Source organism: Algibacter lectus, assembly GCF_900112395.1.
Lineage (GTDB): Bacteria > Bacteroidota > Bacteroidia > Flavobacteriales > Flavobacteriaceae > Algibacter > Algibacter lectus.
In genome coordinates this window covers 115,343-230,685 of record NZ_FOLN01000003.1, presented here as the reverse complement: position 1 = coordinate 230,685, position 115,343 = coordinate 115,343, and the positions used below count along the sequence as shown (strand labels likewise).

The following is a 115,343-nucleotide window of genomic DNA, read 5'->3' as shown; positions in this document are numbered from 1 at the left end:
TTTCAGTTTTACACCACCAATAGCATTACTTACTAAAGGATCGGTATCTATAGTAAGGTTATCGAATAAAAACACCCGAATGCCATCGGCTTCCAAACGACCTTTTATAATTTGTGCTTCGGTAGAATATTGAAATCTGGCTATGGTTTTAAAAGTATCGTTCATATTAATAATTTATTCAAGTTAAAAAAAGCTTAAACACTAACAACATGTAAAATACAACTAAAAAAGTCAACTTTTACACCTTGAATAATTTCATCTAAAACATCGCTTCCATAATAAGCTTTAGAGGATAGTTTCTCTTTTAAAAACAGCTAAAGTTATAAATAGTCTTAAAAAAAAGCCCAAAAATCAAAATAGATTATTGGGCTTTTTAGTTTTATAAAGATTAATCTTTAATTACTTCTCTGAGGTATTATTTTTTTTCAGAAACTACCTCAGCAGCTTCAACATCTTTTCCTTTTAAATACTCTGGTAATTGCATACCAGCCATATCGAACATTTCTTGTAAAGGAGGTACAGATTTGTACATACCAGAAAGAAAATTAGCTGTTGACGATTTCCCGTCTTTTCCGCCACCATTTTCCCAAACAGTAACCTTATCAATTTTAATGTTTTTAATAGCTTCAGATTGCATTCTTACTAGTTCTGGTAATTTATCAGCAACTAAAAGTAGTACGGCATCTTTAGAGTTATTTCCTGCAGCCTTTACAATTTGATCTAAACCAGCAGCTTGTTTCGTTAATACTTCATATAAACCTTGCGCTTCTGCTTGTGCTTTAAAAAGAATTCCGTCGGCCTCACCTTTAGCACGCCTTCTTATTCTTTCAGCTTCCGCCTCAGCGTCAATTTCAACTTTCTTTTTATCAATTTCAGCAGGTACAATGATATCTGCCATTTGAGAAGAACGCTCACGTTCCGCTCTTGCTGTTTCTGCTAATTGTTCCGCAGCATAAGATTCCTCTAGCGCTTTTGCAGATTGCACTTTCTCTGACGCATTTGCTACACGTTCTGCTTCTGCTTCACGTTGACGACGTAAAGAATCGGAATTTGCAACAGCAATTTTCGCCTTATTTTCACCCTCAACCGCTTGCGCATTTGCTGCAGCAACCTGTGTTCTTTCATCTTGTACCGCATTCGCTTCACCAATAGAACCATCTCTAGTTTTTTCGGCAACCGATTTACGTGCTGCATTTATTGCGTGTGCTGCAGCTTCCTTACCTAAGGCTTCAATATAACCAGACTCATCAACGATATCGGTGATATTTACGTTAATCAGTTTTAAACCCACTTTCTTTAATTCTGTTTCTACAGATTGAGAAATGTTAGTTAAAAACTTATCACGGTCATTATTAATTTCTTCAATATCCATAGAAGCCACTACTAAACGTAACTGACCGAATATAATTTCTTGTGCTAAATCTTGAATTTCATTTTGACCTAAACCTAAAAGACGTTCCGCAGCATTTTGCATAACTCCAGGCTCGGTAGAAACTCCAATTGTAAAACGTGATGGCACGTTTACACGAATATTTTGTTTAGAAAGGGCGTTTACTAAATTCACCTCAATAGAAATAGGTGTTAAATCTAGAAACTCGTAATCCTGAATTACAGGTACAATAAAGGCTGCACCACCATGGATACATTTTGCCGATTGTCCACCGCCAACTTTACCATAAACTACTAAAATTCTATCTGAAGGACAGCGTTTATAGCGCCTAACTAGTACTATAAAAAATAAAAAGACGAATAAAATAGCCGCAATTACAGCGATTGGTAAACCCAATTGAAGGTTCTCCTGTACAAAAAGTGTTAGCATGTGTTATTTATTTAGTTGTTCTACAATTAATATTCCGTTTGTGGTAACTTCTTTTACCGATATTACTGAGCCAGATTTAAGGTCTGTTTCCGAGTCTGTTAAAGCTTCAAGTTCTCTTAAAGCACCTTGAACTCTCACATGAGCCTTACCTATAGTTGAGCGTTTAGCTCCAATGGTTAAGTACACTTCGCCTACACTACCAATAGCATTTTTCATTTTTAAAGTCCCGCTATGGTTTAGTTTTTGCATAGAATAAAACATAGCAGCCATAACAGCCATCATGGCTAAACCACAAAGAATGGAAACCATTATCGTTATTGGCTTAGAGAAGCCTGCATCAATACACGCAATACCACTCCAACCAAAAAGAGTAAAAAAGCCAACAAGATTTTTAAAGGTTATAAACTGAAACCCAATACCTGTATCAGCTTCAATTTCGGCATCGGTATCTAAATCTCCCGAATCACCACCAATAAACGTGGTTACAATGGTGATCACAAAAATAAAAGAGCCAATTAATGCAATGCCCCAATAGATTTGTGTAAAAAGCGCCAAGCTGTAAAACCACTCCATAATTTTAGATTTAAAAAAAATTAATAATTAAATGTAATACCTTTTTTACGATCGAACAATTTATTTTGAAAGTATAATAAAAACTACATTCCCTCTAAACACTACAACGATAATAAGTGTGTTTTTCTAACCGTTTCGAGGTCTTTTATTTCAAAAAATTAACTATTGATCTTTAAAAAGCCCATTCGATATTTAGAATCTCACACATTCAAAAAGCAAGACCAAACTTCTCCTTATAAGTAGCTCATATTAATGTTTTGTTACAACAACATTCTAAATAAAGTATTATTTTTAAAATACAACCACTTATAAAGCATTGGCTCTACTTTATTATTCGCACTAAAAAACACCTATCAAGACAGACTTGCTTTTTGATTAAAATTATTAAAAAACACATTTAAACAGAAAAAACAAACAGATTATCGATCTTTTTTATATATTCGCTTCTTAAATTTAAAAACCCAAATCAAAAATGAAAAAATTAATTTTACTTTTAAGCGTTATTACATTAACCTTTAGCTCTTGTAGTAGTGACGACGATTCTCAAGATTCAATTATTGGAATATGGAATTATTACCAAAGTTTTGAAAATGATGAAGAATATGAACTAGACAGCTGTGATAAACAAGACCAATTAACTTTCAACTCAGACGGAACTTATTCTTCAATTACTTATTATAGTGGAAATGATGATACATGCATGGTTGACTATGAATCGACTGGAACTTGGGTAAACCTAGGCGACAATATTTACGAGTTTACAGAGAATGAAGATGACTACACTAGTACAGCAACCATTATTTTTTCTGGTAATACATTTTATTTTATTGATGAAGATGGAGAGGACACATACAAAGAAGTATATATCAAAAATTAATTTTCTTATCGTTAAATAATACAAACGCCTTCAATTGAAGGCGTTTTTTATTTATAAAATCATTAAATTTGCGCACATTTTGAACAGGTCATGATAGATAAAATTAAAGAACTTATTAGCGAAGCCGAATCTTTTAAAGCACAATCGAAAGACGAGGTAGAAGCATTTAGAATAAAATATTTAGGTAAAAAAGGGTTATTAAACGACTTTTTTGCAGAGTTTAAAAATGTGGCAAACGACCAAAAAAAAGAATTTGGCCAAACCATAAATAAACTAAAAAAAACAGCCGAAGATAAAGTAAACGCTCTAAAAGCAGAACTTGAAAGTACCGAAGAAGTAAAAGGTATTTACGGCGATTTATCTAGACCGGGAGAACCGGTTCAAATAGGTGCACGACACCCTATTTCTATCGTAAAAAATCAAATTATAGATATCTTTTCTCGCATTGGATTTAATGTAAGTGAAGGTCCAGAAATAGAAGACGATTGGCACAATTTTACAGCATTAAACTTGCCAGAATACCATCCGGCGCGCGATATGCAGGATACATTTTTTATCCAAACCGATCCAGATATTTTATTACGCACGCACACCAGCTCGGTACAAGTACGTTATATGGAAAACAATACACCACCAATTAGAACCATTTCTCCTGGTCGTGTATACAGAAACGAAGCTATTTCTGCGCGTTCTCACTGTTTTTTCCACCAATTAGAAGGCTTATATATTGATAAAGATGTAAGCTTTGCCGATTTAAAACAAACACTACAACATTTTACAAGTGAAATGTTTGGGAAAAGCGAAATTCGTTTACGTCCATCATACTTTCCGTTTACAGAACCAAGTGCAGAAATTGATGTGTACTGGGGTTTAGAAACAGAAACAGATTATAAAATAACAAAAGGAACAGGTTGGTTAGAAATTGGAGGTTGCGGTATGGTAGATCCAAACGTTTTAGAAAACTGTAAAATTGATTCTACTGAATATTCTGGTTTTGCTTTTGGTGTTGGAATAGACCGAATTGCAATGCTACTACACCAAATTGGTGATATTCGTTTATTAAGTGAAAATGATGTACGTTTCTTAGAGCAATTTAAGAGCGCCTTATAATAAATACGATATTTTAAAACATAAAAAAGCCTATAAATTTAAATTTATAGGCTTTTTTATACTCGGTTTTTATTACTTAAAATTAACCGTATATTCATCTACTATTTCTAGTTCAGTACGAAATGAGAGCACTTTATCGGCAAATTTCTTAAGTCCTTCCATTCTAAATTTATCGGCATCGTCTCGGTAATAAGCATCTAAAGCTTCACGAGAATACGATCGGTATTGCACAGAGTAAGTTACACCTTCAATATCTTCTTCTACCAAAACCTTACTAAGCGTTGCCTTTTCAAACTTACCTGTCCCTAAAACCTGTGGAATATGTTCTTTTATCCAGATTAACCATTCAGCTTCTATAGACTCGTCGATGTTTGAAGTTACGTTATATATTATCATAGTTTCTATTTAAAGCCGCAAAATTAAAGCTCCTAGTTACAATACCCAAATTACTCTTGGTTTATTGTTAAAATCGCGTAGATTAAGCTTTGAGATTAGTTTATAGCATCGCCACGTAAAGCTCTAAATTTCTTTCGTGCTTCAACAAAATAAATACTATCGGGATGGCTAAAAATAATCTCTTCGTAAAGCGGTTTGGCTTTATCTGGCTGCTCTAAGTAATTCATGTACAATTCAGCCAATTTAAATAAGGCATTATCAATTAAAATACCTTCTCCATAATTTTCAATTATAGATTTATAGTTACTCTCGGCTTTTTCAAATTGTTGTTTTCCTTCAAATAATTCTGCTTGCTTGTACAAAGCCTGAGCAATAATAGGCTCCGTTTTATGCGCGGCCAAAACCTCGCTTAACAAACTAATAGCTTCATCATTTCTATTCTGAAAGGCCAACAAATCGGCTTTAGCATAGATTTTTAGGGCAGTTTGTAGAGAATCTTCATATTTATTGTCTGTTATTAACAGCTTCAAGTCTAATGCATCATTAGCGATTAATTGCGATGTTGATGATTTTAAAATTTTTAATTGAGATTCTGCCCACTTAAAATCACCTTTATAATAACTTGTTTTTGCAACTTTGTACCTGGCTTCTTGAGATATTTCACTGTTTTTTAAGCTTCGCTGAATTTGAGTATAATAAATTAAAGCTTGATTAAATTTTTCTTGAAGCACCAATATATCACCCAATTCCAACTTCACCTCAGCCTTCTGAAATTCTGTTAAAGATAGTTTTAAAGACTTTTCTAAAAAGGAAGTCGCCTTAGTTGTTTCATTCTTATAAAATGCTAAAAAATGCGCATAAGCAATTTGAAGTTTTAAGGTTTGAGAAACCGAACCAAACTCTTCAAACAACTCTAAATACTTAGCCTCAATAGCTTCGTAATTTTCTTTAGAACTTACTTTCTCTTCTAGTTGTAATAAATGGTAATTTGCCGACACCTTTGTGCCAGTATCTTGAGCTTTTTCTATAAGGTATGTGTAAATTTCTTTAGCCGTTTCGTATGCTTTTTCATTAGTTGCAATTACCGCCAAATCAGCTATTCTGTTTAAACTTTCTGGCTGACGATTAAAAATGGCCTTTTCTTGAACAAATGCTTTTTTAATATCTTTTTGCTGCACAAACAACCAACTTAATAGCTCGTTCCATAGCAAATCTGGAGTTTGCTGTGCTTTTTTTAATAAAATTTTTCGGAATATTATATTATTCTCATTATCACTATTTTCACTTATAAAATCGTTAATAGACCGTTTGATATTATTTACAGTAAACGGATTAGCCTCAACATAATCTATATAACTGGTAAACATTTTTTCAACTTTACCTTGCTCTCCATACAACTGAGCCAATTGTAAATCGAAATTATATTTAGGGTTTAAAGCCACACCTTTTTCATAAGCCAAAATAGCTTCATCTAGCAAACTATGATTTTGAAACCCCTTTGCTACAGAAAACACATTGCTAGCCCGTAAATCGATACTTTCTAAAGCTTTATTATACTGAAGCCTTGCATTTACGGTATCTTTTTGCAACTGAAAATTATAGCCTAAATCGACTAAAAACCCAGAATACGCAATATCCTCCATCACCTCTAGCAAAAAAGCTTCTGCCTCGGCATATTGCTCTAATTGCTGATGCGTTTCTACAATAGCATTTATATTTGTTAAGCTTGTTGATGGCCCTTCATAGATTTTTTTATACTCAGCTAAAGCCTTTTTAAAGTCACCGTTTTTAAAATATTCCCTCGCTAAAATATCAGATTGCGAAAAAATATTCGTGCTTATAAACAAACAAAGTATTAAAAAAATTCTCATGTTGTAAATATAACAAATGTGCTTTTGTGTTATTGTGATCCTGGGTATTTTTTATGCTAGGTTTAAAAATTATTAAATAATAAACCTAGCGTTTGTTTTTATTGCGCTTATCTCTTTTAATTTTCCAAGGTGCATTTTTCTGCCAATCTCCAGCCATAATACAACCATAAGGTAAAACCTCATCAATGACTTTACCTAAGCCATATTCGTCCATTTGAGCCCTTACCGTATTTGCATTTTTGTAAGCAGAAGGTAACTCGGTAATATCAATTTCCTTTGAAAAAAACCGAACATCCAAACCTCTAGTTTCTTCTTTAAAAATTTGCATAGTGGTTCCTGTTTTGCTTTTTCTATGTTGCGTTCTACTTACGTTTCGACCAGCACCATGAGGTGCAAATCCTAAATTGTTTGCTGTTGTATCTCCTTCAACAATTAAAACCGGTTCACTCATGTTCAAAGGGACTAACCTTGGACCTGTAATATCTGGCATAAACTTAGCATCCAGAGGTGTTGCACCTTTAGCATGGTAAAACAAATCACCATCTTTAAAAACGAAGTTATGCTCGTTCCAGTATCTGTTCTCAATGGCTATCTCTAGTGTTTCTGCTACAGCATTATGTAACACCTCATGGTTTAATTTTGTCCAATCTCTTATGGTTTGTAAGGCATTCCAATAATCTTGACCTTCTTCTGTTTTAAACGGAATCCACGCATTTTGTTTCATTGTTTCTGGCGATAATTCTTTTCTAAACCGTTCGGCAACCTTCATACCTTTATCATATAATCTCGCTCCTGGACCTCTTGATCCGTGGTGCGTAATCATCATTGTATTTCCTGTTTTTTTAGATTTACCTACAAACAAAAAATGGTTGCCATCACCTTGAGTACCTAAATGAGTTCTTGCTATTTGAATCATTTGCTTATCTTTTAAGAACACGTTAGCCTCAAAAGCATCCAATAATTCCTTTGGAAATCTAAATTGAGAATCTCTATCACGTCCGCCAGGACCAAAGTGTGTATTTGCATGAGCTGCATCCAAAATAGCTTTTGGATCTGCTTTACCAAAATCGGTTAGCATTACAGAACAGCAAATATCCGCACTATGCATTCCTGGGTGAATTGCATTTTTAGCAACTGCAACACCACCAACTGGGATTATTCCATCTGGTCCCGTTGGGCACGCGTCTGGCATAATAGCGCCTCCAACTAAAGTAGGTGTTTTCATTAAGGTTTGCATGGAGTTAACCACTTTAAAAACGTTGTCTTTTTCTAATTCGTTTTCGGCTTTAATATTGATTGCAAAATCAACTGATTTTGTATGTAACCCGATTGGATCGGGAGATTTGAATTGCTCTAAATAATTAGATAGTTCAACCTGAGATAATGTGTTGTTGTTAATATATTGAATAGCGTCTTTCATCCATTTTCCTTGTCTGAATCCTAAGGCTATTAAATCGTTTCCTGTTATTTGTGTTTTCATTGTTTCTTTAATTTTATGATTCTAAAACTAGTTTAGAATTAAATAAATACTTAGCAAGTACACCCGCGTAAGCGATTGATGCGGTATCCTTTTGCTTTTTCTGCAAAAGATTTAGCGGAAAGCGCGACCCAAACTTTTTTCTGGTTTGGGTTACGCCATAATTTTACTTATTTACAGAGAAAATATCTTTTAATTGTTCGATTACGTTACCGTTTCCAGCCACTGTAATTTCGCCAATTTTATCAGCAATTTTCTCTACATATTCCATCTCTTTTAATTTAAACAACATGCTGTTGTCTTCCATTAATTTTGCAGTGTTCAACAAGCTGCGTGTAGATGCGGTTTCTTCCCGTCTTGTTACTACATTGGCTTGCGCTTTTTTCTGAGCGATTAATACTTGGTTCATGATTTCTTTCATGTCTCCTGGCAAAATCACATCTCTTAAGCCTGCATGTAAAACGGTTACACCTAACTTTTGTGCTTGTGTTTGCACATCTTCTACTACTGCTTTTGCAATGTTGTCTTTTTGATCTAACAACTCGTCTAAAGTGTAAGCTCCAATAAAAGACCTTAATGCTAATTGCAAGTTGGTGTACAATTGTTTTTCGTAATCTTTGTTGCGCAATAAAGCAGTTTCGATATCTGTAACTTTGTACTGTGCGTAAAAATTAATGCGCACAGTGGCTTTGTCTTTGGTTAACAATTCTTGACCTCCAACTTCTAATTGTAATTGACGTAAATCTGCTTTCGCAATTTTAATAGTTTGATTATTTCTCCAGTAGTGGTATGTACCATGATCTAAAATTTTATCAAACGTATCATCAATAATTAGAACTGCTTTTTCATGTGCTGCAACTTCAAACGTGCGAATATGTAGACGCAAAGCATTGTTGGTATACAAAGCTTTATTTATTGTTTCTGGAATAGTAATATCGCTTAAATCTACGGTGATAAATCTATAGCTTACTAGGTCTCTCCAAAAAGTGTGTCGTCCTGCTGTTAATACGTTTTTAAAGTTATTATTGCTATACACTAATACCATTTGATTGTCTTCTACATTAATAACGTGCAACATATCTGCCAACGTTTGATCTTTAAGTAAAACCTCCAATGCTGTTGGTGTATTAAAGGCTAGGTCTAAGCTATAAACTAATACATGTTCATTAAACTTTAACCAATGTGATCCTTGGGTAATAACACATTTGTAATTACCATTTTTAAATACTAACCCTACTTTTCCTGCATGAATTCTTACTCTTTTCATCTTATTTGATTTTTAATGTTCTGTTATTTTTGTTTTTTTATTCAGAACTATTAATTATTTATAATAGAATTTCAGTCAAGCTGAAATGACTATTCTTTATTAAAACAAAGCAAAAGCAAACCATCTTTTTAAATACGGAAAGACAATTGATTTAAAGCGATTTAGGTAGCGTTTTATTGAAGATTAATTAATTGCAATTTGAATAATTTTCAAACTGTATTTTAACTAATGATTCTTTAAAAGAATACCTAAGGCATCTAAAAATACATTTGTATTTCAAGGTATTTTCCGGACTGCTGCAACAACAAGTTGTTTTAGCGAGTTTACCTTTACTTTGTTTTTTGCCTTTTTTAAGTGAGACACACTTGGTGGTCGATTTTTATAAGTGACCTTCTTCGTGAAATAATGGATTTTGAGTCCATTGTCTTTGACCGCTCGACCACAAGATCATTTCGATCTTGGCAGGATTCGAACCTGCGATTGTTTCTATTGCTTAACCGGACTTAGCTACTTCAAATTAATGAAGGCAGGATTCGAACCTGCGTACATAGAGGAGATTATTTATTTGGCTAAATAACCGAAAGCCTTCAAGTCAAGTTGAATATAAAAACCTGATGCGAAACCGCAAGGATTTATACAATAGTGCTATACTGAAACACAGAACAAGACTTGCTTGATGTGGAAGTAGTAGGACTCGAACCTACATGTTCATTTAAGAAACGAGAGTTACAGTCTCGCGAGCCAACCAATTGCTCAATACTTCCAATTTTAATATTTTAAAGAACTTTTATTAAGCTCCACCAGCGTCCTTGTCTGGTGGAGCAACTTCTTTTTAAAGTCTGATTCCAAAAGACTTCCTTTTAATTACCCTGCAAATATTACAGGTTGTTGCGCAATCTTTTTGCGTAGTAATAATTAATTTCATTTATTTTTCTTCTTTTTACACTTTTTCTTCTTCGCTTTGCTTTTAGACGGTTTCTTTTTAGGCTTTATTTTGCTTTTGTTTCTAGATATTTCTAAATCTATATAGCTTATAAAATCGTTATTAAATCCAAATTGCTTCGCTGTTTTAAGCGCTTTAATTGCCTTTTTGTTCTCTTGCTTTATTTCAAAAAGCCGACCTTGTTTCTCCCAAATACAACCTTTATCAACACCTTTTATGGTTAAGGCAAAATCGATTAGTTTTTGGGCTTCTTCTAAATCTTCATTATCTAGTAACACTTGAATGTACCTTGGATATACTTTTTGAAAATCCATATTGTTAGCTAAAGCTTCGGCATAATATTGCTTTGCTTTGTCGTAGTCGCCTAATTGCTCTGCCTGTAAACGTGCCATTAAGTATAAAGCGTAAGCATTATTACTTTGGTAAGACAAGGCGTAATTTAGATTTTCTACAGTTTCTTCTAACTCATACGGATAAGCATCTATAGCTTTAAGCACGTAGTTGTTTAACAAATTCGTGTCCATTGTTTTATTTTTGTTTTTTGATTTTAGACAATTATTAGAGCCACTCAAGATTGTGTTTTGAGCAACAAATAATATCTACTTATAACTGTTTTTGGAAATATGTTTAGCAGGCTTGCTAATGACTGGAAATAAAAAATCCGAAACAGTTTTTAACTTGCTTCGGATCTTTCATTTATAAAATTGAAAAGTTTATCTAACGATAATCACGAAGCATCACAAAAGGCATAATGCCTTTAGGATCGATTTGATATGTTATAAATAAACTCATAGTTTCTAATTTTTAATTCAACTTGATTTTGGTTGAAATGCGTTGCAAATATCTAAATTTATTTTCGACTTCTCCAAATTTATTTTTCTAACCAGTTAAAATTTAGCTTCATAATACGAAGTATTATATTTTTTTGAAAAAAGCAAATATTTTTTGAATGAAGGTATACTCTTTTTCGTTTACAGTGTTTTTCAAAGAACTATCAGTAGAATTTAAATTATTTTTTTGTTCCGTACTGTTCTCTTCAATTTGTTTCAACAGCTCTATGCTTTCTTCTATGCTTTTTGCAGATTCAAACTTAGTAATCACAGAAATAGCAATCCCTTTTAGCTTAATATCAATATCTTTTTCGCTAGTATATTCATCTTCAAAATATTCATATGAATTATAGACATCATAAAATTCCCAAAAAGGATTTAATTCAGTGTAATAATCAAAATCGGAAATAATACCTACAACAGATTTTTTAATATTCTTAGAAGCTTCAGCGTTTTTTATTTTTATACAATTTTGTAGTAACTTAACAACTAACAGCTCTTCATCTGTGAAAATACTAGCCGTTATTTCTTTTAGCTCCTTTATCGATTTCGCTTCTCTATAATTGATATTGATTATGTTAAAAAATAAAGAATCTGCTTTTATTTTTTGATTTATATATTCAGAAGAATACAACCAATTTTCAAATTGAGAAACAGCTATTTTCTCAGTTAACACATCAAATATTTTTAGTTTTAAAGCTTCCATAATTTTAATATTTGATACAAATTACTCATATGTATACGCAATCTTTTTGCGCACTAGATATTTTCTCATAAATTAGAAGAAATTTTTTTAGAAAATGGCTGTAAACAAAAATGCATTAATTCGATATAAAACAATAGATAAATGCCTTCAAAACAACTTTAAGCAATGGACACTTAATGATTTAATTGAAGCTGTTTCTGATGCTTTATATGACTATGAAGGTAAAGATATTGATGTCAGCAAACGTACAGTACAACTAGATCTACAAATGATGCGTAGTGACAAACTAGGCTACAATGCACCAATTGTAGTTTATAATAGAAAGTTTTATAAATACGATGCCGACGATTATAGTATTACTAACAGCCCAATTTCCAACCAAGATTTAACTAAGTTATCAGAAGCGGTTTCTTTCTTAAAACAATTTCAAGGTTTCTCTCATTTTGATGAGTTAAGCAGTATGGTTCAAAAACTAGAAAATCATGTTTACACACAGAAAACAAATGAAAAATCACTAATAGATTTTGAGAAAAACGAGAACTTAAAAGGCTTAAAATATTTAGATAAACTCTATCAGTATATTTTAAAGAAAGCAGCGATAGACATTACTTACCAATCTTTTAAAGCTAGACAAGAAAGCACATTTACATTTCATCCATATTTACTAAAAGAGTTCAGAAACCGCTGGTTTATTATTGGAAAAAGAAACAAGAATGAAGGCTTAATGAATTTAGCTTTAGATAGAATTATTGCTTTAAATAAAAGTGAAAATAGTTTTTTACCTGACGTAACATTTGACTCAGAAACCTATTATAAAGATGTTATTGGGGTTTCTGTAAGTCCGCATTTAGAACCAGACCCTGTATTGCTTTACGTGAATCACAAACACGCACCTTACGTTTTAACTAAACCATTCCATCATTCGCAAAGAGAAGTAAGTCGCGATAATTATGGTGTAACAATCGCTTTAGACGTACAGCTTAATTTTGAACTTGAAAAAGAAATTTTAGGTCTAGGGGAAGGTGTAAAAGTAATTGCTCCCGAACGCTTAAAGCGAAATATAAAAGAGCGCTTGTATGATGCTGTAGATGCTTACGAAACTGAAATTAACGACAAAAACCTACAAACCATTGCAAAACGATTAGAACATAAAGGTTTTGGAATTCTAAACCATATCTATACCAAAAGAGACATTAGAAAACTAAAAACTAATCTTGATAGTTATATAAAAGAACATAACGAGCAAGCTTTTGGCATGCGTGAAGTATTAAAAAAAATCCCAAAATTAAAAGACACTTTATTTAACAAGAATTTTAAAAAGCTAATTAAATCGATTGATAAAGATGTGTTCTTAACTAAAGCTATTTATTTTGATAAATCTCCAAAAGACAATTGGTATGTAACCTGGCATCAAGATGTACCCATAAATGTCTTGGAAAAAATAGAGGTTGATGGTTTTAAATCATGGACTAATAAAAAAGGAGTCATAAGTGTTTGTCCTCCTGAAAATATTTCTAAAAATACGTTTTCAATACGTATCCATTTGGATGATACTACAAATAAAAATGGGGCTTTAAAAGTGATTCCGGGCTCACACAATAAGCGTTTAAATGATGAAGAAATAAAGCTTATTTCTAATAATTCAATTCCTTTTATAAGCGAAATTGCAGCAGGCGGTGTTCAATTAATAAAACCATTATTATTGCATGCTTCTTCTCCAACAATTGTTCAAAAACGTCGTCGGGTATTACATTTAGAGTTTTCTTCTATCAAATTACCTAATGGCTTGCAATACGCAGAACACCAAACCCTATAACATAAAAAAAGCACCCTAAAAAGGGTGCTTACATTATATAACATAGATTAAACAATTATTGATTCATTTTTTTCATGGCATCAATAAAATCATCTAAATCCGTACCGCTATTAACTAAAGTCAATGCTTTATCCACAATATACTTTACATTATCAGCATGAAAACCAAGCCCTAAAGCTATTTTTCTAAGTAAAATTTCTTCGTGATCGCCCTTAATATGATCCACATAAACCATACGTGCTAAATCATATAAACGCTCTAAACGACGATCGTAAGATGTTGGAGGGTTAATTGGGTGCGATTTATAATCCTCTAATATCAAATTAAAGTCACCTTCACCAATATCTAAATTACGAGCTAATCGCTCTAAAAACGCTTGTTCCTCAACTGTAATCACGCCGTCATCCATTGCAATTCTTACAATTGCAGCAAAATGATCCTCATTACGCTTTTTAAAACCACTATCAAATAAATCTGAAAACGACATATCTTTTTTCTTTTTTAAGTGATGCAAACCTACATATTTTTTTTAATATTATAAACCGAAATTTCAAATATTTGGGCGTTACCACAAGGGTCGGGCTTTCGGCAGTCGCTCTCTTCGAGGAGCTTCAACAAACGCCTCAATCCTTAACGCAGCAATCGCTACTTAAAAAACAATGTAAATTTACTAGAAATAGCAGGCTTACTTTTTATAAAACCTTTGCTCTACTTAGGTATAGTAAAGAAAAACGTGGTGCCTTTATGCACTTCAGATTCAAACCAAATTTGACCACCCAAAGACTCAACTATTTTTTTACAAAAAGACAAACCAATACCTGTTCCCTCATATTCTTCACGAGAATGCAGCCTCTGGAAAATAGAGAAAACTTTACTTTTATGCTTTTGAGAAATACCAATACCATTATCTGCTACCTCAAATTGCCAAAAGTTTTTGTTCTGCGGACCGTAAATAACGGTTTTAAAACTAATAACTACCTCAGGGTCTACATCTGCTTTTTTAAACTTAATGGCATTATTTATTAAATTCTGAAAAACCCCTCTAAGCTCAACCTTACTACCTAAAACAGTCGGTAAATCTCCGTAGGTTACTTTGGCATTAAAGCGCGTAATAGCATTCGCAATATCCAACGTTATTTCTCCTAGTAAATCATTACAATCAATCTCAGTTTTCTCTTTAGATTTACCTAATTTAGAATACTCCAGCAAATCGTCTATCTGGGTTCGCATGCGTTCGCTAGATTTATCTATAAACTCCATACTCATCATAGCATCATCATCGAGTTTTCCTTTATAATCATCTTTTAACAAAGCAATAAGCCCAGAAATGGTTGCCAAAGGCTCTTTTAAATCATGACTTGTGATATACGCAAACTCTTCTAATTCTTTATTCTTAGAAGCTAACGTAAAAGACTGGCTATATATCGTGTTGTTCTTCTCCTTTAAAACAGTATTTAATCGCTTTGTACCATAGTAATTTCTCAATATCACCCAAACCAATATTACAGCAAAAAGCACCAATGCCAATAACAAGTAATTAATTGTGCGCTGTGTATTCAGTTTTTCATTAATTTCTTTAGCTTTCAACTCCTTATCAAGTATATCTTCTCTTTGTTGAACAAGAATAACGTTCTGCTTTTCTATCTCACTATTACTCTGCGCAATTTTTTCTTGCTTGTTTTTAAGCGAATCTACCTGCTTTAAAATACGCTGCTCCAGCTCGCTTTCGATAATTAATTTATCGGAGTATTTTTTCTTTTGAAGCTCAGAAAGCGATATAAGTTCCTTAATTTCATTTTCTTGATTTGCTAAAGATTTGTTTTTATTTTTTAACAAATTTTCTTTATCGCCTATAGTTTGTTTTTGGCCTTTAATCTCCTCATCTTTAAGCTTAATATTACCTTCTACTTCAGATAATTTATCTTTAGTTTTAGCTAAAGTATCTTCAGAATTCTGAAACAACTGTTTCCATTTTTCTATAGTCGAAATAGCATTTTTGCGAAGATTGTAGTACGCAGTAATATTGCTGCCTCGCATAAGTTTCTCATTAATTTCATATTGAAAATCATTGCCTACATTAACAATATTAATCATAGAAGAATTAAACGGGTAATTCTCCGTAATAAGTAAAGTATTACTGCTCGATATTTTATTTAAAACATACGAAATATCAAAATTCTTATCATAATTAGTGTAAACAACATCTACGTTTTTAATATCTTTTACACGACTAAAACTAACCACTTTAACTGGCTTATTTTTAATTTCCCTTTTTTGCGCTAAGCTTTTTAAATCTATAACAGTACGATCCTTACCCAAAACCCCAATAACAAAATTTGGATCTGTATGCGTATCACCATAAAGTGTTTGCTCTGCAACATTGAATATAAAAATAGCTCGCTTAAGTCGTTTTACCTGCTCGTTATCTGTGTTTTGAGCATATGCTTGCATAGCCATTAGACACAACAGCATTAAAGCATATTTTATTAAAACATTAGATTTCATAACATTATAAACGTAACAATATTTTAGCAAATACGTTGGCGCCGTTTACACCAAATTGCTGCACACGCCTACTGTAAACCAAACTTCCATTCACCGTATTAGCCGAGTGTGTATGCTTGTTTGGGTATACATCAAAAATATTATTACACCCAACTGTTGCTTGTAGCCAATTCTCGTAATTATAAGTTACATACAAATCGGTTACAAACTTTGGATCGAATTTTTGATCGCGAGTTTCAACATTACCCGTAAACTCATTAAACTCCCAATTACTTGAATCACCATCATCTGGGTGAATATACATTACGCTTCCAAAATAAGTACCCACTAAATTGAATTTAAAATCATTAATTTCATAATTCAAATACGAGTTTATCTTCACTTTTGGTTGAGCAGACTCTATTCTAGAACGCTCTTCTCTGTTAAATAAAGATTCAATATCACTATCTACAATATTACTTCTATTTACTTTAGTCACTTTGGTTTCAGTAAAATTAGCCGAAACCTTTCCGCTTAATTTACCTGCTCCTATTTGATTTTTGTAATGGAAAGACATTTCTACACCATTAGTTCTTGAATCTATTGCATTGGCAAAAAACTGAGCAGCCGTAACATTAAACGGCGCCAATAAATCTTCGTAACCCTCATCAAACTGTCCTGATAGCACAATTCGATCTTCAATATTGATATTATAATAATCAAAAGAAAGCGTGTATTTATTTTCTATTTTAGTACTTAAACCAAGGCTAAAATGTTTTGATAATTCTGGTTTAAGCTTGCTTACCTCAAAAGCATCGGTTACCAAAGTACTTTCATGGTTAAACGTACCAACCTGACTAATATCCCCATCAAAAAACTGTGTGCTAATTTTTTGAAAAAACACTTGATGCATAGATGGTGCTCTAAAACCTGTAGAATAACTAGACCTCAACGAAGTCTTTTTACCAAACTTATATCGAGCAGAAAGTTTCCAAAGTGAGTTTTCTCCAAAATCGTTGTTAGATTCATATCGAAACGCACCTTTTATAAGCATCGGCTCAATAGGCTTCAACTCAGCATCAACATATCCAGAAGCATTAGAACGGTAACGAATAAGTTCATCTTGTGGTTGTATACCAGGAAATACTTGAGCACCTATAATTTTAGGTCTTAATTCTCCATTTTCATCTTCATACATTACATCACCATTAATATACGAATCTTCTTCGCCAGAAATAATCTCGTAACGCTCCACACGTAGTTCGCCTCCAAAGGCCAAGTTAAGTCCCTTCATAACATCAAAAGGTCTGCTAAAATCTAAATTAGTGGTATTAAGTTCGTATTGATAACCACCAGATTTAAACGTTCTAGGTGAAATAACACCAAGCGATGCATTGTTAGAATTGTTAACCGTAAAATCTATACTATTAGACCCCATGGAATGACTAAAGTCGATATCCCAACCATTTTTTTCGCCTCGAATCCCGAAGGTAACGGCATCATCTTGAATGTTTGTTAAAATTTCTGGTGAAAATCCATTTGGATGAAGCTCTTCTACAACACGATCGGTTTCTCCAGGAAAACGATAAAACCCTTTTGAAGTACCTTCTCTAGAATTACGCCCACCAAAAAAGTAAAGATTAGCTTTATCAAAAAGTGATAATTCACCATTAAATGCTAAAGCCGAGTTTCTAGTTGCAGCACTACCAACTTCCATCACTTGTTGATTTTTATAACCTGTTTGAGAGAAAAAATCGTTATCTTCTATCAATTGGCTATCCAAGACATCATCATTATCAACATAAACATTTCCGGTATAGTTGCCTGCTCTATTTGTAGCTCCTCTATCTCTAAACTCTCCGGTAATATTTATAAAACCTGTATTACCTATTTTTAAACCAAAATTTCCACTAAAATAATGGTTAACACCATCTTTTTCTGTATTGATTTTAGTTCCTGTATCAATATCGATAACATCCGTTTGTTTCTTTAAAACAATATTAACAACTCCTGCAATAGCATCCGATCCGTACTGAGAGGTTGCGCCATCTCTTAAAATTTCAATATGATCGATTGAAGATACCGGTATCGCATTAAAATCCGTACCCACACTACCTCTACCAATAGTATTATTTACATTTAGCATAGACGATGTATGGCGACGCTTTCCATTTATTAAAACCAAAAGTTGGTCTGGCCCTAAACCTCGTAAAGTTGCCGGATCGATATGGTCTGTTCCATCGGAAACCGTTTGTTGGGTAGAATGAAACGATGGCACTAAAAACTGTAGTAATTCACCTAATTCAAAATGAGATGAATTACTTATTTCTTCGGGGGTTATAATCTCAATAGGCACCGTAGTTTCTAAAGCAGATTGCGGTTTAGATCGTGTACCTAAAGACACGGGCTCATCCGCAGAAAACCCCGTTTCTAAACGAAAATCAGCAGTAACACTATCTCCAACCTTAAGCGAAATGGACTTACTTTTACTATTATACATAATGAAGGATGCTGCTATCACATAATCTCCTTCCTCAAGCTCTAGTTTAAAATCACCGTTTATATTGGTAGTTGTTTGTACTTCGTAACCTTCAACACTAATTAAAGCTCCTGGCAAAGCACCAAAAGCATCCGAAACATTTCCTTGTACAGAAGCTCTATTTTGCGCACAAATAGTAGCACTAACAAATAAGCATATTAATAGAGTTATTCTTTTTTCCATGTGGACTACTTCTCAAAATTCAAAGCTTCATCTAAAAGAGTTACAGACAATGGTTTGTTTATATAACCATCTATAAAGCAAGAAGCCTTTGCTTTTTCTTGATCATTCGGGTTGGATGACGTGGTTAACATAATAATTTTAATACTAGATGTAAATTCTTTATCTAGCTTACTATATTCTTCTATAAACTCCCAACCATTCATGGCCGGCATATTAATATCAAGAAAAATAACCTCTGGTTTTTTAACTAAACCCTCCATCGCTTTTTGTAGATAAACCAACGCATCAGCGCCACTATTTACAGACTGTATAGAATTAAATGTATTATGTTTTTTTACTATTTTTTCGTTATAAAAATTAGTAAACTTATCATCATCGATAAGTAAGGTAGATTGGTAAGGGACCATTGAGAGTTTTTTGCTATTTCTTTTTTTTAAAAATTCTCATCTTATTCAGATAAAAAATGCAAATTACTCAATATGCTCTTAACTTTCTAGAGATTTCATTAAAAAATACAAAAGAGTCTCATTTTAAAAACATTTTAAAACTTATCTTTGCACTCGTAAAACCCTAATTACGTGAGTAAATCTATCCTCTCGCAAACATATTTACAGACTTTGCAAAAGCAGAATCTGCAAAATGCTGTTGCCAAAAGCGAAAATAAAATACACCTTACCGGCTTAGTTGGCTCTTCGCTATCTTTTATAATATCAAGTATTTTCAAGGAATCGGACAAACCTTTTCTTATTGTTTTTGATGATAAAGAAGAAGCCGCTTTTTATCTAAACGATTTAGAGCAACTTTGCAATGATAAAGACGTACTATTCTACCCTGGAAGCTATCGCAGACCCTACGAAATAGAAGAAACCGATAACGCCAACGTACTTTTACGTGCCGAAGTTTTAAACCGTATAAACTCGCAAAAAAAACCAGCCATAATTGTTACTTATCCCGATGCCCTCTTTGAGCAAGTAGTTACCAGAAAAGAGCTAGAACGCAATACTTTAAAAGTAGCAGTAAACGATAATTTATCAATCAATTTTGTAAACGAAGTTCTTTTTGAATATCAATTTAAACGTGTTGACTTTGTTACCGAACCTGGAGAATTCTCGGTACGTGGTGGTATTATTGATGTATTTTCGTTTTCTAATGATGAGCCTTATCGTATTGAGTTTTTTGGGGACGAAGTAGATAGCATTAGAACCTTTGATGTGGAAACACAGCTTTCCATAGATCAAATAAAAAAGATAAACGTTATCCCAAACGTTGCCAATAAACTTCTAGAAGAAAAACGCCAAAGCTTCCTTAAATACATTGCACAAAAAACAGTAGTTTGCTTAAAAAATGCGGACTTAATTTTTTCGAGAATTGATGATTTTTACAACAAAGCAGAAATTGCTTATAAAAATTTATCTTCGGAAATAAAACAAGCCCAACCAAATGAACTTTTTTGCAATTCAACCTTATTAAAAAAGCAATTACTCGATTTTTCTATTATTGAATTTGGTAGCACGTCTATAATGACGAAAATTGGTAGCGTTGTACAAAAAGTAGAATTCAAAACCACACCGCAACCATCTTTTAATAAAAAATTCGATTTATTAATTGAAGATTTAAACAGCAACCACAACAAGGGTTACACAAACTACATTGCCTGTGTAAGCGAGCAACAAGCTAAGCGTTTTCATGATATTTTTGACGATGTTGAAGGCGAAGTATCTTACCAAACTATTGTACTTTCACTGCACCAAGGCTTCATAGATCACGACACCAAAATAGTTTGTTATACAGACCATCAAATTTTTGAACGTTACCATAAATTCAACGTAAAAAATGGTTATGCTAAAAAACAAGCCATTACTTTAAAAGAACTTACAAACCTAGATATTGGCGATTATGTAACACATATAGACCATGGTATTGGACGTTTTGGTGGACTTCAAAAAATTGATGTTGAAGGCAAAAAACAAGAAGCCATTAAATTGGTTTATGGAGAGCGCGATGTCCTTTACTTAAGCATCCATTCCCTACATAAAATCACCAAGTTTAACGGTAAAGACGGAAAACCGCCTAAAATTTACAAACTAGGCAGCACAGCCTGGAAAACCTTAAAACAAAAAACCAAAGCACGTGTTAAGCACGTTGCTTTCAACTTAATAAAACTTTACGCTAAGCGAAAAACAGAAAAAGGCTATCAATACAATCCTGATAGTTATATGCAACATGAATTGGAAGCTTCTTTTATTTATGAAGATACGCCAGACCAAAGTAGTGCTACCGCTGATATAAAGGTCGATATGGAAAGTGAACGTCCAATGGATCGTTTAGTATGTGGTGATGTTGGTTTTGGTAAAACCGAAGTTGCTATTCGTGCCGCTTTTAAAGCCGTAGACAACGGCAAACAAGTCGCTGTTTTAGTACCAACAACCATTTTAGCATATCAACATGCCAAAACATTTCGTGAGCGCTTAAAAGACTTCCCTGTAACGGTAGATTATGTTAACCGTTTTAGAACAGCAAAAGAAAAACGCACCACTCTAGAAGGTTTAGAAAAAGGTAATGTAGACATCATTATTGGCACACACCAACTTGTAAATAAAAATGTAAAATTTAAAGATCTTGGTTTATTAATTGTAGATGAAGAACAAAAATTTGGAGTTGCTGTAAAAGAAAAACTAAAAACATTAAAAGACAATGTTGATGTATTAACATTAACCGCAACACCTATACCTCGTACGTTACAATTTAGCTTAATGGCTGCCCGAGATTTATCAGTTATTACAACACCACCACCAAACCGATATCCTATAGAAAGTCATGTTATTCGTTTTAACGAAGAAGATATTCGTGATGCGGTGAGTTATGAAATTGAACGTGGTGGACAAATTTTCTTCATTCATAATAGAATAGAAAATATAAAAGAAGTTGCTGGCCTTATTCAGCGTTTAGTTCCAGATGCTAAAATTGGTATTGGTCACGGGCAACTAGATGGTAAAAAACTAGAACAACTTATGCTATCTTTTATGGATGGCGAGTTTGATGTTTTGGTAAGTACAACTATTATTGAAAGTGGTTTAGATGTACCAAATGCCAATACCATTTTTATAAACAATGCCAATAATTTTGGCTTAAGTGATTTACACCAAATGCGTGGTCGTGTTGGGCGAAGTAACAAGAAAGCCTTTTGCTATTTTATTACACCAGAATATTCTGCCATGACCGACGATGCCAGAAAACGCATTACCGCACTAGAACAATTTACGGAGCTTGGTAGCGGATTTAATATTGCCATGAAAGATTTAGAAATTCGTGGTGCCGGAGATTTATTAGGTGGCGAACAAAGTGGTTTTATAAATGAAATTGGGTTTGATACCTATCAAAAAATATTAAGCGAAGCCATAGAAGAACTTAAAGAAAACGAATTTAAAGATCTATACGATGAACCAGAAGAAGATCGTGTTTATGTTAAAGATGTTACCATCGACACCGATTTCGAACTACTTTTCCCAGACGATTATGTAAATAACATCGCAGAAAGATTAAGCTTATATACACAGCTAAATAATTTGAAAACCGACGATGAATTGCATACTTTTGAAACAGAATTAGTCGATCGTTTTGGAGAATTACCAATACAAGTGACCGATTTATTAAATAGTGTCCAAATAAAGTGGTTAGCAACCAAAATTGGTTTCGAAAAAGTAGTGATGAAACAAGGTAAACTTATTGGTTATTTCATTAACGACCAACAAAGTAACTTTTACCAAAGTTCTGGTTTCACTAAAGTTTTACAGTTTGTTCAAAAAAATCCAGGCGCATGTAAAATGAAAGAAAAACAAACTCGAAACGGATTAAGGTTAATGCTAACTTTCGATAAAATAAAAACAGTAAAACAAGCACTAAGCGCTTTACAACCTATTGTGGCTTAATTCTTGTTTCATTTTAAATAAAAAACATATTATATCTTCAATTAGAAGAAAACAAATACATCCAAAACCGTGAAACGCTTATTATTTCTTTTTACCCTCATACCAAGTATTTTATTAGCACAACACAGCATTAAAGGCACGTTTTCCCCTGCCAAAGAATACAATTTTGCTCTACTCTATAAGGTAACTCCAACCTTATCGGAATATATTTCGAACACCGAAATAAATAAAGAAACGGGAGGTTTTGAGTTTCAACTTGACTCTACAAGAACAAAAGGTATGTATCGTGTGGTTTACGCTATACCGCAAGAAGATTATAATTTCGACATTATTTATAACGGTAAAGAAGATATTGAATTAACCTTTAACTCTGAAACTGGTGTTACTTTCAAAAAATCTGCCGAGAATAAGTTATTAACATCGTACACCAATAGCATGTCTATGGTTACGCAAAGTATTGGAAATTATTTTAGAGAAGAAAGTAAAAACACCAAAGCTTTAAAGTCAATCTTTAAAACACAACAAGAAACACAAGAAAACTTCGAAAAAGCTGCGAAAGGCATGATGGCTTTAGATTTTATAAAGGCCAATAAACCTTATATCCCAACCGATTTTGAAGATCTAAAAACGTATATAAACAACTTAAGACTGCACTATTTCGACCATATAGATTTTAACAGCAAAGCATTACAGAGCTCTAATTTTTTAGAAGAAAAAATGCTGAATTATGTTTTTGGAATGTCTTCTGACATTGAAGATGAAGCTACAGTTTACAAGAATAACATTGATGTTTTTCATGACGTTCTAAAAACAACACCACAAGGCGTAAAACGTATTTTATTAGTCGATTTATGGCAACAAATGGCAGACTTAGGTTTTGAGTCGGTTGCTAACTATATTTCAGACAAGTATTTAATGCCGGTTGCAAAATCGTTAAATGATAAAGATTTAATCGATGGATTAACTCTATTTAAAAACACATCAATAGGTAGAAAAGCACCAGATTTCGAATTAGAAATCAAAAAAGATAAAACCTTAGTTAAAACACAATTAAGCGCACTAAACGTAGCACAAAAATACATTGTAGTTTTCTGGAGTAGCACATGCTCGCATTGTTTAGATGAAATTCCTCAATTACACAGCTTCGTAAATACTCTAGAAAAAGGTGACGTAAAAGTAATTGCTGTAGGCTTAGAAGACGATCCATACAAATGGAAAGACCTAACCTATACTTACACTAGCTTTATTCATGTTTATGGTGAAGGCCGTTGGGAAAATAAAATTGGAAACGATTATGGCGTAACATCGACACCAACATATTTCATTTTAGATAAAGACAAAAAATTCATTTCAAAACCGGAAGATTTTAAAGCTTTAAAAGCCTTTTTTGAAGAAGAAGCTAAGGAAGAATAAATCAGCTTTTAAAAGTGGTAAAAAGCACCTTCTAAGTGCTCAATACTAAAATCTTTTCCTTGCTTTACAATAGCAACAACATCAAAACGAACTTCTACATCGAGATCGTTTGCAATCACGTACGCATCAATAGCTTTTACTAAACGTTGAATTTGTTTTGGTTTTACAAAATCTTGAGGATTTCCGAAGTTATTAGTAGATCTTGTTTTAACTTCTACAACCGCCAGAACATCTTCTTTTTTCGCAATAATATCAACTTCTGCCTTTTGGTATCGGTAATTACGCGCCACAATAGCGTATCCGTTTTTCAACAGAAAATCGACAGCTAACTGCTCTCCTTTTTTACCGAGTTCGTTGTGTTTTGCCATGGCATCAAAGTTTATTTATCCTCTAAACAAGAAGAAATCATCTTTCATATCTTCAATTTGAGCATCTTCATTAGTGATAATATAATCAATTGCTTTAGATGTAAAAGCATCGCCTTTTTCCGTTAAAGACACAATGTTTTTTTCAAACTGAATCATATTGTTTTTAAGCGCCAAATCTAATACCGTTTTAGAACGCACTTTTTGCCAATTAATATGTTCGTTAAGGTGATTTACATGGCGTTCGCGCTCTTCTGTATGGTTTTTTAAATGAAGAAGAAATGTTAATAACGATACTTCTGTACGCTGTTGCTTTTCTCTATAAATGACAGCAATAACACCTTTACTTGGCGCAAACAAATAAACAGCCAAAAACAACAAACCGAGCATGGTTGTTATAGATCCTGCAATGGAAGCATCGAGAAAATGCGCTAACCAATATCCAGAAATCGCACTAAATACACCAAAGCAAATGGCTAAAACAAGCATTCGTTTTAAATTATTCGTCAGTAAATAAGCTGTAGCCGCAGGAGAAATCATGAGAGCAACCACCAAAATAGCTCCAACAGCATCGAAAGCACCAACTGTAGTTATAGACGATACCGTCATTAATCCATAATGTATAACTGCCGGAGAAAACCCTAACGAAGCCGCTAAACCAGCATCAAAGGTGCTTACTTTTAATTCTTTGAAAAAAGCAACCAACAAAGCAATGGTTATTAACAGAATAACACCAATAACCCATAAAGATTTTGGTCCAACATCAACACCCGAAACTATAAATCTATCAAAAGGCGTAAAGGCAAGTTCCCCAAGTAAAACGGCATCGATATCTAAATGGACATCGTTAGCGTTTTTAGCAATCATAATAACACCGATACTAAACAAAATAGGGAACACTAAACCAATAGCAGTATCTTCTTTTACTAACCCAGTTTTTTGGATATACTCTACCAAAACAACTGTAATAATACCTGTTAAAGCCGCCAATAATATAAGTAACGGTGAATTTAAATCTTGCGTAATAAAAAAGCCAACAACAATTCCTGGTAAAATAGAATGACTAATAGCATCGCTAATCATCGCCATTTTTCTAAGCACCAAAAATGTACCAGGAATGGCACATGCAATGGCAACCAAACTAGCAATAAGCTGTATTTCAATTTGTGCGTTACTCATCATTATCGTTTTGTTGATTATACAAATTGGATGCTGTTTTATATCCTTCTTCCGTTAAGCTCCATTTTTTTCCTTTAAGGGTAACGTAATGTTTATCGACTAATTTCTGGAGCGTTCCTTTTGTATAACCTTGAAAATTATTTAAAATTTTAATGGTATGCGGATGAGAGATATTATCATGCGTTTCCGCGATATGAAACATGAAAGCTAAAGTTTTATGCAGCTCTAAATCTCGACGGTTTTTAATAAATCGAATTTGTTTAAAAAGCAATCCACGACTTGGCGAAAATATAAACGACACCAAAACAAAAACACCAGCAACAATAACAATAACTGGCCCTGTAGATAAATTGTTTTGACTAGAACTAATAGCTGTTCCAAAAACTCCTGAAAAAGCACCAAAAATAGCGGCTAAAAAAACCATAAGCCCTAAGCTATTTGTCCATTGGCGTGCAGCAGCAGCAGGCGCTAAAAGCATAGCACTCATAAGTACAACACCAACCGTTTGCAAGCCTAAAACAATTGCTAAAACAATAAAAGTTGTAATTAATATATCAATAAATTTGGTATTAAAACCAAGTGTTTTAGTGTAATCGGCATCGAAAAGCAGTATTTTAAACTCTTTCCAAAAAAGTAATAAAACAAATAAACACACACCGGTTACAATAGCCATTAACCAAACATCGCTCTCCACTAAAGTTGCTGCCTGACCAAATAGATACTTATCTAAACCAGCCTGATTAGCATTAGGTTGTTTTTGAATAAAAGTTAAAAGCAACATACCGAAACCAAAAAACAAAGATAAAATTAAGCCTAAAGCGGTATCAGATTTTAAATGTGTTTTCTTGATAATACTTCTAATCCAAAACGTTCCTAAAAGTCCACTAACCAAAGCCCCTAAAAGCAACACATTACTATCCTTTGCACCTGTAATTAAAAAGGCAATCGCAATACCTGGCAAAGCCGCATGCGAAATAGCATCGCCCAAAAGACTCTGTTTTCTTAAAACTGCAAAGCTACCAAGCATCCCGGTAACAGCGCCAAGAATGGCCGTACCAAGCGTTATGGTTCTAAGTGTATAATCTGTAAAGACTAGATTAAAATATTCTGTTATGTCCATTTCTATTATATTGAACGCATTGTTTTTGTTGCAACAAGCCTTATAAACTATAATTATTCCTGAATACTCACTTTATAATTTATACCGTAGGTTTTCGTTAAATTATCGTCGTTAAAAATATCCTTAACGGGACCTGTGGCAATTTTTTTCACGTTTAAAAAGGTAACCCAATCGAAATACTCAGGAACAGTTTGTAAATCGTGGTGCACTACAACCACCGTTTTACCAGCTTTTCGAAGTTCTTTCAAAATATTGATTATCGCAATTTCGGTAGTAGCATCTACACCTTGAAACGGCTCGTCCATAAAATAGATCGATGCATTTTGCACCAAAGCACGTGCTAAAAATATACGTTGTTGTTGCCCTCCGGAAAGTTGACTAATTTGCCTGTTTTTAAAAGCAAGCATACCAACTTTTTCCAACGCTTCTAAAGATTCTTTTTTTTCTTTTTGTCCTGGACGCTTAATCCAACCTAAACTTCCATAAGTTCCCATAGTAACAACATCTAAGGCCGTAGTCGGGAAATCCCAATCCACACTTCCTTTTTGTGGCACATAGGCTACTAAATGACGTTGTTTTTCGTAGCTCTTGCCAAAAATAGACACACTGCCTGCAATAGGTTTTAAAATTCCTAAAATAGATTTTATAAGCGTGGATTTTCCTGCTCCGTTTGGTCCAACAATAGCCATAAGTACACCTTCGGGAATTTCTAAATCAATATCCCAAAGTACGGGTTTGTAGTTATACGCTACCGTTAAATCGTCAACCTGAACTGCTATATTTTTTTTCATGTGTTTTCAATTTTATAATAATCACTCCATGATCTAAATCTACCTACAAACATTTTTAGGTAATTTTCTGTGAGGAAAATATTAGACCAATCGAATCGTTGAGCCTGAACGCCAAGATAGAACACAAAAACCGCAAGCCCAGCTTTTGGCAATAGTTGTAATTCTTTTTCTGGTATTGTATTTACGCTCTGATAGCCTTTTAAAAAGCTTTCCTTTTTTGCTTCGTATTCTTTTTTATCTATTTCTATATGAAACAATTGTTTACAAAAATAACCAATATCCAAAATTTGTGATCCGTTACCACAAAAATCAAAATCGAAAATGGTTATCTTAGTTTGGTTTGCAATACTCATATTATCATACCAAATATCTAAATGCACCACACCTTTTCGAGTGTTTTCAAACTCGGCATCTTCAAAAAATCCTTCTATAGATTTCACAAATTCCATCTCTGGTAAAGCCTCTGAAAAATATGATTTTAATTTTTGATATGGTAATTCTAAAAGTGATTTTTTGTTATAAGTAATCCGCTCGATAATTTGGTCCTGGCTGGCATGGTGGATTTTACCCATTAATTCGCCAATAGCGTAACACATATCTGTATTTAAAAATCGAATTTTATCGCCTTCTGCAAACGAAAACAGTACAGCATACCGAATACCTTCGGGTGCTTTTACAGTTTGTATATACGTTTGGTTTTTATCTAAAACCGGCACAGAAACACCTAAACCGTTACTTTTTAGTTTGTTTAAAAGTGTTAGCTCTTCGCTTATTTCGGTTTCAGAACGCCAATTGTAACAGTAAACCCGAAGTACATATTTTGTTTTTCCGTTGGAAATAAAATAGGTGTGATTCATTCCTGTTCTAAACAACGTGCACACGTAGCTCGTATCTAGCCCGTATTGTTCTTTTGCAAATTCTCCAAGAGCTTTCGCAGATAGGGTTGATGTTGTAACAGGAAATGTATTCATGTTTTTTTTTTACGGTTTTGAGCCTATGTATAAACTTTACTGATTCCTTTTTTGAATTACGTTTTACACTTGCTTTTGCGGATGATTTAGCCCTGATAGCAGCGGCATCCTTTTTTTTAAAAACTCACTTTATTGTATGCACCAACTCTAATTTAACAACTTTTTTCAAAGCTATAAAAACTAGCTTTTACTAAAAAAAAGATATAGCGAATAGCAGGATTAGCTTCTAATAAAAAACTTATTTCAAAGCGTTAACTATAGTGTTTACATTATACTTAAACATACCGATATACGTGCCTTCGGGAGTTCCTGGAGTACCAAGCGCATCGGAATAAAGAGACCCACCAATATCGACGTTGTGATCTTTAGAATTTACAGCAGCTTGCAGCGCCTCAATGGTGCGTTTAGGCACCGAACTTTCTATAAAAATGGCTTTAATTTTGTTTTCTATAATGAAGGCTGACAGGTTTTGAACATCTTGTACACCAGCCTCGGTTGCTGTTGAAATACCTTGTAGACCGCGTACTTGAAAACCATAGGCTTTACCAAAATAATTAAAGGCATCGTGTGCGGTTACTAAAATGCGTTTGTCTTTTGGAAGCGTTTCGATAGTACTTTTTAAAGTAGTTTGTAACGCTTTTAACTCCACGATATACTTGGCGCTATTGGCTTGAAAGAGATCTTTTTTCTCAGGAAGTGCTTCGGATAATTTGTCGGCTACAAATTGGGTGATTTGAATCCAATATTCGGTATTAAACCAAATGTGCGGATCGTAATTTGATGCAAAATACTCTGAACCAATTAGTGTTTTTTCGTCGATAGCATCGGAAAGTGCCACCGTTTTAATGTTTCGCATTTTTTCGAAAATCTCTACGAGCTTACCTTCTAAGTGCAGACCGTTGTAAAAAATAATATCGGCACCAGACAACTTACTTACATCGCCTTCACTGGCTTTATAAAGATGCGGATCTACACCGCTCCCCATTAACCCTTGTACATTTACCTCATCGCCAGCTACGTTTTTAACCAAATCGGTTATCATGGATGTGGTGGTAACAATATTTAGTTTTTGGTTGGCTTTTTTATCTGTTTTGCAGCTAAAAACAATTAAGCTAACAAAAAGTATGTAGATGTATTTTTTCATGAATTTTAATTTTTGTGAAATTACTAAAAAGCAATTAATTATTTCAATGAATATCTTAAACCTAAAAAGGCTCTAATTCCTTGGTTTGGTGCGTAAACATAAGTTGGATCGAAAGTTAGTCCGTAAGGGTTATCTGGAGTAACTTGTGCGTTGCCATTGGGATCGAAAGTGACGTCTTTATCAAACGGATCGTTTGCCCGAGCAATAATAAATGGATTACCTTTATTTGGCGTCCAGTTTAATAGGTTTTTAACACCGCCATAAATTTCTAGATTTTCAAGACCATCGAAGGTTAATTGTATATTTTGAATACTCCAAACAGGTGAATTTTCACTTCTAGGATCTAAATCGCTCAATAAAGGCAAGCGCATAGGGCCATAAATATTACCGGTATAATCTACCGATAAATTATATTTATAATTTTTATAGGTTGCCGCCCAGGTACCAGTAAAACGCTCAGTAAGTATTTGGCGTTCTTTTATACCATTTTCTGTTTGCGACACATCTTGAAATGTACCACCAACAAGAAGTTTAACACCGCTTGTTACTATAGCGTCAAGGTTAACGCTTACTCCTTTTGTTACGGCTTTACCATCTAGATTATCGTATATAATTTGATTTGGATTAGTATCATAATCTGGTAAAATTAAGTTTGAAAAATGCGTATACCATGTCGAAATATCTAAACCTATAATAGACCCAGATTTTGTGTAAAATTTTTTAAGATAATTCAGGTTTATATTAACAGAGCGTTCTGGTTTTAATGCTTCGGCAATTACAACATCTCTGGCTCCAGTAAGTGCCGCATGCTCTTCAGTAAAAATATTAACAACTCTAAAACCTGTTCCGGCATTTACCCTAAAAACATCATCGGGTGTTGGCTTAAATTTATACGCAATTCGTGGCGTGAATATATTGCCGTGTCTTTTATCGTAATCGTAACGCGCACCTAACAGTAAGGTGTTTTTTTTGCTTATTTTTATTTCATCTTGCGCAAAAACAGAAGGTATAACCACCTCGTCGGCACCTAATGTTGCTGGTGTACTATCGTTATAGTAATTATATCTAGCTGCTGCTCCAAAAAGCAAATCGTGATTTTTAAGAGATTTATCCCAAGTAAATTGCCCGAAACCTATTTTTTGTTGCGCTAAAAATGCCGTGTCTCCATAAACGGAATTTTGGTCGTGATCTGTATATGAGAATTGAAACATCACCTTTTCTTTAATTGGCAATTGATAGTTACCTAAAAGCTCCCCACGCTTGGTATAAATACTTTCTCCGTAGATTTCATTTCCGCCTCTATAATCGGAATTCCATTGCATCTCCCCGCCCCATCGATCTTCGTAAAAAACACGACCAGCCAAAGATAAAACTCTGTTTTCTTTACGTTTAAAATTCCATTTTTGGAAAACTGATATTCTATTCTGAAGCGTTAAATCTGTAAAATTATCACCATTATTATCTATAGGATTATTGTAGTTAAAGTAGTTAACACCAAAAAGTAAGTTGGCTTTTTTTCCAACTCTAGTATTAAAACCTAAATCCAAATTAACCTCTCCCCAACCTGTTGCGTAGCTATCCGCAAAGAAACGCGGTGCATTTTCGGGTAACTTAGTAATAATATTAATTAAGCCTCCAACAGCTTCACTTCCATAAAGAGATGATGCAGGACCTTTTACAATTTCAATTTGTTCTATTAAAGAATTTGGAATTCCAGACAACCCATAAACCGTAGAAAGCCCACTTACAATTGGCATACCATCTATTAAAACTAAAGTATACGGACCTTCTAAACCATTGATATGAATATCTCCCGTATTACAAACATTGCAATTTATTTGAGGGCGTACACCATTTACGTTCTGTAGCGCTTCGAAAATATTTGGCGTCGGATTCTTCTTTAAAAAAGTGGTAGAATACACTTCTACAGGCACCGAACTATCCAATCTAGAAACAGCTTTTAGAGTTCCTGTTACTACAACCTCATCTAACAATTCAGATTCCGGCAAGTTAAAATTGATAGTTACATCTTTTGATTCGGACACCGTTATGCTTCTTCTTTGTGTTTGATAACCTGTAAACGAGGCGATGATAGTATATTTTCCTGGTGAAACATTTTTAAAGCTAAACACACCGTTATCATTAGAAACCGCACCTTTCTGAGTTCCTTTTAAATACACATTTACATACGGTAACGCATCTCCATTTGTAGATGTTTTGCCTGTTACGGTTTGTGCGCTTACCACATAACTTAACAGACATAAAATTACAAATATTAGATTCCTCATGTTTTTAATTTTTGACAAATATAAAAATATTTTTAGACAAGTCTAAAAATATTTTTAAAGTTTTAATTATTATATATTTGTGACATCTCTAAAAAAAGCATCATGGTTACCCTTACGGAAGAAAATTACATCAAAGCTATTTACCACTTAGGCAAGCAAGGCGAAAACAACGTTAGCACAAATGCCATTGCTAAAGAAATGGAGACTAAGGCCTCTTCCGTCTCTGATATGGTGAAAAAACTTTCTGAGAAAGGCTATGCTGATTATAAAAAATACCAAGGGGTTACTTTAACGAAAGAAGGAAAACTTATCGCTGTGAACATTGTTAGGAAACACAGGCTATGGGAGGTCTTTTTATCTGAAAAATTAAACTTCTCCTGGGATGAAATACATGATGTTGCAGAACAGCTAGAACATATAAAATCAGAGAAACTTATTAAGCAATTAGATGCATTTTTAGATTACCCATCTCACGATCCGCATGGTGACCCGATTCCGGATGAGAACGGAAGAATACAAAGCATCGATAAAATATTATTATCTCAAGCTCAAGTTAATAATATTTGTATTTGTGTTGGGGTTAAAGATTCTTCTTCTGAATTTTTAAAATACCTAGACAAGCACGGTATAGCCTTAGGTACAGAGCTAAAAGTAACCAACAAAGAACCTTTTGACAACTCGATAACGATTACCATAAATCATTCAGAATTTATAATTTCTAATATTATAGCTAATAATTTATTTGTGAAATTAGCCTAACTCCTGTTTTATAAAAAAAGTATTACAAAACTAGTATAAGGCACGAATTTTGATAAAATTCACATATCCAAAAATTCAAAATATGAAGTCGTTTTTACTCGTTTTTGTAGTTGCATTCTGTTTTTCTTGCATTCCGGTACGCATTGCCCCAACCATTAAAACCGACAAAGTTATGGTTGCGAAAAAATTTAAACGCAAGTTACCCAAGCGTCAAGCTTTTATTTTTGAAGACCCAAAAAACGCCAACGAGTTTTATAATTATGTGAATACAAAGCATGAATTACAGTTTCAAGATGTAGAATTTAATGTTCCTTTTGAAGTTGATGGCACACTGTTTTACTTCTCATTTCACGAAGTAGAAATCCCAGACAAAACTATCAATCTTATCCCTATTATAATTGATGCTAAATTAGACAACGGTGGTAACAGCCCACTATTTGAAGATAGTTACACATCAAGACAAGGCAACTGGTATATTGCCATTACCGTAAACGATGAAGCTATGAATGATTGCTTAAAACCTAATAGCGTATATAAAGCATCCGTTTTAAAATATTTAAAACAGATGCGATTAGAATACTTAAATACAAGCAATTATCTAGAAGCTTTACTAAGACGATAATTAACTCTTTTTAAAACGCACTTGCTTTCTAATTTTCTTCGGAAACTTCTTGATTGAAGTTAGGGTTAAATCTTTATAATAACATTCGGCAGCTTCCGATTGGATTTGAATTTGCCCTTTATTTAAAATTTCACCTTTATCATTCTTTGCATTTTCAACAACCATAACCACATAACCATTTACTACGTGCACTGCATTATTTCCTAATACATAAATCTCTAAAAGATTCCACTCGCCATGAGGCGCATCGTGCTCTGATCCTGCATTAGTATATCCGTTTGCCTCAAAATACGCATCGGAATTTGGGTTGTATTTTTTAGACTCACCTCTAACTACAGCTGTAGGCTTACCCCTTTTAGGACTCGCTGTTCCGCCACCTAAAGGAATAAAATCTCCTAAATCTGTTTCTTGTACTTGATATTCTAGAGATGTTTTCCAGGTCTTCCAAAAAGCCCCTTGTTCACCATAACAATGGTAAAGAATACCACTATCGCGTTTTGCATCTAATCTTGGCTCCCATTTTTTATCACCCCATTTAAACAAGGTGCTTAAATGATAATTTTCGTAGTCTTTTTTAGTGTTTATTCCGCCTAAAATTTCACCACTAATATGTAATATTAATTCACCGTTTTCTTCATTCACAGTAAAAACATCTTTAATATCGTTGTTTAAACCTAAAGCGGTACCGTTATACACATTATCAGATTGATATGTACCTTCTGGCAAATCGGTAACAGTAGCATGTGGAACTCCTATCCATTTTTCAAACTGACTTAAATCCTTATCCAGTAAATGAATGGTTTTAGAGCTTTTTTGAGCTGCTACAGTTAAACTAGTTAAAATTAAAAATAGGGAAATGTACTTGAATTTAGAATACATGGTTGGCTTATTTAGTTTAGCCAAATATAGATATATTCTTAAAAAGTAAGTAATATTTGCTCTATGAATATGTTTTAATGACAGCCGCAACCATCATCTCCACCGCAGGCCTTTTTAGTACTCGGTTTCTTTACGAAGTATTTTTTAACTAAAGACCAAACCGCAAAGGCTACAGCTGCAAAAACGAGTATATTTTGAATTATAGTATTCATTTTATTTTAGTTTTTATTTCAATAATTGAAAAGCAATTAAAGCTGTAATATAAGCAATTGCCGTCATGATTACCAATTGCCAAACTGGCCATTTCCAGCTGTTAGTTTCACGTTTCACAACTGCCAACGTACTCATACATTGCATCGCGAAAGCGTAGAATAAAAGCAACGAAATACCTGATGCCAACGTAAACAACGGCCCTCCTAAAACAGGGTTAACCTCTTTAGCCATTCGGTTTTTAATAGTATCTTCATCATCATTTCCAACACTATAAATAGTAGCCAATGTTCCAACAAAAACCTCACGAGCAGCAAAACTACTTACAATAGCAATACCAATTTTCCAATCGTATCCCAAAGGTCTAATAGCAGGTTCAATAGCATGTCCGGCAATACCAATAAAGGAATGCTCTAATTTATGCGAGGCTATTTTTTGTTGCAATTCATCGTCAGATAAATTATTAGCAACGTTTTCAGTTTTAATAATTTCTTCAGCATTATTAAAATTATCGCCTGGTCCATAAGACGCCAAGAACCAAAGCACAATAGAAATCGCTAAAATAATTTTACCAGCACCAAATACAAAAGACTTCGTTTTTTCGATAACCGTAAGCGCAACATTTTTAAAAAGCGGCAACTTATAGTTAGGCATTTCTACCACAAAAAAGGTTTTACTTTTTATTTTAAGAATCTTATTTAAAATATACGCCGAAACTACTGCAGAAACAAAACCTAGTAAATACAACAACATTAACGTTAATGCTTGATATCCTAAACCTAAAAACCGACCTTCTGGAATAACCAACGAAATAATAATTAAATACACTGGTAATCGAGCCGAACAGGTTGTAAACGGCGTAACCAAAATGGTAATTAATCGCTCTTTCCAACTTTCTATATTTCGGGTGGCCATAATAGCTGGAATAGCACAGGCTGTACCAGAAATAAGTGGCACAACACTTTTTCCGCTAAGACCAAAACGCTTCATAATGTTATCCATCAAGAATACCACACGGCTCATATACCCACTTTCTTCCAAAACCGAAATAAAGAGGAACAAAAACGCAATTTGCGGTATAAAAATCACAATTCCGCCAAGACCAGAAATAATACCTTCGGCTAATAAATTAGTAAAAGCACCAGATGGCAATGTGGTTTTCACCCACTCGCTTAACGATGCAAAAGCCCCGTCTATTAAGTCCATTGGCACACTAGACCAATCGTAAATTGCTTGAAAAATAGTAAGAAGAATAAAAAAGAAAATAACATACCCCCAAACTTTGTGAGTTAGAATTCTATCGAGCTTAGACCGTAAATCTTTAGCTTGAGTAACATCTATAGTTTTTCCTTTTTTAAGAACATTGTTTATAAACTGATACCTTTTTATGGTTTCACGCTGTTGTAAACGCTTTAAATCGCCACTGGTTTTAGTTTTAAAACTTGCTATGGCATCAATTTCATTTCTATCGGTTTTTCCGAAGTTAACATCTTGAGTAATTACTAGCCAAAGTTTATAAATAAGTTGATTAGGAAATGCCTTTCTTAGCGCATCGAAATAAGGTTTATCAATTTCCGAAGGATCTAAACACGGTGTTACCGAAAGATCACGATAATTAGTAATAAGTTCTTTTAACCTATCTATCCCTATGTTTTTACGTGTACTTATTAATGCAATTTTAGTTTGAAGTTGTTTTTCTAAATAATCAATATCCAACGAAATACCTTTATATTTCATCCTGTCAGACATGTTTATCACTAGAATTGTCGGAATTTCTAAATCCTTAATTTGAGTAAAAATTAAAAGATTTCGTTTTAAATTCTCTACATCACTAACAACAACGGCAACATCTGGATAATCTTTATCATTTTTATTTAAAAGCAATTCGATAACCACACTTTCATCTAGCGACGAAGCATTTAAACTATAAGTTCCGGGTAAATCAATAATATGCGCCTTTACACCACGTGGCAACTTACAAACCCCCTCTTTCTTCTCCACCGTAATGCCTGGGTAGTTTCCAACTTTTTGGTTTAACCCTGTTAAAGCATTAAAAACCGAAGTTTTACCCGTATTTGGATTCCCTATTAAGGCAACGTTTATTTGCTTACTCATGCGTTATTTTTTCAATTAAAATATGCGAAGCCGTTTCTTTTCTAATCGCAACATGCGACCCATTTATATTTAAATACATAGGATCCTGAAAAGGAGCAAACTGAATTAACTCGACAAAATTCCCTGGCAAACATCCCATTTCTAATAATTTTAGTGGAATATTTTTAGATGAAACATCGGTAATAACACCGCGTTCGCCTCGTTTTAGATGTGCTATAGTGTATTGCAAGCTTATTTAGATTGATTTTAAAGAAGCAAAAGTAATGTAAATGTTTAGAAGTTAAAAAGTTTATCGAAAATAGTTTGAGGATTTTAAGTCGTAGTTACAACCGCTAGCTTTCAGCATAACAACTATTTAATTTGCCGGCAACCCTTATTTTTCTTCTTTTAAAATTGAAATATCTTTTAACAACCTATCAATCTCTTCCTCATTGGTACCATCATAAAAACCTCTAATTTGTCGCTTTTTATCAATAAGCATAAAGTTCTCTGTATGTACCATATCATAAGGCCCGCCATATTCAGCGTCTTTTACAGCGAGATAACTTTTTCTGGCCAACGTGTAGATTTCTTTTTTATCACCTGTTACTAAATTCCACTTTTTATCGTTTACACCTTTTTTTTCAGCATAACGTTTTAATTGTGCTACGGTATCAATTTCTGGCGTTACGGAGTGAGATAGCAACATCACCTCATCATCATTTATAATTTCCTTTTGAATTTTCACCATATGATCCGTCATAATCGGGCAAATGGTTTGGCAGGTAGTAAAGAAAAAATCGGCAACGTATATTTTATTTTTGTAATCGTTTTGCGTGATGGTTTTACCATTTTGATTCAACAAAGCAAAATCGCCTATTTTATGATATTTTTTTTGATACTGAAGTGTGCTATCCACCAATTCGGCACTTACCGATGCGGGCTGATAAATTGGTAATGGTTGATATACATTTAAAGTATTGTAAATTAACGATACAATAACCACGGAAATAACACCAAAAACAATGAAGAAAATCTTGTATTCTTTAAAAATAGAACCCATTATCTATAAATTTTAGACAAAAATACGAGATAATTTAGATAAGCCCCTTGTGATTGAACCCTAAATTCCTGTTAAAACCAATGCCTTTGTTTGATTGTCTTTTTTAAAGTTGGTTTAAAAGCTTACTTTTGTGCGATTATAAAAATTTGACTGAAAAATATATGGAGTTTGTTATTAAAATATCGCAGTTTTTGCTAAGTCTTTCGCTGTTAATCGTTTTACACGAATTAGGGCATTTTATCCCTGCAAAACTTTTTAAAACGCGAGTAGAAAAATTTTACTTATTTTTTGATGTAAAGTTTTCTTTATTCAAGAAGAAAATTGGCGATACTGTTTACGGAATTGGCTGGTTACCACTTGGTGGCTATGTTAAAATTTCGGGTATGATAGACGAAAGTATGGATACCGAGCAAATGGCTAAAGAACCACAACCATGGGAATTTCGCTCTAAACCGGCTTGGCAACGTTTAATTATTATGCTAGGTGGTGTTACAGTAAACTTTGTTTTAGCTGTAGTAATCTACATTGGTATGAGTTATTTTTATGGTGATAAAATTTTACCAGTTCAAAATATTCAAGATGGTTTATTAGTACAAAGTAGTGTTGCTAACAATGCCGGACTTTTAACAGGAGATAATGTTATTGCCGTAGATGGTACCAAGATTGACGATTATTCTCAAATTTCTGAAAAAGTACTTTTTGGAAAAGAAATTACTATTGAGCGTAACGGACAAGAAAAAACGATAACTTTTCCGGAAGATTTTTTAGCACAACTTATAGACTCTAAAGAAAAAGGATTTATTAATTTAAGAATGCCTTTTGTTGTTGTTGAAGTGCCAGACACATCGGCTAATAAAAGTAGCGGACTTAAAAAAGGAGATATTATTGTTGGTTTAAATGATTACAAAACCAAATATGTTGATCAAGTTACTACTGGTTTAGATAAATTTAAAGGACAACAAGTTTCGGCAACTATACTTAGAGATAATAAAGAAACAACCTTACCACTAAATATTAGTAGCGATGGTAAACTAGGCTTAGTTTACGCGCCACAATCTACCTATGCAACATTAGAGGCATTAGACTATTATAAATTTCAAACTAAAGAATATAGCTTTTTAGAAGCAATTCCTGTTGGTTTAGAAAAAACTGGAGATAAAATATCCTCTTACATCACACAGTTTAAAGCTATTTTCACACCAAGTACAGGCGCATACAAAGGCGTAGGTGGCTTTAAAGCTATTTACGATATATTTCCTAGTTTTTGGAGCTGGCAAGTATTCTGGGGCATTACAGCGTTTTTGTCTATTATGCTAGGTGTTTTAAACTTATTACCTATTCCTGCACTAGATGGTGGACATGTTATGTTTTTACTATACGAAATGATCTCTGGAAGAAAGCCTGGAGACAAATTTATGGAGTACGCACAAATGGTTGGATTCTTTCTTTTAATAGCATTAGTGCTGTTTGCAAATGGTAATGATATCTACAAAGCGATATTTGATTAAATTTTTTAAAAAAAATTTAAAAAATGTTTGCGGCATTTAAATAAAGTTCTATCTTTGCAACCGCTAAGCAAAATAGCACAGTCCTTCTTAGCTCAGTTGGTTAGAGCATCTGACTGTTAATCAGAGGGTCCTTGGTTCGAGCCCAAGAGAAGGAGCAAAATTAAGTCTAACAGAAATGTTAGACTTTTTTGTTTTTAATAGGTTTTGGTTTTTCTGAGGTTTTAATACTTCTTAACGATATTACAACTCTACAAATAGAAAACGCGAACCAACACTCTATACTTTTAAACGAAGCACGAATATAAATTCTTGACGTATAATTAGAATACATAGAGCGCTTTTAAGCCCATTTAAAAGAACACCGAAACTCATTCAAGCAAACAAAGCAAATAAAACCAGAGAAAGCCTATAAAAACGCTTAGCCAAAACCATACTCTACTTTAAAAAACACTTAACCAAAACTATACTCTACTTCAAATCGAAACAGTTAATTTATTTTTTCAAAAAGAACAAATTAAGCCCTTCCTAGAAAACCTCTTTTATTTCTAAAAGAAATCAGAAAGACAACAGGCTTACTCTATCAATATCTAATCAATAAAGCGCCAAAACATCTCTTTTATTTATCTTTAAAGCACAAAAAAAGCCTCACATTGCTGTGAAGCTTTCAATCTCTATGTGGTCCCACTTGGGCTCGAACCAAGGACCACCTGATTATGAGTCAGGTGCTCTAACCAACTGAGCTATGGGACCGAAATTGGAGTGCAATATTACTATTTATTTTAGATGTAACCAAAAAAAATATCACTTTATCTCTTGGCAAAGTTCAATTAGTACACCATTTGTAGATTTCGGATGTAAAAAAGCAACTAATTTATTGTCCGCTCCACGCTTTGGAACCTCGTTTATAATTCTAAAACCTTCATTTTTTAAACGCATAATTTCAGCTTCAATATCTTCAACATCAAAGGCAATGTGATGGATACCTTCTCCATTTTTATCAATAAAACGGGCTATTGCGCTATCTTTCGAGGTTGCTTCTAACAATTCAATTTTATTATCGCCAACCTTAAAAAACGATGTATTTACATGTTCACTTTCTACTGCTTCGGTTTTATAAGGTAGCTCTCCAAAAAGTTTTGAATATAAATTATTAGAAGCTTCTAAATTTTTTACTGCAATGCCAATATGTTCAATTTTTTTCATCTAAAAACCTGTTTTTTCATTTCTGTGAATGCGAAAAGCTTAATTTTATTCTAACAATACATGCAAAAGAAAATATCAAATCTGTTTCGACGCAGTTCTTTTACATTCTCTTGGCAAGAATATCACTAAATAATCCCTCCCAGACAAAAAGAATAAACGAGTCTGTATTCCTTCCGCGAAAGCGTTAATTTGTTAATTATTATCTAAATTAATCTGAAAATATTAAAATACACCTCGAAAAACAAGATAATCTTTAAATATGCTTTATTTTTGCAATCTAAAAGCATTTTATAAAGTGGAAGAAGCAGAAAGTCAAAGACAAAAAAAAATAGGTGGGGTTTTACAGCAAGATTTAGTAGAAGTTCTACAAGGAGCTGCCACACAGGGCGGAATGCGCGGTGTTTTAATATCGGTATCTAAAGTAAAGGTTACTGTAGATTTATCGGTTGCGAAGGTCTATTTAAGCATTTTCCCTAACGATAAAGCACCTGCTCTTATGGAGGGCATAAAATCGAATACACCATTAATTCGCCACGAATTAGCACAACGTACCAAACACCAGTTGCGCCGTATGCCTAATTTAGAGTTTTTTATAGACGATTCTTTAGAGTACATCGACCAGATTGAAAAATCTTTAAAAGGCGAAGAAAACCCTATCAAAGATCCTAATATTTTAGACAAAAGAAAAAAATCGTAGATTGAGTTTCCCACTATATATAGCAAAACGTTATTTGCGCTCCAAAAGCAGCAATAACGCTATTAATTTTATTACCAACATTGCTATTATTGGTGTTATTCTCGGGGCTGCATCTTTATTTATTGTGCTCTCTGGTTTTGCCGGATTAAAAGATTTTACACTACAGTTTTCTACAGAAATAGACCCAGATTTAAAGGCCGAAACCACCGTTGGTAAAACCTTTATGCTTACTAAAGCTATCGCAGAAAAACTCGATAATTTAGAAGCCGTTGCCGAGTACTCTAAAATTATTGAAGAACGCATTTTTATAACTAGCAATAACAAAACTACTATTGCTAAAATAAAAGGTGTAGATGGCAATTTTCAAAACATTGTAAACATAGATTCTGCAATGGATACGGGCAGTTGGTTAGACCAAAACACAAACGAAATTGTTGTGGGTTGGGGCATTTCTAAAAACTTATCTTTAGGCATTCTAGATTTTACAAAATCTATAAACATTTATGTTCCCAAGCCTGGAAAAGGACAAATAACATCTACAAAAGATGCCTTCAATACCGTTCGCGCAGTAAATGTTGGTATATTTTACATAAACGAAACCTTAAACGACGGCTACATTTATGCACCCATAGATTTAGCAAAAAGATTACTTAATTACCAAGACAACCAAATATCGTCTATAGAGTTTAAGCTTAACCCGAACGCAGACGAAACCCAAGCTAAACAAAGCATACAAGCCATTTTAGGTGATAACGTTACCGTAAAAAATCGCGCACAATTAAACGATGCACTTTACAAAATGTTAAACACCGAAAACTTGGCCGTTTACCTCATTTTTACCCTAGTACTCATCATTGCATTTTTCAACGTTATCGGCTCATTAATTATGATGATGCTCGATAAAAAGAAAAGTTTAAGCACCCTATTTAATATAGGAGCCACGGTAAAAGATATTCGTAAAATATTTTTCTATCAAGGTAGCTTAATGAGTATTATTGGTGGCCTTATCGGGCTCGTTACCGCACTTATTATTACCTTTTTACAACAACAATTCAGCCTCGTCATGATCACGCCATCGCTGCCATATCCTGTTGCCATCCGTATCGAAAACATATTTATCGTTTTTATTACCATCTCGGTTTTAGGCATTATTGCATCAAAAATTGCATCGGTACGTATTACAAAAAACATGGTAAAAACCGTGTAAATAATTTTGGCGAGTTGCCAAGAAAAATGGCAAACAGGCTTTCCGCTATATCTTTTTTGTAAGCACTTTTGGTTAACGTTCTACAACAGTTATTTTAACACAAACTCGGCATAGCCTAAAGTATAAGCTATTTTAAGCTTTCAAAAAAGGATGCCGCATCAATCCTTCTCGCAGGTTTACCTTCCAACAAATAGCGAAACCCACAAATAATTTTTATCCGCACAGCATACAAATTAACAGAAAAAGTTAAAAAACATACCTACTAGTATTTTTTATATACATTTGTCATATGTTACAGGAGCAAAAATCGGAATTCACAAAACAAACCATTCTTAACGAGTCGTTTAAACTGTTTTATAAAAACGGATTTAAAACCACAAGTGTAGATACTATAATGAAAACCACCAAACTCACAAAAGGGGCGTTTTACCATCATTATAAAAACAAAAAAGAATTGGGTCTTGCCGTAATAAGCTTAAAACTACAAGAGCGCGTTTTTAAAGGTATGATAGAACCTTTACAGCAACCCGGAAATGTTGTAAATATACTAGAAAATACATTTTCTGAAAGGTTAAAATCTTTCTCGCTACACGATAAAAAACACGGTTGCCCAACAAACAATTTTATAAACGAAATTGGCGATTTTGAAACCGCATACCAAATGGCATTAAAACAAATAATAGATAATTGGCGTGATGCCTTAATCCTGTTATTAGAGCGTGGTAAAACAGAAGGTAGCATTAAACAAAACATCTCGAGCGCATCGGTTGCTGTATATTTAATAAGTGCTTTTGAAGGCGTGCGTGGTATTCGAAAACTCTATGATACCGATGTTATTTTAGATGAGTACATGAGCGGCTTATCTATTTATCTACAGCAAATTAAACATTAATATTTTTTTACACTAAAAACATACCTATTAGTATGTTTTATAAAACAACAATTGCAATGAAAAACGAAACAAACAAAAGAAGAGACTTTCTAAAAAAATCGGCCATGGTAGGTTTAGCAGCACCGCATTTAGCATTTGCCTCAACAAATACAGAAACTGCAAACACAACATCTAGCAAGCGACCAAAAGTTTTATTTTTTGATGTAAACGAAACACTACTCGATTTAACAGCCATGAAGGAAAGTGTTGGTAAAGTATTAGGCAATCGCCCAGATTTATTACCGCTTTGGTTTACAACCATGTTACAGTATTCTTTAGTTACAACCGTAGGAAGACAATATAACGACTTCGGAATTATTGGAGCTGCAGCATTACAAATGGTAGCGGCAAACCATGGCATTTCTATTACGGAAACGCAAGCCAAAGAAGCTATTTTAGGACCGTTACGTTCTATTCCTGCACACCCAGAAGTAAAACAAGCATTACAAAGTTTAAAAGATGCTGGCTACAAATTAGTATCTTTCACAAACTCATCTAATAAAGGTGTGGAAACGCAATTTAAAAACGCAGGATTAACCGAGTATTTTGAACAACGCTTAAGTATTGAAGATATGGGTAAATTTAAACCACATGCAGATGCTTACGATTGGGCCGCAAGAAAAATGGGCGTACAACCAAACGAATGCATGCTAGTAGCCGCACATGGCTGGGATATTGCCGGAGCACTTTGGGCTAATTGGAGAGGCGCTTTTATTAGTCGTCCGGGAGCTCAATTATATCCATTAGCAGCATTACCAGAACTATCGGAATCTAATTTAAAAAACATAGCAGATAAACTCATTGCACTAAAATAATATACATTATGAATCTAGAAAACAAAGTTATACTAGTAACCGGATCGTCTAAAGGCATAGGAAAAGAAATTGCTATACAGTTAGCTAAAAATGGCGCAAAAGTAATTGTTAACCATTCTAATAGTGAAGCAGAAGCTCAAGAAACAGTAGACACTATTGTTAAAAATGGCGGTGCAGCTATTTCAGTAAAAGCGGATGTTAGCCAAAAAACGGATGTTGTAAATCTCTTTGATAAAGCTATTGAGGCTTATGGCAAAATTGATGTTTTAGTAAACAATGCAGGTATTATGACTTCTAAATTACTAAAAGATTGCACCGAAGATGATTTTAATAATCAATTTGATGTAAACGTAAAAGGTGTTTTTAATACACTACAAGAGGCCGACAGCAAACTGGCTGATAACGGAAATATTATTAATATATCTTCGAGTACAGCAAAATTAATGTTTCCTACTTACGGTATATATTCATCTACAAAAGCGGCTGTTGAGCAAATGACTCGTGTGTTTTCTAAGGAAATTGGCCGCGGTATTTCGGTTAACGCTATCGCTCCTGGAGCTACAGAAACCGAGTTGTTTTTAAAAGGAAAATCTCAAGAATTTATTGACAAACTAAGTGGTATGAATGCCTTTAACAGACTAGCACAACCTATTGACATTGCTAACGTTGTTGTGTTTTTAGCGAGCTATGAATCTAAATGGATTTCAGGCCAAGTTATTGGCGCTAATGGTGCCTTAGTTTAGTAGTACAAAATTTTTAATTATCGGCAACAGGAGATGTCGCAGCTATAGTCGGGTATAGCTTTCATTCTCTTTTGCGACTTCTCCTAACGTCGTTATTATAATAAACAAACCAAAAACAACAGGTATTACAAAAAACCTTAGCAGGTTATTGCAAAAGCGATAGTAATGGTTAGCTTTTGGTGAGGCGCGCATCGAGCCAAAACTAGTAATGGATAGCGCGGTGGCTTGCCATTTGCCAAAAACTGATAAGTTAAATGCGGAATTTATTCTGTGAATTGATGTCCTGCAAATTTTTCTAAAACCTCATCGAAAGCTGCAAAAACATCTTCGGAATGATCGGATGTTACCATTTTCATGCGGTGCTCCTTAAAGTGAGGAATACCTTTAAAATAATTCGTGTAATGACGTCGGGTTTCAAAAACCCCAAGCGTTTCACCTTTCCAATCGATAGACATTTGTAAATGACGGCGAGCCGCCTCTACACGCTCTTCTAAACTTATTGGAGCAAGATGTTCGCCTGTATTAAAAAAATGTTTTACTTGTTTAAAAAACCACGGATTCCCGATAGTAGCACGACCAATCATGCAGCCATCTAAACCGTAATCGTCTCGCATTTCCATAGCGCGTTCTGGTGTGGTAACATCGCCGTTTCCAAACACAGGAATATGCATACGTGGGTTATTTTTTACTTGTGCAATGGGTTTCCAATCGGCATCACCTTTATACATTTGCGCTCGCGTACGGCCGTGTATTGCAATGGCTTTACAGCCGACATCTTGCAAGCGCTCGGCTACTTCCACAATTCTAATAGAATCATGATCCCAACCTAAACGGGTTTTTACAGTTATTGGAATATTGGTGCGTTTTACCATTTCGGCGGTAAGTTGCTCCATTAAACATACATCTTTTAGAATGCCTGCTCCTGCGCCTTTACTTACCACTTTTTTTACTGGGCAACCAAAATTAATATCGATAATATCTGGTTTAGACTCGGCCACAATATCTATAGTTTGTAGCATGCTATCTAAGTTTGCTCCAAAAATTTGAATACCTACGGGGCGTTCTTTTTCGTAAATATCGAGTTTCATAACGCTTTTTGCGGCGTTACGAATTAAACCTTCGCTCGATACAAACTCGGTATAAACCACATCTGCGCCTTGTTCTTTGCAAAGTGCGCGAAATGGCGGGTCGCTAACATCTTCCATTGGCGCTAAAAGCAATGGGAAATCGGGCAATTCTATGTGATCTATTTTTACCAATGGGTTCTGTTTTTGGGCAAAATTAAGGCTTTTTACTTAAATGTATAAGGTTTTATAAAACCGGATAGATTTTAAAGTTTTTCTTCCTAAATTAATTCTCGCCTAGTTCGGTGATTTTCTTTTCGTACAGTTTTTTGCTTTCTACTACGGCAACGTTTAGTTCTTGCATAATGCCGTCTACACGATCTTCAATACTTTTCATTTGTCCGTTAATAGAATCGAAAGAATTTAATGCGGCAGCAACTTCCAAAGCTTTAACAACCTCAACGGCATCGTTGTGTAAAAGTTTTAATTTATCTATGGCTTTAGAGGTATTCGCTAGTGTGCCATTATATTTTGTTTTGGCTTTATTAATAGCCGATAACAATGTGTTTTTACTTTTTTGATCACTTAAACTATTGGTTTGAGTTTCCATTGCCGTGAATAAATTAGCCGCTTTAGTTTTTAAATCTTCGTATTCTTTATTCAGGTTTTTTACGCGTTTATCCACTTTTTCCCAGTCGCCATAAACTTTAGCAAATTCTTTATCTTCATTTTTAGCATCTTCTAAAGCTAACTTTAAAGCGCCCAAAGACTCTAAACCTTTGTTTACGTTTTTGTTTGCAACTTCTTTTTTGCTTTCGAACGTAGCAACTTGAGATTTGAATTTATCTTTTAATCGAATTAAATCTTCTGGGCTTTTATCCTTCCAACAAGAAGTTAAAATAAAGAACAAAGAAAGAACAGCAATAGATTTTTTAAACATTGATTTGTGTATTGATAATTTTGGCAAAATTAATGTTTATTTCTTAATTATCTTTTTGATGCTAGATGTGTTGTTGTTTTGTGTGATTTTCACAAAATAAATACCCAAATTAAAGGCTTGCATATTTAGTGTTTTACTATTACCCAAGTGAAGTAAAGCACCTTTAGTATTGAATATTTCTACCTTTTGAAAGTTGTTTGCTTTAATAGACAACGTCGTATTTACTGGGTTTGGGAATAATTGAAATTCCGCAACACCATCATTATTTATTGATAGTGTATTTTCTTCTGAAAAAGAAATAAACTTGCCGTAATCGGAAATTCCGGAATTATTAAAAGTCTCTGATGTTATAAAATACTTACCGTCACCATTACCCGTAATACCTTCTATTTGCTCGAAACCAAAATTAGCAGATAATGATGTTTGCGTGTTAGTTCCCGAAAAAACATCGATGCCTGTAAAGTTTTCGCTTTCCCAAACAAAGGGTTGCAAAAACTGAGTGTAGCCAATTAAAAACAACTTTTTGCTTTCACTATTGTATGTAGCACCTGAGGTTAATCCGCCACTATTAAGTGTTGAAGGCAACGGATTAAGCCCATAATTACCAGCCGTTTTTGGAATTAAATAGGCTCTGGTATTGCCATTAATCCAGTTTCTGCTAAAGAGTATTAAATTTGCTGTATTGAAGGAAATTAAAGATTCGGCATCCCACTCGGTATTATTTTCATTGTTAGTAAAACTCGTTTGAGCAGCATAATTAAAAGAGATAATTTCTGCTGTAACATTTGTGGAGTTTAAATAATCCGTTTTACTAATTTTATAAATTTTTAAATCTGTTCTATCGCCTGCATAATTTCCAAAATCTCCTATATAAATATAAGAGTCGTCTTGAGTAAGATCTTCCCAATCTACATTTGTAGTATTTAAAACAGTAACTGTTCTTGTAACCAAACCAGAATTAACATCTAATTCATAAAGCTTGTTTTCGCCACCAGAATCGTTATGCGTGAGTAGTTTATTATTGAAAAATATTATCCCCGAAGATTCGTTTAACTCATCTGGCAATGCAAACTCTTCTATAGCATCACTAATTTGTGCAAAAACAGTGCTTACACTAAAAACAAAAACGATTAAGAGAGCAATAAACTTCATGCTATCAAGGTAATAAGAAAACGGATGGTATAATTAAAAAATCGACCATCTCCATAAAACAACCTATTTTTCAATAGAATACATTGTTTTTACCACAACAGGAATACCATTTGCCGTAATACCTTCTAAACTTAATTTTACTTCGGTTTCAACTTGAGTATTGTAATAATGAAGTTCTAAAACGCCAGTTTTATCTGGATGCACATACGGATTCCAATACAAGGTGTTACGGATAGACGCGTTCTTATCTTTACTATCGGCTATAATCTCCAAATTTGGCGAATAAAACACACGACCTTCATCATACCCCTTTATCTGTTTATTTATGGTTTGTAAGGCCTCTTTAGGGTTACCGTTACCAAAATTAGAATTCGAATTGTTTGTTGTATAAACCTTAATAGAACCATTTGCTCCTTGGTTTCCATAAATCATTGTAGAAACGGAGCTATTATCATATTCTATTTTTAAAACATCTTCCGGTTGAATATCCGTTAACATTGCAATAATCATATCCGATCCCTCTTGTTGTGGATCTAGTAAGCGGTTTTGATCTATTAGTATTAATGCGGCTCCTGGGTTTCTAGTAAACTTTATGCTTTCGCGATTACCAACTTCGAGCGTTGGAATGGCGTATTCTAACAATTCAAAAACACTTGCAAATTTTGGAGTACTGTCGTCTACAACATATCCATTAGCCATTTTGCTGTGTATATTAATGTCTTCTCCCACTACTTGTTTTTTTCCGGTGACTTCAATTTCATTTAAAACATTCTCGGGCATCACGTTAAACTCAATATATTTTTTATAAATATTTTGTTTTACACTCTTTATTTCTGGAGAAAATTTAACGCTAGAAACTTTAGGCATAGCACCAACATACATTGGAGATTTAAAGATAGAGTCTAAAACAAACATGCCGTTTTTCTTTCCTCTTTTATTTTTAGTGGTCAATATAATTCGCGCTTTCCCTGTAATATCTAAATTATCAAAATTAAACATACCTAATGAATCTGTAATCTCATTTAAGCTCCCTATACTTTTATTAAACAACGTTAAAGAAATGGTATTCCCAACAATTGGTTTTGGTAAGAAAAGATGTTTAACGTGCCCTGAAATATTAATTCCTTTTTCTACTTTAAAATCTGGATTATCAACAACTTTTCGCTCTTGTTTCCATAAAAAATCGCGCCAGCCTTGGGTTAATAGTAACACATCTAAATGCTGTAGTCTAGCAGGATTATTAGTATCGAAATAATAACCCGCGTTATGCACTTTACCTTTAATATCAGATTCCATTAAAAAATAAGAACTGATATTACTTTCGTTATTATTTAAATCTTTTGAGCCATTTAAATCGGTTACCGCTAGTGAGTAACTTGCAGGAACTGCCACGCCAGAATTATCTATAGATGTTATATTAAGCGTAACTTTCTCCTGTGTTTTATAAGATGTTTTATCCGTAGTTAAACCAACTTTTAAATTTTTACTTTTTTCTACATAAACCAAACGTTCACTTTGTGGTTTTAAATCACCATCGAATAACGTAATTTGACTTATGCCTTCCGGAAGTTCGGCTTGAGGCAATTCTAACAATAATTTAGTGCTCGATAACTCTAGTTTTTCCTCAAAATATAAAAGTCCTCTAGATTTATAACGCAACATAATTGGCTTCTCGGCATGCGCTAAACGCGTAGCTTCGTTTGTTTTTATGGTGATAATACTTCTGCCTTTGATGTCACTATAACTTAACAAAATCCCTTTTGAATCTGCTGCAGGAAGCGGCACTTCTATATCAGGATGGTTGGTAGCTGTAATTTTAGCATAATAGGTTTTACCCGACTCGGGTTGTAATTGAAATACACCCATACCGTCGTGAATACTCATAAAAAAAGTTACGAGTTCGTTGTTAGAATCATACACTTTACCTTGCACTTTTATAGGGTTTCCGTAAACATCTACTGCTTTAAAAGCAACAACACTAGGCACATCTTGAATAAGCGATCCGCCTTCCGGAAAAAACTGAACTTTTAAAGTTTCTTTTTCGCTTGCTGTAGAATCGATATTATTTGTTTCTGAATTTGCAGCTGTTGCCTCACTGCTAGTTTCTGTAACCTCATTAAAAACATCTAGAACTTCTATATCTTTTTTGAATACAAAATCTTTTCCAAAATTACGAGTCCAATTGGTATACGCTCGTATTTGATATTTACCAGGTTTTACTCCTGCAGCATCAGTTAACTTAAAATCGCCATGCCCTAAACCGCCTATCAATTTGGTGGTGTTTCGAAGCATTATTTTAGAATCGGACGAAATTAATTCTACATACAAAATATTGCTATGGTTGTATAAAACATTATTGTAAGCGTAAACCATATATACCTTATACCAAAGCGATTCTCCAGCTACATATGTATTTCGATCAGTATGAACATAAATTTTTTCAATATCTGGAATAGTTTTTTCTTCTTGAGAAAATAAAGATGAAATTGTTAGGATTACTGTGAAAAAACAGATTAATATTTTTTTCATGTTAGTTGGTGTGGCTTAGTTTAGTTTTAAAAAATTAATATAAGGCTTTTCCCTCGAATTAACTCTTTAACCTTTAAAGAAATAAGACTTAAAAAGGCCCTAAAGGTTTAATTACTGAACCAACATAAACAGTTAGAAACTGAATTATGAAAACCTAAATTGAAAAAATCGGCTATATTTATAAAAAAATCACCCTTTGCAAATTCCATTTACACCCGAAATTTTCGGCTATACTATTAATGTTCATTTAGTATTAGAATACTTAGCGTTCTTTATTGGTTTTCGGTATTACTTGTTTTTACGGCGCAATAGTACCGATGCTATTTCTACCACCAACCGCTTATCTATAATTCTTGGTGCTGCTTTGGGTGCACTTATTGGCTCCCGCTTGGTTGGTTTTTTAGAAAACCCCTTGGTGGAATTCTCAAGAGAAAACCTGGTAGAATTGCTAAACGCCAAAACCATAATGGGCGGTTTATTTGGTGGTTTACTTGGTGTAGAACTCGCTAAAAAAATAGTTGGCGAAACGCAACGCTCTGGCGATTTGTTTGTATTTCCTATAATTTTAGGCATTTTTATTGGCCGAATTGGTTGTTTTCTTTCCGGAATTAACGAGTTTACCTATGGTTATGAAACCTCTTCGATATTTGGGATGGATTTAGGCGATGGCGTTTTAAGACACCCAACATCGCTTTACGAATTGGTGTTTTTAATATTACTTTTTATAGGTTTACAAAAGCTTAAAACATCTGCAACTCTAGAAAACGGAATGCTTTTTAAATGGTTTATGATTCTGTATTTCGCCTTTAGGTTTTTTATTGAATTCTTAAAACCTAATGTGTTTTATGTTTTTGGTTTAAGCTCAATTCAAATATTATGTTTAATTTGTTTGCTGTATTACAGAACCACTATTTTTAGCCTAAAAGTTGGCAAAAAAGTGCGTTAGGGATTGCAACGTAAAGCCCACAGCCTGACGAAGGAAGTGCGAGGACTTGCAGAGAAAAGCCCGACCCTTTTCGGGTAACGCCCAAATATTTATTATAAAACAAAGAAAATGCCTGTTAGAAATTATACTTATTACGATTTTACTTTAAGCTTATGCCCGGAATGTTTAAAGCGTGTGGATGCTAAAATTGTGTTCGAAAACGGTAACGTTTACATGCTAAAACGTTGCAAAGAACACGGGAATTCTAAGGTCTTAATTGCCGACGATATTGAGTATTATAAAAACATACGGAATTACAATAAACCTAGTGAAACGCCTTATGTTTTTAACACCAAAACCGATTATGGTTGCCCGTACGATTGTGGGTTGTGCCCAGACCATGAGCAGCACAGTTGCTTAACGGTTGTGGAGGTTACCGACCGTTGTAATTTAACGTGCCCAACCTGCTATGCAGGATCATCGCCTACTTACGGCAGACACCGTACTTTAGACGAGGTTAAGGCGATGTTAGACACTATTGTTAGGAATGAAAAAGAGCCTGATGTGGTGCAAATTTCGGGTGGTGAACCCACTATACATCCGCAGTTTTGGGAGATTATGGATTATGCAAAATCGTTACCAATTAGGCATTTAATGCTGAATACTAATGGTCTAAAAATTGCTAAGGATATCGCTTTCGCGGAACGATTAAAAACGTATTCACCCGATTTTGAAATTTATTTACAGTTCGACTCTTTTGAGAATAGCGTTTTACAGGAATTACGTGGTGCAGATTTAAACCATATTAGAGCGCAGGCTATTGCCAATTTAAACGCTGTAAACCTATCGACCACATTGGTGGTTACGTTACAAAAAGGCTTAAACGACCATGAAATTGGGAAAATTATAGACTATGCTTTAAAACAAAAATGTATTCGTGGCGTCACGTTGCAACCTACGCAAATTGCTGGTCGACTGGAGAATTTTAATCCGGAAACGGATAGAATGACTTTAACGGAAGTGAGACGGAAAATAATGGAACAAACCGATATTTTTAATCCTGACGATTTGTTGCCTGTACCTTGTAATCCGGATGCTTTGGTGATGGGTTATGCTTTAAAATTGGGTGAAGAAGTTTTTCCGTTAACGCGATATATAAACCCGAACGACTTGCTAGATAATAGCAAAAACACTATTATTTACGAGCAAGATGCACAGCTGCAAGATAAAATGGTTGAGTTATTCAGTACAGGAAACTCTGTAGAGGTTGCCGAAGAAAACTTAAAATCTATTATGTGCTGTTTACCTAATATTGATGCGCCAAATTTGGGTTACGATAATTTGTTTAGAGTTATTATAATGCAATTTATTGATGCTTATAATTTTGATGTGCGTGCCATAAAAAAATCTTGTGTGCATATTGTGGATAAAGACAATAAAATTATACCTTTTGAAACCATGAACTTATTTTATCGTGATGATAAAAAGGCCAGATTAGAAGAACTTAGAAAAGAAATATTATGATGTTTTTAGAAGTAGGAAATTTAGATGGTTTAATATACCTTATTCTAGCCATTATGTTTGGGCCAGCAATTTTTCTGGCTATTATTGGCTTTATCGTGTTTAAAAAACATAAAAAAGCTGCTAAGATTCTTTTTATTTTAGCCGCCGTTTATTGTATTGTAAGCTTAGGGATTTGCGGGAGCATGATGGCTAGTTAAAACATAAACTAACATTAAAAGCCACTCATTTACGAGTGGCTTTTTTTTGACTAACTTAAAATAACTGGTACTAATACAGTTGCTATTGCAACAGGCTATAAACAAACTCAGGGTAACCGCGCTCGCCATCAGCGTTGGTTAATGCTAAAAATTGTAATTTATATAGGTTTCCATCGGTATCGTTTACCACATAAAATACATTGTCTTTTAAAGAAGGTAGAGATCCTGGGCCACCACCATTTCTCCAGCTACTACCAATACCGCGTTGGTCGCTATTAAAATTTGCGCTATTAACGTTTGCTAAAGTAAAATCGGCATAAGTAAGAGCATCTACGTCTGTATCCACCATATAAACTTGCGCATTTGCTTTTACATTATTTACAACAAAATCGGAATACCCGTAAGATCCATAACCTTCTATTTCATTAGTGAAAACGGTAAAATTTAAATCCCAATTTGTTTTTTCTGGCTCTACACTTAGTATTGTTTCTGTATTAAAACTAAAGAATGTAAAGTTGTAATTAGAATCTTTAGAAATAGTTACTTCTTCATGAGTTGCTGCATCTAAATCTGCATATTGTAAAACATAATCGTCTCCACTTTTTAAAACACGTATTTTTTTCCACCCTCTAGAATCTCCAGAAATAGAAACACTACCTGTAGCAGGAGTCTCTGTACCTACGGCGTTTCCTAAGTTTACTAAATACACTTTGTTATCTGTATCGGTAGTAGATATTTCTGAAATGGCAGTATTTGTAATTGCACCTTCTGGAGAATCTACATATATAATGTTTTCAGCTTGGTATGTACCAACAGCCACTAAAGGTTGTAAATCTTGGACTTCGGTAGACGTTGAACTTACAGCATCAATGTCGGTTTCGTTTAATTCGGCTACAGCCATATAAATTGACCCATTTATAACAACTCGAAATTCAGATCCGGAATAAAAACCTAAATCCCAAGAATCTCTTTGGATAGCCGTTGCTGTATTAGAACTTAAATCGATATAAACTTGGTTTTGCTCGTTTGGCCCACCAACTTCTGGAGATACCGCAGCTCCTTCAATTACTATTTTTATGGGTTCGCTAGGTGTATCGTCACTGCTACAACTCGAAAAAACAAGTGCAAAAATGCATAAAATTAAAGTTGAAAATTTGTTATTCATATTAAAAGTATTTATTGGTTAAAAATTAAGATTGTATAAAAGTTTTAAATAATAAGATCGTCCATAACCCAGTAACAACGAGCTACTATTAGTTGCATGAACAGCGCCACTAGAAGAACCGCTAACTCTAACATCAGTGACATCGAGCAAGTTTCGACCTCCCAGAGTAGCTTGAATTTTATTGTTGAAAAAAGATTTTTTAATAGATGCATCTAACCACGAGTAAGCATTGGTTGTTGCTTTTTCGAATACAGAATTTCCATCGTCATCGGTTCCAGAACCCACATAATCTTTCTGTTTACCGTTGTGTTTTAAAAGTAGCGTTACACCTGTATTCCATTTTTTAATGAAGTAATTCGCGCTTGTATTTATTTGATACGAATACAGAAAATCATTATTGGCATTCACTTCATTATTTGCAATTCGGGAAATCCCCTGAAGCGTAGCGCCTAAATTGAAAGACCAATTATTGGTTTTTATTTTATTTTCCGAAGTTATTCCCCATAATTTATAAGCATCAATATTGATATACTGATACTGCAAAGGCGAAGTATTTACAACAGCTAAATCTATTTTATCGTTAACATCGAGATAGGTAATTTTAAATGTATTTATAAGCGAAACATCATTTATCCAACTTCGCTTTTTAAGATTTATAGCCGCTGAAAACCCATTCTCCGGATTTAAATTTTCATTCCCTTGAACATCGTGATTAGAATCTACAAAATAGTAATACAACTCACTAAAGCTTGGCGTACGATAAGATGTGCCGATATTCCCTCGCAATTCAAAACCTTGTTTCATTAAATAGCGCGTGCTAAAAGAACTTATTAATTTGGAATGAAATAGCGAATTGTACTCATATCGAATCCCTGGACGTATTGAAAACTTATCACTTAAGCTAAATTCCGAAGACCCAAAAACGGCTGTATTATTTTGCTTTTGTTCCTTATCTAACTGAGTAACATCTCCAGAGGCTTCGGTATCAAAGCCTTTCATTAAGCGACTTTCAAACCCCAGTTGAAAATTAAACACATCACTTTTTACCAAATTACTGACCAAACCTTTTGCAAAAAACACATGACTAGACTGATAGGTTTCATCGCTTTCGTTTGTTCTGTCTTGGGTAAGTATGTAATAATTAAACTCGTTTAAATCGCGTGTTTGCTGCTGGTAAGAAAGCGACAGTCCATAATTTGCTCCGGATGTAAAATGTCCGTTAAGATTTAAATTATTTACAAATCGATTTGTAGTATAAATTTTATCGGTTGCCGAGGGATTACTAGTTTGTCTTTCTGTATCAATATTGGCTCGAACAGCGGCATCGTAATAATGAATCACTTCATTAAAATATTCCGATTTATAAGATAAGCTGAAGGATTTCTTCTTATAATTTAAAAATACATTAGAGTTTATTTGTGTTTTAGGTAACCAATCATACCCGCGTAAACCATCATTTTGATAATGGTTTTCACCTAATTGTGCATTATAAAATCCTGCAAACTGATTTCGGTTTACACCAACACGACCAAACCAATTGTCATTAATATTATGCGAAATATTTAAACCTTGAATATGCCTACCTTCATCAAACCAACCATACTCATCGCTTACAGTTTCCTCTTGTAAAATGGCCTGAATACGCCATGTATTATCTATGGATGCTTTTGTGATAATGTTAATAACACCCGAAACAGCATTGGCTCCGTACTCTACACCCATAGCGCCTTCAACAATTTCAATACGGGCAATATCATCGAGATTTATTTGAGTTAAATCGATATTATTCCCCAAACCATTATCACTTACTAACGGAATATTATCAATCAAAACATTAAAATACTGCGCATCTAAACCAAAAAATGAAATGGTCGATTTTCCGCTTTGCGCATTAGGAATAACCGTTAAATTTAGATTATAATTAAGTAAATCGGCCAAATTATTCGCAGCCTGATTTTCAATTTGTTCACGGTTTATAACGATAACACTATTAACCGATTTTCGGATAGACTGCGGATTGTATTGTCCCGTAACCACAACTTCCTCTAAACTATTTACGTCTTCCTCAGCTTCTTTTTCTGCTTGAGAAAATGCGATGCTTGAAAAAGTTATTGAAAAAAAGATTAAAATAATGTTTTTATTTAGATTCATTCTATATAAATTTGCTACAAATATAAACGTTATTTTAATTCAGTCTAAATAAGAACAATAAATTTTAATTTATTTTACATCAATCACTAACCCAAGAAAAAAACAGCTTAAAAATGAAACCATTAGCGCTATTAATTTTAATATGCTTTACAATTACAACAACAGTAAAGGCCCAAAACAAGAAAAAACAAGATGCCGCTGCCATTAAAAACATGTGCGGTTGTTTTGAAGTTACCTTTAATTTTGCCGAGACTTTTAACTACAGCGAAGACTCGCTATACAAACCATCGCAAACCAAAGTTGATAAGGGGTTAGAGTGGGCCCAACTTGTTGAAGATGATAAAAACAAAATTTCTATTCAGCATTTATTACAAGTTGGACCAGCAAACAGCCCATACATTGTAAAGCACTGGAGACAAGATTGGCTTTTTGAAAACACAGAGTTCTACATGTTTAATGGTGATAATACTTGGAATTTTATCACAAAACCAAAAGCTGAAGTTAAAGGGCAATGGGCGCAAAAAGTATATCAGGTAGATGATAGTCCGCGTTACGAAGGTTCAGGAACTTGGGTGCATGTAGACGGTAAAAATTACTGGGAAAATACTACCGATGCGCCACTACCAAGACGAGAATACACAAAACGTAGCGATTACAATGTAACCACACGTGGCAACCGTCACGAAATTACAAGCACTGGTTGGGTACACGATCAAGATAACAGTAAAGTAATTCGTGAAGCTGGCAAAGCTGATGTGATTTTAGCTAAAGAAAAAGGGTATAACACTTACGTGAAAGTAGCCGATAACAAATGTAAAGCTGCTGCCGATTGGTGGACAGAAAACCAAGATAAATGGGCACTTGTTCGTAACAAATGGGATGCTGTTTATGGCAGAAACACCAACCTTAGTTTAGAAGAAAAAGTAGACAACAAGCCACTTTACAAGTTTTTGTTTGATAATGAAAACTACAATACTTCAGAAAAAATTAACCCAATAATAGAATCTTTTGTAAAATAATATATATGAAACAATTAATAACAATCGCATTAATCTTAGCGTGTACTTTCAATGTCTTTGCGCAGGACACAAACTCATTACGCGACAAAAAATTCTGGGTAAACAAACCCAGTTTAGAAAAAGTAAAACAAACCATTAAGGAAGGCAATAGTCCTTCGGAATTAACCGCCTTTGGTTTTGATGCTGTAACAAGTTCTATCTTTGCTAAAGCCGATTTTAACATCACAAAATACTTATTAAGTTTTGAAGAAAATGGTGTTAACAAACTAACACACGATGGCAGAACATACTTGTTTTGGGCAGCTTACTCCGGAAATTTAGAACTCGTAAATTACCTTTTAAAAAACGGTGCGAAAACTGATATTATTGATGATAAAGGAAGTTCTCCATTAATTTTCGCAGCTGCCGCAGGACAAACAAACACAAAAATATATGATGCTCTAATAGCTCACGGAGCTAACGTACTTACGGAAACAAGTAAAGATGGTGCTAACGCACTTTTACTTTTAGTTCCTAAATTATCAGATTTTGAACTTGTCAACTATTTTGAATCTAAAGGCATCGATTTAAAAAGTAAAGATAATTACGGAAATGGTGTGTTTAATTACACAGCAAAATCAGGAAATATCGATATGCTTAAAAAGCTTGTAGCTAAAGGTATTGAATACAATACCATAAATAAAAATGGTGGAAATGCTTTTATTTTTGCTAGCCAAGGTGGTCGTGGACATTCTAATGGTATTGAGGTTTACAACTATCTAGAAAGCTTAGGTATTGAAGCCAATGTTACTACTAAAAAAGGTACAAACCCATTACATAACGTTGCCGCAAACACTAAAGACATCAAGATTTTAGATTACTTTATAAAAAAAGGAGTGGATGTTAATAAGCAAGATGAAAACGGAAATACGCCATTTATAAAAGCAGCGCAATCTAATAGTTTAGACATTGTAAAATATTTAGAGCCACTTAATAAAAACATTAATTTATTAAACAAAAAAGGACAATCGGCTTTAACGCTTGCAGTAGAACGTAACAAGCCTGAAGTTGTATCTTATTTATTAGCTAACAAGGCCGATGCTAAAATTGTAGATAAAGAAGGTAATAATTTAGCTTACTATTTAGTAAACACTTACAGCAAAAGGCAAAAAACTGGTTTTAACGAAAAGGCAAAGCTATTAAAAGCAAATCAAGTAGATTTTACTGCTACGCAAGCTGGTAATAACACCTTATACCAAATCGCGATAGAGAAACTAGATTTAGATTTACTAAAATTTTTAGAACCAATAAAAATCGACATCAACACTACCAATAAAGATGGCCTTTCAGTACTTCATATTGCAGCCATGAAAGCGAAAGATGCTTCGATTTTAAAATACCTCATTGAACAAGGTGCCGATAAAAAAGCTCTAACAGAATTTGAGGAATCTGTTTTCGATTTAGCTCAAGAAAACGAGATACTAAAAGCAAATGCAATCGATATTAACTTCTTAAAATAATACCCAATGAAAACAAAAATAAAACTATACGCATACCTTAGCATACTTGCTTTAACGATACTAACAACTTTAGCATTTACACCAAAACCAAACACTTTTAAATGTATGGTACAAATGATTAATTATTCTGGAGAAGGCGCTTATGTTGTAATTTCCTTAATTAATCCAGAAGGTGACTATGAAAAAACACTTTACGTACAAGGTGACGATGATGAATGGTACCATGATATTTCTGAATGGTGGCGTTTTTACGGAAAAACAAGACCATCTATCGATGCCATTACAGGCGCCACTATTGGTGGAGGAGAACGTGCTATAAGTGTAGTTGAAATTGAAAACGATAAAATAGACGCTGGATACAGCATCCGTTTTGAAACTGCCGTGGAAGACAAAGAATACCACACCAAAGATGTTGAGTTTCCTTTAACTTCAGAAAACGTAAAATTAAAACATGAGGGAAATGGTTACATACGCTATGTACGTATGATACCGCAATAAATCTCTCGGGGCAACACGCCTTAATATTTAACAAATATTGCATTAAATGACCATTTCTATTTGGAGATATAGCCACTTTATTTTGGCTATATCTTCTTCTCTATTTATTCTACTAGCCTCTATAACTGGCATTATTTTAGCATTCGAACCTATTTCGAATAAGCTAGAACCTTATGCTGTGCACAAAGCAGACACCTTGTCTTTAGCTAAAACTATTCAGGTTTTACAAAGCGAATACTCAGAAGTTATAAATATAGATATTGATAAAAACGATTTTGTAAGTGCCTCTGTAATAACAAAAGAAGGAAACAATGAAACCTTTTATATAAATCCTTTTACAGGAAAAAAAATAGGAGAACTTATTGAAAAAGCGCCTATTTTTAAATTTGCAACCAATCTACACCGGTCCTTATTTTTAAAATCGACAGGCCGTGCTATTATTGGTATAGTCTCGTTTTTACTCCTTTTAATGGCTATAACAGGCGTTATTTTAATAGGAAAGCGTCAGGGTGGTTTATCAAAATTTTTCTCTAAAGTTGTAAAAGAAGAATTCGATCAATATTATCATATCATTATTGGTCGTTACACGCTTATTCCGATAGTTATTGTAACTATTACTGGTGTTTACCTATCTTTAGAAAAGTTTTCGTTATTACCTTCCGATAAAATTTCGCATCAATTTTTAGATGAATCTTTTACTGAAACCTCAAAAATTAGTGTTGCAGACTTTCAGCTTTTTAAAAATACTACATTAGAAGATGTTGAACATCTAGAATTCCCTTTTTCTGATGACATTGAAGACTATTTCACCTTAAAATTAAAAGATGAAGAAATACTTATAAATCAATTCTCAGGAGTTGCCATTAGCAAGCAACAAAAATCGTTAGTAACACAAGCCTCAAACCTAATTTTTGTCTTGCATACTGGGCAAGGTAGCATAATTTGGTCTCTTGTTTTATTATTTACTTCTGTGGCTATTTTATTCTTTATTTATTCTGGTTTCGCTATGTCTATTCGACGTACAAAAAAGAGTACCGTGCCAAAAAATAAGCACAAAAAAGACCAATCGGAATTTATTATTCTAGTCGGCTCAGAAACCGGAAACACATTTGCGCTCTCAAACGCCTTTTACAATGCGCTTTTAGCAGCAGGAAAAACGGTTTTTATTACTGAATTAAACAAATACACCACTTATAAAAAAGCCAAACAGCTTATTATTTTTACATCGACTTATGGAGAAGGCGAAGCACCAACAAACTCCAAAAATTTCGAGAAGCTAATTAGCAATACTCAGCAAGAAAATATTCTACAATATTCTGTGGTTGGCTTTGGGTCAATGGCTTATCCAGATTATTGCAAATACGCCGTAGTGGTAGATGCCACGCTACAGTTTCATAAAAACTTTATTCCTAATACGGCACTTCATAAAATAAACAATCAATCGTTTTCCGATTTTTCTCTGTGGGCAAAAAAATGGAGTGAACATAACGGTTTAACCCTAAATCTAGAAGCTCCAAAAAACAGAATAAACACCAAAAACCAAAAAACATTTCAATTAGTTAACCGCACAAACCTCAACCAAGATCAAACCTTCTTACTTCATTTAAAACCAAGTAAAAAAGTAACATTTCAATCGGGAGATTTACTTTCTGTTTACCCAGAGAATGATCCGGTAGAGCGCTTGTATTCTATTGCTAAGCTAGACAACAATATACTTTTAAGTATAAAAAAACATGAGTTTGGTTTATGCTCCAATTATTTTAACCACCTAAATATTAACGACATGACGACAGCCACGATAAAAACGAATACCGATTTTCATTTCCCTAAAAAAGCAAAAGAAGTAGTCATGATTGCCAACGGAACCGGTATTGCACCTTTTTTAGGCATGATTAACGATACTACCAAGCAAGCCAAAAAATACTTGTTTTGGGGTGGTCGATCAAAAGAATCGTTAAAAATGTATTCAGATTTAATAGATCGTGCGTTTTATAGCAAAAGTCTTTCTGGTTTCTTCGTGAGTTTTTCTAGAGAAGAAAGCCAAAAGAAGTATGTGCAAAACTTAATTATGGAAAAAACAGAAATCATAACTCGGGTTTTAAAATCTGGTGGTGTTATCATGATCTGCGGCTCGGTTGCCATGAAAAACGGTGTTTTAATAACCCTTAACGATATTACCTCAACCGAGTTAAACCTACCGTTAAGTGCCTTTCAAGACAACAATCAAATAAAAACAGACTGCTACTAAAAATTATTAATTATGTGTAGAGATAGTGTAAAAGTTTTATCTAAAGTCCCCAGTGGCGAACTCTCTTTTTGTAGTGAATGCCATGTATTTCATTTAGAATTCAATAATATATACCTAGAGTTTCAACAAAGCGAGTTTAAACAATTTAAAGACTATGTAATCAATATAGAAATAGATTATTGGGAGCATAAATACGCCTGCGCCAAAGTGCAGCGTAAAATACCAATACCATCTATGCAACCCAATTTAGTCCTTATGTTTAATCGTGAAGAAATAAAAGAATTACAATCGCTGTTTAATCTCGAAAACCGAAAAGACATCAGCCTTTTATCGCTCCAAGACATTAACTACACCCTTATTATAAACTAAAAATGCCACAAGGTTTCCCCGTGGCATTTCAATATTAATTTATAGTAAAAAAAACTAAGCCTCTTTCTGTGTTTTCAAAACATCAAAAATATTACGCAAATCCTTTTTGTAAGGTAAGTGATCGGCACGGCCCTTCTTAAAAATATCGTTACTATTACCTTGTCCTTTACGAAGCTCTTTTTGCTCCTCGTAAGGTAAAGCATGTATCTCTTTACAGTTTGTAGAGCAGCAATTATCCATTTCTGTTTTACAATTATCGCACTGTATAAATAATAAATGGCAAGCCTCGTTAGCACAGTTGGTGTGTACATCAAAGGGCGTTCCACATTGGTGACAATTTGCAATAACATCGTCACTAATACGCTCGGCACGACGCTCATCAAAAACAAAATTCTGACCTAAAAACTTATTTTCTAATTGCTGTTCCTTCACTTGGCGCGTGTATTCAATAATACCACCTTCCAACTGAAAAACATTTTTAAACCCTTTATGTTTAAAATACGCACTCGCCTTTTCACAACGAATTCCACCAGTGCAATACATCACTAAATTTTTATCTTCTTTATGCGCTTTTAAATCGTCTTCAATAATATCTAAAGACTCTCTAAACGTATCCACATCTGGAGTTACAGCATTTTTAAAATGCCCAATTTCACTCTCATAATGGTTTCGCATATCCACCAAAACGGTGTTTTCATCTTCAATTAATTCATTAAATTTCCCAGCATCTACATGCACACCTTTGTTACGCACATCAAAGGTATCATCGTTTAAACCATCGGCAACAATTTTGTTACGCACTTTTACTTTCAACTTCAAAAACGATTTATTATCCTGCTCTACAGCAACATTTAATCGAATATCTTTTAAAAAATCTATGGTATCTAAATGCGCTTTAAATTCGTTAAATCGATCGGCTGGCAAAGATAATTGTCCGTTAATACCCTCGTGGGCCACGTAAATTCTACCCAAAACCTCCATCGGGTCCCAAGTTAAAAACAAATGATCTCTAAAAATTTGTGGATTGCCAATTTTGGCATACTGATAAAAAGAAAGTGTTAATCGACTTTTTCCTGCGTTGTCAATTAATTCAGCTCTTTCTTCGGCGCTTAATTTGTTGTACAGTTGCATGCTATACTAAGTTTTTAAGGTTAAGAAATATTTTAAGCAACAAAGATAATATTTTCAAAAGAACTCACACTTAGAATAAAAACATTTTGAGCGCTACCCGAAAAGGGTCGGGCTTTCACTACTCAATCTTTTTGTTTTTAAAGGAAAAACAAAAAGGATTTCAAACATACCGTTCAATCCCTAGCGCGAGTGTTTGCCGAGGTTTGATAGTTATAAACAAATTAACTTACAATAAACGTTACCTATCCAAAAAAGAAAAGCCTTTACTGAAAAAAGAATGAAAAACCAGCGATTGCTATTACAAGTCAAGGCTGATTTACGATAATAACTGTTGGAGTAATTTAGTGAGTTTCACCTGTTTTTTAGCACAGTACTTTGTTGCCAAACGTATTTTTATTCATAATAGCAACTTATTCATATATAACTGTATAAACTTTTCTAATTAAATACTTGTTTTTTTCTCGTTTTTCAAGAAAAAAATAATTATTTCCTAATTCGTCAAACCCTCCTTTTTCTCCAATTTTCAAAAAATCCTTTCGGTCAGTAATTATTTTTAACTTATTAAGTTCTTCTTTGTTAACTAATTTATCATATTCTTTTATGAAACTGAAAGAAACAAAAGGATTATCATATACAAAGTAGTCATATTTAGAATCTTCTACCCAAACTTTAACTTCTCCATTTGATGTTTTTTGAATCGGCGTATTATTTCTTCTTGTTTTAACTCTCTCATCATACAATATTCTATAACCAGCATAAGTTTTTGGTTCATTTGAAATTTGCAGTTTTATTAGAGAATCATTTTTATTTATTAAAAAATAAATATCGTTTTGCGCAATAGTCAAGTTATAGAATAAAGCAAAAATTAATAGATGAAATATATTATGAGTCTCGATTTTCATATGTTTGGCAACGGTCTCGGCTATGAGTAGTTGCGTTATTTAGCACGAAACTTTACAAGTACACACCAAGTTGGAAATTCCGCGGGAATTTCCAAAGTAGGCGAGAACAAGCAATTACTTATAGCCTGTGTTGTGGTTTGTATTTATTCTATTTCCCAGTTTGCACGTACTTTTATAAATTCTTTCTTTCCTTCTTTAGTTTTTACCAAAAAAATAATAAAATCGTTAAAATATTCAAATAGACCATCGTCATCCAATTTTTTTATTTTTTTGTCGTAAAATCGTGAAGAACGAACCATTTTTTTTAAACAATGTACTTTTTTAGGTTTTACTTCAATGATTTCATTGTTCTCAAGTTTTTCAAAATAAAAAGTTCCTTTTCCGATATCACTGCTGTCCTCTAACAAGAAATGATTTGGAACATATAAAGATTCATAAATATATTTTGAATCAAGTTTTAGAAATATAGTATCCTTGATTGTTCCTTGAGCATTAGAAATACTGAAAATTGCAGAGCAAACAATAAATATTATTACTTTTTTCATAAAATTAATTTTAATTACACTTTGCAGAAGATGTTAAATTGTCAATTCTTAACGATAGATTTTCAATCTCTTGTTTTCTTGAAGGACTTAACTCGTTCCAGGCTTTAACATCATGTTCCTTTAAACCTCTCCATGCTAAAGCTTCATAAAAATCATCACTTGGTTTTTCTTCATAATAATTTGTGTATTTTTCATAATCACTTTTAAGGACATTTTTATGAAAAAACTTAAGAGCATCTCTCATAGAGTTTACATATAAAGCACCCATTGTTTCATGATGGTCTTTACCATATTGTTCAAAATCATCTTTAAATTCTTTATCAGTTGAAGATGGAGACTGAGTCTTTAGCTTTCTTCTTATATCGGCATGTATATATTCATGCAGAATAGTTTTTGTAGTGGCGAGGTCTGAATGAAGATTTACTTTTGAAGAATTGATACTAATTGTAATAACTCCATTTATAATTGGTGAAGTACTTCCGTTTATTTCTTCTCCGGTTTTAGAAGAAATAACTTTATCTTTAGAAACAATTTTAATATCAAATTCAGATTCTCCTTTAAATTTAGACATAAGGTCTTTGATATAGGAACTTCCATTTTTATCTAATAAATCATGTAGACATTTTGCTTTTCCAGTGAGTTCGCTAGAATCAATTTTATCATATAGTTCAGCTAAGGTTACACAATCTCCATTTGCGTTAGGATACAATCCAGACGCACAATTACTAATTTCATCCTCAATTAAAACAATATTTTCGTCTTCTTCGCTGGAGTCATCATTATAAACACCTCCATTACCCTTTTTCTTAACATAAATACCTTCTCCGTTTGAGCCATACTTGTTAATTTCGGGTAAACCACTACTTCCATTACAAGTATTTATGGTTGTATAGCCTGTATGTTGTGTATGTGTATAAACGAAAGAACCACCAGGACCACTATTGGAATACCAATCTGTATATGTGGCTACTGTAATTGTTGGACAAGATGCGGAGGATTTTCCATATAAAGATGAACTATTAGTATTGCTTCCTTTTTTGTTATTAAACTTTGTTGACATAATAAGTCTGCCTTCATTTAATTGTTTTTTGTAAACCAATTTTTTATTATTGTTAACTAAATGAATAATACCAGTGAAACTATTAAGGTTGCTAAATGAAACATCTGCATTAATTAAGTCATTGTTTAAAGGATAGACATTTTGATAAAATTTTATGGCATAAAAATTAAAAGATTCATCATTATTTTCTATTGCGATAACTTTATACTTAATATAATAAGTTCCTTCTTTTTTAAATTTGTTTAATTCATTTGGATTAAATGATGAAGTATAGCTAATGGGTAGTTCGTAATATGATAATTCTAACTCTTCTGAATATTGTTCTGTTGGGCTGCTCCAATCTACGGTATAATCATACGGAATTAGTTCGCTATAATCGGTTTGGTTAAAATCAGCGAGTAATTGTGTAGAAATGGTATTCACATCTATTTGTTCGTTTTCCTCTTTCTCACAGTTGTTAAACATCAAGGAAGTCAGTAATGTTAGAATTCCAAGTTTTAAATAAGTATTAATTTTTTTCATAAGCCGTTAAAGTTTTTAAGTTAATAAAAGTGTTTGTTGTTTAGGCATATAAACCACAACTTAATTATATGGATTAATAATTCGTCTATAATAAATTAAAAAGGAGGGATAAGCTTACTTTTTCTATATAAATCCCATCCATATACTTATTTAACTTTATAAATATATGCTTTTTTTAAAACCCCTAACTCACTTACAACATCAAATTTTCCTACAACCAATAAACCGCATAAAAAAAGCACCTAAATAATAAATATCTAAGTGCTATTAAAATAGTTTGAGCTAGTCGTTATCAAGTGCTCATTTGTTAAATTTCACAGCAAACAATTTTCCCTTTTTCATTTAATAGATGCAAAACAAACTAAAAGGTTGCGTAAATAGTTTCAATTTCTTCCAAAAACCAATAAATCAACCCTATTACAATCTAAATTATGTTGAAAACTATTATTGTGTTCTCCCAAAAGATGTAGTATTTTAGCAGACAAATCTTCAGAAAAAAATATATAATGAGCAGCGAAAAAGAAGCGAAATTAAAAGCCCTAAAACTTACTTTAGATAAACTAGATAAAGCCTACGGAAAAGGTACGGTAATGAAAATGAGCGATGCCGCTATTCAAGATGTTGAAGCTATTCCTTCAGGTTCTTTAGGTTTAGATATCGCATTAGGCGTTGGTGGATATCCACGTGGACGTGTTATTGAAATATACGGACCAGAATCATCGGGTAAAACCACATTAACTTTACACGCTATTGCCGAAGCTCAAAAAGCTGGTGGAATTGCAGCTTTTATTGATGCAGAGCATGCTTTCGACCGTTTTTACGCTGCAAACCTTGGTGTAGATATAGATAACCTAATTATTTCTCAACCAGATAATGGTGAGCAAGCATTAGAAATTGCCGATAATTTAATTCGTTCTGGCGCTATCGATATTGTTGTTATCGATTCCGTTGCTGCATTAACACCAAAAAGTGAAATTGAAGGCGAAATGGGAGATTCTAAAATGGGCTTACACGCACGTTTAATGTCTCAGGCTTTACGTAAACTTACAGGGTCTATTAGCAAAACAAACTGTACTGTAATATTTATTAACCAATTACGTGAAAAAATTGGTGTTATGTTCGGTAACCCAGAAACAACAACTGGTGGTAACGCATTAAAATTCTACGCATCTGTACGTTTAGATATTCGTCGTTCTACCCAAATTAAAAACAGTAATGGTGATGTTTTAGGTAACAAAACCAGAGTAAAAGTTGTAAAAAACAAAGTAGCTCCACCATTTAAAATGGCCGAATTCGATATTATGTACGGAGAAGGTGTAAGTAAGGTTGGTGAAATTCTTGATGTTGCTGTAGAGTACGAAATTGTAAAGAAAAGTGGTTCTTGGTTTAGTTACGAAGATACTAAACTTGGGCAAGGTCGTGATGCTGTAAAAGCAATCATTAAAGACAACCCAGAACTTTTTGATGAATTAGAACAAAAAATAAAAGCAGCTATTAAAGAAAACCTTAACTAAACATTGTTTTCTTTTAAATATATAAAATCCCGATACTTTCGGGATTTTTTTTGCTCTAAACGTTAGGCTTACTAAACTAAAATCAATTATCTACGCAACCATTTAATAAAAATAGCATCTATAAAACAAAACGCATATTTTAACTAAAAAAAGTATTGAAATGAAAAAATTGCTTGTAATTTGTTTAACTCTAATTTTAGCTTCGTGTAGTGTTGATGATGACGGCTTAGATTATAGTTTTGAGATTTTACCTGTAGAAAGTGTCGATATTCCAGATGAATTTACTCTTGGTGAAACCTACCCGATTACGGTTTCGTACCTAAGACCATCTAATTGTCACTCTTTTAGAGAATTTTACTATCTTAAAAACAATAACGAACGCACCGTTGCCCCAATTAATTATGTATTTGAAGATAACAATTGCGAACCACTAGAAAACGAATTGGTTGAAAACACTTTTAACTTTATTGTAACCGGTAACGGATCGTATATTTTTAAATTTTGGCAAGGTGAAGATGCCGACGGCGAACACCAATATTTAACAATTGAAGTGCCTGTTGTAGAGTAAAAATAACTAATTAACACGTGTATAATTTTGAGTTTAAATCAACTCATAGAAAATTGTAAAACTAAAAATACTAAGGCACAGGGCGAACTGTACAAACTCTTTTCGAGTAAACTTTTCGCTGTGTGCCTAAAGTATTCTAGAAACTATGCTGAAGCAGAAGATAATCTGCAAGATGCCTTTTTAACCATATTTAAAAAAATTGATCAATTTAAAAACAAAGGCTCTTTTGAAGGCTGGCTAAAACGTATTACCATTAATACCGTAATGCAACGCTACCGTAACGAAAAAGTTTTTGATATTATTAACGAAGATGCCATTGAAGATGTTGAAGTTGATATAGATGACGACCAACTTTCTATAGATTACTTACTTCAAATAATACAAGAATTACCAGACAGGTACCGACTCGTTTTTAACCTGTATGTACTAGACGATTATTCGCATAAAGAAATAGCAGAGATGCTAAAAATTAAAATAGGAACTTCAAAATCTAATTTAGCCCGAGCTAGACAAATTTTGAAACAAACTATCGAAACACATAAATCCGCAACAAGTTTGCAATCATTATAATGCGTGATAAAAAACACATAGACAGACTTTTCCAGGAAGGCTTAAAAGATTTTGAAGCCACTCCCAGCAATGCTGTATGGAAAAACATAGAAGCCGAACTTAATCAAGACAAGAAAAAACGACGAGTAATACCAATTTGGTGGCGTTACGCAGGTGTTGCTGCACTTTTGTTAGTTTTTCTAACGCTAGGTATTAATACGTTTTACAACGAAACTGAAGGCAACCAAACACATGAAGTTGTTAATACAGAAGCAAAACAAGCCTCCGAGATTGAAAACGCATCTGTTACCGATGCAATTCATTCAGAAACAACTATAAATTCAGCTATTTCAGAACAAAATACTCAAGAAAACAGTGTAAATACCAATTCGGAGAAACACACTATTAGCAATAAAAACAACAATCAAAACTCGAACAGTAATAATCAAAACTCCGCAACAGCAACAACAATTGCAAGCGCCGACCATACAAATCAAACCAATAGTAATTCCGCCCAATCAGCGAAAAAATCAAATAAAAACAAGCCATCTTCTTCTGTTAAAAACAAAAAAGAAAATGTGTTTTATGAAAAGAACAATAATACTGTAGCTCAACAAAACTCAAAAGAAAGTAACGCTTCCGCGGAAAACAAAACCAATAATATTTCAATTTCCGAAGAAAAAATTATTGCTAAAACAAATACAGAGAACACAAATCTAAAAAAGACTAAAGCAGAGAAAATTAACATAGTAGAAACTAGCGAAACTATTGCGTCTAATGACACAAAAGATAACAGCCTAAGTATTGAAGATGCTCTAGATAAAACCGAAGATTTTATTGATACAGACACACCTACAGACCGCTGGAGTTTAGCTGCCAACGCCGCTCCTGTTTATTTTAATACCTCCGGAAAAGGCTCGTCTATAGACCCTCAATTTAACAGCAACTCTAAAACAGGCGAAGTAAACATGAGTTATGGTGTTACGGCTAGTTATGCAGTAAATAAAAGATTACGTGTTCGTTCGGGAATTAACCGTGTAAACCTTGGTTACAATACAAACAATGTAGTAAGCTACCAATCTATTGGTGTAAGCTCTGCGACTAGCACTTTACAAAATGTAAGCAACAACAGCAATACTAATAATAGCATTAGCAATGCTCCAACCGAGCAATTATCGCTAATTAGCGCAGATAATTTAAGTTCTAAAAACACAAATAGTTTATTAAAAACTTCAAACACATCTATTAATCAAAGTTTAGGCTATATAGAAGTGCCACTAGAATTACAATATGCTGTTTTAAGCAATAAATTTGGCGTTAATGTTATAGGTGGTTTTAGTTCTTTATTTTTAAATAACAACGAAGTATTTTCAGAAGCTCAAGATGGTGGCCGTACTTTTTTAGGCGAAGCAAACAATATAAACAAAGTAAGTTACAGTGCTAACTTTGGTTTAGGTTTAAACTACCAAGTCACTAAAAAAATTGATTTGAATTTAGAGCCTATGCTTAAATATCAAATAAATACATTCAATAATACATCTGGTGATTTTCAGCCATTTTTTGTTGGCGTATACACCGGACTCGCTATTAAATTTTAGGTTTTTGGTTAAATCTAGTTATTGATTTCCTTTAAGCTCGGAAATCAATACTAAATAAAAACGACTCTACTTAGGGTCGTTTTTTTATTTCTTAAACGCTTGTAGTTGGTTGAATATAATTTCGCGAGACGCATCATTCAATTCTCGGGTTTCTTTAATAGTTAAACCTTCGGTTGAAATAAATTTATGCATCTTAACACGCATTCTTCCCGGACCTCCGCTAAAAAAAGTATACGAAAATCGTTTTTTATTATCAGCAAAAGTTATTGGCACAACTGGTATTTGATGATTTATAGCTAACCTGAAAGCCCCATCTTTAAAGGCATCTAAATCAATATGCTCTTCCGGTACACCGCCTTCTGGAAAAATACAAATACTCACACCTGTTTTTAATCGGCGTTGTGCTCTTAAAAACACCGCTTGTCTACTTTTAGCAGAACTTCTATCTACCAAAATACAGGTGCGTTTATAGAAAAAACCAAATAACGGAATTTTAGATAACTCTGCTTTCCCAACAAAAACAAACGGATTTTTAACCGAAACTAGCATTAGCATAATATCAACCATTGAAGTATGGTTAGCAACAAACATGTAGCTTTTAGAACGATCTGGAGTTTCCTCACGGTCTATTTTATAAGCAAAGCCCATACCAACCAAAATTATTTTAGCCCAAACCCGAGCTATTCTAAAAAACAGTGGATACCAAGCCTCTTTAGCGATAGACACTAATAGAATTGGAAATAAGACAATTATAGGTAACCCTACTAGTATATAAAACCAAACGCGGTACAATACCCAAAAAATGTATTTAAAAACTTTCATCGTCTCAAAAATACATAATTGTATTGAGCAATTCTATTAAAAAAATTACCTTTGCTAGCATATCAAAAATTGAGTTTAATTTTAACAAGATTCCCAAATTTAGGGAACGCACACATGGCAAGAATACTTACAGGCATACAAAGCACAGGAACACCACATTTAGGAAACATTTTAGGAGCTATTATTCCAGCAATTGAAATGGCTGAAAACCCTGAAAACAATTCGTTTTTATTTATCGCAAACCTGCACACTTTAACACAAATTAAAGATGCAAAAACTTTGCGCGAAAACACGTATTCTACTGCTGCAACCTGGCTTGCCTTTGGTTTAGATATTGAGAAAACGGTATTTTACCGCCAAAGTGATATCCCGCAAACTACGGAGTTGTCTTGGTATTTAAGCTGTTTTTTTCCATACCAACGCTTAACTTTAGCTCACAGTTTTAAAGATAAGGCAGACCGTTTAGACGATGTTAATGCTGGGCTTTTTACTTACCCAATGCTTATGGCTGCCGACATTTTATTGTACGACGCTAACATTATTCCGGTTGGAAAAGACCAATTACAACATATAGAAATGACGCGTGATGTTGCATCGCGTTTTCATGCTAAAATGGGTGAAACTTTTGTGTTACCAGAAGGAAAAATACAAGAAAACACTAAACTTATTCCAGGTACCAACGGTGGTAAAATGAGTAAGAGTGCTAATAACACTATCAATCTATTTTTAACCGATAAAAAATTACGCAAGCAAATAATGTCTATCGAAACCGATAGTACAGCGCTTGAAGATCCTAAAGACTGGAGTACTTGTAACTGCTTTGCTATATACAGTTTGCTAGCAACAGAAGCTCAAATTGAAACCATGAAAGCTAATTACGAAAACGGTAATTATGGTTACGGACACGCAAAACAAGCTTTATTTGAATTGATAGTTGAAAAATTTGCAACGGAACGCGAACGCTACAGCTACTATATGAACAACCTAGACGAAATTGATGCCGCCTTAGCCATTGGCGCAAAAAAAGCGCAATTAGTTGCTAACGATGTATTGAGCAGAGTTAGAGAAAAGGTTGGTTACTAAAATACTAGAATCACATAAAGACTTGCTGAATGCTAAACATTTCGGCAAGTCTATAATTATTTTGAGTTTGTGACAAAACACACCAAAGACGTACAGAATAGATACGACGGCTTCCTGAAAACACCTAGTTTATGGAAAAAGGATGTGGTTTTCAACATGACTCAATTTGAAACATCCTCTAAATTTGATAAAATAGATTTAGATATTGACGACAAACTTAGAGTCGGAAAATATATAGAACGTTTAGTTTCTTTCGAATTAAGCCAAAATCCAGCCATTAAAATACTCTCAGAAAATCTTCAAATTCAAGAGAACAAAATCACTTTAGGCGAAATTGATTGTTTATTACTGAAGGAAGAGAAACCAATTCATCTTGAAGTTATTTACAAGTTTTATGTTTACGATGCCTCGGAAGGCGCTTCGGAAATTGATCGTTTTATTGGCCCCAACAGAAAAGATGCGCTAATAGAAAAACTAAAGAAACTTAATGAAAAGCAATTACCTTTACTTTATTCTAAAAGTTGCGAACCTTACTTAGAAAACCTAGGTTTAAAAGCTTCAGAAATTGATCAACAAGTTTACTTTAAAGCGCAATTATTTATTCCTTTAGGTGAAAAAATTATTTTAAAAACCTTAAATCAAGACTGTATTTCAGGTTTTTACATCAAAAAAGAACAGCTCGCTCAGTTTTCAGAATGTAAATTTTATATTCCGAAGAAAATAGATTGGATTATAGCGCCACACACCCAAGTCGATTGGCTTAATCATCTAGATTTCACCACCATTTCTAATACTATTTTAGAACGTCAATTTTCACCAATTTTCTGGTTAAAACAACCAAACGGTATATTAAACAAGTGTTTTCTAGTTTGGTGGTAGTTACATTTTTAGGCCTAGCAAGTTTTAAATCCTGCCAGGCCTAAATTTAAAACTTCTTTATTCTTCAATTGCAACAGGCAATTTATTAAAACCCATATTAAAAAGGGTAAACCCATAAATATCGGCATATTGCTCAATAGTTTTACTTATTGGCGTTCCTGCACCATGGCCAGCATCGGTTTCAATACGTATTAAAGTTGGGTTGCTCCCTGTTTGCTTACTTTGTAATTCGGCTGCAAATTTAAAACTATGCGCAGGCACAACGCGATCGTCATGATCTCCGGTAGTTACTAAAGTTGCTGGATATTCTACTCCAGGTTTCACATTATGAACTGGTGAATATCCTTTTAAGTATTCAAACATCGCTTTATTATCTTCAGCTGTTCCATAATCGTAAGCCCAACCAGCTCCTGCAGTAAACGTATGGTAGCGTAACATATCTAAAACACCAACAGCAGGTAAAGCTACCTGTGCTAAATCTGGACGCTGCGTCATGGTTGCACCAACCAATAAACCACCGTTAGATCCGCCTCGAATTGCTAAATACTTTGTGCTCGTGTAATTTTGTGCCTTTAAATATTCCGCTGCAGCGATAAAATCATCAAATACATTTTGTTTCTTTTGCTGTGTTCCGGCATCGTGCCAAGCCTTTCCATACTCACCACCGCCACGAAGGTTAGCTACGGCATAAATACCACCTTGCTCCATCCAAACTGCATTAGGCGTGCTAAACGACGGTGTTAAGCTTACATTAAATCCACCATAACCATATAAAATAGTTGGGTTTTCGCCGTTTAATTCTAGCCCTTTTTTATGTGTTATTATCATTGGTATTTTTGTTCCATCTTTAGATGTGTAAAATACTTGATGACTTTCAAAATCATCACTATTAAAAGTAATAGCAGATTTTCTATACACTTCCACAACGCCAGAATCGGCATTTAAAGCATAAGTTGTAACCGGTGTGTTATAATTTGTAAACGAAAAGTAATTCGTTTTTTCTTCTTTTTTACCACCAAAACCACTTGCTGTTCCTAAACCTGGTAATTCTATATCTCTAATAAATTTACCGCTATAATCGTATTGTTTTACTTTAGAAATCGCATCGACCATATAAGTTGCATAAAAGTAACCACCACCTTTGGAAATAGACAACACATGCTCGGTTTCTGGAATAAAATCTACCCAATGTTCTGGTTTTGGATTTGCAGCATCTACCGTTACTATTTTTTTGTTAGGCGCATTTAAATTGGTTACCAAATAAAGTTTACTTCCCTCGTTTTCTAAAACACCTGTATCGCTATCTGTGTGATCTAAAATGGAAACAAACTCACTATTTGGCACAGATAAATCTTTTATTAAAAGCTTGTTTCCGGAGGTTGAAACACGAGGTGATATAAACAAGTATTTATTATCTTCGGAAACGTTGGCGTAGATATAACGGTGTTTTTCTTCGGGTGTTCCTCCATAGATTAATTCGTCTGTGCTTTGTACTGTTCCTAATTTATGATAGTACACTTTATGCTGATCTGTTTTAGCCGAAAGCTCACTTCCATTTGGTTTATCGTAACTAGAGTAGTAAAAACCTTCGTTTTTGTACCATGATAGCTGCGTGAATTTCACATCGATTAACGCATCTTCCATAATCTCTTTAGACTCAACATCCATGATTAGAATTTTTCGCCAATCGCTGCCTCCTTCAGAAATAGTATAAGCCAAAATTTTTCCGTTTTTAGAAAAACTTATTGCACCTAAAGATACCGTTCCGTCTTCCTTAAACGTATTTGGGTCTAAAAATACGGTTGCCGTTTTAGAATCGCCCCCTTTTTTAAAACGATAAAGCACACTTTGGTTTTGTAAACCATCATTTTTATAAAAATACGTGTAATCGCCCTCATTAAACGGAGCGCTTACTTTCTCGTAATTCCATAATTTAGACAAACGATTTTTTAACGCCTCTCTAAAAGGTATTTGATCTAAATAGGTATTTGTAGCTACGTTTTCGGCTTTTACCCACGCTTCGGTTTCTGCACTTCTATCATCTTCTAACCAACGGTATGGATCTTTTACTTCAACACCAAAATAAGTATCAATAGTATCTACAGTTTTTGTTTTTGGGTAACTCACAACAATATCTTTTTTTTCTGTTTTATCATTTCCACAAGCAACGAGCAAGCTTAATGAGAAAAACGTTAACGCTATTTTTTTCATGATTCATTAAATTAATCATTCAAAAATAAACAAAAAACATAAGCTAAAGTTCTAGATTTATTCAATAATAACGGAATTAAAATGCCGTATAATTATATATTTGACAATGTTACTCAAAACCCTAATAATGAAAAAAACAGCACTACTCGTATTATCCATCGCATCATATTTCAGTATGTTTTCTCAAGTTGAAATAACCGAAAATGAAATAAAAGATCATATTGAATTTTTAATATTAGATAAAAACGGCGGAAGGTTTCCAGGAGAAAAAGGCGCTAAACGCGTTGTAAAATATATTAAAAAAGAATTTAAAACTATAGGCTTAAAACCGTTAAGCAAAAATTACGAGCAACATTTTACAGCCATATTACGAGTTGATAAAGGTATAGACGAAAAACCAGAAGTAAGCACTTGTAATGTTATTGGTTTTATTGAAGGAAACGATCCGAAATTAAAAAACGAATACATTGTTTTAGGAGCACATTACGATCATTTAGGACTTGGCGGACCATCTTCCAAATCGGATAAAAGAGGCGTGGTATATCATGGTGCTGATGATAATGCTAGCGGAACAACCGCTCTATTAGAAATTGCAGAAAAGTTAATTTCAAAACAAGATCAATTAAAAAGAAGTGTGCTATTTATTGCTTTTGGAGCCGAAGAACAAGGTTTATTAGGCAGTAAATACTTTGTAGAAAACCCGTTAATTCCGCTTTCTCAAATAAAATTAATGATTAACATGGATATGGTTGGCCGCTTAAACGATAAAAAACATGTGTATGCAGGTGGTGCAGGCACATTTACTAATGGCGTAGATTTTATGAAGAACCTCGGAAAGTCTCTAGGTTTAAACCCTATAGTTCACGCAGGATCTGTTGGTGGCTCCGACCATGTTTCATTCTACAAAAAAAACATATCGGTTTTAGGTGTACATACTGGCGGACATCCGCAATACCACACACCCGAAGACACTTTGGAGCTTATAAATTTAGAAGGCGAAAAGCTAGTTTGCGAATATGTTTTTCAAACTATTTTAAACAAAGCATCAACACCCAATAATATTGAGTTTATAAACCAAGATTAACACCAAAAAAAAAAGCTCCTGTAAAATTTACAGGAGCTTAAATATTTAAAAAAGTATGACTTATACTAAGTTATTTGCTACTAAATATTCAGCAATTTGCACGGTGTTTGTTGCAGCTCCTTTACGTAAGTTATCGGCAACAATCCACATATTTAAAGTGTTAGGTTGTGTTTCATCTCTTCTAAGTCTTCCAACAAAAACCTCATCTTTATCATGTGCAAAAATTGGCATTGGATAACTGTTTGTAGAAGGATCATCTTGAAGTACAATACCCGATGTTTCGCTTAACATTTTGCGAACGTCAGCTAAATCGAAATCATTTTCAAACTCAACGTTAACAGATTCTGAATGCCCACCAGCAGTAGGAATACGAACAGCTGTAGCCGTTACAGAAAATGTACGATCATTAAATATTTTTTGTGGCTCACGAGCCAATTTCATTTCTTCTTTGGTGTATCCGTTTTCTAAAAACACATCACAATGTGGTAATGCGTTTCTACCAATTGGGTAAGGATAGGCCATTTCGCCTTCAATACCAGCAATTTCATTTTCTAGTTGTTTTACAGCTTTTACACCTGTACCAGAAACCGATTGGTAAGTTGAAACAACAACACGTTTCATTTTATATTTTGCATGTAGCGGCGCCAAAGCCATTACCATTTGTATGGTAGAACAGTTAGGGTTTGCTATAATTTTATCTTCTTTTGTTAATTCGCTTGCATTAATTTCTGGAACCACTAATTTTTTAGTTGGATCCATTCTCCATGCAGAAGAATTATCGACTACCGTTGTACCAGCTGCAGCAAATTTTGGCGCCCATTCTACCGATGTATCTCCACCTGCAGAAAAAATTGCGATTTGTGGCTTTGCAGCAACAGCATCGGCTAAACCAATAACGGTATATTCTTTATTCTTGAAAGTTAATTTTTTTCCAACAGAACGCTCTGAAGCTACCAATAATAATTCGGTAACTGGAAAGTTACGTTCTTCTAAAACCTTTAGCATCACCTCACCTACCATTCCAGTAGCGCCTACAACTGCTATTTTCATAATTTTTTGTTTATTAAATTTCTGTTAGCAAAACTAAGTATTAATTCTATTCTAAAATCTAAAAAAAGCCCTCATTTACGAAAAACGAGGGCTTTTTAACAACAAATAACAGTATGTTATATAATTAACACTTTGTTATTTTTTAAGTAAATCTCTAATTTCAGCAAGTAAATCTTCTTGAGATGGTCCTGCTGGTGCTGCTGGAGCTTCCTCTTCTTTCTTCTTCATTCCATTGATACCTTTAACAACTAAGAACATTACAAATGCCACAATAATAAAGTCTATTATGTTTGTTAAAAACGTACCATATTCTAAATATACATCTCCTACCATTTTTCCTGCTTCATCTAAAGCTCCTTCTTTTAATTGATATCTTAATGATTTGAAATCTGCATCGAAAATTAATCCAATAAGTGGAGAAACAATTCCTCCTGTAAATGACGTTACAACTTCTTTAAAAGCTGCACCCATTACGAAACCGACAGCAATATCAACAAGGTTTCCCTTCATTGCAAACTCTTTAAATTCTTTAAGCATAATTTTATAAATTTGTTAGTTAATAATTTATTAGACCACAATATAGTTAAAAAGTCACAAATTAAATTGCGGCTCTAAAATTTAAGCACCCCTAATAATTCGCTTTACGCGCTGTGAGATACTCGTAATCAATTCATAAGAAATTGTGTTTGCGGTTTGTGCTAGGGTTTCTGCTGTAGAATTTGCATCAAAAACAACAACCTCATCACCCTCATTACAATCTATATCCGTAATATTTACCATAATCATATCCATACAAACATTACCAATTATGGGTGCTTTTTGATTGTTAATTGTTACAAAACCCTTTCCATTTCCATAAATTCTACCAATACCATCAGCATGACCAATTGGTAAAGTTGCTGTTTTTAAAACCGAATTGGTTTTAAAGGCGCGATTATAACCAACAGTTTCTCCTTTTTTTAAATGATGAATTTGTGAAATAGCAGTTTTTAATGTTGCAATAGGTTGAAAGTGTATGTTCTCTTCTTCGGAATTTCCAAAACCATACAATCCTATACCGCTACGCACCATATTAAAATGCGCTTCGGGATAATTTAAAATTCCCGAAGTATTACAAATATGAAGCATAGGTTTGTAACCAAACGTTTCTTCAAAATTAGTTGCAATACCTTTAAAAGTTTCTATTTGATTTAAGGTAAATATTTTTTCTTCCAAATCTTCACTTGCCGCTAAATGCGAAAAGATAGATTTGATATGAATAGTTTTGGTTTCACCTATAATATTATGAATAGTTTCTACATCACTGTGCCAAAAACCTAACCTATTTAAACCCGTATTAAACTTCAGGTGAATAGGATAGTTTTGTTTTTCTTCCGCAGAAGCAATTTCAATAAATTCTTTAAGTATTTTTGAGTTGTAAATGCTTGGCTCTAAATTATTTTCAATTAAAACCTTAAAATTTACAGTTTGTGGATGCAACACCAAAATAGGCTTTGTTACACCAGCTTTACGCAATGCCACACCTTCATCTATATAAGCTACAGCAAAATAATCGGCTCCAATAGTTTCTAAATAATTTGCAATTTCAGAAGCTTCATTACCATAAGCAAACGCTTTAACAACGGCTAAAAATAGCGTATTGTTATCAAGTTTCGATTTTAAATACTCAAAGTTATGTTTTAGTTTTTTTAAATCGATTTCAAGCACAGTTTCTCTTGCTTTAGGCATCGGAATCTTTTGTTTTAGATTCAACCTCCTCTTCATCTTTCACTTGCATATTGCGAACTTTATCGCGCTCCATAGCTTTATAATACGCTGCTCTGCTTAACGGTTCGTACTCTTCCACTTCGCCTAAAAGCACCAAACTATCGCTTTTAGCTTTACGGTAACTGTATTGAGCTAAATTTCCGGTTCGTGTACAAACAGCATGAACTTTAGTTACATAATCGGCCGTTGCCATTAGGTAAGGCATAGGCCCAAAAGGGTTTCCTTTAAAATCCATATCCAATCCGGCAACAATTACGCGAACGCCTTTATTGGCCAAATCGTTACAAACCCGAACAATTTCGTCATCGAAAAATTGAGCTTCATCTATACCAACCACATCACAACCATCGGCCAAAATAGGGATGTTTGCTGCCGCTGGAACAGGTGTAGAACGAATTTCGTTAGAATCGTGAGACACCACCATTTCCTCGTCGTAACGCGTATCTAAGGCTGGTTTAAAAATCTCAACACGCTGCCTTGCAAACTGCGCACGTTTAAGTCTACGGATGAGTTCTTCGGTTTTTCCCGAAAACATAGAGCCGCATATGACTTCAATCCATCCAAATTGTTCTTTATGATTTACCGTATTTTCAAGAAACATTTCGTAATTTTAACACTAAAATTGGTTTGTATAAAGGTGACGCAAATTTATTAAAAATCAAACGCCTTAATACCTTTAAATTTTAAATTTATAAACAATGAAGAAGAAATTAGAATCTGAACTTGTAAGTATAGCTCATAGAATTCTGAAACTGAAAGGTAAAGAAGATGTAATTAAAATGCATACCGAGGCAAAAGAGTTGTTTGAAAAGCTATCGGTTTTAAAGTTTGCTCAGGAAAATTTTGAAGATAACATACCGAGTATAGGTAACGATTCGTCGTTTTTTAGCATGCTCGATACCGCTTTCAATAATAAAATTAGTGATAATATTGAAGACGACGATAAAATTTACACCAATTTAGAAGACCACCAAAACGAAGAGATTACCGAACCTTTAATGGAAACCATTAAAGATATGGTTGCGCAAATGCCACACGAAACACAGCAAGTAGACGATTTATTCGAAAAAATAGAGCCAAAAACTCCTGTTGTTAAACATAATTTAGAAGACCTTACTTTAGGCTTTGAAGAAACACCTGTTTTTGAACCCGTAAAGAAAAGTGAAAACGGTGTTTTAACCGATAAAAAATCTCTAAACGACAAACTTAAATCTGGGGGATTAAAAATTGGTCTAAATGATAAAATAGCCTTTATCAAGCATTTGTTTGATGATCAGGTTGGAGATTACGATCGTGTTATCTCTCAACTAAACACCTTTCTTTCTTATAAAAACGCCAAAGAATTTATCGATACCATGGTAAAACCCGATTATAATAATTGGAGCGGTAAAGAAGAATTTGAAACCCGCTTTTTGGAAATTATTGAAGCCAAATTTGAATAATGAGTAAACTATATATAGTACCAACACCTATTGGCAACTTAAAAGATATCACTTTTAGAGCCGTTGAAGTTTTAAAAGATGTCGATTTAATTTTAGCTGAAGATACCCGAACATCTGGAAAACTCTTAAAGCATTTTGAAATTTCGACCCACATGCAAAGCCACCATATGCATAACGAGCATAAAACGGTTGAAAACATTATTCAGAAATTAAAAAGCGGAACAACCGTAGCTTTAATTAGCGATGCTGGAACACCAGCTATTTCCGATCCTGGATTTTTATTATCGCGTGCCTGCATTGAAAATGGTATTGAAGTAGATTGCCTGCCAGGTGCCACAGCATTTGTACCTGCATTAGTAAATTCGGGTTTACCTAATGATAAATTTATATTCGAAGGTTTTTTACCGGTAAAAAAAGGACGCCAAACACGTTTACTGCTTTTAGCTGAAGAAACTAGAACCATAATATTTTACGAAAGTCCGCATAAATTAATAAAAACTTTAGGCCATTTTTGTGAGTATTTTGGAGAAGACCGAGAGGTTTCTGTATCTCGAGAACTTACAAAACTATACGAAGAAACTATTCGCGGTACCGCAAAAGAAGTATTAGAACATTACACTAACAAACCACCAAAAGGTGAAATTGTAATTATTGTTGGAGGAAAAAAGAAATAAAAAAATGACATTAGAATTATTTAAAAGCACATTAAAAAACGCACCGGAAACTATTGCTTTTTCCGATACTATAACCGCCATTGAAGCGAAATACAATTTTACACCAACCGCTTTTAAAAATGGCGAATTAACAAATGCTGCAGGTGAAAACTCTGGCTCTTGCAAATTATTTGCCTTTGCTAAAAACGAAGGTTTTACAAAAAAAGAAACACTGGCTTGTTTTGGTCAATATTACTTTGAAGACGTATTAAAAGACCCAAACGGCGATGGACACCAAAACATTAGAAACTTTATGAAAACAGGTTTTGATGGATTAGCTTTTGAAGGTGAACCATTAACAAAAAAACAATAAACCTTTACAACACATCACGACTCTCGATAAAAAAATATAAATGCAAATACAATTAAAGGCTTACAACCTAAAACTCAAACATACATTCACCATTTCTAGAGAGTCTCACGACATTCAACCTAGCTTAATTGCTTGTCTTACCCTAAACGGAAAAACAGGCTATGGTGAAGCTACATCTAACCCGTACTACAACATTACTGTTGAAAGTATGACGGCAGAAATTAACGCAATTTCAACTGAAATCGAAAACTTCAACTTTACAACACCAGAAGTTTTTCATGCATTTTTAGTTGAAAAAGGATTAACCAATTTTGCTATTTGCGCTTTAGATTTAGCTGCTCACGATTTATACGGCAAACTAGAAGGTAAATCACTTTATAATATTTGGGGAACAACTTTAGAAACATACCCAACCACCAATTACACTATTGGTATTGCGAGTATCGATAAAATGGTTGCTAAAATGAAAGAAATGCCATGGCCAATTTACAAAATAAAACTTGGCACCAACGACGATGTTAATATTGTAAAAGCATTAAGAAAAGAAAGTAATGCTGTTTTTAGAATTGATGCTAATTGTGCTTGGACGGCAGATGAAACTATTAAAAACGCACCGCTTTTAAAAGAGTTAGGTGTTGAGTTTCTAGAACAACCATTAAAAGCTGATGACTGGGAAGGCATGAAAAAAGTAATGAAGCATTGCGTTTTACCAGTAATTGCAGACGAAAGCTGCATTGTAGAAAATGATGTGGAAGCTTGTGGAAATCACTTTAGCGGTATAAATATTAAGCTTACCAAATGTGGCGGATTAACACCTGCTTTGCGCATGATTAAAAAAGGTAAAGCCATGGGTGTAAAAGTTATGGTGGGTTGCATGACGGAATCTACCGTTGGTATTTCGGCCATTGCTCAACTTATACCTCAACTAGATTATGTTGATATGGATGGCGCCCTTTTACTTAAAGAAGACATTGCAAATGGCGTAATTATTAAAGAAGATGCTAATGTTATTTTCCCAACTTTAGGAGGCAGTGGCGTAACTTTAAAATAATGGTTTATAATTTAGATTCCTTTCCGTCTAACCACATTTTAATTGAAGGTAAAAACTACCTTTATTTTGGTGGCACCTCTTATTTGGGGTTACAAACTGATGTGGATTTTCAAAATATATTTATTAAAAATATTAGAAAACACGGAACGAATTATGGCGCGTCTCGAAAATCTAATGTACGCCTAAATATATATGACGAAACGGAAGCCTATTTATCTAAATTAATTGGCAGCGAAACTTGTGTTAGCTTATCTTCTGGATATTTGGCCGGACAACTTATTGCTCAAAGTTTAAACACTAAAAAGCACAGTTTTTTTTATGCTCCAAATACGCACGCCGCATTAAATTTATCGATTACAAAAAATAAATCGACCCAATCTTATAGAGAGCTAAAAGCCATTTTAAGTTTACATTTAGCAAACCAAACAGAACAAACTCCTGTTGTTTTTTTAGATGCTATAGATTTTTATGGTACAAATTTCCCTGATTTTGAAGCTTTAAAATCGTTACCACTTTCTGATATTATTTTAGTGGTAGACGATTCTCATGGCATTGGTATTACTGGTGAAAATGGTAGTGGCGTATTTAAAACTATTCAGGCATTAAACCCTAAAGAACTTATAGTTTGCTGCTCCTTAGGTAAAGGTTTCGGAATTCAAGCTGGTGCTATTTTTGGATCTAAGTACAGAGTTAACAAATTAGAAAGCACGGCATTTTTTGGAGGTTCTAGTCCTGCTGCTCCAGCTAATTTAGCAACTATAGTTAGCGCAGAAAATATTTATACTGCGAAACGAAAAACGCTGAAACATAACATCGATTATTTTATAAACAATATAGAAAACCTTGAAAGATTTAAGTGGATGAAAACACACCCTGCTTTTAGCTTTTCTAATGAACAATTAAATAAACATCTTGAAAATAATAACATTATAGTAACTAGTTTTAGGTATCCCGATGAAACATCACCTATAATGAGTAGAATTGTAATTAGCGCAGCCCATACAGAAGAAGATATTAGCAGACTTTGTGAGGTATTGAATGGGTATTAAAACCTTACTGCCCTATTTTAAGAAAAGCACTTTTACATTATTTTATACTATTTTTGAGCAAACAAATTAAGAAAAATGAAAAATTTAGTTACCACAACCTGGTTAGGTGAAATGAGATTTGAAAGCACAAACCCATCAGGACACAATCTTTTTATAGATGCAGGTGAAGAAAACGGTGGAAAAAGCGAAGGTTACCGTCCAAAAGCATTGATGCTATCTGGATTAGCAGGTTGCTCTGGGTTAGACGTGGCATCATTAATTAAAAAAATGAAATTAGAAGTCAACGACTTTAAAATAGAAACCGAAGCCAACCTAACTGAAGAACACCCAAAATATTACGATAAGGTTGCTATGCACTTTCATTTTTACGGCAATAACTTAAATGAAAAAAAGCTTCAAAAAGCAGTCGATTTATCTATTGAAAAGTATTGTGGTGTTATGGAAATGTTTCGCCAATTTTCAGAATTAACCATAGAAACACACTTTCATTCAAAATAATATTTTCAAGTATAATAAACGCAATAAAACTCGCTAGTCTTAAGTTAAATTACATAAGTAATAAAGCTCTATAGTTCTTAGTATTTTATACGAAGTCCATTAAAGTATAAAGTTTTAATTACATTTGAAACCTCTTAAAGAAACACAAAATGCGTTGGACATTAAAAGAAAAACCACAGGCAGCAGAAACTGAAGCTTTGCAAAAAGCATTAAATGTAGACGCTACCACAGCAACATTACTTTTGCAACGTGGTATTAAAACTTTTGAAGAAGCAAAAACTTTTTTCCGCCCTAGCTTAACAGATTTACACGATCCATTCTTAATGAAAGATATGGACAAAGCTGTGGCGCGTATAGAAAAAGCAATAGCAAACAACGAAAATATTTTGGTTTATGGCGATTACGATGTAGATGGCACCAGCTCTGTGGCGCTTATGTCTACCTACCTTAAATCAATACATAATTTGGTTTACACGTATATCCCAAACAGGTATGATGAAGGTTATGGCGTCTCCTATAAAGGAATAAACTTTGCACTAGAAAATAATTTCACTTTAATAGTTGCTCTAGATTGCGGTATTAAAGCCATAGATAAAGTGGCGCACGCTAAAGAATTAGGCATAGATTTCATTATCTGCGACCACCACAGACCAGGCGAAAAAATTCCAGATGCGGCAGCCGTTTTAGATCCAAAACGAGAAGATTGCAACTACCCATATAAAGAACTTTGTGGCTGTGGTGTAGGCTTTAAACTTATTGAAGCCTTAGCTTCTAAAGAAGGGAAAACAGCCGAAGATTTAACCGAATATTTAGATTTAGTAGCCACGGCTATTGGAGCAGATATTGTTCCTATAGATGGTGAAAATCGTGTTCTTGCTTATTTTGGTTTACAGGTTATTAACACCAATCCTCGACCAGGAATTAAAGCCATTTTAGCGCAAGTAGAAAAAACAGAACTAACCATAACCGATGTTGTATTTATTGTAGCACCACGTATTAATGCTGCTGGCCGTATGAAACATGGTAATTATGCGGTAACCTTATTAACCGAGGAAGATGATGAGTTAGCGACTAAATATGCCGCAGAAATTAACGATTACAATCTTGAGCGTCGCGAAACAGATAAAAGAATAACAGAAGAAGCACTTGTCCAAATTGAAAAAAACAAAGAACAAGACCGCCTAACCACAGTTGTTTACGATAAAGATTGGCATAAAGGCGTTATTGGTATTGTAGCTTCTAGATTAACCGAAACCTACCATAGACCAACTTTGGTTTTCACTAAAAGTGGTGAGTTTTTAGCAGCATCGGCACGCTCAGTAAAAGGTTTTGATGTTTACAATGCCTTGGAAGCTTGTACCGAACATATTGAACAATTTGGTGGACACAAATACGCAGCAGGATTAACATTAAAAGAAGAAAACTACGAAGCCTTTAAACAAGCTTTTGAAGACGAGGTTTCTAAAACTATAGATAGAAACTTACTTACACCCGAAATAAAAATAGATTTAGAAATAGATTTAGACAACATTACGCCTAAATTTAATAGAATTTTAAAACAATTTGCTCCTTACGGCCCAAGTAATATGACACCTGTTTTTTTAACCGAAAACCTAATTGATACCGGCTACGGAAAACCAGTTGGTGCAGATCAAACTCATTTAAGATTAACAGCTACGCAAGCCGGCACATCTAAAAATGTTGTTGGTATTGGTTTTAGCATGGCAGATAAGTTCGAAATAATTTCAAATGGCAAACCATTTAAAGCCGTTTATTCTATAGATGAAAACGAATGGCAAGGTAACGTAAGCTTACAAATGAAAATACGCGACATTAAGGCTTAAAAATAAAAACTTGGCATCTAACATTACACAAGTGAAAACTAAAATTCCTGTCTTCGCAGGAAGGTAATTATGGCAAAAACTGATCCCTACGCAGCATTGCGTATTAAAGAATTCAATATATTTTTATTAGTCCGCTTTCTCCTTGTTTTTGGTTGGTCTATGCAATTTATTGTTATTGAGTGGCAAGTTTACAGCCTTACAAAAGACCCTTTATCTCTTGGTATTATTGGTTTAATGGAAATTATTCCAGCATTTACCATGGCTCTTTTTGCTGGACATATTGTAGATCAAAAAGAAAAACGAAATCTCTTAGCTACTTGTATTTCTGCTTTTTCTCTAATAAGTTTTGGGTTATTTATGCTCACTTGGGATAAAATTGTTGGTGACTGGAGTTCTAAAAGCATATTATATTCCATTTACGCCTTAGTCTTTTTTGGAGGTTTTTTACGTTCCTTTTTTGGACCAACAATCTTTTCTCTTGTAGCTTTAATTGTTCCTAAAAAAGTATATCCAAACGCCGCCACATGGAACAGTTCAACGTGGCAAATGGCAGGTGTTTTAGGCCCCGCTTTAGGAGGTTTCACCATTGGTTGGATTGGAGTACATTGGTCGCTATGCATCATATTCGGACTCATCCTTATGTCCTTTTTCATCTTATTACAAATAAAACGTAAACCTATTTTAAACCCTAAAATAGGCGAACCTGTAATAGACAGCTTAAAAGAAGGCCTGCGTTTTGTATTTAAAACCAAAGCCGTTTTAGGTGCCATGACTTTAGATATGGTTGCCGTACTTTTTGGTGGTGCCATTGCATTGCTCCCTGTTTTTGCACAAGACATTTTAAAAGTAGGTAGTGAAGGTTTTGGCGTATTACGTGCCGCGCCAGCTGTTGGCGCTTTTTTAACTATGTTAATTACAGCATATATTCCGATAAGTAAAAATGCAGGCATGAAATTATTGGTTGCTATTTTCGGTTTTGGAGTATGTATTATTGTATTCGGGTTATCTAATATATTCTGGATTTCGGCAATAGCCTTATTCTTTAGCGGCATGACAGATGGTGTATCTATGGTGATTAGACAAACCATTTTTCAGATAAAAACACCCGACCACATGCGTGGACGTGTATCGTCGGTAAACTCTATGTTTGTAGGATCTTCAAACGAGTTAGGCGCATTTGAAAGTGGCGTTACTGCTAAATTTTTCGGTGCCGTTACTGCCGTGGTTTTTGGAGGCACTATGACATTAATTACTGTGGTTGCAACAGGTTTAGCTTCTCCTTCTTTTAGGAAATTAGATTTAACTGAAGATTTAAAAGCTCACGAAAGTGATGATTAATTTTTACTTCATATTAAATTGAAATCAAAACAATGTAAGAAACCTAAAAAGTCTAATCGTAAAACTCAATGAAAACAGCTATCTTTGGCAAATCTTCGCTTTTTTGAAGACTGTTGACTATGAAGAACATTAGAAACTTTTGCATTATTGCACATATTGACCACGGGAAAAGCACACTTGCCGACCGTTTGTTAGATTTTACAGGCTCTGTAACCGCTAGAGAACAACAAGCCCAACTACTAGATAGTATGGATTTGGAGCGTGAACGTGGTATTACCATAAAATCGCATGCCATCCAAATGGACTATGAGTTAGATGGCGAAAAATATGTTTTAAACTTAATTGATACACCTGGCCACGTAGATTTCTCTTACGAGGTTTCTAGATCTATTGCAGCCTGCGAAGGTGCGCTTTTAATTGTAGATGCCGCACAAAGTATACAAGCACAAACTATTTCTAACTTATACTTAGCTTTAGAGAATGATTTAGAGATTATTCCTGTACTAAATAAGGTAGATTTACCAAGTGCAAACCCAGAAGAGGTTACCGATGATATTGTAGATTTACTAGGCTGCGATCCAGAAGAAGTTATTCACGCTAGTGGAAAAACAGGTTTCGGTGTCGAGAATATTTTAAAAGCTATTATCGATCGCGTTCCTGCTCCAAAAGGAGATCCCGACGCACCTTTACAAGCCTTAATTTTCGACTCAGTTTACAATACATTTAGAGGTATTGAAACGTATTTTAGAGTTTTTAATGGTGAAATAAAAAAAGGACAAAAAATTAAATTCGTCGCTACAGATAAAGAGTATTTTGCCGATGAAGTTGGAACTTTAAAACTAACTCAAGTTGCTAAAAAAAGCGTAAAAACTGGAGATGTAGGCTACTTAATTACAGGTATTAAAACCGCTAAGGAAGTAAAAGTTGGTGATACCATTACCGATTTTGCCAATCCAACTACAAATATTGTAGAAGGTTTTGAAGACGTAAAACCAATGGTATTTGCTGGTATTTACCCTGTAGATACTGAAGATTACGAAGAGCTTAGAAACTCTATGGAAAAGCTACAACTTAACGATGCCTCGTTAGTGTTTGCTCCAGAAAGTTCTGCAGCTTTAGGTTTTGGTTTCCGTTGTGGATTCTTAGGAATGTTACACATGGAAATTATACAAGAACGTTTAGAACGTGAGTTCGATATGACGGTAATTACTACTGTTCCCAATGTATCTTACCATGCTTACACAAACAAAAACCCGAACGAAGCTTTTATTGTAAATAACCCGTCGGATTTACCGGAACCTACTACAGTAAATCGTGTTGAGGAACCTTATATTAAGGCTACTATTATTACAAAATCTGATTTTGTTGGTAATGTGATGTCTCTTTGTATTGAAAAACGTGGTATCGTTCTTAATCAAACGTATTTAACACCGGAACGTGTTGAGTTAACTTTTGAAATGCCTCTTGCAGAAATTGTATTTGATTTTTACGATCGTTTAAAAACAGTTTCTAAAGGGTATGCTTCTTTCGATTACCATCCTATCGGAATGAAAGAATCAAAATTAGTACGTTTAGATATTTTATTAAATGCACTTACTGTTGATGCGCTTTCTGCCTTAATTCATGCTGATAACGCACAGAATATTGGTAAGAAAATGTGTGAAAAATTAAAAGAATTAATTCCACGTCAGCAATTCGATATTCCAATTCAGGCGGCTATTGGTGCAAAAATTATTTCGAGAGAAACAATTAAAGCCCTTAGAAAAGATGTAACAGCAAAATGTTATGGTGGTGATATTTCTCGTAAAAGAAAACTACTTGAAAAACAGAAAAAAGGTAAAAAACGTATGCGTCAAGTTGGTAATGTAGAAATACCTCAACAAGCGTTTATGGCTGTTTTAAAGTTGAATGATTAAAACATTTTTAAAATGAAAAAAATTATTTTTTTAGCTTTCGCTTTAATTCTTTTTCAAAATAATTATGCTCAAAAACACTTTTCTGCAGAAATCCTAACAGGTGTTGGGTTTAACAAAAACCTAACACTTGTAAATGAAAGTATTGAGAATTACAATGTATTTACAACTCAAGTAAATGCCAACTATCAATTCAACCTTTATAAAAAACTATTTGCAGAAACAGGAATAGGTGCGCAGTGGTATTTTAACTCAGGAGATGTTGGTGTTTCTAATTTTAAGTCAACTAGTTTACACTTAAATGTACCTTTTATAATTAGCTATCCTCTGTTTAAAAAAACTAGTATTGGCATAGGTGCAGCCTTGTCAAACAATAAAAGCTTTGATGATTTTGATTTTAGGGCAAACCATAACATTAGAACTTCGCTTTTATTAAAAGGAGCTTATATATTAAACAGCAACTTTAGTCTGCTTCTAATAGCCAAACAAAACCTATCGAATACTCCTGATTTATACTTAATAAATCAACCAAACTTTGATGTCTCAGTAGGTATTTCCTATAAAATATTTTAGTACATGAAAACATCTTATACTTTCTTTTTTATTTTACCCCTATTATTACTGAATTGTTCAAAATTTAATGAAGATTTAAAAGGAGACTTTATTAAAGCAGATGAAGCATCTATTTCTGATTTCGACACAGATTTCCCTGTTTTAAATATTTCGGTAAATCAAGAAGAATTCAATAACATGTACTTAAATTATAATGATGGTATTGAAATTGAAGCCTTTTTAAACCTATATAGAAATAACGAGCTTTTAATTTCTGACGAGTTAATCGAACTTGAAATAAAAGGCACAGAATCTGCAACTTTTGAACTAAAGTCTTTAGGTCTTAAATTTGACGATACTTTTGAAAACAAAAACAACGTTTTAATAAATCCAGATTATGTGCTTTCTCATCATTCTATCGAAAAGATAAAATCTTTTCGATTACGAAATTCCGGAAATGATTTTAAAGAAACCTTATTAAAAGACATCTCATACACTCAACTAGCCATTAATGCAGATTTAGATCTCGATTTAACATACTACGAACCAGCTATTGTTTTTATAAATAATAGTTTTTCAGGAATAATGAATCTAAGAACAGAAGGCAATACCAATGGTATTTCTAGATTAAATGATGTTAAAAAGAAAGCAATAACATTAGCAAAAATTAACTACCCAAGTGAAATCGAAAAAAAAGATGGTAATTTTGACCGTATCGATGATTTCATTGAGGCTATTGAAAACAAAAATATTCAATATCTAAAAGAAAACGTTGATATCAACAATTTCATTGACTACATAATTTTCAACACCTATATATCAAACGTGGATTGGCCTTATAACAATGTTAGATTTTATGCTGTTGACGATAAACCTTTTAGATTCATTACTTATGATTTAGATTGGGCTAATACTCGAAAAACGGACGAACACCCTTTAGAATTCATAAAAAGCCCTACAAAATACTCAGCTAAAGACGCTATAAAAAATCCTATTACAGACCTTTTCAATATCTTATATGCAGATACTGATTTTAAAAATCAATTTAATAACAGGTATCAATCAATTGTAGACAGTAAGGTGCTTTCATCTAATAATTTTAATAATATTGTAGACAAAAACTATAATGCTATTAAGGAGTACATGCCAACCCATATTAGTAAACACCATGATATCAATACTATGATTGAATGGTATAGAAATATTGAATTATTAAAAGAAGATTTCAAAAAAAGAGAAGAAAACATCGAAGACTTAAATCCTCTATTTTAATAAACATTTACTGCTCCAACCACCTTCTAAAATCGGAAGTTGTTGACGAACTCGTCATCACTTTGTCTTTAATTCCTGTTACTGTAATTAATAAACGGTTTTTAAAATGACTTTCTATATTTTCGATACCATCGATACTGATAATTTCACTTCTATTTATTTTAAAAAATTTACTGGGATGTAATTGACTATGGATAGCTCCTAAATTTTGAGAAATAGTATGGCGCTTTCCTTTTAAATCGGTAGCCATACAAAAATCGCCAGAAGCTTCAATTTTAACTATATCTGAAACACTTAATAACTGAATGCCTTTCGACTTCTTTATAACAAATCGTTTTTTATAACTGGTGTGCTCTTCTTTCAAAGCTGACTTTAGCTCGCTTATTGTTTCTTGATTTAATGCCGTGTAATGCCCTTGTTTAAATAATGATTGGTATTTCTCGATAGCTCTTTTAAAATCCAACTGCGTGTATGGTTTTAAGATATAAGCAATACCATTGGTGTTAAAAGCTTGAAATAAATAATCATCGTGAGCCGAACAGAAGATAATAGGCGTATTTATGGAAACATCATTAAACAAATCGAAAGAAAGCCCGTCTAACAGCTGAATATCCGATAGAATAAAATCGTAAGTATTATTCGTCAACATCGGTTTTCCTTCACTTATAGAGCGCGCCCAATCGTGAGGAATTTCATCTTCAAAGTAATCGTTTACAAAGGATAGCAACTTTTGGTATGCTGGTATTTCATCTTCTAAAATTAAAATCTTCATACTGTTTTCAATTTTCTTCAACTAAATTAATAATCGGAATTGCTATTTTAAATACCTCTTCTGTATCAATAATAACAACCTCTTTATCTGATAAGAATTTATAACGTGTTTTCAAGTTCTCTAAACCCGTTCCAAACGATTCGTTTTTAGATATAATATTAGACTTCGTGTTAACAACCGTTAATTCATTTTCATCAATATAAACTACCGTTTTTATAGCACTTCCGTCAACGGGTTTATTATGTTTCACTACGTTTTCTAATAATGTTTGTATTGCTCCTGTTGGTATAAACTTATCTTCAATATCGGTTTTCTTTTCTATTTTAAAATCGTAATCTGTTGCAAAACGTGTTTTAATTAAAAACATATAATTTTCGGCTAGTTCAATTTCTTCGGCTAATTCCATTACCTCAGCATCTTTGGTTTTTATTAAATACCTATAAATAAGCGACAACCTATTAATATACTCTTTAGCTTTTACCGTATCACGATCGATAAGTGCATCTAGGGTATTTAAATTATTGAACAAAAAATGCGGGTCTATTTGTGAACGGAGTAATTTAAGCTCGTTTTCTTTTTGTTGTTTTTCAATTTTTAAATATTCGGTTTGCCCTTCATAAAACTTTTTAGTAAGAAATAAAGCAAATGGAAAGGCCGATTGCTGAGTTCCTAAACTAATCATTTGTAAAACAAAATCGATACCCTTAGGGAATTTTGCCCAATCGTTAGACCCTGTCCAAAAGCCTATAGTATAATCGATTCCAGGAATAATAAGTAAAATTAAAACGCCATAAATTATAAACAACACGTATTTTTTTTGAACAACTACTTTTGGTATTAACCAAAATGTAAATAAAAAGATAACGCTTGTAACACTTATAATCTCGACAGGAAAATCGATTAAATATTCTCTCAGCAATGCATCTCGTTCAATATAATACTTACCTTGAATAATAAACGACACCAAAAAATAAACGCCTAAAATTAGAAAATCGGTTCTATTTATTTTTTTATTCATAGTTATACAAACATATTAATTATTATCATTAATTCTATTTTCTTCATCTTCAGAAGCGTTTCTTCTACTTGTCTTTTTTCCAAATTTAGACCCAAAACTATACGATAATCTTAATTGAATATTCTGCCTCGACTGGTTACTCTCTACTTCAGCATACAAACCATTATAATCTATAACCCCAACAAAACCTCTATTTAAAATTTTACTAAGCGCTAAATTTACTTTTAGTTTATCGTCTAAAAACTTTTTACCCAAAGAAAAATTTAAGTCGGCAAACCAATCGGTATCAAGACCTCCTTCTAAAGCCCCTGTTCCGTAGTTTCCACTAACTTCTGCATTAATTTTCCATGGTAGCTCGTAACTAGCTTGAGTAAACCAAATTAAGCTCCATTTTTCTAAATTTAAATTATTAGTGGCAGATCCAAATTTATTCTGACTCACAATTATTCCCGTATATCCTTCTACGTTATTTATAAAACTTAAAGGACCAAATAGTCTAAAATTCCAGTTTTTACTATCGCTTAAATTAATAGTTGTACGCTCTATTTGTGCAGTTTCATTATCTTGAGAAACAAACTGAAACATATCGTCTTTAGTTTCGCTGTAAGCTATTGCAAAAAATGGCTGCCCATCGAAGGTTAAATTAAATTGATATTTATTGGTGAATGATGGTTTTAAATTTTCGTTACCAACATCTGAAGATAATGGATCGTAATACGTAACAAACGAATTTAAAGTATTATAACTAGGCCTGCTAATACGGTAGCTATAAGCTAGACTTGCTGCTAAATTTTTATTTATTTTTCTGCTTAATGCTGCACTTGGGAAAAGCTTAGAAATTTTCCGTTCTCGTGTTTCATTATCACTGCTAGAAGTCCCTTTTGTATTGCTATCCTCAAAGCGTAACCCACCAGAAAAAGACCATTTACCCTCTGTGATGTTAATTTTAGAATAGAGTGCAAAAATGTTTTCATCTACCAAAAAAATATTGCTTGCCGTGTTATTAAACTCAAAATCACCATCTTCATTTTCACTAAAAGATTGCAAATCGCTATCTGTATTTACCTGAGAATATTTTGCACCAACACTTAGTTTAAAATCTTCAGAAAGCGTACGAACATAATCACTCCTAAAGGTTTTAATTTGGTAATTTCCGTCTTGTAAATACCTTTGGTTTGTGTAAGCAATAGTACTACCGTCTACAGATGCCAATGTGTTTCTATTATCATTTTTATAATCTACATAATTAAAATCGGCGGTAAGTTTATGCCCTTCTGTTTTAAACTCATAATACGGATTGATATTAAATACTTTTTGGTCACGATTAAAGCTATTTTCAGAATACAAAAAATCTGTAGTGCTAGCTGTGGTTATAATATTTGCACTGTTTGCAACTCTATCAGAATTTGTGTTACTGTTTTTAACTCCAAAACCAATAGAATGTTTATCGTTGATATAATAATCAATACTACCACTAATTCTAAACGTTTTTGGATTATAAGGTTCAATAGTTGCTTGGTTATAGTTTTCTTCTCCAATGCTTCTATTAATAAACAAATCTTCACGCCATGTTGGGCTCGAATAGCCTGTACTAGCTTGCCAATTTAACTTGTTTTTATAACTAGCAATAGCTGCACTTGTACCATGCTCAAAGCCTTCATCTTCACCAACCCAAGTAGACACACTACCATGTGTACCTAATTTTACGTTTTTCTTTAAAATAATATTAATAATTGGCCCAGACCCTGTGGCATCAAACTCCGCTCCTGGTTGCTCTACCAATTCTACTTTAGCTATATTATCGGCAGGCATATCACGCAACAGTGTATCCATGTCCATATAATCGGTAGTTTTTCCGTTTATCAAAATTCTAATATTACTTTGCCCAGCATAACTAATACCATTATTGGTAACAATAATTCCTGGCACGCCACGCATAATATCTTGTAAATTAGAATTTATCATTTCTGATTGTTCCAAATCTATAATCAATTTCTCGGCCGTTTGCCTAATTACAGGGCGTTTATGGGTAATTACAATTTCATCTAAAACATCTTCTGCTAAGTTAAAATCGAAAGTTTTCGAATTATTCTCTATCAGAAAAGCATCGCACCTTTTCAACTTAAACCCTAATACCGAAATTTCGAGATAGTAATTTCCGTTTTCAACATTTTCAATTTTATAAAACCCTGATTCGGAAGAAATAACACCAGTAACAATTTCTTTTGAAGTTGCACTATGTAGTATAACATTAGCAAACTCTAAGGGCTTGTTACTTTCATCTAAGATATAACCAGAAATATTGTTTTGAGCATACGCCGAAATAATACTTATAAAAAAAATGATGAGTGTTTTAATGATTGTGTTCATAACTGTTCGATTTTTTGATATACCAAATTTGAGTAAAAACAGCTAGGTTAAAAAACAGAATAATATCAAATGGGATAAAAAAAGGTTGAATTGGTATTATTTAAAGTTGAATTATTTTTGGCATTCAAAGTATAGCTCCCAACTATTTATCATCACAAAACCCCTTAATTATATAAATTTCATCATCTAATATATGGCTCTCCTTTTTTTCTTTAAACACTAAAGAAAAACAATAACTATTCTTCAAGCCTTTTAGGGTTTAAGTAAAATTAATTATTGAATAATTCGATTAAACTCGATAACACCTATTTTTCTTCAAAAATAAAATTCGATCAAATTTGTTAACAATAATTTTGTATGTTTATAACATAGGAAATATTATTAATAATTAAACTTGCAAAAACACTTAACAACAGGGTGCTTTTCTGAAAATATTTTCCATTTAATTAATATTTTTTCACATTAATAGTTACTAACAATTTTTCAAAATTCGGGCATCGTTTTGTTGTAAAAGCAACAAAACATAGTATATAAAAATGATGTTTATATTTTTTAAAAATTGTAAGAAAAAAAGGAAACAATTAGACAAATTGTTTTTACTTTTATTGTGATAGTAAACAGGTAATATTGATATTCCTATTCATGATACATTTAAATATTCAAAATACAACTGCTCCAAACCGTTTTGAAATAAATGTCTCTAACGACTCTAAAAAACAAAAACAACTAAATGAAAGCACTTTTTTACACAAGAGAATTTCCACCGTATGTTTACGGAGGAGCCGGCGTACATGTTGAATATTTGGCCGATGAGCTGTCCAAATTAATGAAAATTGATGTTCGATGTTTTGGAGACCAAGACTCTAAATCGGATAATTTAAGTGTAAAAGGTTACCCGTTTGAGAACCCTATTTTTGATGGTGCAGACGATAAATTAAAATCGGTATTTAAAACACTAAGCACCGGTATACAAATGAACACAGAGCCTATTGATGCCGATGTTGTACATTGCCATACTTGGTATGCTCATTTTGCTGGTATTATAGCAAAACTTTGTTACGGTACACCATTAGTGATTACCACACACTCCTTAGAGCCTTTACGCCCTTGGAAACGCGAACAATTAGGTCGTGGTTACGACGCCTCTTCTTGGGTAGAAAAAACAGCTATTGAAATGGCCGATGCCCTAATAGCGGTCTCAGAAGAAACTAAAGAAGATGTTCTTAAACATTTTGATGTAGACGAAAGTAAAGTACACGTTATCTACAATGGTATTAACTTAGAACAATACGTAGAAACAAGCGAAACAGCAACTCTAGATACTTATGGTGTTGATAAAACGAAACCTTATGTACTTTTTGTTGGTAGAATTACACGCCAAAAAGGAATTATACATTTAGTAAACGCCATAAAATATATAGATCCGGATACTCAAATTGTACTATGTGCAGGCGCACCAGATACACCAGAAATTGGTGAAGAAATGAAAAACGCCGTAAACGCAGTTAAAAAAACACGTGAAAACGTAATTTGGATTGATAAAATGGTAACTAAGGAAGAAATTATACAGTTATATTCTCATGCTGCTGTATTCTGTTGCCCTTCTATTTACGAACCTTTTGGCATTATAAACATTGAAGCTATGGCATGTAACACAGCCGTTGTAGCAAGTGCTGTTGGTGGCATTAAAGAAGTGGTTGTACATGGCGAAACCGGACTTTTAATTCCGTTAGAACAACAAACCGAAGCACCTTTTGAACCTATTGATCCCGATAAATTTTCGAGAGATTTAGCCCATGGTGTTAACCAAGTTATAAGCGATAAAAACTTAAGAGAAACCATGGCAAAAAATGGAAGAAAACGTGTTGAAGATTATTTTGACTGGGTAGCCATTGCAAAACAAGTAGAAACACTATACGAATCAATAATATAACGAACAACTAAGCACTAAAAAACTAAAAATATGATAAACAACAAAGTTTTAGCCATTGTTTTAGGAGGCGGTCAAGGATCCAGACTTTACCCATTAACCGATAAAAGATCTAAACCAGCAGTTCCTATTGCCGGAAAATACAGACTTGTAGATATACCAATCTCAAACTGTATTAACGCAGATATTAAGCGTATTTTTGTGTTAACTCAATTTAACTCAGCATCACTTAACAAACACATTAAAAACACCTATCACTTCAGTTTTTTTAGTAGTGCTTTTGTAGATGTATTGGCTGCCGAACAGACTCCAGAAAGTAAAACTTGGTTTCAGGGTACTGCCGATGCGGTTAGACAGAGTATGCATCATTTTTTAAGTCACGATTTTGAGTACGCTTTAATATTATCAGGAGATCAATTATATCAAATGGATTATGATAAAATGATTGAAGCTCATGAAGCCTCTAATGCCGAAATATCTATTGCAACCATTCCTGTAAATGCAAAAGACGCCACATCTTTTGGTATTTTAAAAGCGAATGATGAAAACGTCATTACATCATTTATAGAAAAACCCGATGCCGAATTGTTACCAGAATGGACTTCGGAAGTAAGTGAGGAAATGAAAGGTAAAGGCCGTAACTACCTAGCTTCAATGGGTATTTACGTGTTCAATAAAGATTTGCTAATTAAACTCATGGAAAACCCTGATACTATAGATTTTGGTAAAGAAATTATTCCGCAATCTATACACGATCATAAAACTTTAAGTTACCAATATGAAGGGTACTGGACAGATATTGGAAATATAGACTCATTCTTCGAAGCGAATTTAGGCTTAACTGACGATATTCCTCAGTTTGATTTATACGATGAAAAAAAACGTATTTATACGCATGCTAGAATGTTACCTACCACAAAAATAGCAGGCACTGTTTTAGACAGAGCTGTAGTTTCTGAAGGTTGTATTATTGGTGCTGCAAAAATTGAAAAATCGGTAATTGGTATTCGTTCTAGAATTGGTAAAGAATCTACCGTAATTAACACCTACATGATGGGTAGTGATTTCTACGAAACTTTAGATGAAATAGAAAACAACCGTATTAAAGTCCTTACCGGAATTGGAGAGCGCTGCTTTATTAAAAACTGTATTCTAGATAAAAACTGCCGTATTGGTGACGATGTTCGTATTAACGGCGGAAAGCATTTAGAAGATAAAGAAACAGACATGTACTTTATTAAAGATGGTATTGTTGTTGTTAAAAACGCTGCAACTATTCCTTCAGGATACGTTATTTAACCAAAATAGCAACCAAAAATCAAATTTCTTCACCAATTAAAATAGCTTTAGCTGGTGAAGAAATCTGACTAAAAAAATATTGATTACCATACATAACTAAGCAAACAATGCAAAATCAAAAAAGAGTTGTAATTGATTATGTTTCACCAACTGTAAACGGTGGCGACTTTTATATTAAACGTGTAGTAAATGAAATTGTAAATGTAGATGCACATATTATGGCCGATGGTCATGATGTTTTAGGAGCTGCCATACTTTACAAACACGAAAACGATAAAACATGGCAAGAAACTCGAATGGTGCTTACTTCTAACGATGAGTGGAAAGCATCCTTCAGTGTACAAAAACAAGGGTTTTACAACTATAAAGTAGAAGCATGGGTAGATTATGCTTTAAACTGGAGATACGGTTTAATTCGTAAAATAAACGATGGCCAACATGTGGTTTCAGAATTATTAGAAGGTGCCGAATATATTGAGCCACTTTTAAATAAAGTAAATGCTGATGATAAACAATATTTAGAACATTTACAGCGTATTTTTAAAGATGAAAATAATTATGGTGAGGCCATTTCCGAAGCAGTAAAAGAAAGGCTTTATAATATTTTCTTCCAAAACCCAATTAAAATACTTGCCAATACCTCTTCAACATACAAAGTTTACGTAGATAGAAAAAAAGCAAGATTTAGCACATGGTACGAGTTTTTTCCGCGTTCAGCGTCGGAGCACAAAGGCGTTCACGGCACTTTTAACGATTGCGCACGCTTATTACCAAGAGTAAAAAACATGGGGTTTGATGTGGTTTACCTACCACCTATCCACCCAATTGGAGAAGTTAACCGTAAAGGAAAAAACAATACTACAGAAGCCAAAGAAGGTGATGTTGGTTCTACATGGGGTGTTGGTTCGCAATATGGCGGGCATAAAGACATCCATCCACAGTTAGGGAATATCGACGATTTCAAAGCGCTTATACAAACAGCAAAAGATAACAATCTTGAAATTGCTATGGATTACGCCTTACAAGCCGCACCAGATCATCCTTGGGTAAAAGATCATCCAAAATGGTTTAAATGGCGACCAGATGGTACCGTTCAATATGCTGAAAACCCACCAAAAAAATATCAAGACATCCTTCCTATTTATTGGGAAAGTGAAGACTATAAAGCCCTTTGGAACGAGTGTTTAGATACTATGTTGTATTGGGTAGATTGTGGTATTAACATTTTTAGAGTTGATAACCCACACACAAAACCTTTCTATTTCTGGAATTGGATTATTTCTGAAGTAAAAGCAAAACACCCCGATGTTATCTTTTTAGCCGAAGCTTTTACAGCTCCAAAAGTAATGAAACAGCTTGCTAAACAAGGTTACACACAATCGTACACCTATTTTACATGGCGTGAGAGCAAACATGAAATCACAGAATATGTAGAAGAGCTAACGCAAAGCGAACTAAAAGAATATATGCAACCTAATTTTTGGCCAAACACGCCAGATATTAATCCATATCATTTACAAGGCGCTAACGAATCTAAACATATTCAGCGTTACGCACTAGCAGCTACTTTAAGTTCTAGTATTGGAATTTATGGGCCTGTTTTCGAATATATGCTATCCGAACCATTACTGGGAAAAGAAGAATATTTAAATTCTGAAAAATTCCAAATTACACATTACAACTGGGAGCTTAAAAACAAGCTAACTACTATAATTTCGAAAATCAATTTTATTAGAAACCATAACGAAGCCTTACAACAAACCAATAATATTAAATTCTGTAACATACAGAATGACAATTTAATAGCCTTCTATAAATGGAACAATGATAGAACCAATGAGATTCTAGTTATTATCAGTTTAGATGCCCACAACTCGCAACAAGGTAATATACAAGTGCCGTTGCAAGATTTAGCGGTACATCCAGGACATAATATTGAAATGCACGATTTAATTACCGATAGCCGTTATAATTGGAATAATGAATGGTGTTATGTGGAATTACACCCAACAATGCCTTTTCACATTTTCAAGATTAACAAATAAAACTTAAGGGTTTAAACCCCATATTAAAACAACGACATAATTTTCCTTTAAACAGGAATTAACAACATAATTTTATGGCACAAGTAAAACCGTATAGCTTATTTACAGAATTCGACATAAACCTTTTTAAAGCAGGAAAACATTACAGGCTTTACGAAAAAATGGGGTCGCATTTAGTAACCGTAGATGGTATTGAAGGTACGTATTTTGCCGTTTGGGCACCTACAGCAAAACAAGTGTCTGTAGTAGGCGATTTTAACTTCTGGATGGAAGGCGAGCATCAATTAAATGTACGTTGGGATTCTAGTGGTATTTGGGAAGGTTTTATTCCGCTTGTTGGTAAAGGCAACATCTACAAATATAAAATACAAAGTAATAATAACGATATAAAAACCGAAAAGGCCGATCCATATGCACGCCGTTGCGAGCATCCTCCAAAAACAGCTTCTATTGTTTGGGACGATTCTTATAAATGGAAAGATACAGATTGGATGAAAAAGCGTAAAGAAAAAAACGCTTTAGATGCACCTTACTCGGTTTACGAAGTCCATTTAGGATCTTGGAAAAGACAGGTTGAAGAAGACCGTTTTTTATCTTACTATGAGCTAGCAGACGATTTAGTAAACTATGTAAAAGACATGAATTTTACACACGTAGAACTTATGCCTATTATGGAATATCCATACGACCCATCGTGGGGTTACCAACTTACGGGATATTTTGCGCCATCGTCTCGATTTGGTTATCCTGAAGAATTTAAGTACTTGGTAGATAAACTTCATCAAAATGATATTGGAATAATTCTAGATTGGGTACCATCGCATTTTCCAGAAGATGCGCACGGTTTAGGCTTTTTTGATGGCTCAAATTTATATGAACATCCAGACCCAAGAAAAGGTTATCACCAAGACTGGAAAAGTTTAATTTTTAATTATGAACGTAACGAAGTAAAATCGTTTTTAATAAGTAATGCTGCCTTTTGGATGGATCAATACCATGCCGACGGCTTACGTGTAGATGCTGTAGCATCAATGTTATTTTTAGATTACTCTCGTGAAGATGGTGAATGGGAACCAAATATTTATGGTGGTCGCGAAAATCTAGCTGCTATAGATTTCTTAAAAGAATTAAATCAAGAAATATATGCATCATTCCCAGATGTACAAACCATTGCCGAAGAATCTACAGCATTCCCAGGCGTATCAAAACCAGTGTTTTTGGGTGGTTTAGGTTTTGGAATGAAATGGATGATGGGTTGGATGCACGATACTTTAGATTACTTTTCTAAAGATCCTGTATACCGAAAATATCACCAAAATGATATTACTTTCAGTTTAGCTTATGCCTTCTCAGAAAATTTTATGTTACCACTTTCTCACGATGAGGTGGTATATGGTAAAAACTCTATTTTAGGCCGTATGCCTGGAGACGAGTGGCAACGTTTTGCAAACTTGCGTTTACTTTACGGTTATATGTTTACACACCCAGGTACCAAATTAAATTTTATGGGTGGTGAAATTGCTCAGTATGATGAATGGGATTTTCAAGGTAGTATAAACTGGAACTTATTAGAATTCGAACCACATAAAAACTTTCAGAATTACTTTAAAGAACTAAACAAAATATACAGAACAACACCAGCTTTATATGAAAAAGCCTTTACAGGTGAAGGTTTTGAATGGATTAGCTACGACGACCATGAAAACTGTGTGATGTCTTACATGAGAAAAGGTTATGAATCTAAAGACGATGTGGTGGTTATTTGTAATTTAACACCAACAGTTCGTGAAAATTATAAAATTGGTATTCCTGTAAATGGTAAACTAAAAGAGCTTTTTAACAGTGATGCTAAAGCATTTGGTGGTAGTGGCGTTTCAAACAAAAAGCAAATTACCATTAAAAAAGACCCTTGGAATGGTAAAGATTATTCGGCAGAGGTTACACTTTCGCCCTTATCTGTAACTATTTTTCAGTTTAAATAGAAAATTTAGATTAATGGTCTCATATAAAACAAGTTATTACACTTAAAAAATTCAACATCAATTAGTATCCCTTTTCAAATTGAAAAACTACTAATTGGTGTTTTCTAATATTCTAACTCATCGCATTAAAAAAAAAAATCAACTTATTTAGTAATTAATAATAATCTGAAATTCAAAAAACAGAACTTTTGCCGTTCTTTAAGTATTTTTCAATAAACCCCTAAAAATTTGAGTTTTACACATAATATCAATTCAATTTTTAGTAAAAAGAAGCCTGTTTGCGCATTAAAAATTAGTAATTTCGAAAAATAATTTTAATACTTAGTCCATATGATATTAAATACAGAACTAGAATATAAAGGGAACCTATTCCCTTCTAACATAACAAAATACAGTAAAGATGTAGATGTACTACATTTTTCTACTTCAAATAATGTAATACTTAAACTTACAGTTTTACGCGATAGTGTACTTCGTTTTACCTACACTACTGTTGGTAAATTTGAAAGAGACTTTTCTTATGCTATAGACGAAGATGCTAGTAGAGGTTATAACCATTTAGAAATTACAGACGACGAAGAAAAATACGTTGTTACTACTTCAAAATTAATTTGCCATATTCATAAATCGGATTTAAGAATTTCACTTTACGATGCTGCCGATAATAAAATTATTTGCGAAGACGAACTTGGTTTTCACTGGGAAGAAAGTTACGAGCTTGGTGGCGATATTGTAAAAATGAGTAAAGCTGCTCAAAACGGAGAAAGTTATTATGGATTAGGTGATAAGCCAGAACATTTAAACTTAAAAGGACGTCGTTTTGAAAACTGGGCAACCGATTCTTATGCTTTCGGTAAACATACCGACCCTATTTATAAAGCTATTCCGTTTTATACAGGTTTACATAACGGAAAATCTTACGGAATTTTCTTCGATAATACTTTTAGAACTTACTTCGATTTTTGTAGCGAACGTAGAAACGTAACAAGTTTCTGGGCACAAGGTGGTGAAATGAATTATTACTTCATTTACGGCCCTAAAATGCAAGATGTAGTAAAGAACTATACCGATTTAACAGGAACCCCAGAATTACCACCATTATGGGCCTTAGGGTACCACCAATGTAAATGGAGTTACTATCCAGAATCTAACGTAAAAGAAATAACAGCAAAATTTAGAGAACTTCAAATTCCTTGTGATGCTATTTATTTAGATATCGATTACATGGAAGGTTTCCGTTGCTTTACTTGGAGCAAAGACTATTTTCCAGATCCAAAACGTATGGTTAAGGAACTAGCAGACGATGGTTTTAAAACCGTAGTTATTATAGATCCAGGTATTAAAATAGATAACGAATACAGTGTGTTTAGAGAAGGTCTGGAAAAAGATTATTTCTGTAAACGTGCCGATGGCCCTTACATGAAAGGAAAAGTTTGGCCAGGTGAGTGTTATTTTCCAGATTTCACCAGACCAGAAGTTCGAGAATGGTGGGCCGGTTTATTTAAAGAACTTATAGAAGATATAGGCGTAAAAGGTGTTTGGAACGACATGAACGAGCCAGCAGTAATGGATGTACCGGGAAAAACCTTTCCGCCAGATGTACGTCATGATTACGATGGTAACCCATGTAGCCACAATAAAGCACACAATATTTACGGTATGCAAATGGCCAGAGCCACTTACCATGGTTTAAAACGCTACAACTATCCAAAACGTCCGTTTGTAATTACACGTTCGGCATATTCTGGAACGCAACGTTATACCTCAACCTGGATGGGAGATAATGTAGCCACTTGGGAGCATTTACAAATAGCAAACATACAAGCACAACGTTTAGCATTATCAGGATTCTCTTTTGCAGGATCGGATATTGGTGGCTTTGCAGAACAACCAAATGGCGAACTTTACGCACGTTGGATTCAATTAGGTGTTTTCCACCCGTTCTGTAGAACACACTCTTCTGGAGATCACGGAGAGCAAGAGCCATGGGCTTTCGATACAGAAATTACCGATGTTGTTCGTAAATTTATCGAAATTAGATATCAATTATTACCATACCTATACACAGCATTTTACCAATACTCGCAAGACAATGTGCCTATGCTGAAATCTTTGGTTTTATTCGACCAAGACGATGTACAAACACACTATAGAATAGACGAGTTTATCTTTGGTAACCAAATATTAGTTTGCCCAATAAACGAACCTAATGCTAAAGGAAGACGTATGTATATTCCAAGAGGTGAGTGGTTTAATTACTGGAATAAAGAACAAGTATCTGGTGGTAAAGAAATGTGGGTAGATGCCGATTTAGATAGCATGCCAATTTTTGTAAAAGCAGGTGCCATTATACCTAAATACCCTATACAACAGTACGTTGGCGAAAAGGTAATTGAAGAGCTAGGTTTAGATGTTTACTACAAAAATGGTAAAGAAGATTCTGAACTTTATGAAGATGCAGACGATGGTTACGATTACACAAAAGGACGTTACAGTTTAAAGAAATTTAACTTAGCCGGATCTGAAGATAAATTAATTATCCGTATCCATAAAAGAGGTCAATACGTAACCACTTATAACACCTTTAAAGTTAATTTATACGGTTTACCTTTCGAAGTAAAATCTATAAAAGTAGACAACGAATATGTCGATTTAGCCGATGTAAAATTCGAAAATAATAGCCTTGTAATAAGTAAAGAATTTACAAACCTTCAAATTAAAGGTTAATATCAAAATACCAATAGTACTAAAGCCTCTTTGTGAAAACGAAGAGGTTTTCTTTTTTTTGGGCAAATGGCAAGCCACCGCGCTATCCGCTACTAGTTTTGGCTCGATGCATGCCTCGCCAAAAGCTAACCACTACTATCGCTTTTGCATTATCGGCCAAATACAGTCAATACCTCAACTAAAAGCCAATTTGCACTGTACATTTTAAATAACAAAAAAATTATCTAAATTCGTTAACCAAACGGCAACACAACTTTATTTATGGAAGAGAAATTAAAAGTAACAAAAATGATACATATCGCTTTATGCTCAGGTTTAGTTATAGCCTATATTTTTATCGGTGATGTAACTTCTATAAGCTTTAATATGCCAGCTTTAAGCCAATCTAACATCATTTATGTTCTTATCCCTATAATTGCTTATATATTTAGTAATTTCATGTTTAAAACGCAGCTAAAAGCAGCCGATAAAACACTAAAACTAGAAGCAAATATGGCTGTATACCAAACTGCGTCTATAGTAAGATGGGCCATACTAGAAGGTGCTGCTTTTCTAATTTTACTTCTTAATAAAGATTTTGTACTCTTCGGTATTTTAATAATACTATACCTAGCGTTAATACACCCTACGGAAGATCGTGTAAAAACAGATTTAACATAAACATTAAAACCAAGTATTATATTCTAAGAAAACTGTTTATAGGTTTTCAGAAACCAATGTGCTATCTATAGAATTGTTATAATTAGTAAAATAATTGAATAAAAAATCTTCATATTCCATATCCGAACGTCTCATTTTTCTGTAAAGCTCTTTCCCTAATAATTCAGGGAATTTATTAAAATCAGATTTGTTATTTATTTTGTGTAATCCATATAAATCTTCAAAATAAAAAGACTTAAAATACTTACGCTTATAGCCTTGACGACTTTCTCCTCCAATTTCTATTCCATTATCACCAAATGAATAAGCTCTTATATCTGAAAACTCATGAACATAAAAATTAACCTTTCCTTGTTCCATATCTTCAGATAAATTCTCAATATAAGTAAGCATAAAAGCATTGGAATACATATAAGATCCGATAGAATTTTTAAAAGGTAAAGATTTTAATCTAACAACCTTTCCCTCTGAATTTTTGAATATAAGATACACAAAATCATCAGGATTTATCGATACGCCAGTCTGCTTTCCTGTCTTATCTAACGCGGCAAAACCACCATGTAATTTATTTACGGGTAGTTCAAAACCATAAACAGTAATATCTTCGTTTAATTTATTAATTACGGTATATTCCCATAAATAATTAACATCTTGTGAATAGCTAGAAACCGTAATTCCAATAAAAAAAGCAAGTAAAATTTTCATTTTCATAGTAAAGAATTTAAATTAAAATAATACCAATAATTATACCAGGTTTACTAAATTTGAAAGAATTTTCATAAACATTAAAAACAAGTATTATATTCTAAGAAAACTGTTTATAGGTTTTCAGAAACCAATGTGCTATCTATAGAATTGTTATAATTAGTAAAATAATTGAATAAAAAATCTTCATATTCCATATCCGAACGTCTCATTTTTCTGTAAAGCTCTTTCCCTAATAATTCAGGGAATTTATTAAAATCAGATTTGTTATTTATTTTGTGTAATCCATATAAATCTTCAAAATAAAAAGACTTAAAATACTTACGCTTATAGCCTTGACGACTTTCTCCTCCAATTTCTATTCCATTATCACCAAATGAATAAGCTCTTATATCTGAAAACTCATGAACATAAAAATTAACCTTTCCTTGTTCCATATCTTCAGATAAATTCTCAATATAAGTAAGCATAAAAGCATTGGAATACATATAAGATCCGATAGAATTTTTAAAAGGTAAAGATTTTAATCTAACAACCTTTCCCTCTGAATTTTTGAATATAAGATACACAAAATCATCAGGATTTATCTGTACGCCTGTCTGCTTTCCTGTCTTATCTAACGCGGCAAAACCACCATGCAATTTATTTACGGGTAGTTCAAAACCATAAACAGTAATATCTTCGTTTAATTTATTAATTAAGGTATATTCCCATAAATAATTAACATCTTGTGAATAGCTAGAAACCGTAATTCCAATAAAAAAAGCAAGTAAAATTTTCATTTTCATAGTAAAGAATTTAAATTAAAATAATACCAATAATTATGCCAAGCCTATTAAATTTGAAAGAATTTTCACTATTACTTTATACTATTAAACCTTCTCAACATCAATAGGTTTACCTAAATACACCAACTGAAAACCTTCTTCTATAGTATCTACATTTAAGTTATTAGAAGAAATAATATGCAATTCTCCTTCATTATCTTTTATAAAAAGCGGGATAATCTCTTTGTCCTTATTAGTGATTTCTATTAAACCTTCGTAGTGTTCTTTACTTTCTAAATCAATTTCTTGTATCGATGGGTGATTTCTAGTTACATCACTTAAGGTGTTATAATCATCCGTTTTACTAAACAAACCTTCATTTGGACTACTATTTTCATCTAGCATTTCTTCTTTAGTAACTAACCTAAAAGCACCGTTTTCACCAAATTGCTTGCTAAACTTATTGATAGCATATTTATTAATATCAGAATTTGCAGTTAATGCCATTAAATATCCCATATCGTTTAACTCGATATCATCCATTAAGCTATCCGAGTAAATATTCATATTCATCGCACTTAAACCTAGTTCTTTTGCTTTTTGAATATTCCGTTCGTTGCTATCAATTAGCACCACGTTTCTACCATTAGATTCTAAATAATGCCCTAATAATCTAGATACTTTAGACGCTCCAATAATTAAAATTCCTTCAGATTTCTTCAAGAAAACACCTACCATTTTTGCAAACATACGTGCCGTAGTTGCGTTTAATAGCACAGTTCCTAAAACAATCATAAAAACCAAAGGCGTAATATATTCTGCTCCTGGCACACCTTCTTTAGCTAATTTTAAACCAAATAAAGATGCAATACCAGCAGCTACAATACCACGTGGGCCAACCCAACTGATAAACACTTTTTCGTTTAATTTTAGTAAAGATCCATAGGTACTTAAAAACACACCTATTGGTCGAATTACAAAAACAATAACAGAAAAGAGTATAACAGTTTTCCAATCGTAAATTAACATTAAGTCAGATACATTTATATTAGCTGCCAAAAGGATAAATAGAATAGAAATAAGTAATACACTAAGCGATTCTTTAAAGTAAAGTAATTCTTTTAAATAAGGCGATTTTGAGTTTCCTAAAACCATCCCCATAACAACTACAGCTAGTAAGCCCGATTCGTGAGCAAAACTATCAGATAGTACAAAAACACCTAAAACGGCCGCTAATGCAAACACGTTTAATAAATAATGCGGCACAAACTTTCTGTTTAATATAAAATTCATGGCATGTGCAAAAGCAAAACCAAAGGTAGAACCAAACAATACAATTTTACCAAACTCTATTAATGCTGTTTTGGTAAACTCACCACCAGCATCTACACTAATAAACTCGAAAACCAATACGGCTACTAAAGCCCCAATCGGGTCTATTAGAATACCTTCCCATTTTAAAACAGCCGAAATATCTTTTCTTAGTGGTATGTTTCTTAAAATAGGCGTAATTACCGTTGGGCCTGTTACAATTATTAAAGCAGAAAATAAACAGGAAATTTGCCAGCTTAAATCAAAAATATAATGAGCAGCTAATGCTGCACCGAAAAAAGTAACCATAGAACCTATGGTAATAAGCTTAGTTATTACGGGTCCTACATTTTTAATTTCGCTCATTTTTAAGGTTAATCCGCCTTCAAACAGAATAACACTAATTGCTAAAGAAACAAAGTAGAATAGACTTTCTCCAGGAAATAAGCCTTCGCTTCCATTCCAAATCGGTTCTATCCATTTTGTACCATCTCCGCTTAAAAACTCAGCCGCAATAGGGCCAACTAATAAACCAATTAAAATTAGCGGTAAAATCGCTGGAATTTTAAATTTCCATGCTACCCATTGTGCTAATATGCCTAAAATTATAATGCCTGCTAGTTCTATCATTTATAAGATTCTCTAAAAAAAGACTAATTTAAGTAAAACAGACTACTTGAAGTTTTTAAAAAATGTTATCTTTCAACTTTGAGCAAAAAATAGTAAAACACGTGAGTTTAAAGCCTTTTAAAAGTATTGGAATTGGTGTGGCATTTTCGCCAAACCTAAAAGCGAATCTATTCGAGGCTGCAAGGCTATCGGTATTTTTTGATGCCAAATTATTTTTAATACACGTTGGAGAACCTTCCGAAGAAAAAACCAATGGCTTAAACGAGATTCTTAAAAGTTTTGAAAAAGACCAATTGAATTTTGAAGTTGTTTTTAAAACTGGAGATCCTGTAGATGTTATTTTATCGACTTCCGAAGAAAAAAAGATAGATTTACTTATTCTTGGAGCCGTGCAACGCGAGCGTTTTGTAAAATACTATGTAGGTTCGATTGCTCGGAAAATTACACGCCAAGCCAAATGTTCTATTTTATTATTAGTTAAACCATCTGTTGTTAGAGCACCTTGCCAACATATTGTAGTTAACGGCTTAAAAGATCCAAAAACCGAAAGCACTATCACGGCTGCTTTTTATGTTGCCAACCAATTAAAGGCTAAAAAAGTTACTATTGTTGAAGAAATTAATGAAGAACAAGTCACTGTAAAGGTGGACGATGATAAATCTTTACGTCGTGCAACGATAATAAAAGAGCGTATAAAATTAAGAGAAAACTCGAGAATAAAGGAAATAATAAGTCATATTCCAGTAGAATGCACCACTGAAAAAAGCATAAAATTACAACCCATATTTGGTAAAAAAGGCTATTCCATTGGGCATTATGCTCAAATTATGCGTGCCGATTTATTAGTGATGAACGCGCCAACAAAAATGACGTTTTGGGATCGTTTATTTCCGCACGATATTGAACATATTTTAACCGAATTACCAACCGACGTACTAATCCTTCAATGAGTTCAAAAAAAAACAACATAGCCACATTTTTTCAAACCTTACCCAAAAACATATTTTCTGGTTTTGTAGTTAGCCTTATAGCCTTACCATTAGGTTTAGGTTTAGCCATGGCTAGTGATGCTCCACCAATTGCAGGTATAATTTCAGCCGTTATTGGCGGTATTGTAGTCTCCATTTTAGGCGGAAGTCATGTTACCATAGTTGGTCCAGGAAACGGCTTAGTAGGCGTAATTTTAGTAGCCATAACCACTTTAGGTTTACAAAATGCTTATATAGCTATTGTGTTTTCGGGTGTGCTTTTAATGGGACTTGGTTTTTTACGTATGGGTGCTTTAGCCAATTTTTTCCCGTCATCGGCCATACAAGGGATGTTGGCTGCCATTGGTTTAATTATTTTAGGTAAACAATTTCATATTATGTTCGCGCACAAAATAAAGCGTGAAGACACCATAGATTATTTATTAGAAATACCTTTTACTATTAACGATGCCTTGCATTACGAAAGTAAAGGACTTGTTTTTGCAGCTTTGGCAGGTGTAATTAGTTTAGCAATTATGTTGTTTTATTCCAAAATTAGAAACAAATATTTGCAACTTATTCCTGCACCTATGTGGATTGTTATTTTATCCATTGGGTTTAGTTATTACTTTGAAATTGGCTTGCACGAACCCAACCCAATTGCTAAAGAATACATGATTTCTGGTATACCGAGTTTTCAAGATATTATTGCAGATATACCTACGCCAAATTTTAGTGGTATTTGGAACTTTCCGTTTTGGGCAAGTGTTCTAGCACTTACGCTTATTGCAAGTATAGAATCGCTTTTAAGTATAAAAGCCGTAGATAAATTAGATCCAGAAAAAAGACGTTCCAACGTAAATCGCGATTTAAAAGCCTTAGGTTTAGCGACTATTGGTAGTGGTTTTTTAGGCGGATTAAATGTTGTTACTGTAATTGCACGTAGCTCGGTAAATGTAAATAATGGCGCAACAAATAGATCGGCCAATTTTTTCCATGCCTTTTTCTTGGTACTATTTATTGTGCTTTTCAGCACGCAACTTACCAGAATTCCGCTGCCTGCTTTAATGGCTATTTTGGTTTATACAGGTTATAAATTAGCCTCTCCAAATGTAATTACAAAAATATTTTCCATAGGAAAAGAGCAGCTCGTTATCTTTTTTGTAACACTTATTATCACCTTAAAAATCGGATTAATTTCTGGAATTATATCGGGTGTTATTGCCACATTAATTATTCATATCATCATTAATAAAAGTGCTGGTTTATTTCTAAGAAACGTTTTAAAACCTAATGTTTTAATGTATCAAGAAACAGATGAGCAACACAACTTTTATGTAAGTGTAAAGCACTTTTGTAGCTTTTTAAATTACTACAGACTTAAAGAACAACTCGATGCTGTTCCCGAAAATCAAGATATTATTGTAGACTTTTCGCTTTGCGAGTTTGTAGACCATACCGTTATGGAAAACATGAATAATTACCAAGAGTTATTCCAAAAACGTGGTGGCCATTTTGATGTTGTTGGTTTAGATATGCACGATACAGATTCTAAACACCCATTCGCGCTACGCCGTATGTTACCTGTTCCAAAAATTATAAAAAACAGCTTAACAAGACGCCAAACTAGCATGAAAAGTTTAGCTAAAGATTACAACTATAATTACAGTTCTAAAAAAGAAAAAGAAGTTTCGTTTTTAAACAATTTTCAGTTTTTTAACACCAAAAACATCAATCATGTTTACAACAAATTATCTCATGAAGATAAAAAGATGAAACTCTTTGATATTGAATTTTCTGAAGGTGAATTTATCGCTAAAGAAGTGATTAGAAAAACCATGCTTTACATTAACCTAAACCATAATATTCCTGAATTTACTCTAGATAAAGAAGGTTTTTTAGAAAAAGTATCTGCTCTTGCTGGTATTAAAGATATTGATATTGAAAACCATGATGATTTCTCTGATCGTTTCTTTCTTTTAGGTGAAAATGTAAATGAAATTAGCCAATTTTTTAACGACGATATTACTCACTTTTTTGAAAGCAATCCTTACTATCACGTTGAATCTAACGGCTCTGCCCTACTTATTTTTGGCAGACAACGTTTGGCCGGGATGAAAGAAATAAAAGCACTCTTCGATTTTGGAAAACGTTTAAAAGCTGTTATTTCTTAATATATTCTTAACGTTTTCAACGATTAACAATAGATTCCGTAATTTTACGATCTTATGAAGTTATACCCTATCAATTCCGGTAATTTTAAACTAGATGGCGGCGCTATGTTTGGTGTTGTGCCTAAAACATTATGGCAACGCACAAATCCCGCAGATGCCAATAATCTAATCGATATTGCAGCTCGTTGCTTACTTATTGAAGATGGAGACAGGCTCATTTTGATTGATACGGGTATGGGCAACAAACAATCTGATAAATTCTTTGGTTACTATTCGCTTTGGGGTAACGATACTTTAGATGGCTCGCTAAAAGCGCATGGTTTTCATCGTGATGATATTACTGATGTATTTTTAACGCATTTACACTTCGATCATTCTGGTGGATGTATAGAATGGAATAAAAATAAAACAGGTTATCAACCCGTTTTTAAAAATGCTCATTATTGGAGTAACGAAGACCATTGGCAATGGGCAACCCAGCCAAATAATCGTGAAAAAGCATCCTTTTTAAAAGAAAATATTATTCCTATTGAAGAAAGCGGACAGCTTAAGTTTACAGGAATTCCTAATTCGAATACATTAAAAAATTCACCCCTAGGATTCGATATCTTCTTTGCCGACGGACATACCGATAAACAAATGATACCGTTAATACATTACAAAGGAAACACCATCGCCTTTATGGCCGATTTACTACCAACCGTTGGGCATTTACCATTACCATTTGTTATGGGCTATGATACTCGACCGCTGTTAACGTTAAACGAAAAAGAAAGCTTCTTAAATTTAGCAGCCGACAACAATTTTTATCTCTTTTTAGAACACGATGCACACAACGAAATTATTACCGTAAAACACACCGAAAAAGGCGTGCGATTAGATCAAACATACACAACTCAAGATATTTTTAAATAAATTAAAGACTAACTCAAATAGTAAAAATGAACACATTCAAATCGATTACCGTATCTGCTTTTACAGCGCTACTAATTACAGGTTGCGGAGGCGCAGCAGAAATACTTTCTACTCCTGTAGAGAATATAGATAATACACCTTTAAAAGTTTCAGATTTAACTGAAATTGAAAAACACAATTGGGGACATTTAGATTTAATAAAAGATACCATCCCTGGTATGAGTGTTGATAAAGCTTACGCTGAAATTATTAAAAACAAAAAAGGAGAAAAAGTTATTGTAGCAGTTATAGATGCTGGTATTGATATAGATCATGAAGACTTAAAAGATGTTATTTGGACCAACACCAAAGAGATTCCAAACAACGGTATAGACGACGATAAAAACGGTTATATTGATGATATTCATGGATGGAATTTTCTAGGTGATACTTACAATGAGCAATTAGAATTTGTTAGAATTTTAGCTAAAGGTGATACTAGCGATCCAGATTACGCGAGAGCTAAAACTGAATACGATGAAGAATATCAAAAATACATGGGTTATAAAACAAATTATGACCAAATGTCTATGCAAATTGCAAGTGCAGATGAAACCTTATCTAAACACTTAAACAAAAAAGATTATACTAAAGCTGATGTAAACGCTATTAAAACAGACAACGAAACTTTATCTCGTGCTGTACAAATTGCTAAGTACTTTTACAGCAACGGTATGGAATCTTTAACAGCTGCTAAAAAGCAAATTGATAACAGTACCACACAAATTAACGATCGTTTAAACTACAACTTAAACAAAGAATTTAACGGACGTATTAATGGTGATAATGCAGATGATATGTCTACTAAATTTTATGGTAACGGTAATGTAAAACCAACTATAAAATCTGAAAGTCATGGTACACACGTTGCCGGAATTATTGCAGCAAAACGTAATAATGGTAAAGGCGCAAATGGTGTTGCTAACAACGTAGAAATTATGAGTGTTCGTGCCGTACCAAACGGTGATGAGTACGATAAAGATATTGCATTAGGTATTCGCTATGCTGTAGATAATGGCGCATCTATTATTAACGGAAGTTTTGGTAAATACTACTCACCACATAGTGATTGGGTACGCGATGCTATTGCTTACGCTGCTAAAAACGATGTGCTTTTTGTAAATGCTGCAGGTAACGAAGGTATTAACTTAGACGAAAAAGATGTATTCCCAAATGATGCTGTTGGTATTGGTCCAGAAGTTTCAGATACCTTTATAACTGTTGGAGCTTTAGAGCCTAAATATGGTTCTGGTATTGTTGCAGGTTTTTCTAACTACGGAAAAGTAAATGTTGATGTATTTGCACCAGGAGCTAAAGTATATTCTACAGTTCCAGAAAACGAATACGATACTAAAGGAGGTACGTCTATGGCCGCTCCTGCTGTTGCTGGTGTTGCTGCCTTAATACGCTCTTACTATCCTAAATTAAGTGCTGCACAGGTAAAACAAATTATTATGGAATCTGGTTTAGCTGTAAAAAGTAAAGTTATTGTTGGTGGCGACACTAATGATATTAAACCATTTGCAGATTTATCCAAATCTTCTAAAATGGTTAATGCCTACAACGCACTAATTTTAGCCTCAAAAACACATTAATTATAACTTAAAAAAGAGGCCTTAAACAGCCTCTTTTTTTATTCAATATTTATATGAAGCAAAT

The 115,343-nt window shown here is 33.6% G+C and carries 98 protein-coding genes and 3 tRNA genes (2 of these 101 running past the window's edge); 51 read left to right on the top strand and 50 right to left on the bottom strand.

Features of this window, described 5'->3' with window-relative positions; all coding sequences use genetic code 11:
* The 3 genes from BM246_RS06835 to BM246_RS06825 form a co-directional block, all read right to left on the bottom strand.
* Nucleotides 1–165, bottom strand: partial view of a putative signal transducing protein gene (locus tag BM246_RS06835; protein ID WP_074936721.1) — the 5' end (the start) only. Its footprint begins 309 nt before the window's first position; 165 of the gene's 474 nt are visible here — the first part of the coding sequence; it begins with the start codon at nucleotides 163–165; its stop codon lies off the left edge, out of view.
* 250 nt (nucleotides 166–415) lie between these two features.
* Nucleotides 416–1,819, bottom strand: coding sequence for a flotillin family protein (locus BM246_RS06830; RefSeq protein ID WP_074936719.1), 1,404 nt, complete (start codon nucleotides 1,817–1,819; stop codon nucleotides 416–418).
* A gap of 3 nt (nucleotides 1,820–1,822) precedes the next feature.
* Complete coding sequence (locus BM246_RS06825) at nucleotides 1,823–2,392, bottom strand: hypothetical protein (protein WP_317042975.1); 570 nt, start codon at nucleotides 2,390–2,392, stop codon at nucleotides 1,823–1,825.
* Nucleotides 2,393–2,864: 472 nt separating this feature from the next.
* Here BM246_RS06825 and BM246_RS06820 point away from each other — a divergent pair, with 472 nt between their 5' ends.
* Both BM246_RS06820 and pheS read left to right on the top strand, forming a co-directional pair.
* Nucleotides 2,865–3,269, top strand: coding sequence for a lipocalin family protein (locus BM246_RS06820; RefSeq protein ID WP_074936717.1), 405 nt, complete (start codon nucleotides 2,865–2,867; stop codon nucleotides 3,267–3,269).
* A gap of 90 nt (nucleotides 3,270–3,359) precedes the next feature.
* Nucleotides 3,360–4,379, top strand: coding sequence for a phenylalanine--tRNA ligase subunit alpha (gene pheS, locus BM246_RS06815; RefSeq protein ID WP_042502383.1), 1,020 nt, complete (start codon nucleotides 3,360–3,362; stop codon nucleotides 4,377–4,379).
* A 72-nt stretch (nucleotides 4,380–4,451) separates the two neighbouring features.
* Here the strand turns inward: pheS and BM246_RS06810 are convergent, their stop codons facing one another.
* From BM246_RS06810 to BM246_RS06780, 7 genes are all read right to left on the bottom strand, one after another.
* Nucleotides 4,452–4,775: a DUF4286 family protein gene (locus BM246_RS06810; RefSeq protein WP_074936715.1), complete on the bottom strand. Its 324-nt coding sequence runs from the start codon at nucleotides 4,773–4,775 to the stop codon at nucleotides 4,452–4,454.
* A gap of 95 nt (nucleotides 4,776–4,870) precedes the next feature.
* Nucleotides 4,871–6,646 carry a tetratricopeptide repeat protein gene (locus tag BM246_RS06805; protein WP_074936713.1) on the bottom strand — a complete coding sequence of 592 codons (1,776 nt, stop codon included), beginning with the start codon at nucleotides 6,644–6,646 and terminating at the stop codon, nucleotides 4,871–4,873.
* Nucleotides 6,647–6,731: 85 nt separating this feature from the next.
* Nucleotides 6,732–8,126 (bottom strand): RtcB family protein, encoded by a 1,395-nt coding sequence (locus BM246_RS06800; RefSeq protein ID WP_074936711.1) that lies wholly within the window; start codon nucleotides 8,124–8,126, stop codon nucleotides 6,732–6,734.
* Nucleotides 8,127–8,289: 163 nt separating this feature from the next.
* Nucleotides 8,290–9,390: a slipin family protein gene (locus BM246_RS06795; protein WP_074936708.1), complete on the bottom strand. Its 1,101-nt coding sequence runs from the start codon at nucleotides 9,388–9,390 to the stop codon at nucleotides 8,290–8,292.
* Between the two features lie 679 nt (nucleotides 9,391–10,069).
* Nucleotides 10,070–10,154 (bottom strand) — tRNA-Tyr (locus BM246_RS06790).
* 157 nt (nucleotides 10,155–10,311) lie between these two features.
* Nucleotides 10,312–10,857, bottom strand: a complete 546-nt coding sequence (locus BM246_RS06785) for a hypothetical protein (RefSeq protein ID WP_042496367.1) — start codon at nucleotides 10,855–10,857, stop codon at nucleotides 10,312–10,314.
* A 391-nt stretch (nucleotides 10,858–11,248) separates the two neighbouring features.
* Nucleotides 11,249–11,869, bottom strand: a complete 621-nt coding sequence (locus BM246_RS06780) for a hypothetical protein (protein ID WP_074936705.1) — start codon at nucleotides 11,867–11,869, stop codon at nucleotides 11,249–11,251.
* A gap of 94 nt (nucleotides 11,870–11,963) precedes the next feature.
* On the opposite strand from BM246_RS06780, the gene BM246_RS06775 reads away from it, so the two are divergent.
* Nucleotides 11,964–13,685: a phytanoyl-CoA dioxygenase family protein gene (locus tag BM246_RS06775; protein ID WP_074936703.1), complete on the top strand. Its 1,722-nt coding sequence runs from the start codon at nucleotides 11,964–11,966 to the stop codon at nucleotides 13,683–13,685.
* A gap of 55 nt (nucleotides 13,686–13,740) precedes the next feature.
* Here BM246_RS06775 and BM246_RS06770 read toward each other — a convergent pair whose 3' ends face one another.
* The 4 genes from BM246_RS06770 to BM246_RS06755 all read right to left on the bottom strand — a co-directional run bounded on the left by BM246_RS06770 (nucleotide 13,741) and on the right by BM246_RS06755 (nucleotide 19,298).
* On the bottom strand, nucleotides 13,741–14,172 hold the full coding sequence (locus tag BM246_RS06770; RefSeq protein WP_042496118.1) for a TerB family tellurite resistance protein: 432 nt from the start codon (nucleotides 14,170–14,172) through the stop codon (nucleotides 13,741–13,743).
* A 221-nt stretch (nucleotides 14,173–14,393) separates the two neighbouring features.
* Nucleotides 14,394–16,157, bottom strand: coding sequence for a YfiR/HmsC family protein (locus BM246_RS06765; protein WP_175489786.1), 1,764 nt, complete (start codon nucleotides 16,155–16,157; stop codon nucleotides 14,394–14,396).
* A 37-nt stretch (nucleotides 16,158–16,194) separates the two neighbouring features.
* Entirely contained in the window at nucleotides 16,195–18,891 is a 2,697-nt protein-coding gene (locus BM246_RS06760) for a TonB-dependent receptor (RefSeq protein ID WP_074936699.1), read from the bottom strand.
* 5 nt (nucleotides 18,892–18,896) lie between these two features.
* Entirely contained in the window at nucleotides 18,897–19,298 is a 402-nt protein-coding gene (locus tag BM246_RS06755; protein WP_042496120.1) for a response regulator, read from the bottom strand.
* A gap of 171 nt (nucleotides 19,299–19,469) precedes the next feature.
* Here BM246_RS06755 and mfd point away from each other — a divergent pair, with 171 nt between their 5' ends.
* Together mfd and BM246_RS06745 are read left to right on the top strand one after the other, a co-directional pair.
* On the top strand, nucleotides 19,470–22,820 hold the full coding sequence (mfd, locus tag BM246_RS06750) for a transcription-repair coupling factor (protein WP_074936697.1): 3,351 nt from the start codon (nucleotides 19,470–19,472) through the stop codon (nucleotides 22,818–22,820).
* 69 nt (nucleotides 22,821–22,889) lie between these two features.
* Nucleotides 22,890–24,233, top strand: a complete 1,344-nt coding sequence (locus tag BM246_RS06745; protein WP_074936695.1) for a TlpA family protein disulfide reductase — start codon at nucleotides 22,890–22,892, stop codon at nucleotides 24,231–24,233.
* Nucleotides 24,234–24,241: 8 nt separating this feature from the next.
* Here BM246_RS06745 and BM246_RS06740 read toward each other — a convergent pair whose 3' ends face one another.
* From BM246_RS06740 to BM246_RS06705, 7 genes are all read right to left on the bottom strand, one after another.
* On the bottom strand, nucleotides 24,242–24,601 hold the full coding sequence (locus tag BM246_RS06740) for a YraN family protein (protein ID WP_074936693.1): 360 nt from the start codon (nucleotides 24,599–24,601) through the stop codon (nucleotides 24,242–24,244).
* 15 nt (nucleotides 24,602–24,616) lie between these two features.
* Nucleotides 24,617–25,777: a metal ABC transporter permease gene (locus tag BM246_RS06735; RefSeq protein WP_042502364.1), complete on the bottom strand. Its 1,161-nt coding sequence runs from the start codon at nucleotides 25,775–25,777 to the stop codon at nucleotides 24,617–24,619.
* Complete coding sequence (locus tag BM246_RS06730) at nucleotides 25,770–26,897, bottom strand: metal ABC transporter permease (protein WP_042502361.1); 1,128 nt, start codon at nucleotides 26,895–26,897, stop codon at nucleotides 25,770–25,772. Before BM246_RS06730 ends, BM246_RS06735 begins: the two co-directional genes overlap by 8 nt.
* 53 nt (nucleotides 26,898–26,950) lie before the next feature.
* Entirely contained in the window at nucleotides 26,951–27,688 is a 738-nt protein-coding gene (locus tag BM246_RS06725) for a metal ABC transporter ATP-binding protein (RefSeq protein ID WP_042496127.1), read from the bottom strand.
* The gene (locus BM246_RS06720) at nucleotides 27,685–28,659 is read right to left on the bottom strand and encodes a phosphotransferase (protein WP_074936691.1); all 975 of its coding nucleotides are present in this window, start codon (nucleotides 28,657–28,659) and stop codon (nucleotides 27,685–27,687) included. Before BM246_RS06720 ends, BM246_RS06725 begins: the two co-directional genes overlap by 4 nt.
* Before the next feature lie 238 nt (nucleotides 28,660–28,897).
* Nucleotides 28,898–29,803: a metal ABC transporter solute-binding protein, Zn/Mn family gene (locus BM246_RS06710; RefSeq protein ID WP_074936687.1), complete on the bottom strand. Its 906-nt coding sequence runs from the start codon at nucleotides 29,801–29,803 to the stop codon at nucleotides 28,898–28,900.
* A 38-nt stretch (nucleotides 29,804–29,841) separates the two neighbouring features.
* Nucleotides 29,842–32,091, bottom strand: a complete 2,250-nt coding sequence (locus tag BM246_RS06705) for a TonB-dependent receptor (RefSeq protein ID WP_074936685.1) — start codon at nucleotides 32,089–32,091, stop codon at nucleotides 29,842–29,844.
* A gap of 102 nt (nucleotides 32,092–32,193) precedes the next feature.
* Here BM246_RS06705 and BM246_RS06700 point away from each other — a divergent pair, with 102 nt between their 5' ends.
* Nucleotides 32,194–32,850, top strand: a complete 657-nt coding sequence (locus BM246_RS06700; protein WP_042502354.1) for a metal-dependent transcriptional regulator — start codon at nucleotides 32,194–32,196, stop codon at nucleotides 32,848–32,850.
* Nucleotides 32,851–32,932: 82 nt separating this feature from the next.
* Nucleotides 32,933–33,472 (top strand): hypothetical protein, encoded by a 540-nt coding sequence (locus tag BM246_RS06695; RefSeq protein WP_042502352.1) that lies wholly within the window; start codon nucleotides 32,933–32,935, stop codon nucleotides 33,470–33,472.
* Here BM246_RS06695 and BM246_RS06690 read toward each other — a convergent pair whose 3' ends face one another.
* From BM246_RS06690 to BM246_RS06670, 5 genes are all read right to left on the bottom strand, one after another.
* The gene (locus BM246_RS06690) at nucleotides 33,473–34,351 is read right to left on the bottom strand and encodes a 3-keto-disaccharide hydrolase (RefSeq protein WP_083415736.1); all 879 of its coding nucleotides are present in this window, start codon (nucleotides 34,349–34,351) and stop codon (nucleotides 33,473–33,475) included.
* A gap of 74 nt (nucleotides 34,352–34,425) precedes the next feature.
* The gene (locus tag BM246_RS06685; RefSeq protein ID WP_074936683.1) at nucleotides 34,426–34,563 is read right to left on the bottom strand and encodes a FeoB-associated Cys-rich membrane protein; all 138 of its coding nucleotides are present in this window, start codon (nucleotides 34,561–34,563) and stop codon (nucleotides 34,426–34,428) included.
* Nucleotides 34,564–34,576: 13 nt separating this feature from the next.
* Nucleotides 34,577–36,676, bottom strand: coding sequence for a ferrous iron transport protein B (gene feoB, locus BM246_RS06680; protein WP_074936680.1), 2,100 nt, complete (start codon nucleotides 36,674–36,676; stop codon nucleotides 34,577–34,579).
* Nucleotides 36,669–36,905: a FeoA family protein gene (locus tag BM246_RS06675; protein WP_042496137.1), complete on the bottom strand. Its 237-nt coding sequence runs from the start codon at nucleotides 36,903–36,905 to the stop codon at nucleotides 36,669–36,671. The genes feoB and BM246_RS06675 overlap by 8 nt, the downstream gene beginning before the upstream one ends.
* 144 nt (nucleotides 36,906–37,049) lie before the next feature.
* Nucleotides 37,050–37,718 (bottom strand): SCO family protein, encoded by a 669-nt coding sequence (locus tag BM246_RS06670; protein WP_042496138.1) that lies wholly within the window; start codon nucleotides 37,716–37,718, stop codon nucleotides 37,050–37,052.
* 161 nt (nucleotides 37,719–37,879) lie between these two features.
* Between BM246_RS06670 and rseP the strand changes: the two genes are divergently transcribed.
* Together rseP and BM246_RS06660 are read left to right on the top strand one after the other, a co-directional pair.
* A complete protein-coding gene (gene rseP, locus BM246_RS06665) occupies nucleotides 37,880–39,226 on the top strand; it encodes an RIP metalloprotease RseP (RefSeq protein WP_074936678.1) in 1,347 nt (448 codons plus the stop codon).
* Between the two features lie 81 nt (nucleotides 39,227–39,307).
* Nucleotides 39,308–39,381, top strand: a tRNA-Asn gene (locus BM246_RS06660).
* A 521-nt stretch (nucleotides 39,382–39,902) separates the two neighbouring features.
* Here BM246_RS06660 and BM246_RS06655 read toward each other — a convergent pair.
* Both BM246_RS06655 and mce read right to left on the bottom strand, forming a co-directional pair.
* Nucleotides 39,903–39,976: transfer RNA gene (locus BM246_RS06655), tRNA-Ile, on the bottom strand.
* 51 nt (nucleotides 39,977–40,027) lie between these two features.
* Nucleotides 40,028–40,429: a methylmalonyl-CoA epimerase gene (gene mce / locus BM246_RS06650; RefSeq protein ID WP_074936676.1), complete on the bottom strand. Its 402-nt coding sequence runs from the start codon at nucleotides 40,427–40,429 to the stop codon at nucleotides 40,028–40,030.
* Nucleotides 40,430–40,688: 259 nt separating this feature from the next.
* Here mce and rbfA point away from each other — a divergent pair, with 259 nt between their 5' ends.
* From rbfA to BM246_RS06625, 5 genes are all read left to right on the top strand, one after another.
* Complete coding sequence (gene rbfA / locus BM246_RS06645; RefSeq protein WP_042502346.1) at nucleotides 40,689–41,126, top strand: 30S ribosome-binding factor RbfA; 438 nt, start codon at nucleotides 40,689–40,691, stop codon at nucleotides 41,124–41,126.
* A gap of 1 nt (nucleotide 41,127) precedes the next feature.
* Nucleotides 41,128–42,333, top strand: a complete 1,206-nt coding sequence (locus BM246_RS06640; protein WP_074936674.1) for an ABC transporter permease — start codon at nucleotides 41,128–41,130, stop codon at nucleotides 42,331–42,333.
* Between the two features lie 289 nt (nucleotides 42,334–42,622).
* Nucleotides 42,623–43,225 (top strand): TetR/AcrR family transcriptional regulator, encoded by a 603-nt coding sequence (locus tag BM246_RS06635; protein WP_074936672.1) that lies wholly within the window; start codon nucleotides 42,623–42,625, stop codon nucleotides 43,223–43,225.
* A gap of 56 nt (nucleotides 43,226–43,281) precedes the next feature.
* Nucleotides 43,282–44,079, top strand: coding sequence for a haloacid dehalogenase type II (locus tag BM246_RS06630; protein WP_074937139.1), 798 nt, complete (start codon nucleotides 43,282–43,284; stop codon nucleotides 44,077–44,079).
* 8 nt (nucleotides 44,080–44,087) lie between these two features.
* Nucleotides 44,088–44,822 (top strand): SDR family oxidoreductase, encoded by a 735-nt coding sequence (locus BM246_RS06625; RefSeq protein WP_074936670.1) that lies wholly within the window; start codon nucleotides 44,088–44,090, stop codon nucleotides 44,820–44,822.
* A gap of 263 nt (nucleotides 44,823–45,085) precedes the next feature.
* Here BM246_RS06625 and dusB read toward each other — a convergent pair whose 3' ends face one another.
* The 4 genes from dusB to BM246_RS06605 all read right to left on the bottom strand — a co-directional run bounded on the left by dusB (nucleotide 45,086) and on the right by BM246_RS06605 (nucleotide 50,507).
* Nucleotides 45,086–46,081 (bottom strand): tRNA dihydrouridine synthase DusB, encoded by a 996-nt coding sequence (dusB, locus tag BM246_RS06620; protein ID WP_074936667.1) that lies wholly within the window; start codon nucleotides 46,079–46,081, stop codon nucleotides 45,086–45,088.
* Nucleotides 46,082–46,172: 91 nt separating this feature from the next.
* Nucleotides 46,173–46,826, bottom strand: coding sequence for a hypothetical protein (locus BM246_RS06615; protein WP_042496155.1), 654 nt, complete (start codon nucleotides 46,824–46,826; stop codon nucleotides 46,173–46,175).
* A 36-nt stretch (nucleotides 46,827–46,862) separates the two neighbouring features.
* On the bottom strand, nucleotides 46,863–47,978 hold the full coding sequence (locus tag BM246_RS06610; RefSeq protein ID WP_074936665.1) for a T9SS type A sorting domain-containing protein: 1,116 nt from the start codon (nucleotides 47,976–47,978) through the stop codon (nucleotides 46,863–46,865).
* 63 nt (nucleotides 47,979–48,041) lie between these two features.
* Nucleotides 48,042–50,507, bottom strand: coding sequence for a hypothetical protein (locus BM246_RS06605; protein ID WP_074936663.1), 2,466 nt, complete (start codon nucleotides 50,505–50,507; stop codon nucleotides 48,042–48,044).
* A 196-nt stretch (nucleotides 50,508–50,703) separates the two neighbouring features.
* On the opposite strand from BM246_RS06605, the gene BM246_RS06600 reads away from it, so the two are divergent.
* From BM246_RS06600 to BM246_RS06590, 3 genes are all read left to right on the top strand, one after another.
* Nucleotides 50,704–51,453, top strand: coding sequence for a prolipoprotein diacylglyceryl transferase (locus tag BM246_RS06600; protein ID WP_074936661.1), 750 nt, complete (start codon nucleotides 50,704–50,706; stop codon nucleotides 51,451–51,453).
* Between the two features lie 108 nt (nucleotides 51,454–51,561).
* Nucleotides 51,562–52,956, top strand: coding sequence for a radical SAM protein (locus BM246_RS06595; protein WP_074936659.1), 1,395 nt, complete (start codon nucleotides 51,562–51,564; stop codon nucleotides 52,954–52,956).
* Nucleotides 52,953–53,153: a hypothetical protein gene (locus tag BM246_RS06590; protein WP_042496165.1), complete on the top strand. Its 201-nt coding sequence runs from the start codon at nucleotides 52,953–52,955 to the stop codon at nucleotides 53,151–53,153. The genes BM246_RS06595 and BM246_RS06590 overlap by 4 nt, the downstream gene beginning before the upstream one ends.
* Before the next feature lie 82 nt (nucleotides 53,154–53,235).
* On the opposite strand, the gene BM246_RS06585 is transcribed toward BM246_RS06590, so the two are convergent.
* Both BM246_RS06585 and BM246_RS06580 read right to left on the bottom strand, forming a co-directional pair.
* Nucleotides 53,236–54,318, bottom strand: coding sequence for an HmuY family protein (locus BM246_RS06585; protein WP_074936658.1), 1,083 nt, complete (start codon nucleotides 54,316–54,318; stop codon nucleotides 53,236–53,238).
* Between the two features lie 18 nt (nucleotides 54,319–54,336).
* Nucleotides 54,337–56,469, bottom strand: a complete 2,133-nt coding sequence (locus BM246_RS06580; RefSeq protein ID WP_074936656.1) for a TonB-dependent receptor plug domain-containing protein — start codon at nucleotides 56,467–56,469, stop codon at nucleotides 54,337–54,339.
* A gap of 113 nt (nucleotides 56,470–56,582) precedes the next feature.
* On the opposite strand from BM246_RS06580, the gene BM246_RS06575 reads away from it, so the two are divergent.
* From BM246_RS06575 to BM246_RS06555, 5 genes are read left to right on the top strand one after another with little or no spacing between them, the layout of a single operon-like run.
* Nucleotides 56,583–57,488, top strand: a complete 906-nt coding sequence (locus tag BM246_RS06575) for a DUF6607 family protein (RefSeq protein WP_074936654.1) — start codon at nucleotides 56,583–56,585, stop codon at nucleotides 57,486–57,488.
* A gap of 5 nt (nucleotides 57,489–57,493) precedes the next feature.
* Nucleotides 57,494–58,987, top strand: coding sequence for an ankyrin repeat domain-containing protein (locus BM246_RS06570; RefSeq protein WP_074936653.1), 1,494 nt, complete (start codon nucleotides 57,494–57,496; stop codon nucleotides 58,985–58,987).
* Between the two features lie 6 nt (nucleotides 58,988–58,993).
* A complete protein-coding gene (locus BM246_RS06565; RefSeq protein ID WP_074936650.1) occupies nucleotides 58,994–59,485 on the top strand; it encodes a DUF2271 domain-containing protein in 492 nt (163 codons plus the stop codon).
* A gap of 46 nt (nucleotides 59,486–59,531) precedes the next feature.
* Nucleotides 59,532–61,733, top strand: coding sequence for a PepSY domain-containing protein (locus BM246_RS06560; protein ID WP_175489785.1), 2,202 nt, complete (start codon nucleotides 59,532–59,534; stop codon nucleotides 61,731–61,733).
* Between the two features lie 12 nt (nucleotides 61,734–61,745).
* Complete coding sequence (locus tag BM246_RS06555) at nucleotides 61,746–62,102, top strand: DUF6686 family protein (RefSeq protein WP_083415727.1); 357 nt, start codon at nucleotides 61,746–61,748, stop codon at nucleotides 62,100–62,102.
* Between the two features lie 54 nt (nucleotides 62,103–62,156).
* Here the strand turns inward: BM246_RS06555 and trhO are convergent, their stop codons facing one another.
* The 4 genes from trhO to BM246_RS06535 all read right to left on the bottom strand — a co-directional run bounded on the left by trhO (nucleotide 62,157) and on the right by BM246_RS06535 (nucleotide 66,262).
* Complete coding sequence (gene trhO / locus BM246_RS06550) at nucleotides 62,157–63,233, bottom strand: oxygen-dependent tRNA uridine(34) hydroxylase TrhO (protein WP_042502320.1); 1,077 nt, start codon at nucleotides 63,231–63,233, stop codon at nucleotides 62,157–62,159.
* Between the two features lie 410 nt (nucleotides 63,234–63,643).
* Nucleotides 63,644–64,135: a hypothetical protein gene (locus BM246_RS06545; protein ID WP_133967610.1), complete on the bottom strand. Its 492-nt coding sequence runs from the start codon at nucleotides 64,133–64,135 to the stop codon at nucleotides 63,644–63,646.
* Nucleotides 64,136–64,278: 143 nt separating this feature from the next.
* Entirely contained in the window at nucleotides 64,279–64,680 is a 402-nt protein-coding gene (locus tag BM246_RS19945; protein WP_074936645.1) for a hypothetical protein, read from the bottom strand.
* Between the two features lie 10 nt (nucleotides 64,681–64,690).
* Nucleotides 64,691–66,262 carry a hypothetical protein gene (locus BM246_RS06535; RefSeq protein ID WP_139221863.1) on the bottom strand — a complete coding sequence of 524 codons (1,572 nt, stop codon included), beginning with the start codon at nucleotides 66,260–66,262 and terminating at the stop codon, nucleotides 64,691–64,693.
* A gap of 506 nt (nucleotides 66,263–66,768) precedes the next feature.
* Here BM246_RS06535 and recA point away from each other — a divergent pair.
* The 4 genes from recA to BM246_RS06515 all read left to right on the top strand — a co-directional run bounded on the left by recA (nucleotide 66,769) and on the right by BM246_RS06515 (nucleotide 70,491).
* Entirely contained in the window at nucleotides 66,769–67,776 is a 1,008-nt protein-coding gene (gene recA, locus BM246_RS06530; RefSeq protein WP_042502316.1) for a recombinase RecA, read from the top strand.
* A gap of 160 nt (nucleotides 67,777–67,936) precedes the next feature.
* Nucleotides 67,937–68,344, top strand: a complete 408-nt coding sequence (locus tag BM246_RS06525; protein ID WP_042502314.1) for a hypothetical protein — start codon at nucleotides 67,937–67,939, stop codon at nucleotides 68,342–68,344.
* A gap of 27 nt (nucleotides 68,345–68,371) precedes the next feature.
* Nucleotides 68,372–68,914 carry an RNA polymerase sigma factor gene (locus BM246_RS06520; protein ID WP_074936641.1) on the top strand — a complete coding sequence of 181 codons (543 nt, stop codon included), beginning with the start codon at nucleotides 68,372–68,374 and terminating at the stop codon, nucleotides 68,912–68,914.
* The gene (locus tag BM246_RS06515) at nucleotides 68,914–70,491 is read left to right on the top strand and encodes a hypothetical protein (protein ID WP_074936639.1); all 1,578 of its coding nucleotides are present in this window, start codon (nucleotides 68,914–68,916) and stop codon (nucleotides 70,489–70,491) included. The genes BM246_RS06520 and BM246_RS06515 overlap by 1 nt, the downstream gene beginning before the upstream one ends.
* Nucleotides 70,492–70,575: 84 nt before the next feature.
* Here the strand turns inward: BM246_RS06515 and BM246_RS06510 are convergent, their stop codons facing one another.
* Nucleotides 70,576–71,313, bottom strand: a complete 738-nt coding sequence (locus BM246_RS06510; protein WP_074936637.1) for a lysophospholipid acyltransferase family protein — start codon at nucleotides 71,311–71,313, stop codon at nucleotides 70,576–70,578.
* Nucleotides 71,314–71,427: 114 nt separating this feature from the next.
* Here BM246_RS06510 and trpS point away from each other — a divergent pair, with 114 nt between their 5' ends.
* Together trpS and BM246_RS06500 are read left to right on the top strand one after the other, a co-directional pair.
* On the top strand, nucleotides 71,428–72,396 hold the full coding sequence (gene trpS / locus BM246_RS06505) for a tryptophan--tRNA ligase (RefSeq protein ID WP_042502698.1): 969 nt from the start codon (nucleotides 71,428–71,430) through the stop codon (nucleotides 72,394–72,396).
* A gap of 69 nt (nucleotides 72,397–72,465) precedes the next feature.
* Nucleotides 72,466–73,275: a DUF1853 family protein gene (locus tag BM246_RS06500; protein WP_074936635.1), complete on the top strand. Its 810-nt coding sequence runs from the start codon at nucleotides 72,466–72,468 to the stop codon at nucleotides 73,273–73,275.
* Between the two features lie 57 nt (nucleotides 73,276–73,332).
* Here BM246_RS06500 and BM246_RS06495 read toward each other — a convergent pair whose 3' ends face one another.
* Entirely contained in the window at nucleotides 73,333–75,486 is a 2,154-nt protein-coding gene (locus BM246_RS06495) for a prolyl oligopeptidase family serine peptidase (RefSeq protein WP_074936633.1), read from the bottom strand.
* A 127-nt stretch (nucleotides 75,487–75,613) separates the two neighbouring features.
* Between BM246_RS06495 and BM246_RS06490 the strand changes: the two genes are divergently transcribed.
* On the top strand, nucleotides 75,614–76,570 hold the full coding sequence (locus BM246_RS06490; RefSeq protein ID WP_074936630.1) for a M28 family metallopeptidase: 957 nt from the start codon (nucleotides 75,614–75,616) through the stop codon (nucleotides 76,568–76,570).
* 60 nt (nucleotides 76,571–76,630) lie between these two features.
* Here BM246_RS06490 and BM246_RS06485 read toward each other — a convergent pair whose 3' ends face one another.
* The 4 genes from BM246_RS06485 to BM246_RS06470 form a co-directional block, all read right to left on the bottom strand.
* A complete protein-coding gene (locus tag BM246_RS06485) occupies nucleotides 76,631–77,620 on the bottom strand; it encodes an aspartate-semialdehyde dehydrogenase (RefSeq protein WP_042496207.1) in 990 nt (329 codons plus the stop codon).
* 135 nt (nucleotides 77,621–77,755) lie between these two features.
* A complete protein-coding gene (mscL, locus tag BM246_RS06480) occupies nucleotides 77,756–78,157 on the bottom strand; it encodes a large-conductance mechanosensitive channel protein MscL (protein WP_042496209.1) in 402 nt (133 codons plus the stop codon).
* 81 nt (nucleotides 78,158–78,238) lie between these two features.
* Nucleotides 78,239–79,348, bottom strand: coding sequence for an alanine racemase (alr, locus tag BM246_RS06475; RefSeq protein WP_074936628.1), 1,110 nt, complete (start codon nucleotides 79,346–79,348; stop codon nucleotides 78,239–78,241).
* Nucleotides 79,341–79,988: a thymidine kinase gene (locus BM246_RS06470; RefSeq protein ID WP_042502298.1), complete on the bottom strand. Its 648-nt coding sequence runs from the start codon at nucleotides 79,986–79,988 to the stop codon at nucleotides 79,341–79,343. Before BM246_RS06470 ends, alr begins: the two co-directional genes overlap by 8 nt.
* A 97-nt stretch (nucleotides 79,989–80,085) precedes the next feature.
* On the opposite strand from BM246_RS06470, the gene BM246_RS06465 reads away from it, so the two are divergent.
* The 11 genes from BM246_RS06465 (at nucleotide 80,086) to BM246_RS06415 (ending at nucleotide 91,372) form a co-directional block, all read left to right on the top strand.
* A complete protein-coding gene (locus tag BM246_RS06465) occupies nucleotides 80,086–80,829 on the top strand; it encodes a hypothetical protein (RefSeq protein WP_042496215.1) in 744 nt (247 codons plus the stop codon).
* Nucleotides 80,829–81,503, top strand: a complete 675-nt coding sequence (gene rsmI, locus BM246_RS06460) for a 16S rRNA (cytidine(1402)-2'-O)-methyltransferase (protein WP_074936626.1) — start codon at nucleotides 80,829–80,831, stop codon at nucleotides 81,501–81,503. Before BM246_RS06465 ends, rsmI begins: the two co-directional genes overlap by 1 nt.
* Before the next feature lie 4 nt (nucleotides 81,504–81,507).
* Nucleotides 81,508–81,855 carry a HopJ type III effector protein gene (locus tag BM246_RS06455; protein WP_074937129.1) on the top strand — a complete coding sequence of 116 codons (348 nt, stop codon included), beginning with the start codon at nucleotides 81,508–81,510 and terminating at the stop codon, nucleotides 81,853–81,855.
* Nucleotides 81,856–81,895: 40 nt separating this feature from the next.
* A complete protein-coding gene (locus BM246_RS06450) occupies nucleotides 81,896–82,906 on the top strand; it encodes a dipeptide epimerase (protein WP_042502294.1) in 1,011 nt (336 codons plus the stop codon).
* Entirely contained in the window at nucleotides 82,906–83,955 is a 1,050-nt protein-coding gene (locus tag BM246_RS06445; protein WP_074936623.1) for an aminotransferase class I/II-fold pyridoxal phosphate-dependent enzyme, read from the top strand. Before BM246_RS06450 ends, BM246_RS06445 begins: the two co-directional genes overlap by 1 nt.
* 75 nt (nucleotides 83,956–84,030) lie before the next feature.
* A complete protein-coding gene (locus BM246_RS06440) occupies nucleotides 84,031–84,453 on the top strand; it encodes an OsmC family protein (RefSeq protein ID WP_042496220.1) in 423 nt (140 codons plus the stop codon).
* A gap of 149 nt (nucleotides 84,454–84,602) precedes the next feature.
* Nucleotides 84,603–86,297: a single-stranded-DNA-specific exonuclease RecJ gene (gene recJ / locus BM246_RS06435; RefSeq protein WP_074936620.1), complete on the top strand. Its 1,695-nt coding sequence runs from the start codon at nucleotides 84,603–84,605 to the stop codon at nucleotides 86,295–86,297.
* Nucleotides 86,298–86,366: 69 nt separating this feature from the next.
* Nucleotides 86,367–87,635 (top strand): MFS transporter, encoded by a 1,269-nt coding sequence (locus BM246_RS06430; RefSeq protein WP_074936618.1) that lies wholly within the window; start codon nucleotides 86,367–86,369, stop codon nucleotides 87,633–87,635.
* 119 nt (nucleotides 87,636–87,754) lie between these two features.
* Entirely contained in the window at nucleotides 87,755–89,551 is a 1,797-nt protein-coding gene (gene lepA / locus BM246_RS06425; RefSeq protein WP_042496228.1) for a translation elongation factor 4, read from the top strand.
* Between the two features lie 12 nt (nucleotides 89,552–89,563).
* Entirely contained in the window at nucleotides 89,564–90,121 is a 558-nt protein-coding gene (locus BM246_RS06420; RefSeq protein ID WP_074936616.1) for a hypothetical protein, read from the top strand.
* Between the two features lie 3 nt (nucleotides 90,122–90,124).
* Nucleotides 90,125–91,372, top strand: a complete 1,248-nt coding sequence (locus BM246_RS06415; protein ID WP_074936614.1) for a CotH kinase family protein — start codon at nucleotides 90,125–90,127, stop codon at nucleotides 91,370–91,372.
* A 7-nt stretch (nucleotides 91,373–91,379) separates the two neighbouring features.
* Here BM246_RS06415 and BM246_RS06410 read toward each other — a convergent pair whose 3' ends face one another.
* From BM246_RS06410 to BM246_RS06400, 3 genes are read right to left on the bottom strand one after another with little or no spacing between them, the layout of a single operon-like run.
* Nucleotides 91,380–92,144: a LytR/AlgR family response regulator transcription factor gene (locus tag BM246_RS06410; protein WP_074937127.1), complete on the bottom strand. Its 765-nt coding sequence runs from the start codon at nucleotides 92,142–92,144 to the stop codon at nucleotides 91,380–91,382.
* Between the two features lie 7 nt (nucleotides 92,145–92,151).
* Entirely contained in the window at nucleotides 92,152–93,162 is a 1,011-nt protein-coding gene (locus tag BM246_RS06405; RefSeq protein WP_074936612.1) for a sensor histidine kinase, read from the bottom strand.
* Nucleotides 93,163–93,177: 15 nt separating this feature from the next.
* Complete coding sequence (locus BM246_RS06400; RefSeq protein ID WP_074936610.1) at nucleotides 93,178–95,532, bottom strand: outer membrane beta-barrel family protein; 2,355 nt, start codon at nucleotides 95,530–95,532, stop codon at nucleotides 93,178–93,180.
* A gap of 730 nt (nucleotides 95,533–96,262) precedes the next feature.
* On the opposite strand from BM246_RS06400, the gene glgA reads away from it, so the two are divergent.
* From glgA to BM246_RS06370, 6 genes are all read left to right on the top strand, one after another.
* On the top strand, nucleotides 96,263–97,465 hold the full coding sequence (gene glgA / locus BM246_RS06395; protein ID WP_074936608.1) for a glycogen synthase: 1,203 nt from the start codon (nucleotides 96,263–96,265) through the stop codon (nucleotides 97,463–97,465).
* Nucleotides 97,466–97,495: 30 nt separating this feature from the next.
* Nucleotides 97,496–98,761 carry a glucose-1-phosphate adenylyltransferase gene (locus tag BM246_RS06390; protein WP_042502284.1) on the top strand — a complete coding sequence of 422 codons (1,266 nt, stop codon included), beginning with the start codon at nucleotides 97,496–97,498 and terminating at the stop codon, nucleotides 98,759–98,761.
* 107 nt (nucleotides 98,762–98,868) lie between these two features.
* Nucleotides 98,869–100,806, top strand: coding sequence for an alpha-1,4-glucan--maltose-1-phosphate maltosyltransferase (locus BM246_RS06385; protein ID WP_074936605.1), 1,938 nt, complete (start codon nucleotides 98,869–98,871; stop codon nucleotides 100,804–100,806).
* Between the two features lie 74 nt (nucleotides 100,807–100,880).
* A complete protein-coding gene (glgB, locus tag BM246_RS06380; RefSeq protein ID WP_074936602.1) occupies nucleotides 100,881–102,788 on the top strand; it encodes a 1,4-alpha-glucan branching protein GlgB in 1,908 nt (635 codons plus the stop codon).
* 330 nt (nucleotides 102,789–103,118) lie between these two features.
* Nucleotides 103,119–105,515 (top strand): glycoside hydrolase family 31 protein, encoded by a 2,397-nt coding sequence (locus tag BM246_RS06375; RefSeq protein ID WP_074936599.1) that lies wholly within the window; start codon nucleotides 103,119–103,121, stop codon nucleotides 105,513–105,515.
* A 261-nt stretch (nucleotides 105,516–105,776) separates the two neighbouring features.
* A complete protein-coding gene (locus BM246_RS06370; protein ID WP_074936597.1) occupies nucleotides 105,777–106,175 on the top strand; it encodes an MFS transporter in 399 nt (132 codons plus the stop codon).
* A gap of 36 nt (nucleotides 106,176–106,211) precedes the next feature.
* Here BM246_RS06370 and BM246_RS06365 read toward each other — a convergent pair whose 3' ends face one another.
* The 3 genes from BM246_RS06365 to BM246_RS06355 form a co-directional block, all read right to left on the bottom strand.
* On the bottom strand, nucleotides 106,212–106,880 hold the full coding sequence (locus tag BM246_RS06365) for a hypothetical protein (RefSeq protein WP_074936594.1): 669 nt from the start codon (nucleotides 106,878–106,880) through the stop codon (nucleotides 106,212–106,214).
* 113 nt (nucleotides 106,881–106,993) lie between these two features.
* On the bottom strand, nucleotides 106,994–107,662 hold the full coding sequence (locus BM246_RS06360) for a hypothetical protein (RefSeq protein ID WP_074936592.1): 669 nt from the start codon (nucleotides 107,660–107,662) through the stop codon (nucleotides 106,994–106,996).
* Nucleotides 107,663–107,752: 90 nt separating this feature from the next.
* Entirely contained in the window at nucleotides 107,753–109,588 is a 1,836-nt protein-coding gene (locus BM246_RS06355; RefSeq protein WP_074936590.1) for a cation:proton antiporter, read from the bottom strand.
* Between the two features lie 62 nt (nucleotides 109,589–109,650).
* Between BM246_RS06355 and BM246_RS06350 the strand changes: the two genes are divergently transcribed.
* The 5 genes in view from BM246_RS06350 to BM246_RS06330 are tightly spaced (at most 54 nt apart) and all read left to right on the top strand, a layout consistent with a single transcriptional unit that may run on beyond the window.
* The gene (locus tag BM246_RS06350) at nucleotides 109,651–110,538 is read left to right on the top strand and encodes a universal stress protein (RefSeq protein ID WP_231961828.1); all 888 of its coding nucleotides are present in this window, start codon (nucleotides 109,651–109,653) and stop codon (nucleotides 110,536–110,538) included.
* A complete protein-coding gene (locus tag BM246_RS06345) occupies nucleotides 110,535–112,730 on the top strand; it encodes a SulP family inorganic anion transporter (protein WP_074936588.1) in 2,196 nt (731 codons plus the stop codon). The genes BM246_RS06350 and BM246_RS06345 overlap by 4 nt, the downstream gene beginning before the upstream one ends.
* Nucleotides 112,731–112,784: 54 nt before the next feature.
* Nucleotides 112,785–113,645 (top strand): MBL fold metallo-hydrolase, encoded by an 861-nt coding sequence (locus BM246_RS06340; protein ID WP_074936586.1) that lies wholly within the window; start codon nucleotides 112,785–112,787, stop codon nucleotides 113,643–113,645.
* 26 nt (nucleotides 113,646–113,671) lie between these two features.
* Nucleotides 113,672–115,279, top strand: a complete 1,608-nt coding sequence (locus BM246_RS06335; RefSeq protein ID WP_074936584.1) for a S8 family peptidase — start codon at nucleotides 113,672–113,674, stop codon at nucleotides 115,277–115,279.
* A gap of 53 nt (nucleotides 115,280–115,332) precedes the next feature.
* Nucleotides 115,333–115,343, top strand: the beginning of a protein-coding gene (locus BM246_RS06330) for a M1 family metallopeptidase (RefSeq protein WP_074936582.1). 1,837 nt of this gene lie beyond the right edge of the window; the window shows 11 of its 1,848 coding nt (coding positions 1–11); its start codon is at nucleotides 115,333–115,335; its stop codon lies off the right edge, out of view.

Excerpts from the sequence above, each read along its gene's own strand:
- BM246_RS06830 (WP_074936719.1), bottom strand. The coding sequence starts at position 1,819 with ATGCTAACACTTTTTGTACAGGAGAACCTTCAATTGGGTTTACCAATC.
- BM246_RS06825 (WP_317042975.1), bottom strand. The coding sequence starts at position 2,392 with ATGGAGTGGTTTTACAGCTTGGCGCTTTTTACACAAATCTATTGGGGC.
- BM246_RS06820 (WP_074936717.1), top strand. The coding sequence starts at position 2,865 with ATGAAAAAATTAATTTTACTTTTAAGCGTTATTACATTAACCTTTAGC.
- pheS (WP_042502383.1), top strand. The coding sequence starts at position 3,360 with ATGATAGATAAAATTAAAGAACTTATTAGCGAAGCCGAATCTTTTAAA.
- BM246_RS06810 (WP_074936715.1), bottom strand. The coding sequence starts at position 4,775 with ATGATAATATATAACGTAACTTCAAACATCGACGAGTCTATAGAAGCT.
- BM246_RS06805 (WP_074936713.1), bottom strand. The coding sequence starts at position 6,646 with ATGAGAATTTTTTTAATACTTTGTTTGTTTATAAGCACGAATATTTTT.
- BM246_RS06800 (WP_074936711.1), bottom strand. The coding sequence starts at position 8,126 with ATGAAAACACAAATAACAGGAAACGATTTAATAGCCTTAGGATTCAGA.
- BM246_RS06795 (WP_074936708.1), bottom strand. The coding sequence starts at position 9,390 with ATGAAAAGAGTAAGAATTCATGCAGGAAAAGTAGGGTTAGTATTTAAA.
- BM246_RS06785 (WP_042496367.1), bottom strand. The coding sequence starts at position 10,857 with ATGGACACGAATTTGTTAAACAACTACGTGCTTAAAGCTATAGATGCT.
- BM246_RS06780 (WP_074936705.1), bottom strand. The coding sequence starts at position 11,869 with ATGGAAGCTTTAAAACTAAAAATATTTGATGTGTTAACTGAGAAAATA.
- BM246_RS06775 (WP_074936703.1), top strand. The coding sequence starts at position 11,964 with ATGGCTGTAAACAAAAATGCATTAATTCGATATAAAACAATAGATAAA.
- BM246_RS06770 (WP_042496118.1), bottom strand. The coding sequence starts at position 14,172 with ATGTCGTTTTCAGATTTATTTGATAGTGGTTTTAAAAAGCGTAATGAG.
- BM246_RS06765 (WP_175489786.1), bottom strand. The coding sequence starts at position 16,157 with ATGCTGTTGTGTCTAATGGCTATGCAAGCATATGCTCAAAACACAGAT.
- BM246_RS06760 (WP_074936699.1), bottom strand. The coding sequence starts at position 18,891 with ATGGAAAAAAGAATAACTCTATTAATATGCTTATTTGTTAGTGCTACT.
- BM246_RS06755 (WP_042496120.1), bottom strand. The coding sequence starts at position 19,298 with ATGGTCCCTTACCAATCTACCTTACTTATCGATGATGATAAGTTTACT.
- BM246_RS06740 (WP_074936693.1), bottom strand. The coding sequence starts at position 24,601 with ATGGCAAAACACAACGAACTCGGTAAAAAAGGAGAGCAGTTAGCTGTC.
- BM246_RS06735 (WP_042502364.1), bottom strand. The coding sequence starts at position 25,777 with ATGAGTAACGCACAAATTGAAATACAGCTTATTGCTAGTTTGGTTGCC.
- BM246_RS06730 (WP_042502361.1), bottom strand. The coding sequence starts at position 26,897 with ATGGACATAACAGAATATTTTAATCTAGTCTTTACAGATTATACACTT.
- BM246_RS06725 (WP_042496127.1), bottom strand. The coding sequence starts at position 27,688 with ATGAAAAAAAATATAGCAGTTCAGGTTGACGATTTAACGGTAGCGTAT.
- BM246_RS06720 (WP_074936691.1), bottom strand. The coding sequence starts at position 28,659 with ATGAATACATTTCCTGTTACAACATCAACCCTATCTGCGAAAGCTCTT.
- BM246_RS06710 (WP_074936687.1), bottom strand. The coding sequence starts at position 29,803 with ATGAAAAAATACATCTACATACTTTTTGTTAGCTTAATTGTTTTTAGC.
- BM246_RS06705 (WP_074936685.1), bottom strand. The coding sequence starts at position 32,091 with ATGAGGAATCTAATATTTGTAATTTTATGTCTGTTAAGTTATGTGGTA.
- BM246_RS06700 (WP_042502354.1), top strand. The coding sequence starts at position 32,194 with ATGGTTACCCTTACGGAAGAAAATTACATCAAAGCTATTTACCACTTA.
- BM246_RS06695 (WP_042502352.1), top strand. The coding sequence starts at position 32,933 with ATGAAGTCGTTTTTACTCGTTTTTGTAGTTGCATTCTGTTTTTCTTGC.
- BM246_RS06690 (WP_083415736.1), bottom strand. The coding sequence starts at position 34,351 with ATGTATTCTAAATTCAAGTACATTTCCCTATTTTTAATTTTAACTAGT.
- BM246_RS06685 (WP_074936683.1), bottom strand. The coding sequence starts at position 34,563 with ATGAATACTATAATTCAAAATATACTCGTTTTTGCAGCTGTAGCCTTT.
- feoB (WP_074936680.1), bottom strand. The coding sequence starts at position 36,676 with ATGAGTAAGCAAATAAACGTTGCCTTAATAGGGAATCCAAATACGGGT.
- BM246_RS06670 (WP_042496138.1), bottom strand. The coding sequence starts at position 37,718 with ATGGGTTCTATTTTTAAAGAATACAAGATTTTCTTCATTGTTTTTGGT.
- rseP (WP_074936678.1), top strand. The coding sequence starts at position 37,880 with ATGGAGTTTGTTATTAAAATATCGCAGTTTTTGCTAAGTCTTTCGCTG.
- mce (WP_074936676.1), bottom strand. The coding sequence starts at position 40,429 with ATGAAAAAAATTGAACATATTGGCATTGCAGTAAAAAATTTAGAAGCT.
- rbfA (WP_042502346.1), top strand. The coding sequence starts at position 40,689 with ATGCTTTATTTTTGCAATCTAAAAGCATTTTATAAAGTGGAAGAAGCA.
- BM246_RS06635 (WP_074936672.1), top strand. The coding sequence starts at position 42,623 with ATGTTACAGGAGCAAAAATCGGAATTCACAAAACAAACCATTCTTAAC.
- BM246_RS06630 (WP_074937139.1), top strand. The coding sequence starts at position 43,282 with ATGAAAAACGAAACAAACAAAAGAAGAGACTTTCTAAAAAAATCGGCC.
- BM246_RS06625 (WP_074936670.1), top strand. The coding sequence starts at position 44,088 with ATGAATCTAGAAAACAAAGTTATACTAGTAACCGGATCGTCTAAAGGC.
- BM246_RS06615 (WP_042496155.1), bottom strand. The coding sequence starts at position 46,826 with ATGTTTAAAAAATCTATTGCTGTTCTTTCTTTGTTCTTTATTTTAACT.
- BM246_RS06610 (WP_074936665.1), bottom strand. The coding sequence starts at position 47,978 with ATGAAGTTTATTGCTCTCTTAATCGTTTTTGTTTTTAGTGTAAGCACT.
- BM246_RS06605 (WP_074936663.1), bottom strand. The coding sequence starts at position 50,507 with ATGAAAAAAATATTAATCTGTTTTTTCACAGTAATCCTAACAATTTCA.
- BM246_RS06595 (WP_074936659.1), top strand. The coding sequence starts at position 51,562 with ATGCCTGTTAGAAATTATACTTATTACGATTTTACTTTAAGCTTATGC.
- BM246_RS06590 (WP_042496165.1), top strand. The coding sequence starts at position 52,953 with ATGATGTTTTTAGAAGTAGGAAATTTAGATGGTTTAATATACCTTATT.
- BM246_RS06585 (WP_074936658.1), bottom strand. The coding sequence starts at position 54,318 with ATGAATAACAAATTTTCAACTTTAATTTTATGCATTTTTGCACTTGTT.
- BM246_RS06580 (WP_074936656.1), bottom strand. The coding sequence starts at position 56,469 with ATGAATCTAAATAAAAACATTATTTTAATCTTTTTTTCAATAACTTTT.
- BM246_RS06575 (WP_074936654.1), top strand. The coding sequence starts at position 56,583 with ATGAAACCATTAGCGCTATTAATTTTAATATGCTTTACAATTACAACA.
- BM246_RS06570 (WP_074936653.1), top strand. The coding sequence starts at position 57,494 with ATGAAACAATTAATAACAATCGCATTAATCTTAGCGTGTACTTTCAAT.
- BM246_RS06565 (WP_074936650.1), top strand. The coding sequence starts at position 58,994 with ATGAAAACAAAAATAAAACTATACGCATACCTTAGCATACTTGCTTTA.
- BM246_RS06560 (WP_175489785.1), top strand. The coding sequence starts at position 59,532 with ATGACCATTTCTATTTGGAGATATAGCCACTTTATTTTGGCTATATCT.
- BM246_RS06555 (WP_083415727.1), top strand. The coding sequence starts at position 61,746 with ATGTGTAGAGATAGTGTAAAAGTTTTATCTAAAGTCCCCAGTGGCGAA.
- trhO (WP_042502320.1), bottom strand. The coding sequence starts at position 63,233 with ATGCAACTGTACAACAAATTAAGCGCCGAAGAAAGAGCTGAATTAATT.
- BM246_RS06545 (WP_133967610.1), bottom strand. The coding sequence starts at position 64,135 with ATGAAAATCGAGACTCATAATATATTTCATCTATTAATTTTTGCTTTA.
- BM246_RS19945 (WP_074936645.1), bottom strand. The coding sequence starts at position 64,680 with ATGAAAAAAGTAATAATATTTATTGTTTGCTCTGCAATTTTCAGTATT.
- BM246_RS06535 (WP_139221863.1), bottom strand. The coding sequence starts at position 66,262 with ATGAAAAAAATTAATACTTATTTAAAACTTGGAATTCTAACATTACTG.
- recA (WP_042502316.1), top strand. The coding sequence starts at position 66,769 with ATGAGCAGCGAAAAAGAAGCGAAATTAAAAGCCCTAAAACTTACTTTA.
- BM246_RS06525 (WP_042502314.1), top strand. The coding sequence starts at position 67,937 with ATGAAAAAATTGCTTGTAATTTGTTTAACTCTAATTTTAGCTTCGTGT.
- BM246_RS06515 (WP_074936639.1), top strand. The coding sequence starts at position 68,914 with ATGCGTGATAAAAAACACATAGACAGACTTTTCCAGGAAGGCTTAAAA.
- BM246_RS06510 (WP_074936637.1), bottom strand. The coding sequence starts at position 71,313 with ATGAAAGTTTTTAAATACATTTTTTGGGTATTGTACCGCGTTTGGTTT.
- trpS (WP_042502698.1), top strand. The coding sequence starts at position 71,428 with ATGGCAAGAATACTTACAGGCATACAAAGCACAGGAACACCACATTTA.
- BM246_RS06495 (WP_074936633.1), bottom strand. The coding sequence starts at position 75,486 with ATGAAAAAAATAGCGTTAACGTTTTTCTCATTAAGCTTGCTCGTTGCT.
- BM246_RS06490 (WP_074936630.1), top strand. The coding sequence starts at position 75,614 with ATGAAAAAAACAGCACTACTCGTATTATCCATCGCATCATATTTCAGT.
- BM246_RS06485 (WP_042496207.1), bottom strand. The coding sequence starts at position 77,620 with ATGAAAATAGCAGTTGTAGGCGCTACTGGAATGGTAGGTGAGGTGATG.
- mscL (WP_042496209.1), bottom strand. The coding sequence starts at position 78,157 with ATGCTTAAAGAATTTAAAGAGTTTGCAATGAAGGGAAACCTTGTTGAT.
- alr (WP_074936628.1), bottom strand. The coding sequence starts at position 79,348 with ATGCCTAAAGCAAGAGAAACTGTGCTTGAAATCGATTTAAAAAAACTA.
- BM246_RS06470 (WP_042502298.1), bottom strand. The coding sequence starts at position 79,988 with ATGTTTCTTGAAAATACGGTAAATCATAAAGAACAATTTGGATGGATT.
- BM246_RS06465 (WP_042496215.1), top strand. The coding sequence starts at position 80,086 with ATGAAGAAGAAATTAGAATCTGAACTTGTAAGTATAGCTCATAGAATT.
- rsmI (WP_074936626.1), top strand. The coding sequence starts at position 80,829 with ATGAGTAAACTATATATAGTACCAACACCTATTGGCAACTTAAAAGAT.
- BM246_RS06455 (WP_074937129.1), top strand. The coding sequence starts at position 81,508 with ATGACATTAGAATTATTTAAAAGCACATTAAAAAACGCACCGGAAACT.
- BM246_RS06450 (WP_042502294.1), top strand. The coding sequence starts at position 81,896 with ATGCAAATACAATTAAAGGCTTACAACCTAAAACTCAAACATACATTC.
- BM246_RS06445 (WP_074936623.1), top strand. The coding sequence starts at position 82,906 with ATGGTTTATAATTTAGATTCCTTTCCGTCTAACCACATTTTAATTGAA.
- BM246_RS06440 (WP_042496220.1), top strand. The coding sequence starts at position 84,031 with ATGAAAAATTTAGTTACCACAACCTGGTTAGGTGAAATGAGATTTGAA.
- recJ (WP_074936620.1), top strand. The coding sequence starts at position 84,603 with ATGCGTTGGACATTAAAAGAAAAACCACAGGCAGCAGAAACTGAAGCT.
- BM246_RS06430 (WP_074936618.1), top strand. The coding sequence starts at position 86,367 with ATGGCAAAAACTGATCCCTACGCAGCATTGCGTATTAAAGAATTCAAT.
- lepA (WP_042496228.1), top strand. The coding sequence starts at position 87,755 with ATGAAGAACATTAGAAACTTTTGCATTATTGCACATATTGACCACGGG.
- BM246_RS06420 (WP_074936616.1), top strand. The coding sequence starts at position 89,564 with ATGAAAAAAATTATTTTTTTAGCTTTCGCTTTAATTCTTTTTCAAAAT.
- BM246_RS06415 (WP_074936614.1), top strand. The coding sequence starts at position 90,125 with ATGAAAACATCTTATACTTTCTTTTTTATTTTACCCCTATTATTACTG.
- BM246_RS06410 (WP_074937127.1), bottom strand. The coding sequence starts at position 92,144 with ATGAAGATTTTAATTTTAGAAGATGAAATACCAGCATACCAAAAGTTG.
- BM246_RS06405 (WP_074936612.1), bottom strand. The coding sequence starts at position 93,162 with ATGAATAAAAAAATAAATAGAACCGATTTTCTAATTTTAGGCGTTTAT.
- BM246_RS06400 (WP_074936610.1), bottom strand. The coding sequence starts at position 95,532 with ATGAACACAATCATTAAAACACTCATCATTTTTTTTATAAGTATTATT.
- glgA (WP_074936608.1), top strand. The coding sequence starts at position 96,263 with ATGAAAGCACTTTTTTACACAAGAGAATTTCCACCGTATGTTTACGGA.
- BM246_RS06390 (WP_042502284.1), top strand. The coding sequence starts at position 97,496 with ATGATAAACAACAAAGTTTTAGCCATTGTTTTAGGAGGCGGTCAAGGA.
- BM246_RS06385 (WP_074936605.1), top strand. The coding sequence starts at position 98,869 with ATGCAAAATCAAAAAAGAGTTGTAATTGATTATGTTTCACCAACTGTA.
- glgB (WP_074936602.1), top strand. The coding sequence starts at position 100,881 with ATGGCACAAGTAAAACCGTATAGCTTATTTACAGAATTCGACATAAAC.
- BM246_RS06375 (WP_074936599.1), top strand. The coding sequence starts at position 103,119 with ATGATATTAAATACAGAACTAGAATATAAAGGGAACCTATTCCCTTCT.
- BM246_RS06370 (WP_074936597.1), top strand. The coding sequence starts at position 105,777 with ATGGAAGAGAAATTAAAAGTAACAAAAATGATACATATCGCTTTATGC.
- BM246_RS06365 (WP_074936594.1), bottom strand. The coding sequence starts at position 106,880 with ATGAAAATTTTACTTGCTTTTTTTATTGGAATTACGGTTTCTAGCTAT.
- BM246_RS06360 (WP_074936592.1), bottom strand. The coding sequence starts at position 107,662 with ATGAAAATTTTACTTGCTTTTTTTATTGGAATTACGGTTTCTAGCTAT.
- BM246_RS06355 (WP_074936590.1), bottom strand. The coding sequence starts at position 109,588 with ATGATAGAACTAGCAGGCATTATAATTTTAGGCATATTAGCACAATGG.
- BM246_RS06350 (WP_231961828.1), top strand. The coding sequence starts at position 109,651 with ATGTTATCTTTCAACTTTGAGCAAAAAATAGTAAAACACGTGAGTTTA.
- BM246_RS06345 (WP_074936588.1), top strand. The coding sequence starts at position 110,535 with ATGAGTTCAAAAAAAAACAACATAGCCACATTTTTTCAAACCTTACCC.
- BM246_RS06340 (WP_074936586.1), top strand. The coding sequence starts at position 112,785 with ATGAAGTTATACCCTATCAATTCCGGTAATTTTAAACTAGATGGCGGC.
- BM246_RS06335 (WP_074936584.1), top strand. The coding sequence starts at position 113,672 with ATGAACACATTCAAATCGATTACCGTATCTGCTTTTACAGCGCTACTA.